The sequence below is a fragment of the Achromobacter sp. MFA1 R4 genome (assembly GCF_900156745.1).
GTDB lineage: Bacteria > Pseudomonadota > Gammaproteobacteria > Burkholderiales > Burkholderiaceae_B > Achromobacter.
This window is the reverse complement of the sequence record NZ_LT707065.1, coordinates 5,057,213-5,167,818: the sequence shown is the minus strand read 5'-3', so window position 1 is coordinate 5,167,818 and position 110,606 is coordinate 5,057,213. Positions and strand designations below refer to the sequence as shown.

111 protein-coding genes (2 of these 111 running past the window's edge) are annotated in these 110,606 nt (G+C 66.8%); 57 read left to right on the top strand and 54 right to left on the bottom strand.

Annotated features, from left to right (window positions below; genetic code table 11):
- The 7 genes in view from BXA00_RS23685 to BXA00_RS23655 are tightly spaced (at most 60 nt apart) and all read right to left on the bottom strand, a layout consistent with a single transcriptional unit that may run on beyond the window.
- Positions 1-272 carry the 5' end (the start) of an NAD(P)/FAD-dependent oxidoreductase gene (locus BXA00_RS23685; RefSeq protein ID WP_076520830.1) on the bottom strand. 973 nt of this gene lie to the left of the window's left edge, so 272 of the gene's 1,245 nt are visible here — the first part of the coding sequence; the start codon lies at positions 270-272; its stop codon lies off the left edge, out of view.
- Positions 269-598, bottom strand: a complete 330-nt coding sequence (locus tag BXA00_RS23680; RefSeq protein WP_076522091.1) for a non-heme iron oxygenase ferredoxin subunit — start codon at positions 596-598, stop codon at positions 269-271. The genes BXA00_RS23685 and BXA00_RS23680 overlap by 4 nt, the downstream gene beginning before the upstream one ends.
- A gap of 2 nt (positions 599-600) precedes the next feature.
- Positions 601-1,890 (bottom strand): aromatic ring-hydroxylating dioxygenase subunit alpha, encoded by a 1,290-nt coding sequence (locus BXA00_RS23675; protein ID WP_076520829.1) that lies wholly within the window; start codon positions 1,888-1,890, stop codon positions 601-603.
- Positions 1,891-1,904: 14 nt separating this feature from the next.
- The gene (locus BXA00_RS23670) at positions 1,905-2,396 is read right to left on the bottom strand and encodes an aromatic-ring-hydroxylating dioxygenase subunit beta (RefSeq protein ID WP_076520828.1); all 492 of its coding nucleotides are present in this window, start codon (positions 2,394-2,396) and stop codon (positions 1,905-1,907) included.
- A 26-nt stretch (positions 2,397-2,422) separates the two neighbouring features.
- Entirely contained in the window at positions 2,423-3,523 is a 1,101-nt protein-coding gene (locus BXA00_RS23665; protein WP_076520827.1) for a cupin domain-containing protein, read from the bottom strand.
- A 60-nt stretch (positions 3,524-3,583) separates the two neighbouring features.
- Complete coding sequence (locus BXA00_RS23660; RefSeq protein WP_076520826.1) at positions 3,584-4,585, bottom strand: ornithine cyclodeaminase family protein; 1,002 nt, start codon at positions 4,583-4,585, stop codon at positions 3,584-3,586.
- 3 nt (positions 4,586-4,588) lie between these two features.
- Complete coding sequence (locus BXA00_RS23655) at positions 4,589-5,437, bottom strand: fumarylacetoacetate hydrolase family protein (protein WP_076520825.1); 849 nt, start codon at positions 5,435-5,437, stop codon at positions 4,589-4,591.
- Positions 5,438-5,645: 208 nt separating this feature from the next.
- On the opposite strand from BXA00_RS23655, the gene BXA00_RS23650 reads away from it, so the two are divergent.
- The 3 genes from BXA00_RS23650 (at position 5,646) to folE2 (ending at position 8,784) form a co-directional block, all read left to right on the top strand.
- Complete coding sequence (locus tag BXA00_RS23650) at positions 5,646-6,392, top strand: GntR family transcriptional regulator (protein WP_076520824.1); 747 nt, start codon at positions 5,646-5,648, stop codon at positions 6,390-6,392.
- 218 nt (positions 6,393-6,610) lie between these two features.
- Complete coding sequence (zigA, locus tag BXA00_RS23645; RefSeq protein WP_076520823.1) at positions 6,611-7,825, top strand: zinc metallochaperone GTPase ZigA; 1,215 nt, start codon at positions 6,611-6,613, stop codon at positions 7,823-7,825.
- 59 nt (positions 7,826-7,884) lie between these two features.
- Positions 7,885-8,784, top strand: coding sequence for a GTP cyclohydrolase FolE2 (gene folE2 / locus BXA00_RS23640; RefSeq protein ID WP_076520822.1), 900 nt, complete (start codon positions 7,885-7,887; stop codon positions 8,782-8,784).
- Between the two features lie 75 nt (positions 8,785-8,859).
- Here folE2 and ribA read toward each other — a convergent pair whose 3' ends face one another.
- The 8 genes from ribA to BXA00_RS23600 all read right to left on the bottom strand — a co-directional run bounded on the left by ribA (position 8,860) and on the right by BXA00_RS23600 (position 14,920).
- The gene (gene ribA, locus BXA00_RS23635) at positions 8,860-9,441 is read right to left on the bottom strand and encodes a GTP cyclohydrolase II RibA (protein WP_369825620.1); all 582 of its coding nucleotides are present in this window, start codon (positions 9,439-9,441) and stop codon (positions 8,860-8,862) included.
- 255 nt (positions 9,442-9,696) lie between these two features.
- Positions 9,697-10,116 carry a YgiW/YdeI family stress tolerance OB fold protein gene (locus BXA00_RS23630; protein ID WP_076520820.1) on the bottom strand — a complete coding sequence of 140 codons (420 nt, stop codon included), beginning with the start codon at positions 10,114-10,116 and terminating at the stop codon, positions 9,697-9,699.
- Positions 10,117-10,191: 75 nt separating this feature from the next.
- Positions 10,192-11,598 (bottom strand): ATP-binding protein, encoded by a 1,407-nt coding sequence (locus tag BXA00_RS23625; RefSeq protein WP_076520819.1) that lies wholly within the window; start codon positions 11,596-11,598, stop codon positions 10,192-10,194.
- A 1-nt stretch (position 11,599) separates the two neighbouring features.
- Positions 11,600-12,256 (bottom strand): response regulator transcription factor, encoded by a 657-nt coding sequence (locus BXA00_RS23620; protein ID WP_076520818.1) that lies wholly within the window; start codon positions 12,254-12,256, stop codon positions 11,600-11,602.
- Between the two features lie 54 nt (positions 12,257-12,310).
- Positions 12,311-13,444, bottom strand: coding sequence for a Fic family protein (locus tag BXA00_RS23615; protein WP_076520817.1), 1,134 nt, complete (start codon positions 13,442-13,444; stop codon positions 12,311-12,313).
- A gap of 199 nt (positions 13,445-13,643) precedes the next feature.
- A complete protein-coding gene (locus BXA00_RS23610; protein ID WP_076520816.1) occupies positions 13,644-14,141 on the bottom strand; it encodes a glycine zipper 2TM domain-containing protein in 498 nt (165 codons plus the stop codon).
- Between the two features lie 37 nt (positions 14,142-14,178).
- Positions 14,179-14,607 carry a hypothetical protein gene (locus BXA00_RS23605; protein WP_076520815.1) on the bottom strand — a complete coding sequence of 143 codons (429 nt, stop codon included), beginning with the start codon at positions 14,605-14,607 and terminating at the stop codon, positions 14,179-14,181.
- 76 nt (positions 14,608-14,683) lie between these two features.
- Positions 14,684-14,920, bottom strand: a complete 237-nt coding sequence (locus BXA00_RS23600) for a lipopolysaccharide assembly protein LapA domain-containing protein (protein ID WP_076520814.1) — start codon at positions 14,918-14,920, stop codon at positions 14,684-14,686.
- A gap of 320 nt (positions 14,921-15,240) precedes the next feature.
- Between BXA00_RS23600 and BXA00_RS23595 the strand changes: the two genes are divergently transcribed.
- Positions 15,241-15,972, top strand: a complete 732-nt coding sequence (locus BXA00_RS23595) for a carbonic anhydrase family protein (protein ID WP_156902856.1) — start codon at positions 15,241-15,243, stop codon at positions 15,970-15,972.
- 178 nt (positions 15,973-16,150) lie between these two features.
- Here BXA00_RS23595 and BXA00_RS23590 read toward each other — a convergent pair whose 3' ends face one another.
- Positions 16,151-16,723, bottom strand: a complete 573-nt coding sequence (locus BXA00_RS23590; RefSeq protein ID WP_231952145.1) for a class I SAM-dependent methyltransferase — start codon at positions 16,721-16,723, stop codon at positions 16,151-16,153.
- A 280-nt stretch (positions 16,724-17,003) separates the two neighbouring features.
- Positions 17,004-18,443, bottom strand: coding sequence for an NAD-dependent succinate-semialdehyde dehydrogenase (locus BXA00_RS23585; RefSeq protein ID WP_076520811.1), 1,440 nt, complete (start codon positions 18,441-18,443; stop codon positions 17,004-17,006).
- A 215-nt stretch (positions 18,444-18,658) separates the two neighbouring features.
- On the opposite strand from BXA00_RS23585, the gene BXA00_RS23580 reads away from it, so the two are divergent.
- A complete protein-coding gene (locus BXA00_RS23580) occupies positions 18,659-18,922 on the top strand; it encodes a hypothetical protein (RefSeq protein WP_156902855.1) in 264 nt (87 codons plus the stop codon).
- Between the two features lie 46 nt (positions 18,923-18,968).
- Here the strand turns inward: BXA00_RS23580 and BXA00_RS23575 are convergent, their stop codons facing one another.
- From BXA00_RS23575 to BXA00_RS23545, 7 genes are all read right to left on the bottom strand, one after another.
- Complete coding sequence (locus BXA00_RS23575) at positions 18,969-19,208, bottom strand: hypothetical protein (RefSeq protein WP_076520809.1); 240 nt, start codon at positions 19,206-19,208, stop codon at positions 18,969-18,971.
- A gap of 33 nt (positions 19,209-19,241) precedes the next feature.
- On the bottom strand, positions 19,242-19,790 hold the full coding sequence (locus BXA00_RS23570; RefSeq protein WP_076520808.1) for a cytochrome b: 549 nt from the start codon (positions 19,788-19,790) through the stop codon (positions 19,242-19,244).
- Positions 19,791-19,922: 132 nt separating this feature from the next.
- Positions 19,923-22,457 carry a DNA ligase D gene (gene ligD / locus BXA00_RS23565; protein WP_076520807.1) on the bottom strand — a complete coding sequence of 845 codons (2,535 nt, stop codon included), beginning with the start codon at positions 22,455-22,457 and terminating at the stop codon, positions 19,923-19,925.
- Between the two features lie 2 nt (positions 22,458-22,459).
- Positions 22,460-23,425 carry a Ku protein gene (locus BXA00_RS23560; protein ID WP_076520806.1) on the bottom strand — a complete coding sequence of 322 codons (966 nt, stop codon included), beginning with the start codon at positions 23,423-23,425 and terminating at the stop codon, positions 22,460-22,462.
- A 25-nt stretch (positions 23,426-23,450) separates the two neighbouring features.
- Complete coding sequence (locus tag BXA00_RS23555) at positions 23,451-23,729, bottom strand: hypothetical protein (protein ID WP_076520805.1); 279 nt, start codon at positions 23,727-23,729, stop codon at positions 23,451-23,453.
- Between the two features lie 11 nt (positions 23,730-23,740).
- Positions 23,741-24,133, bottom strand: a complete 393-nt coding sequence (locus tag BXA00_RS23550) for a PRC-barrel domain-containing protein (RefSeq protein ID WP_076520804.1) — start codon at positions 24,131-24,133, stop codon at positions 23,741-23,743.
- A 19-nt stretch (positions 24,134-24,152) separates the two neighbouring features.
- Positions 24,153-24,401 carry a hypothetical protein gene (locus tag BXA00_RS23545; RefSeq protein WP_076520803.1) on the bottom strand — a complete coding sequence of 83 codons (249 nt, stop codon included), beginning with the start codon at positions 24,399-24,401 and terminating at the stop codon, positions 24,153-24,155.
- Positions 24,402-24,637: 236 nt separating this feature from the next.
- On the opposite strand from BXA00_RS23545, the gene ppk2 reads away from it, so the two are divergent.
- Together ppk2 and BXA00_RS23535 are read left to right on the top strand one after the other, a co-directional pair.
- The gene (gene ppk2 / locus BXA00_RS23540; RefSeq protein ID WP_369825582.1) at positions 24,638-25,459 is read left to right on the top strand and encodes a polyphosphate kinase 2; all 822 of its coding nucleotides are present in this window, start codon (positions 24,638-24,640) and stop codon (positions 25,457-25,459) included.
- A gap of 17 nt (positions 25,460-25,476) precedes the next feature.
- Positions 25,477-25,731: a hypothetical protein gene (locus BXA00_RS23535; protein WP_076520801.1), complete on the top strand. Its 255-nt coding sequence runs from the start codon at positions 25,477-25,479 to the stop codon at positions 25,729-25,731.
- 42 nt (positions 25,732-25,773) lie between these two features.
- Here BXA00_RS23535 and BXA00_RS23530 read toward each other — a convergent pair whose 3' ends face one another.
- From BXA00_RS23530 to BXA00_RS23520, 3 genes are all read right to left on the bottom strand, one after another.
- A complete protein-coding gene (locus tag BXA00_RS23530) occupies positions 25,774-25,980 on the bottom strand; it encodes a hypothetical protein (RefSeq protein ID WP_156902854.1) in 207 nt (68 codons plus the stop codon).
- Positions 25,981-26,075: 95 nt separating this feature from the next.
- Positions 26,076-27,482, bottom strand: coding sequence for a PepSY domain-containing protein (locus BXA00_RS23525; RefSeq protein WP_076520799.1), 1,407 nt, complete (start codon positions 27,480-27,482; stop codon positions 26,076-26,078).
- Between the two features lie 72 nt (positions 27,483-27,554).
- A complete protein-coding gene (locus tag BXA00_RS23520) occupies positions 27,555-28,052 on the bottom strand; it encodes a DUF2946 family protein (protein WP_076520798.1) in 498 nt (165 codons plus the stop codon).
- Positions 28,053-28,264: 212 nt separating this feature from the next.
- Here BXA00_RS23520 and BXA00_RS23515 point away from each other — a divergent pair, with 212 nt between their 5' ends.
- From BXA00_RS23515 to BXA00_RS23480, 8 genes are read left to right on the top strand one after another with little or no spacing between them, the layout of a single operon-like run.
- On the top strand, positions 28,265-29,440 hold the full coding sequence (locus BXA00_RS23515; RefSeq protein ID WP_076520797.1) for a PepSY domain-containing protein: 1,176 nt from the start codon (positions 28,265-28,267) through the stop codon (positions 29,438-29,440).
- Positions 29,437-29,976, top strand: a complete 540-nt coding sequence (locus BXA00_RS23510) for a thiamine pyrophosphate-binding protein (protein WP_076520796.1) — start codon at positions 29,437-29,439, stop codon at positions 29,974-29,976. The genes BXA00_RS23515 and BXA00_RS23510 overlap by 4 nt, the downstream gene beginning before the upstream one ends.
- Entirely contained in the window at positions 29,973-30,299 is a 327-nt protein-coding gene (locus BXA00_RS23505; protein WP_076520795.1) for a hypothetical protein, read from the top strand. Before BXA00_RS23510 ends, BXA00_RS23505 begins: the two co-directional genes overlap by 4 nt.
- 19 nt (positions 30,300-30,318) lie before the next feature.
- Positions 30,319-30,939, top strand: a complete 621-nt coding sequence (locus BXA00_RS23500) for a DUF6162 family protein (protein ID WP_076520794.1) — start codon at positions 30,319-30,321, stop codon at positions 30,937-30,939.
- Between the two features lie 58 nt (positions 30,940-30,997).
- Entirely contained in the window at positions 30,998-31,948 is a 951-nt protein-coding gene (locus BXA00_RS23495) for a metal ABC transporter solute-binding protein, Zn/Mn family (protein WP_076520793.1), read from the top strand.
- Positions 31,945-32,715: a metal ABC transporter ATP-binding protein gene (locus tag BXA00_RS23490; RefSeq protein ID WP_076520792.1), complete on the top strand. Its 771-nt coding sequence runs from the start codon at positions 31,945-31,947 to the stop codon at positions 32,713-32,715. The genes BXA00_RS23495 and BXA00_RS23490 overlap by 4 nt, the downstream gene beginning before the upstream one ends.
- On the top strand, positions 32,712-33,617 hold the full coding sequence (locus tag BXA00_RS23485) for a metal ABC transporter permease (protein WP_076520791.1): 906 nt from the start codon (positions 32,712-32,714) through the stop codon (positions 33,615-33,617). Before BXA00_RS23490 ends, BXA00_RS23485 begins: the two co-directional genes overlap by 4 nt.
- Positions 33,614-34,639, top strand: coding sequence for a metal ABC transporter solute-binding protein, Zn/Mn family (locus BXA00_RS23480; RefSeq protein WP_076520790.1), 1,026 nt, complete (start codon positions 33,614-33,616; stop codon positions 34,637-34,639). The genes BXA00_RS23485 and BXA00_RS23480 overlap by 4 nt, the downstream gene beginning before the upstream one ends.
- 24 nt (positions 34,640-34,663) lie before the next feature.
- On the opposite strand, the gene BXA00_RS23475 is transcribed toward BXA00_RS23480, so the two are convergent.
- Positions 34,664-35,602 (bottom strand): LysR substrate-binding domain-containing protein, encoded by a 939-nt coding sequence (locus tag BXA00_RS23475; RefSeq protein ID WP_076520789.1) that lies wholly within the window; start codon positions 35,600-35,602, stop codon positions 34,664-34,666.
- A gap of 146 nt (positions 35,603-35,748) precedes the next feature.
- Between BXA00_RS23475 and BXA00_RS23470 the strand changes: the two genes are divergently transcribed.
- The 7 genes from BXA00_RS23470 to BXA00_RS23440 all read left to right on the top strand — a co-directional run bounded on the left by BXA00_RS23470 (position 35,749) and on the right by BXA00_RS23440 (position 42,320).
- Positions 35,749-36,771 (top strand): tripartite tricarboxylate transporter substrate binding protein, encoded by a 1,023-nt coding sequence (locus tag BXA00_RS23470; RefSeq protein WP_076520788.1) that lies wholly within the window; start codon positions 35,749-35,751, stop codon positions 36,769-36,771.
- A gap of 6 nt (positions 36,772-36,777) precedes the next feature.
- Positions 36,778-38,301 (top strand): UxaA family hydrolase, encoded by a 1,524-nt coding sequence (locus BXA00_RS23465; RefSeq protein ID WP_076520787.1) that lies wholly within the window; start codon positions 36,778-36,780, stop codon positions 38,299-38,301.
- Positions 38,302-38,325: 24 nt separating this feature from the next.
- A complete protein-coding gene (hpaI, locus tag BXA00_RS23460; RefSeq protein ID WP_076520786.1) occupies positions 38,326-39,132 on the top strand; it encodes a 4-hydroxy-2-oxoheptanedioate aldolase in 807 nt (268 codons plus the stop codon).
- 154 nt (positions 39,133-39,286) lie between these two features.
- A complete protein-coding gene (locus BXA00_RS23455; protein ID WP_172805885.1) occupies positions 39,287-39,676 on the top strand; it encodes a hypothetical protein in 390 nt (129 codons plus the stop codon).
- 8 nt (positions 39,677-39,684) lie between these two features.
- Entirely contained in the window at positions 39,685-39,906 is a 222-nt protein-coding gene (locus BXA00_RS23450) for a hypothetical protein (RefSeq protein ID WP_076520784.1), read from the top strand.
- Between the two features lie 183 nt (positions 39,907-40,089).
- Positions 40,090-41,553: a hypothetical protein gene (locus tag BXA00_RS23445; RefSeq protein ID WP_076520783.1), complete on the top strand. Its 1,464-nt coding sequence runs from the start codon at positions 40,090-40,092 to the stop codon at positions 41,551-41,553.
- Between the two features lie 113 nt (positions 41,554-41,666).
- The gene (locus BXA00_RS23440) at positions 41,667-42,320 is read left to right on the top strand and encodes a ProQ/FinO family protein (RefSeq protein ID WP_076520782.1); all 654 of its coding nucleotides are present in this window, start codon (positions 41,667-41,669) and stop codon (positions 42,318-42,320) included.
- Positions 42,321-42,417: 97 nt separating this feature from the next.
- Here the strand turns inward: BXA00_RS23440 and BXA00_RS23435 are convergent, their stop codons facing one another.
- On the bottom strand, positions 42,418-43,014 hold the full coding sequence (locus BXA00_RS23435) for a DUF4202 domain-containing protein (protein ID WP_076520781.1): 597 nt from the start codon (positions 43,012-43,014) through the stop codon (positions 42,418-42,420).
- Between the two features lie 289 nt (positions 43,015-43,303).
- Between BXA00_RS23435 and BXA00_RS23430 the strand changes: the two genes are divergently transcribed.
- From BXA00_RS23430 to BXA00_RS23365, 14 genes are all read left to right on the top strand, one after another.
- Positions 43,304-44,038, top strand: a complete 735-nt coding sequence (locus tag BXA00_RS23430) for a FadR/GntR family transcriptional regulator (protein ID WP_076520780.1) — start codon at positions 43,304-43,306, stop codon at positions 44,036-44,038.
- A gap of 197 nt (positions 44,039-44,235) precedes the next feature.
- Entirely contained in the window at positions 44,236-45,741 is a 1,506-nt protein-coding gene (locus BXA00_RS23425) for an ABC transporter substrate-binding protein (protein ID WP_076520779.1), read from the top strand.
- Between the two features lie 104 nt (positions 45,742-45,845).
- A complete protein-coding gene (locus BXA00_RS23420) occupies positions 45,846-46,763 on the top strand; it encodes an ABC transporter permease (protein WP_076520778.1) in 918 nt (305 codons plus the stop codon).
- The gene (locus BXA00_RS23415) at positions 46,760-47,629 is read left to right on the top strand and encodes an ABC transporter permease (RefSeq protein ID WP_076520777.1); all 870 of its coding nucleotides are present in this window, start codon (positions 46,760-46,762) and stop codon (positions 47,627-47,629) included. Before BXA00_RS23420 ends, BXA00_RS23415 begins: the two co-directional genes overlap by 4 nt.
- 4 nt (positions 47,630-47,633) lie before the next feature.
- Positions 47,634-48,632: an ABC transporter ATP-binding protein gene (locus BXA00_RS23410; protein WP_076520776.1), complete on the top strand. Its 999-nt coding sequence runs from the start codon at positions 47,634-47,636 to the stop codon at positions 48,630-48,632.
- Positions 48,629-49,441: an ATP-binding cassette domain-containing protein gene (locus BXA00_RS23405; RefSeq protein ID WP_076520775.1), complete on the top strand. Its 813-nt coding sequence runs from the start codon at positions 48,629-48,631 to the stop codon at positions 49,439-49,441. The genes BXA00_RS23410 and BXA00_RS23405 overlap by 4 nt, the downstream gene beginning before the upstream one ends.
- Entirely contained in the window at positions 49,438-50,571 is a 1,134-nt protein-coding gene (locus tag BXA00_RS23400; RefSeq protein WP_076520774.1) for a YncE family protein, read from the top strand. The genes BXA00_RS23405 and BXA00_RS23400 overlap by 4 nt, the downstream gene beginning before the upstream one ends.
- A 67-nt stretch (positions 50,572-50,638) precedes the next feature.
- On the top strand, positions 50,639-51,634 hold the full coding sequence (locus tag BXA00_RS23395) for a DctP family TRAP transporter solute-binding subunit (protein WP_076520773.1): 996 nt from the start codon (positions 50,639-50,641) through the stop codon (positions 51,632-51,634).
- Positions 51,634-52,110, top strand: a complete 477-nt coding sequence (locus tag BXA00_RS23390) for a TRAP transporter small permease (RefSeq protein WP_076520772.1) — start codon at positions 51,634-51,636, stop codon at positions 52,108-52,110. The genes BXA00_RS23395 and BXA00_RS23390 overlap by 1 nt, the downstream gene beginning before the upstream one ends.
- Before the next feature lie 2 nt (positions 52,111-52,112).
- Positions 52,113-53,396 (top strand): TRAP transporter large permease, encoded by a 1,284-nt coding sequence (locus BXA00_RS23385; protein ID WP_076520771.1) that lies wholly within the window; start codon positions 52,113-52,115, stop codon positions 53,394-53,396.
- A complete protein-coding gene (locus BXA00_RS23380; protein ID WP_076520770.1) occupies positions 53,393-54,322 on the top strand; it encodes a CoA ester lyase in 930 nt (309 codons plus the stop codon). Before BXA00_RS23385 ends, BXA00_RS23380 begins: the two co-directional genes overlap by 4 nt.
- On the top strand, positions 54,319-56,031 hold the full coding sequence (locus BXA00_RS23375) for a thiamine pyrophosphate-binding protein (protein ID WP_076520769.1): 1,713 nt from the start codon (positions 54,319-54,321) through the stop codon (positions 56,029-56,031). The genes BXA00_RS23380 and BXA00_RS23375 overlap by 4 nt, the downstream gene beginning before the upstream one ends.
- 18 nt (positions 56,032-56,049) lie before the next feature.
- Positions 56,050-57,300 (top strand): Zn-dependent hydrolase, encoded by a 1,251-nt coding sequence (locus BXA00_RS23370; RefSeq protein ID WP_076520768.1) that lies wholly within the window; start codon positions 56,050-56,052, stop codon positions 57,298-57,300.
- Positions 57,297-58,796, top strand: a complete 1,500-nt coding sequence (locus BXA00_RS23365; protein ID WP_076520767.1) for an aldehyde dehydrogenase — start codon at positions 57,297-57,299, stop codon at positions 58,794-58,796. Before BXA00_RS23370 ends, BXA00_RS23365 begins: the two co-directional genes overlap by 4 nt.
- Positions 58,797-58,809: 13 nt before the next feature.
- Here the strand turns inward: BXA00_RS23365 and BXA00_RS29300 are convergent, their stop codons facing one another.
- From BXA00_RS29300 to garD, 6 genes are all read right to left on the bottom strand, one after another.
- On the bottom strand, positions 58,810-59,112 hold the full coding sequence (locus BXA00_RS29300; RefSeq protein WP_076520766.1) for a hypothetical protein: 303 nt from the start codon (positions 59,110-59,112) through the stop codon (positions 58,810-58,812).
- Positions 59,091-59,537 (bottom strand): hypothetical protein, encoded by a 447-nt coding sequence (locus BXA00_RS29295; protein ID WP_231952143.1) that lies wholly within the window; start codon positions 59,535-59,537, stop codon positions 59,091-59,093. The genes BXA00_RS29300 and BXA00_RS29295 overlap by 22 nt, the downstream gene beginning before the upstream one ends.
- Before the next feature lie 233 nt (positions 59,538-59,770).
- Positions 59,771-60,124 carry a hypothetical protein gene (locus tag BXA00_RS23355; protein ID WP_076520765.1) on the bottom strand — a complete coding sequence of 118 codons (354 nt, stop codon included), beginning with the start codon at positions 60,122-60,124 and terminating at the stop codon, positions 59,771-59,773.
- Positions 60,125-60,273: 149 nt separating this feature from the next.
- Positions 60,274-61,251 (bottom strand): tripartite tricarboxylate transporter substrate binding protein, encoded by a 978-nt coding sequence (locus BXA00_RS23350; protein ID WP_076520764.1) that lies wholly within the window; start codon positions 61,249-61,251, stop codon positions 60,274-60,276.
- 71 nt (positions 61,252-61,322) lie between these two features.
- The gene (locus BXA00_RS23345) at positions 61,323-62,372 is read right to left on the bottom strand and encodes an SMP-30/gluconolactonase/LRE family protein (protein WP_076520763.1); all 1,050 of its coding nucleotides are present in this window, start codon (positions 62,370-62,372) and stop codon (positions 61,323-61,325) included.
- Positions 62,373-62,432: 60 nt separating this feature from the next.
- Positions 62,433-64,001, bottom strand: coding sequence for a galactarate dehydratase (gene garD, locus BXA00_RS23340; RefSeq protein WP_076520762.1), 1,569 nt, complete (start codon positions 63,999-64,001; stop codon positions 62,433-62,435).
- Between the two features lie 243 nt (positions 64,002-64,244).
- Between garD and kdgD (BXA00_RS23335) the strand changes: the two genes are divergently transcribed.
- Positions 64,245-65,159: a 5-dehydro-4-deoxyglucarate dehydratase gene (gene kdgD, locus BXA00_RS23335; RefSeq protein WP_076520761.1), complete on the top strand. Its 915-nt coding sequence runs from the start codon at positions 64,245-64,247 to the stop codon at positions 65,157-65,159.
- Between the two features lie 116 nt (positions 65,160-65,275).
- The gene (locus BXA00_RS23330; protein ID WP_076520760.1) at positions 65,276-66,859 is read left to right on the top strand and encodes an aldehyde dehydrogenase (NADP(+)); all 1,584 of its coding nucleotides are present in this window, start codon (positions 65,276-65,278) and stop codon (positions 66,857-66,859) included.
- A 118-nt stretch (positions 66,860-66,977) separates the two neighbouring features.
- On the opposite strand, the gene BXA00_RS23325 is transcribed toward BXA00_RS23330, so the two are convergent.
- Positions 66,978-67,901 (bottom strand): LysR family transcriptional regulator, encoded by a 924-nt coding sequence (locus BXA00_RS23325; RefSeq protein ID WP_076520759.1) that lies wholly within the window; start codon positions 67,899-67,901, stop codon positions 66,978-66,980.
- Between the two features lie 68 nt (positions 67,902-67,969).
- On the opposite strand from BXA00_RS23325, the gene BXA00_RS23320 reads away from it, so the two are divergent.
- The gene (locus BXA00_RS23320; RefSeq protein ID WP_076520758.1) at positions 67,970-68,587 is read left to right on the top strand and encodes a LysE family transporter; all 618 of its coding nucleotides are present in this window, start codon (positions 67,970-67,972) and stop codon (positions 68,585-68,587) included.
- A gap of 53 nt (positions 68,588-68,640) precedes the next feature.
- On the opposite strand, the gene BXA00_RS23315 is transcribed toward BXA00_RS23320, so the two are convergent.
- Positions 68,641-69,627, bottom strand: coding sequence for a tripartite tricarboxylate transporter substrate binding protein (locus BXA00_RS23315; protein WP_076520757.1), 987 nt, complete (start codon positions 69,625-69,627; stop codon positions 68,641-68,643).
- A 271-nt stretch (positions 69,628-69,898) separates the two neighbouring features.
- Between BXA00_RS23315 and kdgD (BXA00_RS23310) the strand changes: the two genes are divergently transcribed.
- The 7 genes from kdgD (BXA00_RS23310) to BXA00_RS23280 all read left to right on the top strand — a co-directional run bounded on the left by kdgD (BXA00_RS23310) (position 69,899) and on the right by BXA00_RS23280 (position 77,564).
- The gene (gene kdgD, locus BXA00_RS23310; protein ID WP_076520756.1) at positions 69,899-70,813 is read left to right on the top strand and encodes a 5-dehydro-4-deoxyglucarate dehydratase; all 915 of its coding nucleotides are present in this window, start codon (positions 69,899-69,901) and stop codon (positions 70,811-70,813) included.
- A gap of 251 nt (positions 70,814-71,064) precedes the next feature.
- A complete protein-coding gene (locus tag BXA00_RS23305; protein WP_076520755.1) occupies positions 71,065-71,790 on the top strand; it encodes a FadR/GntR family transcriptional regulator in 726 nt (241 codons plus the stop codon).
- Positions 71,791-72,186: 396 nt separating this feature from the next.
- Positions 72,187-73,203 carry an amino acid ABC transporter substrate-binding protein gene (locus BXA00_RS23300; RefSeq protein ID WP_076520754.1) on the top strand — a complete coding sequence of 339 codons (1,017 nt, stop codon included), beginning with the start codon at positions 72,187-72,189 and terminating at the stop codon, positions 73,201-73,203.
- A gap of 97 nt (positions 73,204-73,300) precedes the next feature.
- Positions 73,301-74,509, top strand: a complete 1,209-nt coding sequence (locus tag BXA00_RS23295) for an aminotransferase class I/II-fold pyridoxal phosphate-dependent enzyme (protein ID WP_076520753.1) — start codon at positions 73,301-73,303, stop codon at positions 74,507-74,509.
- 3 nt (positions 74,510-74,512) lie between these two features.
- Entirely contained in the window at positions 74,513-75,703 is a 1,191-nt protein-coding gene (locus tag BXA00_RS23290; protein WP_156902853.1) for an amino acid ABC transporter permease, read from the top strand.
- Position 75,704: 1 nt separating this feature from the next.
- The gene (locus tag BXA00_RS23285; protein WP_076520752.1) at positions 75,705-76,805 is read left to right on the top strand and encodes an amino acid ABC transporter permease; all 1,101 of its coding nucleotides are present in this window, start codon (positions 75,705-75,707) and stop codon (positions 76,803-76,805) included.
- 18 nt (positions 76,806-76,823) lie between these two features.
- The gene (locus BXA00_RS23280; RefSeq protein WP_076520751.1) at positions 76,824-77,564 is read left to right on the top strand and encodes an amino acid ABC transporter ATP-binding protein; all 741 of its coding nucleotides are present in this window, start codon (positions 76,824-76,826) and stop codon (positions 77,562-77,564) included.
- 124 nt (positions 77,565-77,688) lie between these two features.
- On the opposite strand, the gene BXA00_RS23275 is transcribed toward BXA00_RS23280, so the two are convergent.
- The 8 genes from BXA00_RS23275 to ilvA all read right to left on the bottom strand — a co-directional run bounded on the left by BXA00_RS23275 (position 77,689) and on the right by ilvA (position 89,505).
- Positions 77,689-78,126 (bottom strand): hypothetical protein, encoded by a 438-nt coding sequence (locus BXA00_RS23275; RefSeq protein ID WP_231952142.1) that lies wholly within the window; start codon positions 78,124-78,126, stop codon positions 77,689-77,691.
- A 124-nt stretch (positions 78,127-78,250) separates the two neighbouring features.
- Positions 78,251-78,508, bottom strand: coding sequence for a hypothetical protein (locus tag BXA00_RS28975; protein ID WP_156902852.1), 258 nt, complete (start codon positions 78,506-78,508; stop codon positions 78,251-78,253).
- The gene (locus BXA00_RS29450; protein ID WP_076520750.1) at positions 78,505-79,485 is read right to left on the bottom strand and encodes an RHS repeat-associated core domain-containing protein; all 981 of its coding nucleotides are present in this window, start codon (positions 79,483-79,485) and stop codon (positions 78,505-78,507) included. Before BXA00_RS29450 ends, BXA00_RS28975 begins: the two co-directional genes overlap by 4 nt.
- Before the next feature lie 439 nt (positions 79,486-79,924).
- Positions 79,925-80,233 carry a hypothetical protein gene (locus BXA00_RS23265; RefSeq protein WP_076520749.1) on the bottom strand — a complete coding sequence of 103 codons (309 nt, stop codon included), beginning with the start codon at positions 80,231-80,233 and terminating at the stop codon, positions 79,925-79,927.
- A 12-nt stretch (positions 80,234-80,245) separates the two neighbouring features.
- Positions 80,246-85,114 carry an RHS repeat-associated core domain-containing protein gene (locus BXA00_RS23260; RefSeq protein ID WP_076520748.1) on the bottom strand — a complete coding sequence of 1,623 codons (4,869 nt, stop codon included), beginning with the start codon at positions 85,112-85,114 and terminating at the stop codon, positions 80,246-80,248.
- 408 nt (positions 85,115-85,522) lie between these two features.
- Positions 85,523-86,605, bottom strand: a complete 1,083-nt coding sequence (locus BXA00_RS23255) for a porin (RefSeq protein WP_076520747.1) — start codon at positions 86,603-86,605, stop codon at positions 85,523-85,525.
- A gap of 14 nt (positions 86,606-86,619) precedes the next feature.
- Positions 86,620-87,792 carry a DUF1624 domain-containing protein gene (locus BXA00_RS23250; protein ID WP_076520746.1) on the bottom strand — a complete coding sequence of 391 codons (1,173 nt, stop codon included), beginning with the start codon at positions 87,790-87,792 and terminating at the stop codon, positions 86,620-86,622.
- Between the two features lie 141 nt (positions 87,793-87,933).
- Positions 87,934-89,505 (bottom strand): threonine ammonia-lyase, biosynthetic, encoded by a 1,572-nt coding sequence (gene ilvA / locus BXA00_RS23245; RefSeq protein ID WP_076520745.1) that lies wholly within the window; start codon positions 89,503-89,505, stop codon positions 87,934-87,936.
- A gap of 615 nt (positions 89,506-90,120) precedes the next feature.
- On the opposite strand from ilvA, the gene BXA00_RS23240 reads away from it, so the two are divergent.
- The 3 genes from BXA00_RS23240 to BXA00_RS23230 all read left to right on the top strand — a co-directional run bounded on the left by BXA00_RS23240 (position 90,121) and on the right by BXA00_RS23230 (position 93,260).
- Positions 90,121-92,349, top strand: coding sequence for an NADP-dependent isocitrate dehydrogenase (locus BXA00_RS23240; RefSeq protein WP_076520744.1), 2,229 nt, complete (start codon positions 90,121-90,123; stop codon positions 92,347-92,349).
- Between the two features lie 244 nt (positions 92,350-92,593).
- Positions 92,594-92,974: a type II toxin-antitoxin system RelE/ParE family toxin gene (locus tag BXA00_RS23235; RefSeq protein WP_076520743.1), complete on the top strand. Its 381-nt coding sequence runs from the start codon at positions 92,594-92,596 to the stop codon at positions 92,972-92,974.
- Positions 92,958-93,260 (top strand): DNA-binding transcriptional regulator, encoded by a 303-nt coding sequence (locus tag BXA00_RS23230; protein ID WP_076520742.1) that lies wholly within the window; start codon positions 92,958-92,960, stop codon positions 93,258-93,260. Before BXA00_RS23235 ends, BXA00_RS23230 begins: the two co-directional genes overlap by 17 nt.
- A 93-nt stretch (positions 93,261-93,353) precedes the next feature.
- Here the strand turns inward: BXA00_RS23230 and BXA00_RS23225 are convergent, their stop codons facing one another.
- The 3 genes from BXA00_RS23225 to BXA00_RS23215 form a co-directional block, all read right to left on the bottom strand.
- Complete coding sequence (locus BXA00_RS23225) at positions 93,354-94,106, bottom strand: amino acid ABC transporter ATP-binding protein (protein ID WP_076522088.1); 753 nt, start codon at positions 94,104-94,106, stop codon at positions 93,354-93,356.
- Between the two features lie 31 nt (positions 94,107-94,137).
- Positions 94,138-94,791, bottom strand: a complete 654-nt coding sequence (locus BXA00_RS23220; protein ID WP_056561483.1) for an amino acid ABC transporter permease — start codon at positions 94,789-94,791, stop codon at positions 94,138-94,140.
- 128 nt (positions 94,792-94,919) lie between these two features.
- On the bottom strand, positions 94,920-95,711 hold the full coding sequence (locus BXA00_RS23215) for an amino acid ABC transporter substrate-binding protein (protein ID WP_076520741.1): 792 nt from the start codon (positions 95,709-95,711) through the stop codon (positions 94,920-94,922).
- A gap of 178 nt (positions 95,712-95,889) precedes the next feature.
- On the opposite strand from BXA00_RS23215, the gene BXA00_RS23210 reads away from it, so the two are divergent.
- Positions 95,890-96,747, top strand: coding sequence for a TlpA disulfide reductase family protein (locus BXA00_RS23210; RefSeq protein WP_076520740.1), 858 nt, complete (start codon positions 95,890-95,892; stop codon positions 96,745-96,747).
- 9 nt (positions 96,748-96,756) lie between these two features.
- Here the strand turns inward: BXA00_RS23210 and BXA00_RS23205 are convergent, their stop codons facing one another.
- Genes BXA00_RS23205 through BXA00_RS23190 form a run of 4 tightly spaced genes read right to left on the bottom strand, consistent with a single transcriptional unit; the run spans position 96,757 to position 101,219 of the window.
- Positions 96,757-97,071 carry a Zn-ribbon domain-containing OB-fold protein gene (locus BXA00_RS23205; protein ID WP_076520739.1) on the bottom strand — a complete coding sequence of 105 codons (315 nt, stop codon included), beginning with the start codon at positions 97,069-97,071 and terminating at the stop codon, positions 96,757-96,759.
- Positions 97,068-98,222: a thiolase family protein gene (locus BXA00_RS23200; RefSeq protein ID WP_076520738.1), complete on the bottom strand. Its 1,155-nt coding sequence runs from the start codon at positions 98,220-98,222 to the stop codon at positions 97,068-97,070. The genes BXA00_RS23205 and BXA00_RS23200 overlap by 4 nt, the downstream gene beginning before the upstream one ends.
- Positions 98,219-99,532 (bottom strand): MFS transporter, encoded by a 1,314-nt coding sequence (locus tag BXA00_RS23195; RefSeq protein WP_076520737.1) that lies wholly within the window; start codon positions 99,530-99,532, stop codon positions 98,219-98,221. The genes BXA00_RS23200 and BXA00_RS23195 overlap by 4 nt, the downstream gene beginning before the upstream one ends.
- A gap of 37 nt (positions 99,533-99,569) precedes the next feature.
- The gene (locus BXA00_RS23190; protein WP_255376808.1) at positions 99,570-101,219 is read right to left on the bottom strand and encodes an ATP-dependent acyl-CoA ligase; all 1,650 of its coding nucleotides are present in this window, start codon (positions 101,217-101,219) and stop codon (positions 99,570-99,572) included.
- A gap of 68 nt (positions 101,220-101,287) precedes the next feature.
- Here BXA00_RS23190 and BXA00_RS23185 point away from each other — a divergent pair, with 68 nt between their 5' ends.
- Complete coding sequence (locus BXA00_RS23185) at positions 101,288-102,196, top strand: LysR family transcriptional regulator (protein WP_076520735.1); 909 nt, start codon at positions 101,288-101,290, stop codon at positions 102,194-102,196.
- On the opposite strand, the gene BXA00_RS23180 is transcribed toward BXA00_RS23185, so the two are convergent.
- The gene (locus BXA00_RS23180) at positions 102,181-103,359 is read right to left on the bottom strand and encodes an alpha-hydroxy acid oxidase (RefSeq protein ID WP_076520734.1); all 1,179 of its coding nucleotides are present in this window, start codon (positions 103,357-103,359) and stop codon (positions 102,181-102,183) included. The genes BXA00_RS23185 and BXA00_RS23180 overlap by 16 nt on opposite strands.
- Before the next feature lie 202 nt (positions 103,360-103,561).
- Between BXA00_RS23180 and BXA00_RS23175 the strand changes: the two genes are divergently transcribed.
- From BXA00_RS23175 to BXA00_RS23165, 3 genes are all read left to right on the top strand, one after another.
- Complete coding sequence (locus BXA00_RS23175; RefSeq protein WP_076520733.1) at positions 103,562-104,461, top strand: LysR family transcriptional regulator; 900 nt, start codon at positions 103,562-103,564, stop codon at positions 104,459-104,461.
- 225 nt (positions 104,462-104,686) lie between these two features.
- A complete protein-coding gene (locus BXA00_RS23170) occupies positions 104,687-105,730 on the top strand; it encodes a hydroxyacid dehydrogenase (RefSeq protein WP_076520732.1) in 1,044 nt (347 codons plus the stop codon).
- A 79-nt stretch (positions 105,731-105,809) separates the two neighbouring features.
- A complete protein-coding gene (locus tag BXA00_RS23165; protein ID WP_076520731.1) occupies positions 105,810-106,829 on the top strand; it encodes a tripartite tricarboxylate transporter substrate binding protein in 1,020 nt (339 codons plus the stop codon).
- Between the two features lie 6 nt (positions 106,830-106,835).
- Here the strand turns inward: BXA00_RS23165 and argC are convergent, their stop codons facing one another.
- Complete coding sequence (gene argC, locus BXA00_RS23160; RefSeq protein ID WP_076520730.1) at positions 106,836-107,768, bottom strand: N-acetyl-gamma-glutamyl-phosphate reductase; 933 nt, start codon at positions 107,766-107,768, stop codon at positions 106,836-106,838.
- Between the two features lie 197 nt (positions 107,769-107,965).
- On the opposite strand from argC, the gene BXA00_RS23155 reads away from it, so the two are divergent.
- The 3 genes from BXA00_RS23155 to BXA00_RS23145 form a co-directional block, all read left to right on the top strand.
- Positions 107,966-108,871, top strand: coding sequence for a LysR family transcriptional regulator (locus BXA00_RS23155; RefSeq protein ID WP_076520729.1), 906 nt, complete (start codon positions 107,966-107,968; stop codon positions 108,869-108,871).
- A gap of 110 nt (positions 108,872-108,981) precedes the next feature.
- Positions 108,982-109,434, top strand: coding sequence for a MarR family winged helix-turn-helix transcriptional regulator (locus tag BXA00_RS23150; protein WP_231952141.1), 453 nt, complete (start codon positions 108,982-108,984; stop codon positions 109,432-109,434).
- Between the two features lie 119 nt (positions 109,435-109,553).
- Positions 109,554-110,606: the 5' portion of an HPP family protein gene (locus BXA00_RS23145; protein WP_076520728.1), read on the top strand. It continues 111 nt past the right edge of the window; 1,053 of the gene's 1,164 nt are visible here — the first part of the coding sequence; its start codon is at positions 109,554-109,556; the stop codon falls past the right edge of the window.

The following is a 110,606-nucleotide window of genomic DNA, read 5'->3' as shown; positions in this document are numbered from 1 at the left end:
CGGCTGGCCGGATCGATCTTCACGGCTTCCAGGGATGGCAGGAATTCGATCGCTCGATCCTCCATTTCGGCAAGCCCGAGAACCTCGGAATCCGCCACGCTGCTGACGCCAGTAATCAGCCCCTTCGACAAGGGTGGGCGCTCGTACGGTGCGTGTCTTTCCGCGCCGCACAGCACGATGCGGCCGGCATGCCCGCTCTCGCGCAGCGTACGCGCCGCCCACGCACCCGCCTGGCCCGCGCCAACGATCAGCATGGTGCCGGGCGCGCTCATGCCGCCTCGGACCGTAGGAACACGGTGCCGTCCTCGATCCGGACTTCATAACAGCGCAGGTCGGAGGTCACGGGCGGACACTGATGTTTGCCTGTGGCGATTTCGAACACGCCTTGGTGCAACGGGCACTCGACCGTGCCATCCTCGACCCAGCCTTCGGCCAGACTGGCATTGCCGTGCGGACACTTGTCCTGCGTCGCACAAACCTTTCCGTCCAAGTCATAGAGACAGACGGCCTCCCCTTCCAGCATCACGCGCAGGGTGTGCGTGTCCGGCGAAATATCCTTCACCAGCGCCACCGGTTTCCAAATTTCGGTATCGACCATGATCAAAACCCCATTGCCTGGCGGTAATACTGATAGAACGACCGGATGAGCACCTCGGTCACCATGTAGTCAGCGGGTTCCGTGTCCCGCCCACCCATCTCCACGATGCCGCGCGCATCGGGATAGCCGGTGACGCCAATCTGGACCTGGTTGAGCATTTCGCTGTCGTCCATCGACACGAACCCCGCCGGTCCAAGCAAATTGGCGTGTTTTAGACGCAATCGCGTCATTTCCTCATCGTCGTCTTCGTAGCCGTAATAGGTGAAGACCAGTTCGTGTTCAGTCGGGCTACGCGGTATCACGTGCCGCGTCTTGAGCGAGTTGGCCTGGATGCCGAACTGCGCAGCCGGAAACACCCACGCGCCGCCGACGCGACCCCGGTTGAACTCTTGCCTGGGCGTTACGGTTTCCAGATCGAGCAGTTCCAGGTCATTGCGGAAGCGGCTCATCTCGGAAGTCGCCTCCGTGACTTTCTTCCCTTCGTTGTGCGACACCATCACGCTGTGCGCGCCGCCGCCGGTCGGAATGCACTCGGATTTGGAATCGGCGCGCCACAGGCCGAAAGTGATATAGAACGTGTGCAGCAGCGTGGCGTGGTAGGGATCCTTGAGGTTTTCCAAGTACATCTTCCAATTGCTGGGAATCAATTGGCGGCTATACCCAAGCAATTTGAGCTTCTTTCCCGGCAGCATGTGATCAATTTCTGCCAACACCTCGGCCCCGCAGAAGTCCTCGAAGCTGGGCGCCTCATCCGAAAACGTCGCCCAGATCGATCCGCCACGATTGACGCTGCGGAGTTTCCGGATCCCGTTCTGCTTGGGATCGAAATCGCGTGGCATGCCGCCCTTGCCCATCGCGCCGCGGCGGAACGGCACGCCCTGCAGATTGCCGTTCAAGTCATAGTTCCACTGGTGGTAGGGGCATGTGAAGTCTTTCACCTTGCCGGTGTTCTGCCAGCAGATTTGCGCACCACGGTGCGCACACCGGTTTTCGAGCACAGCGATCTCGCCGCTGTCGGTGCGCACCATGATGACTGGGCTGGTGCCTATCCAGTTGCGCTTGTAGCAACCGACTTCCGGCACCTCGCACTCCAATCCAATGTAGTTCCAGGTCTTGCCGTTGAAGAAGACGTCCATCTCCTTTTGAAATACGGCAGGATCGGTGTAAACCCAGTTCGGTATGCGAGTGTGGCCTTCCTCGGGCCAGCGGCGTTCGATATGGATAGGTTGCTCGGCGATGGCCGGCGCGTGAGAGGAACAGGCCTCGGTGGGGTGGGTATGAGTGCAGGTCATGGCGGATTCCAGATTCAGACGGGAATGATGAGCGACGTACGCACGCGGTAGTTGTCGTAGACACAGTCGCGGCTGGCCAGTCGCCAGCCCGCGTCCGTTTGCCTCCAGGTGTCGAGGTAGCGGCCCACCATATTCAGGCTAGGTTCGCGATCCGAGAGCGATTCCATGATGGCGAAGTTGGCCTGAGCAACCACCCGGTCTGCATGTTGCTCCCGCACCTTCACGCCGCTGATGAAGTGGCGCAGCGAACGTGGTTCGAACATGGTCGTCTCACGTAGCGCCGTAACCCGGTCCTTCAGCATGTTCTTGTTCATGCAGTAGATCAGGCCCAACGGCAGGCCGGCGTCGTGGTTCTCGCGCGACAACACGCGATAGTGGCAATCCTCAGTAAAGAAGTCCGGCCAGGCTTCAAGTTCACCCTCGTCCAGGCACAAGGCGTAATCCTCGTAGAGATCACGCAGTTCGGCACGCAGCGCCGCTGCGGAAACGTCGTTGAGATGGGGCATATCAGTACGGATCCTTGCAGTTGATATCAGCGCGCCGCGGCGAGCTGGGCCCTGTTGCTTTCGAAGCCGCCTTGGCTCCCGAGCGCGAGAATGGGTTCTTGCATCCGCTCCTGCCAGATCAGGGACTCCATCGCGATCTGAAGTGGATGGTCCTGGACCGTGAGCGAAGATGTGGTGCTGTTTTTAGTGTGATGGGAATGCATGGCCCAGCCAGGCGCCGACAAGATCAGATCGCCGGCCTTCCAGTCGAGGCGCACTCCGTTGACCTTGCTATAGCCCTCACCGCGCAGGTAGTAGTTGATGGCGGAAGAACTGTGGCGATGCGGGACATGATGGTTGTCAGGGGGGGAACTCGAAATCGTGGCAAAGAAGCTGTGGGTGGTGCCGATGCGCCGCTCGGTGGCGGGGTTGTAGAGCACGAACAGACGGCGGCCGTTGTAACCCTTGGCGATGTCCTCTACCGACGGCAAATGCGCTGCCACGCTTGCGTAGGGCCAATGCAGTGGCTTCGACTCAAGCACGTCGATATCGATCAACCATTCATAGCCCAGCAGCCGCGCACCCTCGGTGCCAACTGGCGCGTTGAGCGCCAGGTCGCGCGCACGAGCGACTCCCGATGGTGGCCCTTCACGACGCGTGGTGTTGGCGTCGGATGGCGCCACCTCACCTTCGAATTCCTCAACGAAATGCACCTCAAGCTTCTCGAGTAGCGGCGCATTGGAGTACGACAACCGCACCCAGGGTGTCTTGCCTTCGTTTCGATAGCTATGAATCTGCATTGAGGGGGTGTTCCAGACATCCCACTTGCCGATGGAAAAGGAGCGGCCGCCAACCTTTGCCACCCCTTCCCCGCTGATACAGATCTCCAGCATGTTGGAATTCTTGCGCAGGTTCAGTGTGCTTTCTCCCGGATTCACCACGTTGATCGTGACATCGGTTCCCGGCGCCAGCCCCAAACCCGGCGCGGTCGCCTCGGGATGAACGATCAAGCTGGCGCGCCGACCGTTGGCCGGGCGCGGTGCGTCGATCAATCGCTCAATTTCCCGATCAATGTCTTCCTTGGCTATCACGACCGACGGCCACATATTCTGTTGTCGGGGCGCCGCCCCACTCACGTCCACGAACATCTCGTTCTCCTCGTCTTTCGGCAGGTTCAGTCCGCCGGATTGATTTTTGGGGGGCCGCCGTCAGCGCGCGAGCAGCAGGTTTTCGCGTGTTTGCGGAGCCAGACACTGGCCTAGGTCGCGATCACACGCGGCCTGATACACCACCCGGGCCAAAGCCAGGTCGGAGAGCCCCATTCCCATTCCTTTGAACAGGGTCATTCGTGCCTTCGCCGGACGTGGCGAGCCTGTATCGCCTGCCAGGAGATCGGACAGCACCGACACGCCCTGCCACGGGTCATCGCCTGCGCCATAGCGTTCGCGGAGTTCGCGGGAACCGCGACGCGCGTTCTCAAGATCGTCAACAACCACGAGGTCGGCAAGCTCGAAGACGTCCTGTGTGAACTCCGCCTTGGCCGGCAAAATTGCCCCCACAGCGTTAAGGTGACGGCAGTCGCGCAAGGCGGCCGCATTGACAAAGGGGTGTTCGGCGCGCGTGATCAAGGTCACGATCTCGGCGCCCGCCAGCGCGCGGTCCAAAGTGATCGCTTCCACGATGGGGAACTCGTAGCGAGCCTGCGCCTGGCGCACGAACTCAGCGCGCTTCTCCGGCGTCGGGCTGTAAACACGTATGGACTGCAGGTTGCGAACCGCGGCCAGCGCCGCGAGCTGCGTTACCGCCTGCGGGCCCGTACCGATCAGTGCCGCATGCTGAGCCGTCTCGGGCGCCAACATGCGCGTAGCCAAGCCGGTGATTGCCGCCGTCCGCAACATTCCGAGCGCACGCGCTTCGATCACGGCCAGCAAAGTGCCTCGCTCGGCATCGAACAGCGTGAACACCGAACCGCCACCTTGGCGCGTATGCACCCAACTCTTGAAACCGCAGACACCACCGGTCCCTTGCACAACTGAGCCCAAAGCATGCATGGAACTGCCGTCGCCCCAGGTGGCCAGTGCTTTGGGCACATTGCGGGCGAGGCCACGGCCCTGGAGCGCCAACGTGGCGGCCAGAGAATCGATCGCACGCGGCATGTCCAGCACGCTAACCACGTCGGCTTCGGAAAGATATCGAATCGCTTGCGTCATGGCTCAGCCCTGCTCGGTTGGTTCGTTAATCACGGGGTTCGACAGCCTGCCGACACCGGCGATATCCACTTCGAAAACGTCCCCCTCGCGCAAAAAGCGTGGCGGCTGTCGGGTGGCCCCGACGCCTTCGGGTGTTCCCGTGGCGATCACATCGCCCGCTGCAAGTGGCGTGAAGGTGCTGATGTACGCGATGAGTGTCGGGATTGAGAAGATCAGGTCGGACACTGCGCCGTCCTGCATCAGCTCGCCGTTGAGGTACGAGCGCACGCGCAACGCAGTCGGATCAGGCAGCTCGTCGGCCGTGACCAGCCACGGCCCCAACGCGCCTGACCGCTCGAAGTTTTTGCCCGGCGTAACCTGCGCGTTGTGCTTTTGAAAGTCGCGCACCGAGTTCTCGGCCATACAGGTGTAGCCAGCAACATGCTCGAGCGCGCGTTCGACGGGAATGTGGCGCCCGCCGCGGCCAATGACGACGGCCAGCTCGGCTTCGAAATCGAGCTTTTCCGAGACTCGGGGCCGCCACACGGATTGCTGGTGGCCCACCAGGGAATCGATGTATCGAGCAAAAACCGATGGGTGTTTGGGAACGTCCCGGCCCGCCTCCATCACATGGCGCCCATAGTTCAATCCCACGCAAAGTACCTTCCGCGGTGCCACAACGGGAGGCAACCATTGCAGTCCGGCTGCCTTCAGTGCGGCCCCGGGTTCCCGCGCCGCTTGCGCGAGGCTATCCGGCCCGGCAGCCAGCGCACTGCTTGCGTCAGGCCAATGCTTGGTCATGAGCCGGACATGGTCGCCCTCGCGTATACCCCATGCCGGCACGCCTGCGTGCAAGAAGCTTTGAAGCTTCATCTTGTCTCCTCCTGTCAGGCCAACGTCTCGTCCGAAAACATTGGCTGAACGCCTTTGCATGCAAAGACGTTGAAAATCAACTGTCTTTGGTCCGTTTTTATTTATATTGCATGCAATATTGAGATTTCGCAAGTTTTTTTGCTTTGAAGCCCGCACCATTGCATGCAATGAGCCGCTACACTGTGGGCCTAAGGAGGGACGGACCACCATGGCCGCACAAATCGACAAAGTCATCTCAGAGCTGCGTGACATGATTCTCTCGGGCGAGCTGACACCTGGAGAGCGAGTCGTCGAGCTTCAGTTCGCGGCCCGACTTGGGGTGTCGCGTACACCGCTGCGCATCGCGATGACGGAGCTGGAAAAGGAAGGCTTGCTGGAACGACTTCCCTCACGCGGGTTTCGGGTTCGCGCCTTCACGGTCGAAGAAATCGCGGATGCTGTTGACGTGCGTGGAGTTCTTGAGGGGATGGCAGTACGTCTACTCGCGGAACGCGGCGTATCTCCGGATGTTCTCGTACGCCTGACCCAGGCAGTTGACGCGGGACGTCAGTTGCTCGCGCCTGCTGTACATGACCCCCACGCCCTTGTGGACGCAAGAGCCTGGGGCAGAATCAACCAGCAGTTCCACGAGATCCTTTGCGAGGCCGCCGGCAATCGCGCCTTGCTTTCCGCGTTGGAGCACAACAACAAAACGCCTTTGGCCGGACCGGCCGCACTGACCCTGCCGTCGTCACCGTCTACGGTCGAGACACCTTACGTCCTTCGCGCGCAAGCGGACCATGAAGACTTGCTGAGAGCCATTACTCGACGTGAAGCAGCGCGTGCGGAAAGCCTCATGCGCGAGCATGCGTATCGCAGCCGCGAGAACAAGCGGGTCATGCTGGACTCAATCAAAACGGAACGCCATAGCATGGCGTTAAGCGCCAGCGCGTTGGATTCGACAGGGTCGGAGTAAGAGGCGCCTGGCCGCGTGCTCTTCCTTAGCCACTGAGCACGCAGGCAGAGACGCGCAACGTCGATGCCGGATCGCCGACATCCAATGTGCCTTTAATGTTATGTTATAACATCGCGCTGACTGCTGGCCTGTCGTCCCGTTTTCTATCGGACCTGCCCACCCGCGTTGAGCCAACACCCCCGCAGTCTCACTCATCCTCTTTGACGCTTTCATAGAACATGAATACCGGATTACCCCAAGCGAAGGACCGCCATCTGCCTGTCACGGTCCTTTCCGGCTTTCTTGGCGCCGGGAAAACCACGCTGCTCAATCACATCCTGAACAATCGCGAGGGCCGGCGCGTTGCGGTGATCGTCAACGATATGTCCGAGGTCAACATCGATGCCGCGCTCGTACGCGAAGGCGGCGCCGAGCTGTCCCGCACGGACGAGAAGCTGGTCGAGATGAGCAATGGCTGTATCTGTTGCACCTTGCGCGAGGACCTCCTCATTGAAGTTGAACGGCTCGCCAACGAAGGCCGCTTCGATCAGTTGGTCATCGAGTCCACCGGAATTTCCGAGCCCTTGCCCGTCGCGGAAACCTTCACGTTCGAGGGCGAGGATGGGCGCTGTCTGGGTGAGCTTGCCCGATTGGACACGATGGTGACCGTGGTCGACGCATACAACTTCCTGCGCGACTACAGCTCACGCGAGAGCTTGCAGGAGCGCGGAGAATCCCTTGGCGAGGAAGATGAGCGCACGGTGGTCGACCTGCTGGTCGAACAGATCGAGTTCTGTGACGTCATCGTGCTGAACAAGGTGGATCTGATCGCAGCCGATGAGCGCGAGCGGCTGATGGCCATCCTGCGCAAGCTCAACCCCCGCGCCCGCATTGAAACGGCCGAGTTCGGCAAGGTGCCCCTGGACAGGGTGCTGAACACCGGGTTGTTCGATTTCGATGAGGCCTCCAAGGCACCGGGCTGGCTACGCGAACTGCGGGGGCAACATACGCCGGAAACCGAGGAATATGGGATCCGAAGCTTTGTCTATCAGGCTCGTCGTCCCTTCCATCCAGAACGGTTCTTTGCCTATGTCGAGAGCGAATGGCCCGGCGTTGTGCGTTCTAAAGGCTATTTCTGGCTGGCCAGCCATCCGGAGATGGCTGGCTCCTGGTCGCAGGCCGGCGCGGTGGCCCGCCACGGGGCGGCCGGCTACTGGTGGGCTGCCATGCCCCCGGAACGTTGGCCCGAGGACCCCGAGTACGTGGCGATCATCCGCAAGAATTGGGTCGACGGCGTAGGCGACGCGCGCCAGGAGCTGGTGGTGATAGGCATGGATATGGACGAGGTTGCCTTGCGAGCCCGTTTTGACGCGTGTTTGCTCACCGATCAAGAGATGGCCCAGGGTCCGCACGTCTGGAAGACCTGGAAGAACCCCTTTCCGAACTGGGCCTGACATACAAGCTCTTCCGCGCGTGGCGTGGGGGGCAATCCAACGCAATTCCGAGCATTATTGTGGACACCGCACTTCCCGACGTTTCAATCAACGAGTCTTCTCCGAGCCTGAGCTCCCTGGAATGGGTGGGCATGCAAGGCATCGATCTGCCCGTCGTCCTGGCAGAGCCGGGTTATCGCCGGATACTCCATGCACGCGCCGATGTCCAAGTGGACCTTCCCGCGCGGCATGTCAAGGGAATCCACATGTCGCGGCTCTACCGGGAGCTGGACCACCTGAGTGATCCCCACGACCTTACGCCCGCCGCGCTGCGCAACGTGCTGGATGCCATGGTGGCAAGCCATCAAGACTGCGAAAGCCGGGGCGCGCGCGTCCGCTTGTCATTCGATCTGCTGGTCCGCCGCCCCGCCCTGGTGTCCGACGGTCTGGCAGGCTGGAAGGCCTACCCGGTCCAGTTGCGCGCGGTGGTACACGATGGCGTCCATGCGCTTGAGACCCAGGTCACGGTCCCCTACTCTTCTACCTGCCCTTGTTCGGCTGCCCTGTCGCGGCAACTGGTTGAGCAAGCGTTCCTTGGCGCCTTCGCAAACCAGGAAAGCATCACGCCCGAGGCAGTGGCCGCCTGGCTGCGCCAGCATGCCAGCATTGCGACCCCTCACAGCCAGCGCAGCGAGGCCCGCGTCGAAATAACGCAGACGCCCGACGAGCAGACCTGGAATCTGTTGGCGCTGATCGATACCATCGAGGACGCCTTGGGGACGCCTGTGCAGACGGCCGTCAAGCGGGCGGACGAACAGGCGTTTGCCGCCTTGAACGGCCAAAACCTGATGTTCGTCGAAGATGCCGCCCGCCGGATCCAATCCGCGCTGCGCCCGCGGTTCAAAGCCTCCCGCACCCACGTGCGGCATCTGGAAAGCCTGCATCCTCACGACGCCGTGGCGTGGGCCGATGGCGTCTGAGAGGCCCGCAGCATGCTGATTACCTGGCTATTAACGCCAAGGGACATCAACTGCCCATCGCCGGCGATTACCAGGTCAATCTTCGGTCTGCCCAAGCTCCAGCCGATGCTGAGTCCGCAAGGCCTTGGCCAGCAGATAGCCCTTGTTGTGTTCGTTCGGATAGACCCCGGTCAGGCGGCAGCCGCTGACGCGGATGCCCATGCGCTCCAATTGCGTGCGCTTGTCGGGATTGTTGGTGAGCAGTTCCAGATCGTTCACGTCCAGCGCCCTGAGCATCTGGGCTGCGGGCGTGTAGTCGCGGTCGTCCAGGCCATGCCCCAGCTCCAGGTTGGCCGTGTAGGTGTCGTGGCCCAGTTCCTGCAGGCGGTAGGCGTCCAGTTTGGAGTAAAGGCCGATGCCGCGGCCCTCCTGGCGCAGATACAGCAGGTAGCCGCCTTCTTTGCTCATCAGACGCAAGGCTTCGTGCAGTTGCGGCCCGCAGTCGCAGCGCAGCGAGCCGAAGACGTCGCCGGTCATGCATTCGGAATGCAGGCGCACGAGCGGCATTGCGCCCGGCTCGCCGAACTTGAGCGCCAGATGGTCGCGGCCATCGGCCAGGCCGTGGAAGCTGTAGGCCAGCGCGAGCGCCTCGGAACCGTCGGCAAGACGGATGGGCAGCCGGACGGTGGCGCGGATGGAGGCTTCTGGCTGCGGGGCAGCGGCTTGGGGTGTAACGGGGTTCACGACAAACAGGCACTCGGTGGCGGATCGGGGTCGCCGGGTGGGCGACGGGCGCGACGACTGAATGGGGATATCAGGCGCCCTGGTGCAAGTATGGGCGGAACCGCCCGGGACAAGGCCGGTTTGCGCCATGCTTGCGCCAGCCCGACAGGATAACGTATGCGCCCGCCTTCGCGCGACCCGGTCGCCGCCCTACATCACGCGCAAGCTGTCCACGTCGAACTCGATGCTGTTGCGGTCGCGATCCAGTTCGCCGCGCAGTTCGACCTGGGTTTTGTCGTCGATCTTCTGCCCGGCCGGGAAGTCGTCGTTATCGATTTCGACGCGGATCTGGCCGGTGCCGTCATCGAAGGTGTAGTGGTCGTCGCCATCGTGCGAGACGATGCGGCCGCGCAGGATGGCGTTCTGGTCGTCGCGCCCGTTGGCGAGGAGTTCCTTGACGGTGGTGACGGCGACGGTGCTGGGGCCGCTGTAGCCTTGGGCCGCCGGTTTGCCGGTGCTGGGCCCGGTGTAGCCCTGGGCGTGCGCCCCGCCCGCGAACAGGGCGGCGGTCAGCGCGGCGGACACGAGGCAGGTGCGAACGAAGTTCGATTGACGAGGGGTCTTGGTCATGGCGTGGCTCCTTGCGCGGTGGGCGCATCGTTGTTGAACATGGCGTCATTTGACGCCGCGAAGATGAAGCAGACCTTAGCCTTCCTGCACGGTCGCCGCCGCGCCTTCCAGCGGCAGGAGCAGCGTCACGCCCAGCCCCCGGCCGTTCAGCCCCGGCCCGAACCGCAATTCGGCCCCGTGGACCTGCGCCACCCGGGCCACGATGGACAATCCCAGGCCATTTCCAGCGACATTGGTGCCCAGGACACGGAAAAAGCGCTGCGTCAGCCGTTCCAGGTCCGCCGGCGACACGCCCTCGCCGTCATCGCTGACGGTCAGCGCGATGTGCTGGCCGGCGCGCTGCGCGGCGACGCGCACCTGGCCGCCGTCGCGCCCATAGGACACCGCGTTGTGGATCAGGTTGCGCAGGGCCGTGTACAGGGCATCGCGGTTGCCGTAGAGGACGCTTTCGCGTGCGTCGATGGTGATGACGGCGTTGCGTTTGGCCGCCGCCTGCGCGCAGGCATCGGCGGCGTCCTGCAGCAGCGCCTGCGTGGCGATGCGCTCGCGCGGCAAGGCGTCGGCCGATTGCGGGTCCAGTCGCGCGAGCTGGAGCAGGTTTTCGACCAGGGCCGTGGCGCGCATCATGTCGACGCGCAGGCGCTGCAGTTGCGCCGCAAGCGCGGGCGCCTGGTCGGCCGGGTGGCTGCGTTGCAGGACCTGGATGCGCGACGCCAGGGCGGCCAGCGGGGTGCGCAGTTCGTGCGCCGCGTCGGCGGTGAAGCGGCGTTCGGCTTCCAGCGCCCGGTCCAGGCGGCCCAGCAGGCGGTTCAGGGCCGCGGTGATCGACTGGACCTCGTACGCCCGGCTGTCGTCGGCCAGCGGAGAAAGGTCCGACGGCGATCTGGCCTCGATGCCGCGCGTCATGCGCGCCAACGGCTTGAGCAGGCGCCAGATCAGGATCCAGTTGATCAGCCCGAGCAGCGCCCACAGCCCGACCAGCGGCCAGGCCAGCGATTCAAGCATGTCCCAGATCAGATCCGTGCGGTCGTCCCGCTCTTGCCCCACTTGCGCGGAAAAACCCAGCGTGTCGTGGTGGCGCACATAGACGCGCCAGTCCTCGCCGTCGGCGCGCACGTCGTAGTAACGGTCGCCGCGGCGTTCCGGGTCCACGAAGGGCCGCTTGGGCGCGTCTTTGCCGCGCAGCAGGACCTCGCCGCTGCGCGAGACGAGCTGGTAGTCCAGCCGCAGCGCGGGCTGGGCGCCGATGGGCCGGGGTTCTGCCGCATCGCGGCCGATGCTGCCCTCGCCCAGCGCCAGGACCAGCCGCGCGCCCTCTTCCAGCCAGTCGTCGTAGGCGTCGTTGACCTCGTTGCGCGCAATCGCCAGCACGATCAAGGTGCTGATCAGCCCCACCAGGATGCTGGAGCCCAGCGTCGTGGTGATCAGCCGCCGGCGCAGCGAATAGCCGCGCGCGGGCCGGGAGGTCTTGGGCCGTCGCATGTCAGTCCGCCAGGCGGTAGCCTTGGCGCCGCACCGTCTTGATGAGGTCAGGGGCCAGCTTGCGGCGCAGGTTGTAGATGTGGACCTCGATGGTGTTGCTTTCGACCTCGTCGCCCCAGCCGTAGAGCGATTCCTCCAACTGCGCCCGGGACACGATGTGGCCGGGACGGCGGATGAGCGCGTGCAGGATGGCGAACTCGTGCGCGGTAAGGTCCACGGGCGCCCCCTGGAACTGGACCTGCTTGGCGGCGACGTCCAGCGTCACGCCGCCATGGCTGAGCGCGGGTTCGGCATGGCCGTCGCGGCGGCGCATGGCGGCGCGTATGCGCGCCGACAGCTCTTCCAGGTCGAACGGCTTGACGAGGTAATCGTCGGCGCCCAGGTCCAGCCCCTCGATGCGGTCGGGCACCGCGTCGCGGGCGGTGATCATGATGGCGGGCACGTTATCGCGCCGGGCGCGCAGCCGGCGCAGGAGGTCGTCGCCGGTCAGCCCGGGCAGGCCCCGGTCGATCAGCACGCAGTGATAGTCGTGCGTGGCCAGCGACGTCTCGGCGAGGTCGCCGCGCGTCACGCGGTCGACGACGTAGCCGTCGAGTTCCAGCCAGGACTCGATCGACTCGCCCAGGGATACATCGTCTTCGGCCAGTAGGATGCGCATGCGCCGACTATACGCGACAGGATGAAGTGAATATTAAGACGCGCCCTGCCCGGTTCAGTCCGCCAACTGGTAGCTGGTGCTGCGCCCGCCCGCGTCGGTCTTGCGCAAGAGATTCCGGTTCAGGAGGTCGGTGATGTCGCGCAGCGCGGTATCGGGCGAACACTTGGCGATGGCGGCCCATTTGCGGGTGGTGAGCTTGCCCTCGAAGCCATCCAGCAGCCGGTTCAGCATCCGCGACTGGCGCTCGTTCAGCGGCTCGGCCGCCCAGCGCTGCCAATAACGGGTCTTGGCCAGCACGCCGTCCAGCACGCCGTGCGCCTGATCGACCGCGCGATGCAGCGTGGCGAGAAACCACGCCAGCCATTGCGTGACGTCCATGGACCCCTTCTGGGTCTGCTCCAGGATGGCGTAGTAGGCGTTGCGTTCGCGCTGGATCTGGGCGGACAGGCTGTAAAAGCGCTGCGGACTGCCGTCGGCGCGCGCCAGCAGCAGATCGCCGATGGCCCGGGCGATGCGGCCGTTGCCGTCGTCGAAGGGGTGCAGCGTGACAAACCACAGATGCGCCAGCCCCGCCTTGAGCAGCGGCGGCATCGCGTACAGGCCGGCGCCCTGCAGCGCGCCGTTCAGCCATGCCAGGAATGCGCCTGTGTCGGCCTCCAGTCGCGTGGCCGGCGGGGCTTCGAAGTGCACGCGCTGGCGGCCGATCGGACCGGAAACGACCTGCATCGGCCCGTCGGCGTCTGTCCGCCACGCGCCCACGCTGATTCTGGACATGCCGGAGTAGCCCGTGGGAAACAGCGCGGCATGCCAGCCGAACAGGCGGTCGCGCGTGACGGGAGAATGGCAGTTGGCGGTGGCGTCCAGGACCATTTCGACGACGCCTTCGACGTGCCGGTCCACGGGCGCCAACGCGCCGATGTCCACGCCGATGCGGCGCGCAAGGGAGGAACGGACGGACTCCACGTTCAGGACCTCGCCTTCGATGGCGCTGGTCTTCACGACGTCTTCGGTCAAGGCGCTGAGGCTGGCCTGATCGCGCAGCGGCATGCCCACGTCGCGCAGGCGACCCATGAGCAGGCCCTGCGCCCGGCTGACATCGGCCAGCGGCCCGGCCAGCGCGGCGAGATCAAAGCGCCAGTGGGGCCAATCCGCATCCTGCCAGAGGTAGAGGTAATCTCCGCTTTTCATGCGGAGATTATGCGCGCCAATCACCGCATTAGCAAGCTATTCGCCGCACATTATGCGGTAAATAGGCCGTCTAATTGCCGCAACGGGCCGCAACGGGCCGCGAGATGCCCCGCCGCCCTGCCCCACCCTTGCTACGCGCGCCGCAGAAATACCGCGCATATACCGCGCATATACCGCGCATTTACCGCGCAATTACCGCTCAAATACCCACCACCCGGCTCACGCCGCCCTGCGTGACGACCTGGACGCGCTGTCCCGTCGAAATCGGCACATCCGCTTCCTGGGTGATGACGCGCACGTCGCCGCTGTCCAGGCGGATGGTGATCTCCAGGCCTTGCCTGCGGGTGCTGGCGTTCTCGATTGCGTTGCCGGCCATGGCGCCGCCGACCGCGCCGCCGACCGTGGTGATGCGCCGGCCGGAGCCGCCGCCTATCGCGCTGCCCGTCACGGCGCCCAGGGCGCCGCCCGCGATGACGCCCATGCCGGAGGTCTGGCTGGCCTGGATCGTCACGGGCCGCACCCCGATCACATAGCCCAGGGTCACGGTCTGCGCACGCTGCGCCTGGTCGAAGGTGTAGACGCGCGATGAGGCCGTCGGGTTGGCGCAACCGGCCAGGACCGCGGCCAGCCCGATGATGGCGCCCGCGGCGAGGATGTCGAGGTGGCGGCGCTTGGCTGCCTGCAGATGCTTGTGCATGATGGCTCTCCGGTACGGCGGGTTGGGAGGAACGGACCTATCGCGGCTGCGCCGGCGCGGGCGCCTGAGGCGCCGCCGGCTGTGCGCTGGTACGCATGAACTTCCCATTCGCGTCGAAGCCGCCTATCGGACGGCCATTGAAGAACAGGACCCGCCGCGCCGTCCATTGCGGCTGATCGGGGCCGATCTGGTCGTAGCCGGCCACTTCGAAGTCGTACTCCCAGCCGGACACCGGCTTGCCGTCCTCGCCGATGACCGTGGCTTTCTTCACGGAGTCCGCATATCCCTTGTCGCGGTAGCTGACATAGCGCGTCGGGGGCATGGCGTCCCGCAACGTGGACATGTACTGGTAGAGGTCGTCGTCGCTGGGCGGCGTGCCGTACGTGGCCAGATCGCTCTTGGTCGCGACGGTGCCGGCGCAACCGGCCAGCACGCAGGTGGACAGGACAAGGAATAGCCGTTTCATCGGGATGCTCCTAGGGGTACGTTCGCGCCCGGACGCAAGGCGCGCCGCGCCTGGCCAGGCGGGCAGTGAAGCGTTGCTACGTGGTCGGGCCGGCCGGGCGGCCGGTGGCGCCGCGGAAGGCGGAACGCAACAGGCTGAGGAGGAACCCGCCCGTGAACATGCCCAGGATATAGACGCCGATGACCAGGACCGAGACTGGCAAAGTGAAGCTGGAGGTCCAGAGCGTCAAGGTGACCGAATCGAAATTCTGGACCTTGAACGAGAGAACGATCGCCGTAAGCAACACAATTAATACGATGTACAGGTATCTCATGGGGCACCTTTCGTATCTGCTGGCTGAGTCGCCCCGAGGCCGCCGGGGGCTTATCGTGCGAAAAAACTATGCCACTCCTGCACGCGGAAAACAAGAAAAAACCGGGGCGCATGCGATTTCCGTCGGCGGGAACGCCTGCCCGCCAGCGCGCCCCGCCCTGCGGGCCAAACGTTGTCGGCCGGGAAAAACAGGAAGAGAATGTCCTTCGCCGTGCGAACGGCAAGCTGTGGCCGGCCCATCGATGAATAGCTGCGTCCCGCGGTCTGTCTACATGGGCTGCAAATAGAGGACACCTCATGGAAGCGATCAAAGATTGTTGCATGGCAGGGCACCCTCGGGACCTGGGACGGCGCGTCTGGCTGAAGGCGGGCGTCGGCGCAGGAACGGCTGCGATGATGGCGGGTGTGGCGCTTGCGCCCACCGAGGCTGAAGCCGCGTCGCTCACGCAGGCGGAGCGCGACGCGATGACGCCGGATCAGGTCATTGACATGATGAAGCGGGGCAATGCGCGTTTTCGCGAAGGCAAGCCCCAGAAGCACGACTACCTGGCGCAGAAGCGCTCGAGCGCCCTGGGGCAGTTCCCCGCGGCGGTGATCCTGAGCTGCATCGATTCGCGCGCCCCGGCGGAGATCATCCTGGACACCGGGATCGGCGACACCTTCAACGGACGGATCGCGGGCAACATTTCCAACAACGATCTGCTCGGCAGCATGGAGTTCGCCTGCGCGGCGGCGGGCGCCAAAGTGATCCTGGTCATGGGACATACGGCCTGCGGCGCGGTGGCCGGCGCCATCGACAACGTGAAACTAGGTCACCTGACCGGGCTGCTTGAGGTCATCAAGCCGGCAGTCGAGGCGACCAAGTACACGGGCGATCGCAGCGGCAAGAATGCCGAGTTCGTCGACGCCGTGGCCAGGACCAACGTCCTGCACACCGTCGAGGCCATCCGCAAGAACAGCCCCATCCTCGCGGGGCTGGAAAAGGAAGGAAAGATCAAGATCGTCGGGTCGATGTACGACCTGAGCAACGGCATGCTGACTTTCCTGGCCTAGCCAGCGGCGGCCTGGTTGCCGATCCGCAAGCAGCAAGGCCGGCAGGCGACACGCTTGCCGGCCTCTCGCTGCCCTGCCCGCCCGATGGGGCATGGGACGGCAACAGATCCTTACCTTAAACCCGTGGCGTTCCCGGGTCCGAAACGATGTTCACGGGCCATCCGCCGTCCTTGCGGCGTCATCGCGCCCGGCTGAGGCTGTATACGGAGGCCGGCGGCAGGTTGAGCGGGACAAACCGCACCCGCCGGGCGTGCAGGCCGCAGTCTTCCAGCACGCGCGCAGAAATGGGGCACCGCACGCCATAGGTGAAGAAATGCATGGCGCCGTCCGGATGCATCGCCTCAAATACCGCGGTGAGCAGCTTGCGATGGTGCGCGTGGCTCATGTTGCGTAGCGGCAGGCCGCAGATGGCCGCGCCGATGCCATGCAGTTCCGGATGGCTGTCGCGCGACAGGTCCTGCGCGGACACCTGCAGAACGGCCGCCTCGGGAAACTGGGTGCGCAGGCTGGAGCTCATTTCGGAGTCCTGCTCGACCAGGACCAGACTGGACGGCGCGATCCCCTTGCGCAGCATTTCACGGGTGAACACGCCAGTGCCGCAGCCCAGTTCGAGGACTTTACCGCCCTGGGGCTGGATCGTTTCGGTGATGGCCGCCGCAAGCGCCGCGCCCGAAGGGGCCACCGCCCCGACGGCCGCGGGATTGGATAGCAGCGCCTTGACGAACTGCCTGCGTTCTTGCAGCCAGCTCATGGCCGGGCCGGTTGAGGTTCTGTGCCGGGCAAGGGACTTGGTGGGCGGCAAGGAAAGCATCGATGCGTGAATCTCCGGGGTCGACATTGTCAGGGAGACCTTACCTGCGCAGGGAGGGCCGGATCGGCAACGGTGCGTAAGCACCCATATCAATTGGAGAGCGCCGCGAGGGGCTGCGCCATTTTGCGACAGGCGCGAGCGGGCGCCTATCGGCCAAAAGAATCCCCGCCGGATCCAGCCCGGCGGGGGATCGGGTCAGGCGCGCGGGCCTGACACGAGGTCAGACGCCGACGACCGACACCGCCTTGGTGACGAGATAGGCTTCCAGCGCCTCGGGGCCGCCTTCGGAGCCGTAGCCCGAATCCTTCACCCCGCCGAACGGCAGTTCGGCCGACGGCGTGGCGGGCTGGTTGATCCACACCATGCCCACTTCGAGGCGGCGCGACAGCTCGTGCACCGACTTGAACGAGCGGGTGAAGGCGTAGGCGGCCAGGCCGTAGGGCAGGCGGTTGGCTTCGCGGATGGCTTCATCCAGCGTCTCGAAGCTGCGGATCGCCGCGATGGGTCCAAACGGCTCTTCGTTGAAAATATCGGCCTCGAGCGGCACGTCGGTGAGAATCGTGGGCGCGAAGAAATTGCCCGCGGTGCCCACGCGTTTGCCGCCGGTGGCGATCCGTGCGCCCTTTTCGCTGGCGTTCTTGACGATCTTGTCCATGGCCGCCAGGCGGCGGTCATTGGCCAGCGGGCCGAGCGTCGTGCCTTCGGTCAGGCCATCGCCCAACTTGAGCTTTTCGGCTTGGGCGACGAACGCCTGCTCGAACGCCGCCTTGACGTTCTTGTGCACCAGGAAGCGCGTCGGCGAGATGCAGACCTGGCCGGCGTTGCGGAATTTCGCGCCGCCCGAGGCCTTGACGGCCAGTTCCACGTCGGCGTCCTCGGCCACGATCACCGGGGCGTGACCGCCCAGTTCCATGGTGACGCGCTTCATGTGGCGGCCCGCCAGCGCGGCCAGCTCCTTGCCGACCGGCGTGGAGCCCGTGAAGGTGACCTTGCGGATCACCGGATGCGGGATCAGGTAGCTGGAGATCTCGGCCGGCGAACCGAACACCAGGCCCAGCACGCCCTTCGGGATACCTGCGTCGACAAAGCAATTGAGCAGCGCCGCCGGCGAGGCCGGGGTTTCTTCGGGCGCCTTCACCAGGAAGGAGCAGCCGGTGGCCAGGGCCGCGCCCAGCTTGCGCACGATCTGGTTGACCGGGAAGTTCCAGGGCGTGAACGCGGCGACGGGGCCGACCGGCTCCTTGATGACCAGTTGCTGGGCCGCCGGGTTGCGCGCCGGCACGATGCGGCCGTAGACGCGCAGCGCCTCATTGGCGAACCAGTCGATGATGTCGGCGCCGGCCAGGACTTCGCCGCGCGCTTCGACAAGCGGCTTGCCCTGTTCCTGCGTCAGCAGGCGCGCCACGTCGTCCGCGCGCTCGCGCAGGAGGACCGCCGCCTTGCGCATGATGGCGCAACGCTCATGGGCGGACGTGTCGCGCCACGTCTCGAAGCCGCGCTGCGCAGCCGCCAGCGCAAGGTCGAGGTCCTCGCGGCCGGCGCTGGCCACCTGGCCAATCTTCTGGCCGGTGGCGGGGTTGACGACGTCGATGCGCGCGCCGCCGCGGGCCTCGCGCCATTCGTTGTCGATCAGGAGAAGAGTATCTGGGTAACCGTTCATGAATGCTCCGTGGTTGAAATGCGGCCGTCACGTGTCAGTCGATTCGGGCAAGCGCGGCGGAATCCGCCCGACGCCTGCCGGTATCGTAAGTGTTTGAGGGGGAGACGGGAAGTGCCGGGGGTCCGGACCGTCCACATGGCGGCGACCGGCCGGGCACGCCGCTTGCTGAAGGGGTTGCGCCTTTGGTCACCTAACCCTGATTACGGAGGACCCCCATGAGCTCGCCGGAACCCGTTTTTGCCCCGACCCAGGTCGGAAATATGATGGTGTCTTTGGGAACCCCTCGCCCGGCCGGCGCCGCACCGATCGCGCCCTGCCCGAGTGCGGCCAACGAGGAGATCCCGCCGTCGCCGCGCCATCCCGGCGAGGCGGAGCCGTCGGCCCGCGTCCCCCTGAGCGCCTGGCTGTCGCTGGCGTTCTGGGCGCTTGGCACCGCGCTGCTGTTCAGCCTGGGCGTGGCGTACCGCCTGGTCGCATGAGCGGCCGGGCCACCCGGGCGACCGCCTTGCGCGTCGCCCGTCCCCGCTAGCCCTCCTTCTTGCGCCGCCCCCACACGGACTCCTGCCGATAGGCGTTGGCCTGGCATAGCGTCCGATAGAACATGGCGCCGGCGCCGATGAAATTGCCCAGTTCCTTTTCCGACAGTTTGGGGGCGACCTCCTCCAGGTATCCGGCGTACATCGACAGCACCCGGTCCCATTCGTCCAGCCGGGGCGCGGGCGCGGAGATCGAAATCATCAGGGCCAACAGCTCATCGCGCTGCATGGTTGCCTCCTTTGCATAGGGGCGGCCCGGCCGTCACGACCCTTTGGTCATGTGCGTCAAGACACGCCGCCCGTCCGCCCGGCGATGCAGGAAGGCCATGCCGACGTGACCCACGATCAGCGCCAGCAGGGTCCAGCCCAGGAGCCCGTGCCAGGCATTGGCAACCTCGACCAGGGGTTCGATCTCCTGGTCGCGCGGGCTGAAAACCGGGATGCCGAACGGGGAATATCCCCGGCCCCGCGCATACGCGCGCAGTATCCCTAGCGTGGGAATGGCGATCATCAGCAGGTACAGGACAAGGTGCCCCAGGCCCGCCAGCAGGCCGCTGTCCGGCCGTCGCCCAAGGTTGACCAGCGCCCAGACCCCGCGAAGCAGCACAAGGATCAGCAGCAGGAACCCCAGCGAGGTGTGCGTGGACCAGAAAAACGCCTCGATCGGGGTTTCGGGCAGGAGCTGCCGCACCGCCGCGCTGGTGAACTGCCAGGCCAGCAGCGCGGCCATCAGCCAATGCAGGCTTCGGCTGACAACGCCGTAGCCGTCCGGGCGGTCCATGACGCCCGAGGGAGAGACAGGGGGTGGCATAGGAAGCCTCCTTGCGGCGTGGGTGCTGCAAAAGGGTAATCATGCTTGGCGCATTTTGCCTACGGCCCCTCGGCCGGATGCAACGAATTGAAATAGCGGCCTGCGCGGCGGCCGTCGCCCCGGGCGCGCCCATCATGGCTTGAACTCCATCGCGGCCATGGCGCGGCCCAGCGACTGCGGGGCGTAGTCGGCCCAGGGCGCGTTGCCGACGTCCAGCCGGCCATGAATGTCGCGGATGGTCCAGTGCGCCCCGCCGGTCAGCTTGTCCAGTTCTTCCCACGCCACAGGCACGGAGACGCCGAGGCCAGGGCGAGCCCGCGCCGACCAGGCGCAGACCGTCGTCGCGCCGAAGCCGTTGCGCAGGTAGTCGGCGAATATCTTGCCCACCCGGTTCTTCGGTCCGCTCTTGGCCACGAACAACTGCGGCAGCGTGCGCGCCAGATGCTGCACGATGGCCTGGGAAAATGCCTTGACCGTGTCCCACCCGTATTGCCTGCGCAGCGGCACCACCACGTGCAGCCCCTTGCCCCCGCTGGTCTTGAGCCAGGCCTGCAGGCCGATCTCCCGCAGCAGCACGCGCACCAGGCCGGCGGCCTGCTGCATCGCCGGCCACGCCACGCCTTCGCCGGGATCCAGGTCGAACAGCATGCGGTCGGGCTTGGCGATGGCGGTCTTGACCGCGTTCCAGGTATGGAATTCGATGACATTCATCTGGACGGCGGACAGGATGGCTTCCTGCGTCGGCACTTCCAGCAAGGGCGGATGATCCGGATCCAGCCGCGCCGGCAGCGCCTTCACGCCGGGCATGGCGGCTTCCAGGTGTTTCTGGAAAAAGAATTCCCCCTCGATGCCGGCCGGCGCGCGCAGGAACGACACCGGGCGGCCTTTCAGGTGCTCCAGCATCAGCGGCGCGATCAGCCCGTAATAACGGGCCAGATCCAGTTTCGTGAGCTGGGTGGACGGGTCGATGACGCGATCCGGGTGGGTAAGCTTGCCGCCCTTGGGACGCGCCGTTTTTGCAACGCGCGATGACTTTTTGGCGGACTGGCCGATGGTGGCGTCGTCCTCGATGTCCTTGACCGGCACGGCCTTCTCCCTGGAAATTGCCCGCACCGGCTTGTCCTGGCGCAGGCCCCGGAACACCGCATGGCGGATATGGCCGCCATGGGTCCAGTCGCCGAAGGACACTTCCGCGAGCAGCGTCGGCTTGACCCAGCGCACGCCTCCCCCGGCGGGCGCGCCCGTGACGGGCTTGCGTTCGGTTTCGATGGCCGCCAGGCGCTTTTGCAGGGCAACGAGGCTCTGGTCATCGAATCCTGTCCCGACCTTGCCGGCATAGCGCAGGCCGCCGTCGGACTCCGTGACGGCAAGCAGCAATGCGCCCAGTCCGGCCCGGCTGCCCTTGGGCGCGGTATAGCCGACGATGACGAACTCCTGGCGCCGCGCGCACTTGACCTTGACCCAGGTGTCGCTGCGGCGCGAGACATAGGGCGAGGACCGGCGCTTGGCCATGATGCCTTCCAGTCCCATCTTGCACGCCGTCGCCACCAGATCCGCGGGCGCGGCATCCAGCGGTTCGCTCAAGCGCAGGCAGTCGTCCCGGGCGGTGTCCATCAGTTGCCGCAGCAGCGCGCGCCGCACGTCCAGCGGCTCCTGGCGCAGGTCCCGGCAACCGATGAAAGGCAGATCGAAGGCGTAGAAAACAATGTCCTGGGTGCGCTGGCCATCGAAGGCGTTCTGCAGCGACTGGAAATTCGGCATTCCATCGTGGTCCAGCATCACGATTTCGCCGTCCACCCAGGCCCACTTCGCGGGCAGCGCCTTGAACGCCTGGACCAGATGGGGCAGCTTTGCGCTCCAATCATGGCCGTTGCGGGTGTACAGGCGCACATCGTCGTCCTCTATGCGCACGAGCAGCCGGTAACCGTCGAACTTCATCTCGTACAGCCAGTCCGGGGTGTGCCGCGGCACGCCATCCACCAGCGTGGCAAGGTGGGGCTTGAGCCGCTCGGGCAGCGCCGAGGCGACGCCCGGCAGCCGGCCGGCGGCGTCCTCGGTATCCTCCTCGGCGGACTCAGCGGCCCCGGCCGGTTTGCCTTGCGCGCCGTGCCGCGCCTGCCGCAGCGGCACGACACTGTCGGGCATTTCATCCACCACGCTGAACTCGCGCTCGGGCCGCGCCCAATCGTCACGGTCCTTGATCAACAGCCAGGGTGGCTGCTTCTCGGATTCCTTGCCCTTGAGGCGGATGAGCGCCCACCTCCCCTGCAGCTTGACGCCCTGCAGGTCGAACTTCAGGTGGCCGTCGCGATAGCCTTTGCGCGGATCCCCGACCGGCATCCACTGGCCCTCGTCCCAGATGATGACCTTGCCCGCCCCGTACTGGCCTTCGGGAATCTGCCCTTCAAACTGGTTGTAGGCGATCGGATGGTCCTCGACCTGGACGGCCATGCGCTTGACGGCCGGGTCGTAGCACGGCCCCTTGGGCACGGCCCAGCTCTTCATCGCGCCGTCCAGTTCCAGGCGCAAGTCGTAGTGCAGCCGGCTTGCCCAGTGCTTCTGGACGACGAAGGCGCGTGCCTGCGCATTCTCTTCGCCCCCGCCGGCGGGCTCCGAGGTCACGTTGAAGTTGCGCTTTTCGCGGTACTTCTTCAGGGGGTCGGCCATGGTCACGCCGCCTTGCGGGTTTTGCTCGCTGTCTTGCTCGCTGCCTTGCCTGCGGTCTTGCTGGCGCTTTTGCTTGCCGCCTTGCCGGCGGACCGGGCCGTCGTCTTTTTGGCGGGCGTCCTGGCGGCCTTCTTCGCGGCGCTGGCGGGCGCCTTGCCGCCCTTGCCGCCCTTGCCGCCCTTCAGGCTGCGCTGCAGCAATTCGGTCAGGTCGATGACGTTGTCAGCGTAGGCAGGCGATTCCTCCTGCGGCTCGATGACGGTCTCGGTCTTGCCGGCGCGTGCCTTCTTTTCCACCAGATCCATCACCGCGGCCTTGAATTCGTCCTTGTATTGCGACGGATCCCATTCGCCGGACATATCGTCCACCAGCATCTTGGCCATCTTCATTTCGGCGGCGCTGGGCGTCATGTTGCGGGCGCCGGCTTTGGGCAGGTCCAGGCCGTCCAGCGACTTGACCTCGTCGCCCCAACGCATCAGGTTCAGGACCAGCGCGTCGCCCGACGGAATCAGGGCCGCCAGGTGCTGTTTGGTCTGGATGACCACTTTGGCGATGCCGATCTTGCCGGTCTTGGCCAGCGTGTCGCGCAGCAAGGCGTACACCTTGTGGCCCTTGTTGATGGGCGCCACGTAATAAGGACGCTCCAGATAGACGAAGGGCACGCCTTGCGCGTCGACGAACTGCTGGATCTCGATGGTCTGGGTGGTCCGCGGATACGCATCCGCGATTTCATCGGGCGACACGATGACGTACTCGCCGTCCTCGTACTCCACCCCCTTGACGATGTTGTCCTTGTCGATCTCCTTGCCCGTGCGCTTGTTGATGCGCTTGTAGCCGACCGGATCCATCGACCGCTTGTCCAGCCAGTCGAAGTCAACGCCGGATTCGGTCGTGGCGGTGTGCAGGCCCACGGGGATGTGGACGAGTCCGAAAGAGATCGCCCCTTTCCAGATGGTTCGTGCTGCCATCGCTGTCTCCTGCGGGATGCCCGGCTCAGCCCAGGCGCTTGACCAGGCGGGCGACGCGGGCGATGCCCCCCGTTCCGCTGGCCGCGCGGCCCACCAGCGCGGTGCCTGCGGCCGTGATCACGGTGCGGCGCAAGACCGTACGGCTGCGCATGCCGGCCAGCATCAGCAGCACGCCCGCGCCAAACACGATGAGATGCTCGCCCGGAAAATCCGGCCGGCGCGCGTCGATATCCTTGAGCTGGCGCAAGAGCGACGGCGCACGGGATCCGGCCTGGGGAGTTGCGGCAACGGGTTCTGTCTGCATGGCGTCTCCTGTCATTTCGCGTATTTGAATTCGGGCAGCGCCTTGAGCGTGTCCTTGGTCGCATCCGGAAGCTGAAGCTGGTCCGCGGCCACCTGCATCTTCGACAGGGGCACCGTCACCAGATGGTTGCCCACGCCCAGCAGTCCGCCCACCGACAGCACGGCGTACGGGGCCCAGTCCGGCGGGCCCATGATCAGGTCGTCCACGGTGCCAAGCTTGTCCTTCTTGCCGTTGTAGACCGTCGCCCCGATGATTTTCGAGGCGCGATAGCCCGCCTCGACTTTGGCGACATCGACACGGACTTCGGTCACGGACTGCGGGGCGCCCTGCGCCCACGCCGGCGACGTGGCGCAGGCCGCGCCCAGCACGGCGGCCACACCCAACATTGCGGTCTTTGCAATCATGGCGAATCTCCTTGGCAAATCAGGAAGTGCGCTTGGCGTCGCCGGGCACGGGATCGTCGGCGGTGGCGTCCGAGGGTTCGAGATCCTCGTCGCTGACCTTGTCACTGACTTCGTCGCCCTGCGCGTTGTCGCTGGCGTCCGACGGCCGGACGGGGGCATGAGCGCCCTTGTGGTCTGCCGGGCGCACCGGCAGATCATCGGGCGTCGAGGTCGCTTCGACGGCGTTGTCTTGGGAAGGTGCCTGCCCAACGGAATTCTTCGGTTCCATTTTCCTCACCTCGGGGTTGGCTGCGGCCAGCGGAACGTGGCCGTCAATCCCCACAGCAAGTATCGTGCCCGCCACCTGCGCGTCCGGGTGCCTTGCCCATGAAAGCTGGGGTTCCGGCACCGTAATTCCATTGGTAACGCGTTCCCAAAAGGGGGCCGATCAGCAATATATTCAAAGTCCAGGGTGGCGCAGGACTGCGCCTTTCATCCGTGACGCGGGATTTCCGGAGAGCGATGATGGCCGACAAGAAAAAGCAGAAGACCCCTTCCGAGGCGGCCGAGTCCGCCAACCTGTCCCGAAAAGCGTACGACAAAGAGCTGGCCCGGCTGCATGTCGAACTCGTCAAGCTGCAGCAATGGGTCGTGGACACGGGCGCCAAGGTATGCGTCGTGTTCGAGGGGCGCGACGGCGCCGGCAAAGGCGGCACGATCAAGGCCCTTACGGAGCGCGTCAGCCCGCGCATCTTCCGGGTGGTGGCCCTGCCCGCCCCCACCGAGCGCGAAAAATCCCAGATGTACATGCAGCGCTACCTGCCGCACCTGCCCGCGGCCGGCGAGGTCGTGATCTTTGACCGCAGCTGGTACAACCGGGCGGGCGTCGAGCGGGTCATGGGGTTCTGCACCCAGGCCCAGGTCGACGCCTTCCTGAAGGCCATACCGCTGGTCGAACGCGTGATGGTCGATTCGGGCATCCTGCTTTTCAAGTACTGGCTGGAAGTCAGCGAAGCCGAGCAGACCCGCAGGCTGCAGGCCCGCATCGAGGATGAGCGCAAGACCTGGAAGCTGACCAAGATGGATCTGGATTCCTACAGCCGCTGGTACGACTACTCGCGCGCGCGCGACGACATGTTCAAGGCGTCCGACACCGCGATTGCGCCCTGGTATGTGGGACGCTCCGACAACAAAAAGCGGGTGCGGCTGAACATCATCAGCCATCTGCTCGAACATATTCCTTACACGGCCGGCCCCAGGGAAAAGATCAAGCTGCCCAAGCGGCAGAAAGCCAAGGGGTATCAGGAGCCCGATCACCCGTACCGGTACGTGCCGGAAAAGTTCTGACCTGTGGAGGAATGGCGATGGCGGCCCTGCTACTGACCCCCGTGGAAGATTCGACTTCCGATGAGGACATCAGGAACTTCCTGATGAAGTATGGATTCCCGTCCCCCGACGGGTTCAAGCGCGTGCCCAGCGAAGGCGCACGCCCCGCGGTCCTGGTCACCTTTGACGGCGCGACGGAACCGGCGCTGCAGGCTTTGCTGCCCCGGGTCAACCAGATGTTCTGGAAGAACCATACCGTCACGGCGCTCGTCATGCGGGCGCCGATCGAGTGAAATAGGCGCCGCCCCCTCCGAGCGGCGCCCTGCCCTGCGGTGTTACCACACGGACGCGGTACGCGGGCGGTAGGCTTCACGCACGTACTTGGCCAGCTCGGCCTCGACCGAGGACATCATCACGGCCGGCGGGCGCTCCGGATGCAGCAATTGCTGCGCCGCCGCAAGGGTGCGCAGCGCACGGCGTTCGCCGCTGCTCAGTTGCGAGGGGGTGGCCGAGGTGGACATGTACTTGAACTCTTCCATCATGCTTCTCCATAAGACAAGAAATGACCTTGCATCCTGTCTTCAGCAAGTAGCGTGCCCAACCCCTGCGCTTGTGTTCCTGAGTTGCCTTCCTACCGTCAATGACGGTTGGCCGCCATCCAGCGCACGATGTCCACCGCCAGAAAGACGGCGAGGCTCACGCCCAGCACGGCCAGGCACCAGCCCAGCGCCAGCGCGACGCCCACGGCCATCGTGCGTCCTGGCCAGGAGAGGTCGCGCCACGCCTGCGTGAGGGTCTGCCCCGGCGCGCCCGGGGCGGGCCGGCGCAGCCACCACATCCGGTAGCCCAGGACGATCATGGCCGTGAGCGCGATGCCGAGGGCCGCCATGAGCAGTTGGTTCGGCCAGCCGAACAGAATGCCCATATGCATGTCGACGCCCCACCGGATCAGCTTGGCGATCAGCGGAAAGGTGTCGAAGTCCGCGCGGCTGGTGATGGCGTAGCTGGCCGGATCCACGGCGATGGTGTCGACCTGCGTGGGCCAGGAGCGGTCCACCTCGCGCACCAGCCAGGCCTGGCCGTCCGCGCGCGGCGGCCGGATTTCGAGCTGGCTGCTGTCGATGCCGCCCGCGCGCGCCGTCTGCAGCACGCGGTCAAAGCCCGCGGGCACATTGTTCGCCGCCAGCGCCATGGCGGCAGGGTCATGCTGGCCGCCATGATGATGCGCGTGCTCGCCGCCCGGCGCCATTGCCATGCCGCCGGCCCCCGGCAGCTTGAGCGACACCGATGGCGTGATCCACCCCAGTTGCGCGCGCAATTGGTCCACGCGCCCGCCGGCCCAGTTGGACCACGTCAATCCGGTGGCGGAGAAAAACACCAGGCCGATACCCACCCACAGCCCCAGCAGTCCGTGCCAGCGACGAGCGCGCAGCCGCGGGCTGCGCGCGGCGGCCGCCTTGTCGCGGCCGCGCCGGGCAAACCACAGCACCATGCCGCCGACCGTGGCGAACCAGAGCCACGAGGCGGCCAGTTCGCTGTAATTGCGGCCCACGGCGCCCAGCATCAGGTTGCGGTGCAGGTAATCCAGCTTGGTCCGGAACGGCAGCGTACCGCTGGTGCCGTAGACGGTCATGTCGCCCTTGATCTCCAGCGTGACGGGATCCACGAACAGGGCACGGCTTTCGGAATCGCCCATGCCGGGTTGCGTGAACATGACGCGCGTCGTCTGGCCGGGCCCGGGTGCGGGGCGTACGGCGAACAGTCGCGGGCCGGGGCCGATGCGGCGCTGCGCGGCCTCGACCTGGTCCGCCAGCGGCCGCGCCGTCCCGGTGGACGTGGTGCGAAGCTGGTCGGCGTAGATGACGCTTTCGAGCTGCGGCGTCAGCACGAACAGCGTGCCGGTCACCGCCGCGACGAGGATGAATGGGCCGACGAAGAGGCCGACGTAGAAATGCAGGCGGGTGATGAGGGCGAGCAGCGCGCTGCCGCCCGCCGCCCGCGGCCGCGCGGACGCGGCGGGACTATCCAGGGTTTGCGTGGACATGATGATCTCGAGAACAACGGAGGCCGCCCGCGCGGGCGGCGATCGTGCGCGCGGGGCGCACGGCGACGGCGGTCATCCGGTGAATCGAGGGGGGGCGCGCTGGCCCAGCGGCGGGCCGGCGGCCGGCATCGGCGGGCGCGGGCTGTCGGCCACCCGGGGCGCCTGCACGAACCCGCGCAGTAGCACGGGCGCCAGCGCGACGGCGGTGGGCAGGTCCAGCGCCTGGTGCGCGATGAGTCCGAAGGGACATTCCTGCCCGGCGCCGACGTGCTGGGACGGGTCGTGGTGGCCCGAATGGCCGTGGAGCCCGTCGGCGTGGACTTCGGCGTGGGCGTCGGCGTGCCCGTGAGCCTGCCCGGACGGCGCGGCCAGACCGGACATGCCGGGAAAGGCCCCGCCGCCCGCCGAACAGAAGCCCAACGCCAGGCGGCCCTGCTTGAGCGCCTGCGCGTCGGGCATATACCCCACGGGCACGAACGCCCGGGCCGCCAGCAGAACCAGCAGCATCAGCCGCGCCAGCGTGGCGGCGCAGTCCAGGCGGAAAGGCGGACAGGAGGGTCGAGCGCGCATGCAATCGTTCCGGGCGCCGGCCGATTCCGGCGCCGAACCGGCATTTTATACATCCCGCCGCGGCGGCCGGCCCTGCGCCGCACCTCGCCGGCTCCGCAAGCAAGAAAGACAATTGAGAACGATTATTGCTAGAATTCCGGCTGACACGCCCCTTAATTGGGTCCAGATCTACGGGACCAGATCCCTCCCATCGCTCACCGGACAGCTTTTGAATGGCAAAGCCATCGCGCTCCAAATTATGGTTTCTCGTCCACAGTTGGCTCGCCTTGCCAATCTGGATTTTTCTCTTCTTCATCTGTGCGACCGGAACCATCGCCGTCATCAGCCAGGAAATCGTCTGGCTCATCAATCCTGCCGTGCGCGCGCAGGCGCCCGATGCGGACACCCCGCGCATGGGTTACCAGGCCCTGATGGACGCCATCGCCAAACAGGAGCCGCAGGCCTCGGTGCAGCGCCTGTCCTGGCCCGAGGAATCCCAGTTCGCCCTGACCGCCAATGTCGGCTATCCCGGCGCGCGCTTCACGTCCATTTACGTCAACCCCTACACCGGCGCCGTGCAAGGCCCTGCCCTGGACTTCGACCTGCGCCAGTTCATGCGCGCGCTGCACGGCTGGCTGCTGATCCCGTTTACCAATGGCTATAGCTGGGGCTGGTACCTGGTTTCGCTGCTGTCGCTGCCGATGCTGGCCTCGCTGGTCACCGGCCTGGTCGTCTACAAGCGTTTCTGGCGCGCCTATTTCCAGAAGCCGCGCCTGCGCGTCGGCCAGGGCGCGCGGATCTTCTGGGGCGATTTCCACCGCCTGTCGGGCCTGTGGAGCGTCTGGTTCATCCTGCTGATCTCGGTCAGCGCAATCTGGTTCCTGGTGCAGGCGGTCCTGGCCGACACGGCCACGACCATCTCCACGCAGGGCGTGCCCGCCGTCGTGGCGCGCGACGAAGTGCCCACGGTGACTCCGGGCCAGACCGTCAAGCGCCTGCCGCTGGATGAGATTGTCGCGGTCGCCGAGCGGGAACTGCCCGGTCTGGAGACGCAGCACGTGTTCTTCCCGGGCAACGCTTACGACCCCATCACGATTGCCGGCCGCGGCGCCTATCCGCTGATGTTCCAGTACGCCAAGATCAATCCGTACAGCGGCAAGGTCGAAGAGCTGCGCCGCCTGTCCGACCGCAATGGCCTGGAGTTCTTCACCGAATCCATGCGCCCGCTGCACACCGGCGACTTTGGCGGCTTCTGGCTGAAACTGGTGTGGTTCTTCTTTGGCCTGCTGCTGACGATGATGTCGCTCAGCGGCCTGTTGATCTGGACCAAGCGCACCGCGCAGGCCACGGCCAAGGCCCTGCGCCCTGCCCGCGCCGACCGCGCCGCCGCACGCGAGGTGACCGAATGAGCAAGACCGCTACCCTGGCTCCGGCCGCTCCCAAGCCCAGCTTCTGGCGCCGCTGGCGCTTCCACCTGAGCGCGCTGCTGCTCATCGTGCCCATCGTGTACGTCCCGAAGTACTTCGAGAACCTGGCGCTGTCGCGCGGGCTGATGGGCCTGGGCCAGCGGCCCGCCGGCGACGTGCAGGTCGGTCCCTGGAAACTGCAGTTCGCCGAATGGAAGGTCGAACCGCCCAAGTCCGATCCGGCCGGCATGGTCAAGACCTTCACGATGGCCCAATGCGCCGGCTGCCAGGACCAGATCCGCGCGGTCTACCTGCGCGTGGGAAAGCCGCGCAGCCTGCGCGCCGCCGGTTCGATCTTCTTTGGCAGTCCCCACCGGGCCTTCGCCACCGTGCCGATTCCGCCGCGCACCGCCCCGGACGCCGATCTCTGGATCACGGCGGAAGGCTGGGACGGCTCGGTGCATCAGGCGCCCTGGCCCATTGCCACGGCCTCCCCCGCCACGGTCGAGTGGCTGAAGAAACAAGGAGCATCCCGATGAATGCATTTTTCGCGAACGCCCTGCGCGCGGGCCTGCTCGGCGCGCTGCTGACGGCCAGCGCCGGCGCCCTGGCGCACAACCCCATGGCCGAATGCAAGGCCGAGGGCAAGGAACAGATCCAGTGCACCGGCGGGTTCTCCGACGGCAGCGGCGCCGCCGGCGTCACCATGGACGTGATCTCCTATGACGAGCAGATCCTCGTGCCGGGCAAGCTGGACGCGGACTCCAAGATGCGCTTCAAGCGGCCCGACGGCGAGTTCTACGTGCTGTTCGACGCCGGCCCCGGCCACGTCGTCGAAATCGACCACGTCGACATCCAGTAAGCCCCGGCCCTCCCGCACCATGCACACCCAAGTCATCCGCCCCGCGGGCGCCGGACACGAAACGCTCGCGGTGCTGGGCGCCTGCCTCGCCATCGTTGCGGCCGCCGCCGGCTACATCGGCCTGCGCGAAGCGCCGCCCGAGACCGCCGCGCTTGCCGCCACCCAGATCGACGCGCGGCGCGAGCTGACGCCCGCCGAACAAGGCATCTACGCGGACCTGCGCGTGGCCTACGACGAGATCGCGTTCGCCGTGCAGGCCGGCGAACCCCTGCCTTCGGTGGCCGACCTGGCCGCGCAGGGGCTTCCTCCCTTTGTCGCCGACAACAGCACGGCGGCGCGCGGCGGACATGCCTGGCGCCTGCAGCGCCAGGCCGGCCACGCCATGTACCTGGGCCAGACCGCCGACGCCGCCCTGGCCGGATCGTTCCTGCTGCGCGCGCAAGGCGCGGGCGCCAAGGATGACCATGACCATGGCCACGACCATGGCAAGGCGGCCGATGCCCAGCCCGACGTCTGGCTGGCCCGCGACGCCGCGGCCCGCCTGCCCGACCCCGCCGACGACGCCGCCCTGGCCGCCGCCGGCTGGCGCCAGGTGGTCGCGCAGTTCGACGCCGGCGTGACCCGCCAGAACAAGCCCTGACCGTTCTCCTCGCCTTCCGCCCTTCGTCTTTCGTCCTTCGACCCGAGCCCACGGATTTATGTCTGCCTTTTCGTCTTTGTCCCTGATCCTGCGCCGCTGCGCCGCGCCGCTGGCCGCGCTGGCACTGCTGGCCGGCGCGCTGTCCGCGCCCGCCCACGCCGACGAGGCCAAGCGCCTGAAGATCGGCGTGACGCTGCATCCCTATTACAGCTACGTCGCGAACATCGTCGGCGACAAGGCCGACGTGGTGCCGCTGATTCCGGTGGGCTTCAATCCCCACGCCTACGAGCCGCGCGCCGAGGACATCAAGCGCATCGGGACGCTGGACGTGGTGGTGCTCAATGGCATCGGCCACGATGACTTCGCCGACCGCATGATCGCCGCCAGCGAAAAGCCGAAGATCCCGGTGATCGAAGCGAACGCGCAGGTGCCGCTGCTGGCCGCGGTGGGCATGGCCGCGCGGGGCGGCGATTCGGGCAAGGTCGTCAATCCGCACACGTTCCTGTCGATCACCGCCTCGATCGCGCAGATCAACACCATCGCCCGCGAACTGGGCCGCATCGATCCGGCCAATGCGCAGGCCTACACCGCCAATGCGCGCGCCTACGGCCAGCGCCTGCGCAAGCTGCGCGCCGACGCGCTGGGCCAGCTTGCCAAGGCGCCCAACGCGGACCTGCGCGTCGCGACCATCCACGGCGCCTACGATTACCTGCTGCGCGAGTTCGGGCTGGAGGTGACGGCCGTGGTCGAACCGGCGCACGGCATCGAGCCCAGCCCCGCGCAGCTCAAGGGCACCATCGAGCAACTGCGCGCCGCGGACGTCAAGGTGATTTTCTCGGAACTGAACTTCCCCTCCTCGTACGTGGAGACAATCCAGCGCGAGACCGGCGTGAAGCTCTATGCGCTGTCTCACATTTCGTACGGCGAATACAGCCCCGAGCAGTTTGAAAAGGAAATGAAGCAGAACCTGGCCACCGTGGTGCGCGCCATCGAAGAGGCCGGCGCGTGAGCGGCCCCGTTACGGCCCATCCGGCCGGCGCGCTGGGGCCGACGCTGACCTTCGACCGCATCGGCCTCACCCTGGGCCGCACCGACATCCTGAGCGACGTCGGCTTTACCGTGGCGGCGGGCAGCGTGCATGCGCTGGTCGGCCCCAATGGCGGCGGCAAGAGTTCGCTGGTCAAGACGCTGCTGGGCCAGATGCCGCATCGCGGCAAGCTCAGCGTGGCCTGGCCGGGCGAGCGGCCCGGCATCATCGGCTATATCCCGCAGGCGCTGGAGTTCGATCGCGGCCTGCCCATGACGGTCAACGACTTCATGGCCGCGATGTGCCAGCGCAAGCCCGCGTTCCTGGGCCTGTCGCGCGCGCGCGCCGGCGAGATCACCCACGCGCTGGAGCGCGTGGGCATGCAGGACAAGCGCAACCGGCGCATGGGCGCCCTGTCCGGCGGCGAGCGCCAGCGCGTGCTGCTGGCCCAGGGCCTGGTGCCCAGCCCGGCGTTGGTGGTGCTGGACGAACCGATGTCCGCGCTCGACGAAGCCGGCGTGCGCGTGTTCGAGGAACTGCTGGACGGCTGGCGAGCCCAGCGCGTGACCGTGCTGTGGATCGAGCACGACCTGGAGGCGGTCGGCCGGCTGGCCGATCGCGTCACGGGCCTGAACCGCCAGGTGCTCTGCGACGGCCCGCCCGCGCAGGTGCTGACGCCGGACCGCCTGCTGGCCCTCTTCTCCACGCGGCCGCGCGTCGCCAGCCTGACTCAGGAGCGCGCCGCATGAACGCCCTGTTCGACAATCTGCGCCAACTGGTGCAAAGCGCCGCCGAGTCCGGCGTGCTGCCCGGCTCGCTGGCCTACGGCTTCGTGGTCAATGCCCTGCTGGCCGGCCTGATCATCGGGCCGGTGCTGGGCGGCCTGGGCACGCTGGTGGTGGTCAAGCGCTTTGCCTTCTTTTCGGAGGCCGTGGGCCATGCCGCGCTGACCGGCGTGGCGATCGGCATCCTGCTGGGCGAGCCCTATACCGGCCCCTACGGCAGCCTGTTCAGCTATTGCCTCATCTTCGGCATCCTGCTCAATTTCCTGAGCAACCGCACGCGCCTCACGCCCGACACGCTGATCGGCGTGTTCCTGTCGGTATCGCTGGCCCTGGGCGCGAGCCTGCTGCTGGTGCTGTCCGGCCGCATCAACATCCACATCCTGGAGAACGTGCTGTTCGGGTCGGTGTTGACGGTCAACAGCAACGATCTCTCGGTCCTGACGTGCGTGGCGCTGCTGGCGCTGGCGCTGGCCCTGCCGAACTACAACCGCCTGATGCTGGCCAGCTTCAATCCGCAGCTGGCCGCCGTGCGGGGCGTGCCCGTCAAGGCGATGGACTACCTGTTCGTGATCCTGGTGACCCTGGTCACCGTGGCCTCGGTCAAGGTGATCGGCGCCATCCTGGTCGGCGCGCTGCTGGTGATTCCGGCGGCGGCGGCCCGGATGCTGGCGCAGTCGCTCAAGGGCTTTTTCGCGATGTCGGTGCTGTTCGCGATGATCAGCACGCTGGCCGGCATCATGTTGCCCATCGAGCTGGAACTGCCGGTGCCCTCGGGCGCGGCCATCATCCTGGTCGCGGGAATTTTGTTTGCCATCTCGGCCCTGGCGCGCAGCCTGGTGCCGGGACTGAAAGGAAATGCAGCATGAGTGTGAAGTCGGGATACGTAACCTTGCGCCGCGCCGCCCTGGCGCTGGCGATCGCCTCCACCCTGGGCGCCGCCCTCACGGCCCACGCGCAGGAAGCCGCCACGACCGGCCGTGCGGCGCGCGCGGGACAGGCACAGGCGCCGGCAGCCGGGCCCGCCGCAGCGGCCACGCCCGCGGGCGCCACCGTGCTGGCCGCGCACCCGGTGGTGTTTGCCCTGACCAGCAACCTCGCCCGCGACACCCACATCCGCGTCGAGCGGGCTGCCCCCGCCAATCTGCCGCCCACGCGCCTGTCGTCCTATTTCAGCGGGCGCGGCGGCGCCGCGCTGCATAAGGCGGCTGCCTCGGCGGACGCGGCGGTGGGCCTGCGCTCGATCTGGCCCGACGATCCGCTCTACCCGAATGCCCGCCGCGCCAACATCCGCATCATCGAGATCGACGCCGCGCGCCCGCTGGATGGCGCCCTCAACGGCATCGCCCTGCAGCGCGATGCGCGGCCCGGCGGCCAGTTCAGCGCCTATCCCTGGCTGAGCATCGTGAACCTCGGACGCATGGCCGACATCGTCGCCGCCGACCTGGAACGCCTGTCGCCCGCCGACGAAAAGCGCATCGCCGACAATCTGGCCCAGATCAAGCGCACGCTCGTCGAACTGAACGCCAAAAGCCAGGCCGGGCTTGCCCAGGCCGAAAACGTGGCGGTGATCAGCCTGTCCGAGCGCCTGCCCTACCTGATCGCGGAATTCAACCTGGACCTCATCGACACCGACGCCCGCGACGACAGGGACTGGACGCCGCAAGCGCTGGCGGACCTGACCGCCAAGCTCAAGGACAATGGCGCCGCCGCCGCGCTGCTGCATCGCGAGCCCACGCCGGAACTGCGGCAGGCGATCGAGGCTGGCGGCGCGCAGGCGGTGGTCCTGGCCACCGAGGGCGCCGATCCCATCGCCGACCTGCAGGGCAACGCGCAGCGCCTGCTGCAGGCCCTGGCCCTGGCCCCGGCCGCCGCCACGGCGTCCAAGTGACGCCATGCGCGGACGCGCGCCGGGCTATCCGGCGCCGTCCGCCGCGGCTTGCCTCAGGCATTCGATCAACTGCGCGCTGCCCGCCGGCAAGCCGGCCTCGCGCAGCGTGATGATCCCCACGGGCGGAAGCCCCAACGTCAACGGCACATCCAGAATCCGGCACAGCCCCTGGCTTTCAAAGCTGCGCGCGGCAGACCGGGCCAGAAACCCGACCGCGTTGCGCTCGCGCACGAAAGTCAGCGTGGCCAGATAGGACGAGGTCTCCATCAGGTCGGGCGACGGCTCCAGGCCATGGCGGTGGAACTGCTGCTCCAGCTTCACCCGCAACGACGCCCAGGGCGGCGGCATCACGCAGGGCATTGCCGCCAAGTCCGCCCATGCCGGCGCGGCCGCGCCCGCCAGCTTGCTGCCCGGCGCGGCGACAACCACCATCGGTTCCTCGAACAAGGCCTCGGTCTGGAGGTCTGGCGCCGCGTAGCCTGGCTCCAGCCGGCCGACGAACAGGTCCAGCTCGCCGAGCCGCAGCTTGGGCAGCAGGTGGGTGAGGTCGCCCTCCTCGATCTGCACGGTCGCGCGCGCCGATCGCGCCTTCAGGGCCTGCACCGCGCGCGCCAGCAGCACCGGCAGCGCGACCGCCATCGCCCCCACCCGCGTCTTGCCGGCGGCGCCGCTGGCCGCCGCATCGATCTCATCGCGGGTACGCGCATACTGCGCCAGCACGCCGCGCGCAAAGCGCACCACCGCGGCGCCCGCTTCCGTCGGTTCCGTGCCGCGCACGGACCGCTCGAACAGCGAAAGGCCCAGCATGGACTCGACCTCGGACAGCATGCGCGAGACGGCCGGCTGGCTGACGGCCATGAACTCGGCCGTCCTGCCCAGGTGCCGGAATTCGTCCAGCGCCACGACCAGCTGCAGATGCCGCAATTTGAGGTTCGAGCGAAACACACGGTCCAGGTGCGCCATGCAGGCTCCCGATACATATCATTAGGGTTATCAAGCGATGAGCCAATTCTATTGGATTGTTATGTTTAAGCTCACGAGAATAGGTTCAGGCCGCCCCTGAAAGCCTGGCCGGCGCGCCCCATAACAACGACACCCGGAGACAAACCATGAGGCACATCCCCACCCCTGACCTGCGCAGGCGCAGGCTTCTGGCCAGCGCGGCATGCCTGGGCGCGGCGGCCGGCACCGGCGCCGTCGGCCTGCTGACGCCCTTGGCGGCCCGCGCCGCCGGCTATCCGCAGCGGCCCATCACCTTCATCTGTCCCTGGCCGGTCGGCGGCACGGCCGACCAGTCCATGCGCGCCCTGTGCCAGGTGGCGTCCGGCGTCCTGGGCCAATCCATCGTGGTCGAGAACCGCGCCGGCGCCTCGGGCATGATCGGCACCAAGTCGCTGTCGCAGGCCCAGCCCGACGGCTACACCATCGGCCAGATTCCCATTTCGGTGACGCGCTTTTCCCAGTTGGGCATGCTGCAGCTCGATCCTCGCACCGAGCTCACCTATCTGGCCCGCACGTCCGGCCAGACCTTCGGCATCGCCGTGCTGGCCAGCTCGCCATTCAAGACGCTGAAAGACGTGGTCGCGCATGCCAAGGCCAATCCGGGCAAGCTGACCTACGGACACGCCGGCATTGGCGGCGCGACCCATGTCGGCATGGAGGAATTCGCCATGGCGGCGGGCGTGCGCTTTAACGCGATTGCCTACAAGGGCGGCGCGGCGGCGCTGCAGGATGTGCTGGGCGGCCAGATCGATCTGCTGGCCGATTCCAGTTCGTGGGCGCCCCATGTGGAATCCGGAAAGCTGCGCCTGCTGGCGACCTGGGGCGAGTCGCGCACGGCGCGCTTTCCGGACGCGCCCACCCTCAAGGAATTGGGCTACGGCGTGGTGGTTGAGGCGCCGAACGGCATCGGCGCGCCCAAGGGCCTGGATCCCGCAGTCGAGCAAAAGCTGCGCGACGCGTTCCGCACCGCGGTCAAGAGCGACGCCTTCAAGCAGGTGGCCGACCGGATCGATGCGCCGGTGATGTACCTGGACGGTCCCGACTACCAGGCCTACATCGCCGCCGTCTACCAGCAGGAGACCGCGCTGATCGCGCGCCTCAAACTGAAAGAAATGCTGCAAAAAGGCTGATCCACGGTGAATTCCAACCCTTTGATCCGGCTGCACGCCAACGACAATGTCCTGGTCGCCAGGCAGGCCCTGGCGCTGGGCATGCACATCCCGGCGCTGGGGCTGCGCGTGCGGGCGCAGGTGCCGGGCGCGCACAAGATCGCCGCCTGCCGCATCCCGGCCGGCACCCCGGTGCGCAAGTACGACGCCATCATCGGCGTGGCGGCCCGCGATATCGAAGCCGGCGACCACGTGCATGCGCACAACCTTGCGCTGGCGGACTTCGAGCGCGACCCGGCGTTCTGCCGCGACGCGCGGCCAGTCGCCCTGTTGCCCGAAGCCGAGCGTGCCACGTTCCAGGGCTTTGTGCGGGCCGACGGGCGGGTGGGAACGCGCAATTTCATCGGCATCCTGGCCTCGGTCAACTGTTCAGCGACGGTGATCCACCATATCGCGCAGCACTTCACGCCCGAACGCCTGGCTGCCTTTCCCAACGTGGACGGGGTGGCGGCGTTCGCCCAGACGAGCGGCTGCGGCATGTCTTCGCCCAGCGAGCATTTCGACGTGCTGCGGCGCACGCTGGCGGGCTATGCGCGCCATCCCAACCTGGCGGCCGTGCTGATCGTGGGACTGGGCTGCGAGCGCAACCAGGTCGCTTCACTGATCGAATCGCAGCACCTGGCGGACGACGCGCGCGTGCGCACGCTGGTGATGCAGGAGACGGGCGGCACGCGCGCCACGATCGAGGCCGGCATCCGCGCCATCGAGGCGCTGCTGCCGCAGGCCAATGCGGCGCGGCGCAGCTCCGTGCCGGCGAGCCATCTGAAGATCGGCCTGGAGTGCGGCGGCTCCGATGGGTATTCCGCCATTACGGCCAATCCCGCGCTGGGCGCCGCCATGGATATCCTGGTGCGCCACGGCGGCACGGCGATCCTGTCGGAAACGCCGGAAATCCACGGCGTGGAATACATGCTGACCCGCCGCGCCGTCACGCCGGAAGTCGGCCAGAAGCTGCTGGACCGGCTGGCCTGGTGGGAGACCTACACCGCGGGCCAGAACGCGCAGTTCAACGGCGTCGTCGGCCACGGCAACCAGCAAGGCGGCCTGGCAAACATCTTCGAAAAATCGCTGGGGTCGGCCATGAAAGGCGGCACCACGCCGCTGCAGGCCGTGTACGAATACGCCGAACCGATCGACCGCGCCGGCCTGGTCTTCATGGATTCGCCGGGCTATGACCCGGTGGCCGTGACCGGCCAGATCGCCAGCGGCGCCAACCTGATCTGCTTTACCACGGGCCGCGGGTCGATGTTCGGCTCCAAACCCGCGCCCACGCTCAAGCTGGCCAGCAACAGCGCGATGTACGCGCGGCTGCACGAGGACATGGACATCAATTGCGGCGCCGTGCTCGATGGCGAACTGGACATCGGGCAGATGGGGCAGCGCATCTTTGAACACATCCTGCGCGCCGCCTCGGGCGCGCCCACCAAAAGCGAAGCGCTAGGCCTGGGCAACCACGAGTTCGTGCCCTGGCACCTGGGCATCGTCAGTTGACCCTTTCATCAGGAACCTTCCCGCATGCCGGCAAACAATTCCTTCAAGGCGGCCCTGGCGGCTGGCCAACCCCAGGTGGGCCTATGGCTCTCCATGGCCGATCCCTATCTGGCCGAGGTCTCCGCGACCGCGGGCTTTGACTGGCTGCTCATCGACGGCGAACACGCGCCCAATGACCTGCGCGGCACGCTCGCCGCCTTGCAGGCGGTGGCGCCCTACCGCTCGCAGCCCGTGGTGCGCGTGGTCAGCGGCGAAACGGCCCTCATCAAGCAGATGCTGGACATCGGCGCGAAGAACCTGCTGGTGCCGATGGTGGACACGGCCGAGCAGGCGCGCACGCTGGTCGCCGCCACGCGCTACCCGCCGCACGGCGTGCGCGGCGTCGGCAGCGCGGTGGGCCGCGCGTCGCGCTGGAGCGCCCGCGCGGACTACCTGGAGGTCGCCGATGACGAGGTCTGCCTGCTGGTGCAGGCGGAATCCGTGCAGGCCCTGGCCAACCTGGAGGCGATCTGCGACGTGCCGGGCGTCGATGGCGTGTTCATCGGCCCCGCCGACCTGGCGGCCTCGATGGGGTACCGGGGCCGGCCGGGCCATCCCGAGGTACAGGCGGCCATCGAACGCGCCATGCGGGTCATCATCGCCCGCGGCAAGGCGGCCGGCACGCTGACGTCCGACCCCGCGCTCGCGCGCCGCTACCTGGAGCTGGGATGCGCATTCGTGGCGGTGGGCGTGGACGTGCTGCTCTACGCAAACAGCGCGCGCCGGCTGGCGGCCAGCTTCCTGTCGTCCGGCCCCGGCGACCCCGCGCCGGCTGCGTCCGCCGCGTACTGAGGCTCACGGGCGGCCTGCAATCCGGTCTTGCACGCCCAGGCATTCAGGCATAAATTGATCAGTACCGCTTTTCGATCGGCCATCAAGATTCGTCCGCCCGGATCGCGCGCGAAGGTTGTTTTTCTATCTTTTGTTCCGCCAAAGGAGCGATGCGATGCGAGTAAAACACCTGCTTGGCCCTGCGACCCTAGCCGTCTCGATGCTCTTCGGGTCGGCTGTCACGGCCGCCCCCTCCGAACCCGCCCCGATCGTCACCGGCAAGCATTGGACCGAATCGGACGCCAACCTCAAAAAGGCCTATTTGCTGGGCATGGCGAACGTCCTCGAAGTTGAACGGGCCTATCAGCAGCGCCGGGCCGTGCCGGACTCCCAGACCCTGGTGCCGAAGTTCTCCATGGGGCTTCAGAACCAGACGCTGGACTCGGTGCGCGACACGCTGGACCGCTGGTACGCGGCCAATCCGGGCCAATTGGATCGTCCCGTCGTGGAGACCATCTGGTTCGAGATCGTCATGCCCGCCACGAAGACGAAACGCACCCCCTAGGAGCCGCCATGAAAACGATTCGTACGATAGGCGTGGCCATCGCGATGGCATCGCTGGCCGCCTGCACCAACATGACCAAGGAACAGCAAGGCACCGTCACGGGCGGCCTGATGGGCGCCGCGGCGGGCGCCGGCATTGCCGCCATCGCGGGCGGCAGCGCATGGACTGGCGCCGCGATCGGCGGCGCTGCCGGGGGTATCGCGGGCAACATCCGCGGCGCCAATCAGTAAAGACCCCGCCGCGCTTCCTTCCCCCAACAACGCGCCGGCTCGCGCACAAGCGCCAGCCGGCGTTTTTTTTGTCCGACTCGTGCGTGCGCCCCACGCATCCCGCCTGTCCGCCTGCCCGCGCTCGGCGTAGACTGCTACGCTTTGCGCCGCCAACCCACCCAACGCGATGCAGGCGTCACTTCCATGATGGTTCTACTGTGGTCCCTTCCCGCGCTGACCGTGATCGCGGCGATCGCCAGCGGGCGCGTCAACACGACCATCGCGGCGGTGCTGGGCCTGTTGGCGACCCTGCCCGTGGCGCTGTTCGCCGCGCCCGCGCCGTTCGACCTGCCCCAGCTCGCCCAGGCGTTGAAACGCGGGCTCTGGATCGGGTGGATCATTACCCCCTACATTTTTGGCGGCCTGTTGTTCTGGCAGATGGCGGCGCAAGGACGTGCGCCGGAAGGCGCGCCGGACAAGGCGGCGCGGCCCGATCCGATCGCGCGCCGCAGGCTGCTGTTCTTTGCCTGTTTCCTGGTCGGGCCGTTCGCCGAGTCCGCGACCGGCTTTGGCGTGGGCATGCTGGGCACCGTCATGCTGATCCGCCCGCTCGACCTGAAGCCGCGCGACACCATGGTGTTCGCGCTGCTCAGCCAGACCCTGATCCCTTGGGGCGCAATGGGCAGCGGCACGCTGCTCGCATCGGCTTATGCGCGCGTTCCGCCGACGCAGCTCGCGCTCTACAGCATGGCGCCCGTAGCGCTGCTGATGCTGGTCTGGATGGCGCTTTACTGGCGCACCGCCCAGCGCGCGGGAATGCATGCGCCTGCCTCGGAGCTGGGGCGTGAAGCCGGCTGGATGGCCGCGAGCCTGGCCGCGCTGGCCGCCGCGACGGCATTGCTGGGACCGGAGACGGCGCTGCTGGCGGCATACGGCCCGCTGATCGTGCTGCGCTTTCTGGCCGACCGCAAGCCCGACTTCACGCAGGCGCTGGCCGCGGCGCGCCGCGCCCTGCCTTACATCGTCCTCATTGCCTGGCTGGTGGCCACGCGCCTGGTGACGACGCTCAATCGCGGCCTTGCCGGCCTGGCCGACCTGCGCCCGTATGCGGACCTGCCCGCCTGGATGCCCTTCCTGCATGCCGGCAGTTGGCTGATCGCCGGCGCGCTGGCCATGGCGGCATGGCAATCCGGCCGCGGCGCGCTCGCGGCGCAGGCGCGCGCCGCCTGGATGACGGGGCGCCATGCGGTGCTGTCGGTCTTTCTGTTCGCCATGATGGCCGAGGCGCTGGCGGGCGCCGGCATCTCGCAGGCTTATGCCAACGGCCTATTTTCCAGCCTGCGCGACTGGACTATCCTGATCACGCCGCTCCTGGCCGGCGCCTTCGGCATCCTGGCCAACAGCGGCAATGCGCCGAACAGCCTGTTCATGCCGTCCCAGCTATCATTAGCGCTTCAGGCCGGCCTGAGCGTGCCTGCAGCGGCCGCGCTGCTGCATGTATCGGGCACGTCCATGGGGATTTTTTCGCCGGTCCGGATGTCGATAGCGGCCGGTCTGGCCCATGGCCGGGGGCAGGAACGCGGCGTGTATGTTCTACTACTGCCGTTTGCCCTGGCCGCGTTCGGCATTTTGCTGTCGCTGGCGCTGCTCGTGGTCGTTGCCGGGTAGCGGTTTTCCTGGGCGGAAATCCAGCGCCGTACCGGCATTAACGGTGCTGGAAGGCCGACAACTGGCGGCGTAGCGGACACGCTCGCGGCTTCAACCTTTTTTTTGTGTAGCACATGGGACTAGAACAGTTAGCCGCCATCCGGGAATTGCTCATCAAGCAGTCGCCTGACAAGGCGGGCTCCAAGAAAGAATCGCGTCCGCAAGACGCAGACAAGCCGCGCCGCCCGCAGGGCGCCGCCAAGGGTCCGCGTCCGCAAAAGGGCGACAAGAGCCAGCGCGCGCAAAGCGGCGACAAGGGCCAGCGCGCCCCGCGCCCCGAAAAGCGCGACACGCCGGTCGACCCCGTCGTCGTCGCCATCTCGCGCCTGCAGCGCCACTTTCCCAAGGCCTTCCCCAAGAATCCCGCGCCCAAGCTTCCGCTCAAGCTCGGCGTGCTGGCGGACCTGGTGCAACACGCCGAACAATTGCAGCTCGACGAGGCGCAGATCAAGGAAGCGGTCAAGACCTGGTGCGATGGCCGCCGCTACTGGACCAGCATGGTCGAGAACGCGCCGCGCGTCGATCTGAACGGCGAACCCGCCGGCGCCGTGACGGCCAACGAGGCCCGTCACGCCAAGCGCATGGCCTCGCGCAATGCGTCGCGCAACGCCGCGCGCGTGCGCGCCGAAAAGAAGGCCCAGGCGGCTGCGGCCGAAGCGCCGGCATCCACCGGCGAGGCGCCAGCCACCGCCGCGCCCGCCGACACGGCGCCTGAAGCGTCCGACTGAAGCGTCCGGATAAGCCGTTCCAACGGCAAGACAGGCCTGCGGCAGGCCGGGAATCGCATCCCGGCCTGCCGCAGGCCTGTTTGCGTCGGTGCGGCGTCTAGCGCCCGGCTTCGACCGCGGCGATCGCCTGCTTGAGGTATCCCATCCCCACCGTCGAAAACGGCAGCGTCAGCGCCTGCTGGTGGCCCGCGGCATCCATCTTCAACAATGATTTGCGCAGGATCTCGACGATCTTGTCCTTGTGGGCCGGATGGAAGGCCTCGTACTGATACTGCAGGAACACGAGGCACAGCGCGTTTTCCATCACCTGCACGTCCGGATCCTGCTTGATCCCCTGCTTCATCAGGATCGCCGTCACGCGCTCGCAGTCCTCGGGCGCGTAGCCGGTCTCTTTCATGATGGCCTGCGCAATGTGCGCGTGATGCCGCGCCAGCGCCTTGCGCCACGTCAGATAGCCCACGCGGCCTTCGGGATAGCTGTCCCGCGCGATCTCCCAGCGGCCGATGTGCTGGCAGCGCGACGCCAGGATCAACGCTTCGGAAGCCTGCGGCGCCAGCTTCATCACCCATTCGTGCAGCTTCTGCGCAAGAAACAGCTCCTGCGGACAGGCGTGGCCTTCCCATTCGAATGCATTGGGATCGGCGGCGTTGTAGTCGTCAAAGCGGCGCAGGGTCTGTTGCAGGCGGTCTGTCATGCGTGGGGCTTCCAATGGGACGGCGAAATACCGCCGTTCGCGGGTTCTGTGATTAGAGGGAATTCATCATACCGGGGCCGATCCGGCGCTAGTGGTTTTCCCTGAAAACCGCCGAAAAGCGCATTTGCCCGGTTCCCAACGCGGTTCTCGTCCGGTACATTTCGTCCAGTGGCCTGACCACTGGACCATCAGGCACCCAGACACCTTGCCGCTCCTGCAATGCCGTGCGAGACACCGAGGCCCGGAACCCATTACGCTCTACACCCCAGTTCAACCGCATCCAAAGACAATGACATCTCTGCAGGCCGTCGCCTCCACCCGCCTTTACCGCATGATTGCCGACCAGATCGCCGCGCGCATCAAGGCGGGCGACTTCCCCGCGGGCGGCCGGTTGCCGGCCGAGCGTGAACTGGCCGAGCAACTCCAGGTAAGCCGCGCGTCCGTGCGCGAAGCGCTGATTGCGCTTGAGATCCAAGGCTATGTCGAGGTGCGCGTGGGTACGGGCGTGTTCGTCTGCCCGGCGCGCGAAGACGGCCAATACCGCGAAACCCGCGAGGCGCAGCCTGAGGCCAATGGCGTCGAAGCCACCGACATCGGCCCCTTCGACCTGCTTGAGACGCGCCTGTTGATCGAACCCGAATGCGCCGCGCTGGCCGCGCAGAAGGCTTCGCCCGCCCAGATTGCCGCGATCCGCGCCGCGCATGAAGGCATGTCGCTGACCGAATCGCCCAGCATCCACGACCGCGCCTTCCACGGCGCGATCGCGGCGGCCTGCGGCAACGCCGCGCTGGCGGCCGCCATTTCGCATATCTGGCACCTCAGCACGCTGAGCCCGGTATTCCATCGCCTGGAAGAACACTTCGTGACCACCAAGGTGTGGATCGAAGCCCAGAAGGAACATGAACGCATTCTCGCGGCCATCGTCGACCGTGATCCCATCCGCGCGCGTCACGCCATGCATGACCATCTGGTCGGCATCCTGGCGCGCTTGCGGGAAGACTTCGGCAGCGTCGGAATGCGATGACCTGACGCCCCGCTAACCCTGTGCAGCCTAGCGCGCGAACGCGCCGGCGACCTCCCCACCGACCGTGCATGCACCGCCGGCGCCTGATGGCGCCGCCCGCGGCCAGGGGAGCGGCTTGCCTGTCGATTTGCAGCACCCGCAGTCCTCGCAGTCCCAGAAGTCCCAGACACATACTTAAAACATATCAAGGTGAAAACATGCAGCTGACCCGTACCGTGAAGCTCGTAAGCGCGGCGCTATTGGCGCTAGGCGCCCATGCCGCCCAGGCCAACAAGGCTGACAACTCCCTCAATATCGCCTTTGACGCGGCGCCCGCCACGTTGGACGCGTACAAGGAATCGGACCGTCCCGGCCTGGCGCTCGCGCGCATGGTCTTCTCGGGGCTGCTGCAGAAAAACCAGGACACGGGCGAATTCGGGCCGGCCATCGCGACCGGCTACAAGTTCATCGACGACACGACCATCGAACTGCCGATCCGCAAGGACGTGAAGTTCCACGACGGATCGCTCCTGACCATCGACGACGTGCTGTACACGCTGAACCTGGTGTCCTCGGAAGGCTACAAGGCGCGCTTCCAGAACCAGGTCGCGTGGATCGCCAAGGCCGAAAAGGCGTCGGACGACACGGTACGCATCAAGATGAAGACGCCCTACCCGCTGGCGCTGGAAATGCTGTCGGAGAACCTGCCGATCTACCCGCGCAAGTACTACGAGGCCAACCAGTCCGACATGGGCGCCAAGCCCATCGGCACCGGTCCCTACCGCCTGGTGGAAAGCCAGCCCGGCAGCCGCTACGTCTACGAGCGCTACGAGGATTACTTCGGCCCCAAGCCCGCCGTGAAGACGCTGGTCGTGCGGGTGCTGCCGGACGCGAACACGCAATACGCCGAGCTGCTGTCGGGCGGCCTGGACTGGATCTGGCGCGTACCGCCGGACGTGGCCAAGCGCATGGAAAAGACGCCGTCCGTCACGGTCAAGAGCAGCAGCATCATGCGAATCAGCTACATCTCGCTGAATCCGCGTTTTGACGACGGCAAGTCGCCGCTGGCCAAGCAGGAAGTCCGCCAGGCGATCAACTACGCGATCGACCGCGAAGCGATCCGCAAGGCGCTGGTCGGGGGCGCATCCAAGGTCATCAACGCCGCCTGCAATCCGGCCCAATTCGGCTGCACGAGCGACGTCCAGGCCTACAAGTTCGATCCCGCCCGCGCCAAACAATTGCTGGCGCAGGCCGGCTATCCCAACGGCGTCACGCTGGACCTGGTGATCTCCGCCCCGCCGCGCGCCATTCTGGACGCCGCCGCCGCGCAGATGGCCAAGGCCGGCATCAAGCTCAACCTGGTCGAGCAGCAATACGGCACCGCCATGACCAACTGGCGCGACGGCAAGATCGCCATGCTGTCGTCCAACTGGGGCTCTTACGGCATCGCCGACGCCGCGCTGTCCACCAGCAACTTCTTCCGCGGCGGTCCGGACGACCAGGCCAGGAACCCCGAGGTCATCAAGCACCTGCAAACCGCGGACACCACCGTGGACCGCGACGTGCGCGCGAAGAACTACGCGGCGGCCCTGAAGATCGTGGCCGAACAGGCCTACTGGGTACCGCTGTGGAACCACTCGCTCAACGCCGTGCAGGCCAAGGACCTGAACTTCTCGGTCGACGGCGACGAGTTCCCGCGCTTCTACAAGGCCGCCTGGAACTGATACGGCCTGCCGGCCGCGCTGGCGCGCATACCCCTTCCGATCCGGACGTTCCGTGCGTCCGGGCGGAGCGCTGCGCGCCCGCGCCAGAGGACAAAGGTTGACCCATGATTGCATTCCTGTTCCGCCGCTTGTTCGTCGCCGCCCTGTTGGTGGTGTTCGTGTCGCTGATCAGCTTTTCGCTGGTGTTCGCGTCCGGCAACCCCGCCGCGCGCCTGGCCGGCGAAGGCAGCGCGGCCGACGCCGCCCGCCTGTCGCAGCTGCACGGCTTTGACGATCCCATCCTGACGCAGTACGGACGCTGGCTGGCCGGCGTCGTGCGCGGCGACTTCGGCGACAGCCTGTATTTCAGCCGGCCCGTTGCCGAGCTGCTGGCGCAGCATTTCCCGGCGACCGCCAAGCTGGGCCTGGCCGCAATGGCGTTCGCGCTATTGCTGGCGATTCCGCTGGGCGTGCTGGCGGGGCTGCGCAAGGGGTCGCTGATCGACCGGGCCACGATGATGCTGTCCGCCTGCGCGCAGGCGATGCCGCCCTTCTGCCTGGCGTTTCTGCTGATCATCGTCTTCAGTGTGCGCAACCAATGGCTGCCGGCGTCCGGCTTCGACACCTGGAAGCATTACGTGATGCCGGTCGTGGCGCTGGGCCTGTTCGCCATGCCGGCGATGCTGCGGCTGATGAAGTCCGAGATGGAGTCGGTGCTGGCCACCGACTACATCCGCACCGCGCGCGCCATGGGCCTGGGCGGCGCAAGCGTGGTGGGCAAGTACGCCCTGCGCAATGCGCTGCGCCCGCTGGTGTCGCTGGCGGCCGCGCAGATGGGCACGCTGCTGGCCGGCTCCGTGGTGATCGAAACCGTCTTCGCCATCAATGGCGCCGGCCTGCTGGCCTGGACGTCCATCCTGCGCGGCGACTTCCCCACGATGCAGGCGCTGATCCTGATCTTTGCGCTGATCTACATCGTCCTGACCCTGGCGGCCGACCTCATCAACGGTTGGCTGGACCCCCGAGTGCGAGTCGCGTCATGAGCAATACCCTTGCCTCCCCCCTGCCCGCCGCCCCGCGCGGCGCGCGCCTGGCCCGCTTCGGCCGCAACGCGGGCCTGGCTGCGCTGGCGCTGCTGGTGCTGGCCGGCCTGATCGGCCCCTACTTGATTCCGCACGACCCGTACTCGCAGGACCTGCTGGCGCGCTTGCAGGAGCCGGTCTGGGCCGAAGGCGGCGACTGGAACCACATCCTGGGCACCGACCAGCTCGGCCGCGACGTGCTGGCGCGCGCCCTGTACGGCGTGCGCGTGTCGGCGCTGATCGGCTTGTCGGTCGCGCTGATGGGCGGCCTGATCGGCACCACGCTGGGCGTCATGGCCGGCTACTTCGGCGGCGCGGTGGACCGCGTCGTCTCGTTCCTGATCACGGCGCGCCTGGCGCTGCCCATCATCCTGGTGGCGCTGGCCGTGGTGTCGGTGGTGGGCGCCTCGCTCACGGTGGTCGTGCTGGTGCTGGGCCTGCTGCTGTGGGAACGCTACGCCCTGGTCGCGCGCACCATGGCGGCCGGACTGCGCAATGCCGAGTTCGTCACCGCCTCGCGCCTGTTGGGGTGCACGCACCTGCAGATCATCTGGCGCGACATCCTGCCCAATCTGGTCGGCAACCTGCTCATCATCGGCACGGTGGACGCCGCGATGGCGATCACGCTGGAAGCCTCGCTGTCGTTCCTGGGCCTGGGCGTACCGGCGCCGATGCCTTCGCTGGGACTGATGATCGCCGAGGGCAAGGAAAACATGCTGTTCCAGCCATCGCTGGTGGTGATTCCCAGCGTTGTGCTGTTCCTGCTGGTGCTGTGCGTGAACCGCGCCGGCGAAAGCCTGCGCGCCATCCAACTGAAGAAGGGGTGACCCGATGACCGCCACCCACGCTCCGCTGCTGCGGGTCCAGGACCTGCACATCGACATCCACGCCCCCACGCACACCAAGCACGTGGTGCGCGCCGTGGACTTCACCCTGGAACGCGGCAAGACGCTGTGCATCGTGGGCGAATCCGGCTGCGGCAAGTCGTTGACCGCGCTGGCCCTGCTGGACCTGCTGCCGGCGGCGGCGCGGCGCCGCGTGGCGCGGCTGGAGTTCGCGGGCCAGGACCTGTCGGCGTTGACGCCAGCGGGGCTGGCGCAGCTGCGCGGCGCACGCATCGCCATGATCTTCCAGGACCCCATGACGTCGCTCAATCCGGTGTTCAACATCGGCACCCAGCTCATCGACGTGCTACGCCGCCACAAGCGCGTCAGCCGGCGCGAAGCCGCCGAACGCGCCGAGTATCTGCTGCGCCGCGTCGGGATCGCCAACCCTGGCGAGCGCATGCGCCAGTACCCGTTCGAACTGTCCGGCGGCCTGCGCCAGCGCGTGATGATCGCGATGGCGCTGATGTGCGGCCCGGAACTGCTGATCGCCGACGAACCCACCACGGCGCTGGACGTCACGGTGCAGGCGGAGCTGCTGGACCTGCTGCGCGACATCCAGGCCGAATTCGGCCTGGGCATGGTGTTCATTTCGCACGACATGGGCCTGGTGGCGCGCATCGCCGACCACGTCATCGTGATGTACGCCGGCGACATCGTCGAAGGCGGCACGGTGCGCGAGGTGCTGGAGCGCCCCAGCCATCCGTATACGTCGATGCTGCTCAACTGCATTCCACAGCCCGGGCGCACGACGCCCCGGGCCGACCTGGCCACGATCTCCGGCGCGGTGCCGTCGCTAGACACCCCGATCACCGGCTGCGCCTTCCGGGAACGCTGCCCGGTCGCGGAACCGCGCTGCGCGCAGCCCTTCCCGCAACAGCAGCAGGACGGCCACCGCTGCCTGTGCGTGAAACCCGGCGCCCTGCGCCATGGAGTCCCCGCATGAGCCAGCCCGCCACGCAACACGCCGGCATCAGCCTGAATGGGCTGTCGTTCCAGTACGCCCGCGCCAGCCTGTTCTCGCGCCGTCCGGCGCCCCGGATCCTGCACGATATCGACCTGCACGTGCCTCCCGGCCGCACCGTCGGCCTGGTGGGCGAGTCCGGCAGCGGCAAATCCACCATCGCCAAGCTGATGCTGGGGCTGCTGGCGCCCACGCAGGGCCAGGCGCTGCTGGACGGCGGGCCGCTGGCCGCGATGCCCGCGCGCACCCGCGCCCGCCGCATCCAGATGGTGTTCCAGGACCCCTATTCGTCGCTGAACCCGCGGCGCACCATCAGCGAGATCCTGACCGCGCCGCTGCGCGTGCACGGCATCGGCGACGCGGCCTCGCGCGCCGCCTCGGTGCGCCGGATGATGGACGCGGTCGGACTGGTGCCGGCCTTTGCCGGCCGCTATCCCCGCGAACTTTCCGGCGGGCAGCGCCAGCGCGTGGCGATCGCCCGCGCCCTGATGCTGGAACCGCAACTGCTGATCTGCGACGAGCCCACCTCGGCCCTGGACGTGTCGGTGCAGGCGCAGATCCTGAACCTGCTCATGGCCCTGCAGCGCGAGCGCGGCCTGGGCTACCTCTTCATCAGCCACAACCTGGCCGTGGTGCAGCACATCGCCGACGACATCGTGGTGTTGCAAGGCGGCCGCGTGGTCGAACGCGGCGACGCCGGCCAGGTCTATTTCGCGCCCCAGCATCCCTACACACGGCAGCTGATCGGGGCCACGCTGGCCGTGCCGCAAGTCCAGGAGCTGGCCGCATGAGCGCGCGCGCCCCGCATTACCTCCTGGTCGGCAACGACGAAAAAGTCACCTGGGACGACGGCCGTATCCGCTACCTGGCGCCCGGCCGAGACACGCTCAGCATCTTCGACGCGAACGCCGACCCCGCGGCGCCGGCCCTCGTCGCGACGCTGGCGCTGCCGAATTCGCTGTTCGGCCCCCCGGTCAACCTGGCGGTGGCGCCGGACCAACGGTTGGCGCTGATCGCCGACTCGATGGAATGGCTGCCCCACGCGGACGGCAACGGCTGGCAGCCCGCGCCCGGCCGCGACGTCCACGTGATCGACCTGGCCGTCACGCCGCCCGCCGTCGTGCAGACCCTGCAGGCGGGCCTGCAGCCCTCCGGGCTGTCGATCAACCGCGCCGGCACGCTGGCGCTGGTGGCCAACAAGGCCGGCCGGTCGGTGTCGGTGCTGCGCCTGGCCGGCGGCCGGGCCGACGTGTGCGGCGAGGTCGACATGGGCACGGCAGTGGTCGCCGTGTCCTTTGCGGCGGACGGCAGGCGCGCCTTCGTGGTCAAGACCGACACGCACCGGCTGGGCGTGCTGCACATCGATGAAAGCGGCCCGACGCCGCGCGTTTCCCACGACCCGTCCGAAGACCTGACCACCGGCCTGGTGCCCTTCAATCTCGTGGTGTCGCCCGACGGCGCGCTGGCCCTGGTGGTCGACATGGGCAGCGCCACCGCCTCCGACGGCCACGCCGATTCGGTCAGCGTGGTCGACCTGTCCAGCACGCCGCCGCGCGTGGTGGACCGCGTGATGGTCGAGGACGGCCCCGAGGGCATCGCCATCAGCCCGGACGGGCGCTACGCGGCGGTCGCCATCGTGCAGGGCTCGAACAATCCATCCAGCGCCTGGTTCCATCATCCGCGCGGGCAGATCGTGTTGCTTCGCATCAAGGGCCTGCGCGTGACGCGCGCCGGCGCCATCGAGGTCGGCGCGCTGCCCGAGGGTGTCGCCTTCAGTCCCGATAGCCGCTTTCTGTACGTCGGGAACTTCCTCGACGCCAGCATGCAGGTCCTGGCCGTGGGAGACAACGGCCTGTCCGACACCGGGACGCGCATCGCGCTACCCGGCCACCCCGCCTCGATGCGGGGGCAATCCTATTGAGCGGGGCCGCACCCCGCCGACCCTCCACCACCATCCTTTTCCGATATTCCGATCCTGGAGCCTTGCCATGACCTTCGCCCACCGAAAACTCGCTTCCCTGCTCGGCGCCGCCTTGTTCGCCGGCGCCGCCCTTGCCCCGCTTTCCGCGCATGCCCTGGACATCAAGCTGGGCCACGTTCTGGCTCCCAGCCATAGCTGGAACAAGGCCGCCGAAGGCTTTGCCGCGGAGGTCAAGGAAAAGACCGACGGCCGCGTCAACTTCGTGCTGTTCCCCAGCGGCCAGCTCGGCAATGAAAAAACCATGCTGGAAGGCCTGCAGATCGGCAGCCAGGGCGCCGCCATCATCGGCTCGGGTTCGCTGCAGCCCATCGAACCCAAGTTCGGCGTGGTCGAGCTGCCCTACACCTGGTCCACGTCCCAGCAGGCCTACAAGGCCTTTGACGGCGAACTGGGGCAGGCGCTGGCCAAGCTGGCCGACAAGAAGAACCTGACCATCATCTCATGGTGGGAAAACGGCTTTCGCCACGTCACGAACAACCGCGGCGCGGTGAGCAAGCCCGCCGATCTGTCCGGCCTGAAGACCCGCGTGACGCCGGACAAGATGCGCCTGGACACCTTCACCGCGCTGGGCGCCAACCCCGCGCCGCTGGCCTTCGGCGAGCTCTACTCCGCCCTGCAGCAGAAGGTGTTCGACGCGCAGGAAAACCCGCTGTCGATCATCTACACCTCGTCCTTCTTCGAAGTGCAGAAGTACCTGTCGCTGACCGGCCACGTCTGGGGCCCCGCCAGCCTGATCATTTCCAAGCCGGTCTGGAACCGGATCTCGGCCGACGACAAGAAGGTCGTGCAGGCCGCCGCCGACAAGTGGCGCGACGCCCAGCGCAAGATGATCAGCGACAGCGACCAGCAGCTCGTCGCCCAGCTCAAGGACAAGGGCATGCAAGTCAATGACGTGGACAAGGCCGCCTTCGCCGCCGCCGTCGAGCCGGTCTGGAAGACCTACTCGGTCACCTACGGCCCCGAACTGATGGCGCTGGTCCAGAAGTACCGCGAGGCCAAGTAATGCTCAACCGACTGTCCGCCATCCTGTCGGGCATCAGCAAGGCCTTCGCCGCCCTGGCGGTGGCCTTGCTGGCGATCCTGATCACCTACGTGGTGTTTTCCCGCTTCGTCACTCACACGACGCCGCACTGGGCCGAGGAGCTGCCGCGCCTGGTGCTGGTGTGGTCCGCCTTCGTCGGCGGGGTCGTGTGCAGCTTCGAGCGTTCGCACCTGATGGCCGGCCTGCTGCCCTTCGTGGTGCGCAATCCGCGGGTGCTCAACGCATTCGAACGCCTGAACCAGGTGCTGATCATCGTGGGGCTGGTGGCGCTGGGCTACGCCGGCTGGCAACTGGCCGAGCTGACGATGGACCAGACCCTGCCCGCGCTCGACGTGTCCGCCGGCGCGGTGTACCTGGCGTTGCCGTTCGCCTGCGCGGTCACCGTCGTGGTGCACCTTGCGCAACTGTTCACTCCCGCTCCCGCCGTAAAGGAATAACGATGTCTTCGGGTGCTCTCTTTCTGATGGGCGTGTTCACGATCACGGTGCTGATCGACATGCCCATTGCCTTCGGCCTGGTGTTGTCCTGCCTGGCCTATCTGGCGGTCTACGATGCCGCGCCGCTGATGGTGGCGGCGCAGCAGTACGTGGTGGGGCTGGACAGCTTCACGCTACTGGCGATTCCGCTCTTCATCCTGGCGGCCCAGCTCATGAACGGCGCCGGGCTGACCCAGCGCATCGTGCGGCTGTGCGCCGCCATCGTGGGCGACATCAAGGGCGGCCTGGCCGTGGTCGCGGTGCTGGCCTGCCTGATGTTCGGAGCCTTGTCCGGATCCGGCGTGGCCGACGTGGTGGCCATCGGCAGCCTGCTGCTGCCGGCCATGGCGCGCAGCGGCTACGACAAGGGGTTCTCGTGCGCGCTGGTGGGCAGCGCGGGCGCCACGTCCACCATCATCCCGCCCAGCATCGTGCTGATCGTCTACGGCACCATCACCGATACATCGGTGGGCAAGCTGTTCATGGCCGGCATCATCCCTGGCATCCTGCTGGGCCTGTCGCTGATCGGCGTGGCCATCTGGCAATCGCGCAAGCACAACTGGGCGGGCGGCCAGCCGTTCTCCTGGGAAGAGCTGCGCGCCGCCGCGGTCGACGCCTTGCCGGCGCTGATGGTGCCCGTCCTGATCATCGGCGGCATCCGCTTCGGCATCTTCACCGCCACCGAGGCCGCGTCCAGCGCCATCCTCTACGCGGTGCTGATCGGCTTTTTCTGGTACCGCACGCTGAGCCTGCGCTCGCTGTGGGACAACCTGAAGTCCACCGGCGAGAGCAGCGCCTCCATCCTGCTGCTCATCGGCGCCTCGGGGCTGTTCGCCTGGGTGCTGGTGGCCGAACAGGTGCCGCAGGCACTCTCCACGCTGCTGGTCGAATGGACCGACAGCCGCGTCGCCGTGCTGCTGGTGCTGACGGTGGTGCTGTTGCTACTGGGCACTTTCATGGAAGCGATCCCGGTCATCATCATCGTCGCGCCGGTCGTGATGCCGGTGCTGGCCCACTACAACATCGATCCGGTCCACTTCGGCATCCTGCTGTCGATCAACATGGCGATCGGCGCCAATACGCCGCCGGTGGGTGTGGACCTGATGGCCGCCTGCAAGATCGGCGGCATCAACATGATGCAGACGCTGCGTCCGCTGTCGTGGATGATGCTGGCCATGACGGCCGTGATGCTGCTGCTGACCTTTGTCCCTGAACTCGTCCTGTTCCTGCCGAGGCACGTGCAATGATCCCTGTTACCTCCCTGCGCCGTCCGGCGGCCCTGCGCCGTAGCTGGATGTTCGTGCCTGGCATGGATGCCGCGGCCCAGGCCGCGGGCCTGGCCAGCGGCGCCGACGCCCTGGTCGCCGACCTGGAAGAGTTCACCGCGCCGGCCGACCGCCCGGCGGCGCGCCCGCGCATTGCCGCGCTGTTCGCCGACTGCCGCGCCCAGGGCGTGGTGGCGGCCGTGCGCATCAACAAGCTGGAAGAGGACGGCCTGGCGGACCTGCGGGGCGTGATGCCCGGCGCGCCGGACGCCGTCTTTCTGCCGCATGCGGAAAGCGCCGCGCAGATCGCCGCGCTGGACCAGGCCATCAGCGCGCTCGAAGCCGAGCTGGGCCTGCCCGCCGGCAGCACCGAGATCGTCCCCACGCTGGAATCCGCCCTGGGCGTGCACCGCGCCTACGAGATCCTGACCGCCAGCCCGCGGGTGTCGGCCTGCCTGCTGGCGGCCGAAGACCTGACCGCGAGCCTGGGCGCGGAGCGCGGCAAGGACGGCATCGAGCTGCACCACCTGCGCGCCCGCTTCCTGGTGGACTGCACGGCGGCCGGCTGCGCGCCGATCGACTGCCCCTTCAACTACCGCGACCTGCCGGCGCTGGAGGCCGACGTGCGCTGGGCGCGCCGGATCGGCCTGAAGTCCAAGTGCGCCACCGTGGCCGAACAGATCCCCGTGATCCACGCCGTGTTCACCCCCGCGCCGGCCGAGGTGTCCGCCGCGCTGGACTGCGTGGCGCGCTTCGAGGCGCAGCGCGCCGGCCGCCAGGACGCCGAGCGCATCGACCCGCCCGTCTACAACACCGCGCGCCGCCTGCTGGCGCGCCACCGACAATTCGAACAATGGGCCGCCGAGCGCCGCGCGCAGGCCGCCCCGCAACTAGGAGACTGCGCATGACGTCAGCAGCAATTCCCGAACGCAACGGCGGTCAGATCCTGATGCAGCAGTTGCGCATCCATGGCGCGCGCCGCGTATTCATGATTCCCGGCGAAAGCTATCTGCCCTGCATCGACGCGCTGAACGAGCACACCGGCGCGATCGAGCCGATCGTCTGCCGCCAGGAAAGCGGCGCGGCCTACATGGCCGAGGCCTACGGCAAGCTGACCGGCGAACCCGGCATCTGCTTTGTCACGCGCGGACCGGGCGCGACCAACGCCAGCATCGGCGTGCACACCGCGTTCCAGGACTCCACGCCGATGATCCTGTTCGTGGGCCAGGTCGGCAACGACTTCATCGAGCGCGAGGCCTTCCAGGAGATCGACTACCGCCGGATGTTCGGGCAGATGGCCAAGTGGGTGGCCCAGATCGACCGCACCGACCGCATCCCCGAGTTCATCTCGCGCGCCTTCGCCGTGGCCACCAGCGGCCGTCCGGGCCCGGTGGTGCTGGCGCTGCCCGAAGACACGCTGTGGGGCCGCGCCCGCGTGGCCGACCTGCCGCGCTACCCGCGCGTGCACAGCCACCCCGGCGCCGCCGACCTGGCGCGCATGACTGAATTGCTGGACGCGGCCGAGCGCCCCTTCCTGCTCGTGGGCGGCAACGGCTGGCGCCAGGCGTCCATCGACCAGATCGCCGGTTTCGCCGAGCGCTTCGAATTGCCCGTGGGCACCGCGTGGCGCCGCCTGGAGTGCTTCGACCAGCGCCACCCCAACGCCGCCGGCCACGTCGGCTGGGCCATGACGCCCGCGCTGCGCCAACGCCTGCGCGATGCCGACCTGGTGCTGGCCGTGGGCACGCGGCTGGGGGAGGCCACGACCGAGGGCTACACCCTGCTCGAAAGCCCGCTGCCGCGCCAGAAGCTCATCCACGTGTATCCCGACGCTGCCGAACTGGGCCGCGTGTTTTCGCCCACGCAGGCCATCGTCGCCGACGTGGCCAGCTTCGCCGCCGCCGTGGCGGGCCTGGCGCCCGGCCATGCCGCGCCGCGCGGCGACAAGGTGCGCGCCGCGCATCAGGAACTGGTCGACAGCCTGGCGCCGCTGCCCTCGCCCGGCCCGATGAGCCTGGACGCGGCCGCCGCCTACGTGGACGCGCACCTGCCGGCGAACGCCTGCATCACCGTGGGTGCGGGCAATTACGCGCTGTATCCGCACCGCTACCGCCGCTACGCCGGACCGGGCACGAGCCTCACGCCCACTGTCGGCTCGATGGGCTACGGGCTGCCGGCGGCGATTTCCGCCAAGCTCGAAGACCGCCAGCGCGCCGCGGTCTGCTACGCGGGCGACGGCTGCTTCCAGATGAACATGCAGGAACTGGGCGTGGCCATGCAGTACCGCCTGGGCGTGGTCGTGCTCGTCTTCAACAACGGCATCTGGGGCACGATCCGGGCCCACCAGGAACGCGAGTTCCCCGCCCGCGCCATCGCGCTGGGCTTCGAGAACCCCGACTTCACCCAGATCATCCGCGGCTACGGCGGCTACGGCGAGGCGGTCGAAAACACCGCCGACTTCGGCCCGGCCTTCGAGCGCGCGCTGGCGTTCGCCGAACGCGAGAGCCTGCCCGCGCTGCTGGAGATCCGCTACGACGCCAACGGCATCGCGCCCGGCGAAACCCTCATGGGCATCCGCGAGGCCGCGCAAGCCCGCATCGCCCGCTCGGGCCAATGAACACACGGACCTTTTGACATGACGACCACGATTTCTATCAATGGACAGCGGCTGTGGCAGTCGCTGATGGACCTGGCCCGGATCGGCGCCACGGCCAAGGGCGGCAACTGCCGGCTGGCGCTGACGGCGCTGGACGGCCAGGGCCGCGACCTGGTCACGGGGTGGATGCGCGAGGCAGGCATGACGCTGCGCGTGGACCAGGTGGGCAACATCTTCGCGCGCCGTGCCGGCCGCAACAACGACCTGCCCCCGGTCATGACCGGCAGCCATATCGACACCCAGCCCACCGGCGGCAAGTTCGACGGCTGCTACGGCGTGCTGGCGGGCCTGGAGGTCATGCGCAGCCTGAACGACCACGGCGTCGTCACCGAAGCGCCGCTCGAGGTCGCCATCTGGACCAACGAGGAAGGCTCGCGCTTCCTGCCCGTGATGATGGGCTCGGGCGTTTTCGCCGGTAAATTCCCGCTGGAAGTGGCCCTGTCCGCGCGCGACCACGACGGCAAGTCGGTGGCCGACGAGCTGGCCGCCATCGGCTATGCCGGCGCCGACCCGGTGGGCGGCCGCCCGGTGGGCGCCTATTTCGAGGCGCATATCGAACAAGGCCCCATCCTGGAACACGAGGAAAAGGTGGTCGGCGTGGTGACCGGCTCGCTCGGCGTGCGCTGGTACGACGTGTGCGTGACCGGCATGGAAATGCACGCGGGTCCGACCCCGATGCCGATCCGCCGCGACGCGCTCTATGCCGCCAGCTTCCTGCTGCAGGCCGTGGTGGGCATCGCCAACGACAACCAGCCCCACGGGCGCGGCACGGTGGGCGAGATCCACGCCCATCCGGGTTCGCGCAACGTCATCCCGGGCCAGGTCCGCTTCACCGTCGACCTGCGGCACGAGGACGAGGCCACGCTGGCCGGCATGGACGAACGCTGGCTCGCCGTCTGCGCCGACGTGGCCGAACGCCACGGCGTGACGGTGGACGTCAAGCAGGTACAGTACTTCCCGCCCACGCCTTTCGACCTGGACCTGGTGGGCAAGGTGCGCGACGGCGCGGCCCGCCGCGGCCTGCCCGCGATGGACATCGTGACCGGCGCCGGCCACGACGCGGTCTACATGGCCAGCGTGACGCCCACCGCCATGATCTTCGTGCCCTGCAAGGACGGCGTGAGCCACAACGAGATCGAGGACGCCAAGCCCGCCGATCTGGAAGCCGGCTGCAACGTGCTGCTCGACGCCATGGTGGCGCGCGCCAACGACGCGCAGGTGCGCGCATGAGCGCCCGCGACGCCGCCTACTGGCGCGCTCGCGCCGCGTCCCTGGCCATCGGCGGCCAGGCCTATATCGACGGCGCCTATTGCGACGCCGCCGACGGCGCCACGCTCCCCGCCACCAGCCCCATTGACGGCCGCAGGCTGGCCGACGTGGCGGCCTGCGGCCCCGCCGACGTGGACCGGGCGGTCCAGTCCGCCCGGCGGGCCTTCGAAGCAGGCGTCTGGAGCGGGCTGGCCCCGCGCCAGCGCAAGGAACGCCTGCTGCGCCTGGCCGCGCTGATCGAGGCGAACCAGGAAGAACTGGCCCTGCTGGAAACGCTGGACATGGGCAAGCCGATCCGCGACGCGCTGGCCTTCGACCTGCCGGAAACCGCGCGCTGCTACGCCTGGTACGCCGAGGCCATCGACAAGATCTACGACGAGATCGCGCCCACCGGGCCGGACGCCCTGGCCACGATCACGCGCGAAGCGCTCGGCGTCGTGGCCGCGGTGGTGCCGTGGAACTACCCGCTGATGATGGCGGCCTGGAAGGTCGCTCCGGCGCTGGCCGCGGGCAACAGCGTGATCCTCAAGCCGGCCGAACAGGCCTCGCTGTCGGCGATCCGGCTGGCCGCGCTGGCCAGCGAGGCCGGCATTCCGCCAGGCGTCTTCAACGTCGTGCCCGGCCTGGGCGCGGTCGCCGGCCAGGCGCTGGGACGGCATCCGGACGTCGATTGCATTGCGTTCACCGGGTCCACTGCCACCGGCAAGCGCTTCATGGAGTATTCGGGCCAGTCGAACCTGAAGCGCGTGTGGCTGGAATGCGGCGGCAAGTCGCCGCACATCGTCTTCGACGACTGCCCCGACCTGGACCGGGCCGCCCAGGCGGCCGCGCTGGCGATCTTTTCAAACCAGGGCGAAGTCTGCATCGCGGGATCGCGCCTGTATGTGCAGGACGGCATCTACGATGCCTTCATGGAAAAGGTTGCCGCCTTCGCGGCGGGCCTGCAGCCCGGCGACCCGCTGGACCCGGCGACCGCCATGGGCGCCATGGTCGACGAACGCCAGATGCGCGGCGTGCTGGACCGCATCGCCGCAGGCAAGGCCGAGGGCGCCAACCTGCGGATGGGCGGCGGCCAGGCATTGGCGGCGACCGGCGGCTACTACATCGAGCCCACCATCTTCGATTGCGCCGGCCAGGACAGTTCGCTGGTGCGCGAGGAGATCTTCGGCCCGGTGCTGGCGGCCCAGCGCTTCACGTCGGAAGACGACGCCATCCGCCTGGCCAACGACTCGGTCTACGGTCTGGGCGCGGGGCTGTGGACCGCCAACCTGTCCCGCGCCCACCGCCTGTCGCGCCGGCTGCGCGCGGGGCTGGTGTGGGTCAACTGCTACGCCGACGGCGACATCTCGGTGCCGTTCGGCGGCGTCAAGCAGTCAGGCTTCGGCCGCGACAAGTCGCTGCACGCGCTGGACAAGTACTCGGACCTGAAGACGACCTGGATCAGCCTGGCGGTTTGAGCGTCGGCGCGCGCTATTCTCCGACGCCATACAGGGCGGGAAACAGCACTGGCAAAGCATCCAAAGGAAACGCGAAGCGGACGGGAGCCCGAGAAGTTTCGGATGCGGCCAAACCGCACTTCAATACTGCAGACAGTGCTGCCCGCCCCGTGCGTTCGCCCAACCCCGTCATCTGGATAAACTCACCCCGGGTGGCGGGGCCTGCCGCAAACAGGTGGTATAGCGGTAGCGCGACTTCTTCGCGCAGCCTCCCTTTTGCTGCCTCCACCTGGACAGCCGCCTTGATCTTCGCTTTCATTGAATCGAGCGCCAGCATTCGGACCATATATTCCAATTGGTCCTCGCAAACGCGCAAGAAGTAGTCGACCCACTGGAGCAGCCCCTGTTGAGAGAGGTTTCCCCGACCGTCCAGATCTCCCTGTCGCGGGGCGTCTGCGGCAGCCAGATGTCGATGCGGCGTAGCGCACCGGGCTCAACGATCAACCCATCTTTGGTTGTTCTGTCGGCAGCCGCCAATCGCCCATATAGCGCATCATGCGCAATCTGGACAAACTTCGCATCAAGCGGAGCGACAGCCATGTCCGGCTGCTCGACCGCGCGCTCCGCGTTGATATGCGCTAAAGCGATTCGCTGCAACCGCGCCACTTCCGGTTGATCCGTAAAGTCGTGGTGCAGGGCTGCATCAATGTTCCTGGGCGTGGTGCTCTGTCCTTCAATCCGATTGCTGCAATACGAATTCATGCTCCGCAGCATCTCTCTTAGCGCGTTCGCGATAGGGTTGAAGCAGATGGGCGGCGGGTTGCAGGGGCAGGAACTGATGCGGAGAATCGTACATTTTTGCCGGTTTAACTACCGATTAATTGGTTTGCAAGATTCTGATATTAAAGTCTTTTTTTGCACAATCATCCTTCCTGTCGCCTTCTTTTGCCGGTTTATTTGCCGGTTTATTTTCCGGAGGACTGTCGTTCGTTCTTCTACCGCGGCAGCGCCGGCGCCGGCGTCAGGGGCCCGACGGGCGGTTGACCCGGCCTTGGCGGCATGGGGGGCAGCCACGATTTGGGCGCGCCCTTCAAACCCGGCTGGTCCTGCGGTCTTGGGGAGGCCTGGGCCGGGGACGGATATCGGGACCCTGGGCAGGACGTGCCCAGGCAGTCGCGGTTGAGCTTGCCCGGATCCACGATGCGCGGACAGTCCGTGCCCAGGCAGGTATCGGGCATGGTGCGCGCGGATGCGGGCGGCTGGGGAACGGCAGGCAGCGCATCACGCGCCATTGCGGGATGGCACCAGACCGCTGCCGACAGCGCCGCCAGGGCGACCAGGGATTTCATCGGTAGGCTCCACCGGGACGGCCCGGCTGGGTCGGCGCCGGCCGAAACGGTCGGGTCCGCCCGGACCGGGCCGGTTCATTCCCAGTGTGCGCCCTTCCCCCGCCTCTCGCAAGGCGGGGGAGTTGCAGCGTGTATCGAAGCCGCGCAGATCAATCCAGGCGGATATCCGTGGTGGCCACGACCTTGGCCCAGCGGGCACGCTCGCCGTTGAAGAACTGCGCCAGCTCGGCCGGGCTCTTGGTGACGATCTCGGCGCCCTGCTCGTTCAGTTTCGCGGCGATTTCGGGCTCGCTGATGATCTGCGCCATCAGTGTGGACAGGCGCGTGGCCACCGGGTCGGTCATGTTCGAGGGCGCCATCACGCCCTGCCAGGTGCCCGATTCGAAGCCCTTGACGCCCTGCTCCGAGATGGTCGGGATGTCCGGCACCAGTTTCATGCGTTCGCTTTTGGAAATCGCAACGGCGCGCAGTTTGCCGGACTTGATGTGCGGCAGCGTGGCCAGGAGGCCGTTCATGATGATCTGCGTCTGGCCGCCGATGGTGTCGGTGACCGCCTGCGAGCCGCCCTTGTACGGCACGTACTCCCATTGCGCGCCCGTGGCCTGCTGAACGGCCACGGCGGCCAGGTGCGGCGCGCTGCCGATGGCGGTGACCGCGAAGTTGATGCGCTCTTTCTTGGACAGCTCGACCAGGTCCTGCAACGTCTTGGCCGGCACGTCCGGATGCACCGCCAGCACGTGCGGCGAGTAGGCCAGCATGCCCACCGCGCGCAGGTCCTTGGACGGGTCAAAGGTCAGCTTGGTGTAGACGGACGGGCTGATCGCCAGCGCGCCCACGTCGCACAGCAACACCGTGTGGCCTTCCTGCGCCGACTGCACGACCAGTCCCGCGCCCAGGTTGCCGTTGGCGCCGGGCTTGTTCTCGACGACCACGGTCTGCTTGAGAGCCTCGGACAGCCGGGGCGCCAGGATGCGCGCGATGATGTCCGACGAACCGCCGGGCGGGTAAGGCACCACGATGCGCACGGGGCGCGTCGGCCACTCGGCCGACTGGGCCCATGCTGGCACCAGCGGCGTCAGGCAAAGCGCGGCGGCGCTGCCCAGGAACTGTCTTTTGCTCGGGTTCATGCTGTCTCCACACGGATTGGTATGTGTGCTGAAGTGTTCCGCGGCCGCGTGAGGCCGCGGTGGGGATATGCCTATGCCGCGCCGCGCGTCTCCACGTACAGGGCATAAAGCGAATGGCTGCTGGCCATGAACAGGCGGTTGCGCTTGGCGCCGCCGAAGCACAGATTGGCGCAGCGTTCCGGGAGCCGGATGTGGCCGATGGGTTTGCCGGCCGGGTTGAAGACCATCACGCCGTCCAGCTCCTCGGGCTTGGCGTCGGGCGAGCCGTTGCTGCCCCAGCCGCACCACAGATTGCCGGCCTCGTCGCACTTGATGCCGTCCAGGGCGCCGGGTCCCTGGGCGTCGATGTGCAGGCGCTTGTTGGACAGCGCGCCGTCCGCGCCCACGTCGAAGGCCCAGACCACGCGGTGGGGCTGGTGGCGCGACTCGACCACGTAAAGCACTTTTTCGTCGGGCGAGAAGCACAGGCCATTGGGCGCGGCCATGTCGCCGATCGCCAGCGTCACCCGGCCGTTGGCCGGATCGATGCGATAGACCGAGAGCGGAAGTTCCGGGGTGGCCTTCTCGCCTTCCCAGTGCCCGCCGATACCGAACGGGGGATCGGTGAACCAGATGGCGCCGTTGCGCTGGCAGACGATGTCGTTGGGCGAATTGAAACGCTTGCCGTCGAAGCGGTCGGCCAGGACGGTGATGCTGCCGTCGTATTCCGTGCGCGTGACGCGGCGCGTGAGGTGTTCGCAGGTCAGCAGCCGGCCCTGGCGGTCGCGCGCCAGGCCATTGCTGAAATTGGACGGGTGGCGGAACACGCTGACCTGGCCGGTGGTCTCGTCCCAGCGCAGGATGCGGTTATTGGGGATATCCGACACCAGCAGATAGCGCCCGTCGCCGAACCAGACCGGGCCTTCCAGCCAGCGAAAGCCGGTGGCCAGCTGCTCGACGCTGCTGCTGTAGATGCGGTACTTGGTGAATTCCGGATCCAGGATCCGCACCGACGGGTCCGGATACCGCTGCTGCGGGGTGAAGCTGAACGATTGCGCCTGGACCAGGCTGGCGGGTCCCAGCGCAAGCGCGGCGCCCAACAGCCGGCGCCGGCCGGCCTGGACTTTGGGGTCAATTTCCATCGGCTGTCTCCTCTCGGTGGTTTTATTCTGCGATGGCACTGCGGATCGAAGGGGCCCCGATCAGGTCACGGGGCCGGGGTTGAACAGCGCCAGGGCGTTGTGCAGCTTGAGTTTTTCCGCACAGGTCTGCTGCTTGCCGCTGGCCACGTCCAGCATCATCTGGAAGAGCTGCCAGCCGACTTGTTCGATCGAGGCCTGGCCCGTGGCGATGACGCCGGCGTCCACGTCCATCAGGTCATGCCAGCGGCGCGCCAGCGCCGAGCGCGTGGCGACCTTGATGACCGGCACCTGCGCCAGCCCATAGGGCGTGCCGCGGCCGGTGGTGAAAATGTGCAGGTTCATGCCGGCCGCCAGTTGCAGCGTGCCGCAGATGAAATCGCTGGCGGGCGTGGCGGCAAAGATCAAACCCTTGCGCGTCAGGCGGTCGCCTGGCGACAGCACGCCATGGATCGGCGAAGAGCCGGACTTCACGATCGAGCCCATCGCCTTCTCGACGATGTTCGACAGGCCGCCCTTCTTGTTGCCCGGACTGGTGTTGGCGCTGCGGTCGGCCATGCCGCCCTGCAGGTAGGCGTCGTACCAGGCCATTTCGCGGATGAGCGCGTCGGCCACTTCCGGCGTTTCGGCGCGCGCGGTGAGCTGGTCGATGCCGTCGCGCACTTCGGTGTTCTCCGAGAACATCACGGTGCCCCCGGCGCGCACCAGCAGGTCAGTCGCAAAGCCGACGGCCGGATTGGCCGTCACGCCGGAAAACGCATCGCTGCCGCCGCATTGCACGCCGACGGTCAGGTCGGACACGGGGCAGGTCTCGCGCTGGCGGGCGTTGAGTTTTTGCAGATGGCGCTCGGCGGTGCGCATGATGAGCGCGATCATCGATTCAAAGCCGATGTTCTCTTCGTCCTGCAGCACGATGGTGTCCACGCCCTCCCCGGCCATGCCATCGCCCGCCCGGATGGGAATGGCGTTGGGCGCCAGCAGGCGCTCGGGCTGCAGTTTTTCGCAGCCCAGGCTGACGACCATGGACGTGCCCCCGAAATTCGGGTTGCGGGCGATGTTGTGCAGGGTGCGGATGGGAATGGCCGCGCCGGGCGCGTCGATGGCGACGCCGCAGCCGTAGGTGTGCTCGATGCCCACCACGTCGTCCACGTTCGGGTACAGCGGCAGCAGTTCGCGGCGGATGCGCGCGACCGCGTGTTCCACGACGCCCTGCACGCACTGCACCGTGGTGCTGATGGCCAGGATATTGCGCGTGCCCACCGTGCCGTCGGCATTGCGGTAGCCCTGGAAGGTGTAGCCCTCCAGCGGAGGCAGCGGCGCGACGCGGGTGGACACTGGCAGGTCTTCCAGTGTGCGTGCGGCCGGCATGGTCGTGACGCGCTCGTTGATCCAGCTGCCGCGCGGCAAGGCCTTGGCCGCATAGCCGACCACCACGTTGTAGCGCACCACCGCGTCGCCCTCGGCCAGGTCGACCAAAGCGACCTTGTGCCCTTGCGGCACCGCGTCCACCAACTGGAGCCCGTCGGGCAGAACGGTTCCCGCGGGCAATCCGCCATCGTTGGCCACGATGGCGACGTTGTCGTCGGGGTGAATCTTGATAAGCACTGGCGCCTGCTCGACTGCAACCTGCATGTTGAATCCTTTTGCCTGATGGATGTCCCGCTGCGGACACCGTACGTTATCGTACAACCAAGAGAATATCGCTGAAAGCCTTCAGAAAGGAATTTCGGGTTTCCCCTTGTAAACGGGTCGTCTCATGGGGACATGCCTTGAATCCGGCAATTCGATGTTGTACGATGACTCACCTTTTACCACCGCATCCCGTTCGCAAGCACCCCCTCCCGCCTGCGACGGCCATTTAGGGATGAGCGCAACATGACGACTCCGCAGGAACTCAAGGGCATTGTTTCGGAAGGATTGCTTTCCTTCCCGGTGACCGACTTCGACCAGAACGGCGACTTCAACGCCAAGAGCTACGCGGCTCGCCTGGAATGGCTGGCCCCCTACGGCGCCACCGCCCTGTTCGCCGCTGGCGGCACCGGGGAGTTCTTCTCGCTCGCGCCCCAGGAATACTCCGACGTCATCCGCACCGCCGTGCAGACCTGCAAGGGCAAGGTGCCCATCCTGGCCGGCGCCGGCGGCCCCACCCGCACCGCCATCGCCTACGCCCAGGAAGCCGAGCGCCAGGGCGCCAAGGGCGTGCTGCTGCTGCCCCACTACCTGACCGAAGCCTCGCAGGACGGCATTGCCGCCCACGTCGAGCAGGTCTGCAAGTCCGTCAACATCGGCGTCATCGTCTACAACCGCGCCCAGTCGCGCCTGTCGGCCGACAGCTTGGCCCGCCTGGCCGACCGCTGCCCCAACCTGGTCGGTTTCAAGGACGGCATCGGCGACATCGAATCCATGGTCCGCATCCGCCGCAAGCTGGGCGACCGCTTCTCGTACCTGGGCGGCCTGCCCACCGCCGAGGTCTACGCCGCCGCTTACCGCGCGCTGGGCGTGCCCGTCTACTCGTCGGCCGTCTTCAACTTCGTGCCCAAGATGGCCATGGAGTTCTACAACGCCATCGCCGCCGGCGACAGCGACACCACCAACCGCCTGCTGGATGACTTCTTCCTGCCCTACCTGGAAATCCGCAACCGCAAGGCCGGCTACGCCGTCAGCATCGTCAAGGCCGGCGCCAAGCTTGTCGGCCACGACGCAGGCCCGGTGCGCGCCCCCCTGACCGACCTGACCGGCGAAGAGATGGAAATGCTGGCCGCCCTGATCAAGAAGTCCGGCGCCGAGTAAGCCTCGCGCCACCCGCTTACTGCCTGCCCCCGGTCCGGGGGCATTTTTTTCCCCGGACCCGCCGCAGGCAAAACCGCCCGTCCTTTCGACCGGGCGTCCCTTTTCTGGAGATGACCATGAACCTGACCGGCCAGATGTTGATCGGCTCGACCGCCGTCCTGGGCGCGGGCGCTGCCCAATACGCCATCAATCCCGCCACGGGCGAACGCCTGGAACCCGCCTACCCCGCCGGCTCGTCCGATGACGTGTCCCGCGCCGCCGAATTGGCCCGCGCGGCCTTCGACCCGTACCGCGCCCTGCCGCTGGAGACGCGCGCCCAGTTCCTGGAAAGCATCGCCGAAGGCATCCTGGCCCTGGGCGATGCGCTGATCGAGCGCGCCCACCAGGAAACCGGCCTGCCGGTCGCCCGCCTGCAGGGCGAACGCGGCCGCACCGTGGGCCAATTGCGCCTGTTCGCCCGCGTGGTGCGCGACGGCTATTTCCTGGACGCCACCATCGACCCGGCCCAACCCGAGCGCCAGCCCCTGCCGCGCGCCGACCTGCGCCTGGCGAACGTGCCCCTGGGTCCGGTCGCGGTGTTCGGGGCCAGCAACTTTCCGCTGGCCTTCTCGGTCGCGGGCGGCGACACGGCCTCGGCGCTGGCCGCGGGCTGCCCGGTCGTCGTCAAGGCGCACAACGCCCACCCCGGCACGTCCGAACTGGTCGGCCGCGCGATCCAGCAGGCCGTCGCCAAGCACGGCCTGCCCGAGGGCACGTTCTCGCTGCTGTTCGGCGCCGGCAATGAAATCGGCACGGCGCTGGCGATCCATCCCGCCATTACGGCCATCGGCTTCACCGGTTCGCGCCGCGGCGGCCTGGCGCTGGTGAACGCCGCCAACGCCCGCCCGGTGCCCATCCCCGTCTACGCGGAAATGTCCAGCATCAACCCCGTGTTCCTGCTGCCGGCCGCGCTGGAAGCCCGCGCCGAAGCCATCGCCAAGGGTTTCGTGGACTCGCTGGCGATGGGCGTGGGCCAGTTCTGCACCAACCCGGGCCTGGTCATCGGCATCGAGGGCCCGGCGCTGGACCGCTTCCGCCAGGCCGCCGCCGACGCCGTCAAGGCCAAGGGCGCCGCCACCATGCTGACGCCCGGCATCTTCTCGGCCTATGAGCAAGGGGCCGATGCCCTGGCCCGCCACGCCAGCGTATCGACCGTGGGCCGTGGCGAACCGTCCAATCCGGCCTGCAACGCGGCCGGGGCAGTGGTGTTCGGCGCCAGCGCCGACCAGTTCCTGGCGTCGCGCGAACTGGAAGCCGAGGTCTTCGGCCCGGCCTCGCTGGTCGTGGCCTGCAAGGATGCGGCGCAGGTCCGCGCCGTGGCCGAGCACCTGGAAGGCCAGCTGACCGCCACGCTGTTCGTGGACGATGCCGACCTGGACGACGCGCGCGCGCTGCTGCCCGTGCTGGAGCGCAAGGCCGGCCGCATCCTGGCAAACGGCTACCCGACGGGCGTGGAAGTGAGCCATGCCATGGTCCATGGCGGTCCCTTCCCGGCCACGTCGAACCCGGCCTCGACCTCGGTCGGCGCCACTGCCATCCGCCGCTTCCTGCGTCCGGTCTGCTACCAGGACCTGCCCGACGCCCTGTTGCCCGACGGCATCAAGCGCGAAAATCCGCTGGGGCTGACGCGCATGGTGGACGGCAAGCTGGCCGTAGCCTGAGGGCCGGTCTGGCCGTTGTTTGATGGCCGTTGTTTGATGGCCAGTGCTTGATGGCCAGTGCTTGATGGCCATTGCCTGACGTCCGATCCGCAGGCGCCGCGCCATGCGGCGCCTGCGGCTACGCCATCGCCTGCAGCCACGCCAGCAGGTCGCCCTGCGGGCTACCCGGCTGCACGGGCTGGGGCGCAAGCAGGCAGTAGCGCGATCCGTCTTCGACGAAGCCCATCGGGGCGGCCAACAGGCCGCTCTCCAGGTCGTCGCGCACCAGCGGCCACGGACCGATCGCCACCCCCAGGCCCGCCAACGCGGCCTGCAGGCTGAAATAGAAATGATCGAAGGCCTGCCCCGACCCATCGGGCGCAGGCTGCCCGGCCGCGGCCGCCCATTCCCGCCACGCGCCCGGCCGCGTGCGCGTATGCAGGCGCGGCGCGTCCGCCTTCAGCGCCAGACCCGCATTTTCCTGATCGAACCACGCAGCCAGCTTGCCGGGATGGCACACCGGGCCCACCCGTTCCGCGAACAAGGGCGCGGCGTAATGGCTGTCGGGCCAGGCAAAGTCATCGCGGCGGATCGCCAGGTCGATGCCGCTGGCAAACGAAAACGGCCCGCCGCCCGCCACCAGATGCACGTCGATATCGGGATGCCGCGCCTGGAAATCCGGCCAGCGCGGGATCAGCCAACGCATCAGCAGGGTCGGCTCGCACGACAGCACCCAACGGCGCCCCAGCCGCGCACTGGCGCGCAACTCACCGACCGCCTGGCGCATCAGGCCCAGGCCACTGCCCACCGCGCGGGCCAGCGTGCGGCCGGCGTCGGTCAGGAACACGCGCCGATTGCGCCGATCGAACAGCGCCACCTGCAACTCGTCTTCGACGAGGCGCACGGCCCGGCTGACCGCCCCATGCGTCAGATGCAGCTCGGCCGCCGCCTGGCTGAAATTCTCATGGCGGGCGGCCGCCTCGAAGCACCGCAGCGCCAGCAGGGACGGCAGGCGCGCATCGGATGATGGTGAGCCCAAGTCACCATGATTGTCAGAAAACATCGTTATACGCCTTCGATCTCAGCCGCTAGCATCCTGGCCATTCAGTGTTTTATTCGCCAGGATACGCCATGACCGAACTGATAGCTGTCATCACAATTACCATGCTCGCCGTCGTGAGTCCGGGGCCGGACTTTGCGATGGTGACGCGCAACAGTTTGATGCTGTCTCGGCGCGCGGGCGTGCTGACGGCCCTGGGCATCGGCCTGGGCGTCCTGATCCACGTCGGCTACACGCTGGTGGGCGTCGGGCTGCTGATCCAGCAGTCGATCTGGCTCTTCAATGCCATCAAGCTGGCCGGCGCGGCCTATCTGGTCTATCTGGGCATCACGATGCTGCGCGCCCGACCCGCCGGCCCGGCCGGCGACGGCGCCAGGGGGGCGATGACCGATGCGGCGGCCCTGCGCACCGGGTTGCTCACCAATGCGCTCAATCCCAAGACCACGGTCTTCATCGTGAGCCTCTTCATGCAGGTGGTGCGGCCCGACACGCCGCTGGCGGTGCAGATCGGCTATGGCGCCTTCATCTCGCTGGCGCACGTGGCGTGGTTCAGCGTGGTGGCCGTGTGCTTTTCGTCGGGTGCGGTCCGCGACCGGCTGCTTGCCGCGCGCCAGGGGATCGATCGCGTATTCGGCGGCCTGCTGGTCGCCTGCGGCGTATTGCTGGCGGCGGCCAGCGGTTCCCGGTAAAGCACGCGGGCCGGCTCGCGGCCGGGCCCCGCGCTTTCATGTCCTGCCACGCATCACTGCGGCTTGAGCTTGCCGTCCGCAATGATCTTTGCCCACTTGGCCTGCTCGGCGGACTGGAAGTCCGCGAACTGGGCCGGCGTGTTGGGCGTGTAGGCCAGGCCCAGTCCCTGCATCTTCGCGCTCACCTCGGGCTTGGCGACGATGTCGGCGATGGTCTTGTTCAGCTTCTCGACCACGGCGGGCGGCGTATTGGCCGGCGCGTAGATGGCTTGCCAGCTGCTCACGTCAAAGCCCGACACGCCGGCTTCCTGCATGGTCGGCACGTCCGGCAGCACGGCGGTCCGCTTGGCCGACGTCACGGCCAGCGCCCGGACCTTGCCGCTCTGCACGTACGGCAGCGCGACCAGGGCGGTCTCGAACGAGCTGGGAATCTGGCCGCCGATCAGGTCCTGGATGGCCGGGGCGCTGCCGCGGTACGGCACGTGCGTCAGGTGTGCGCCCGTCAATTGTTTGAACACTTCGCCCGACAGATGCTGCGACGTGCCCTGGCCGGCCGAGCCGAACGCGATCGTGTCCGGGTTGGCCTTGGCCGCCGCAACCACGTCCTGCACGCTCTTGTACGGCTGGTTCGCGCCCACCAGCAGCACGTTGGAAATGCTGCCCAACAGGATCACCGGCGCAAAGTCCTTCGCGGCGTTGTAGTTGATGCTCGGCAGCAGCGACGGGTTGATCGCGTGCGTGGCGATGGTGCCCAGCAGCAGCGTGTAGCCATCCGGCTTGGCACGCGCCACGGCATCCGCGCCCAGCACGCCGCCCGCGCCACCCTTGTTTTCGACCACGACGGTCTGTTTGAGCGTGGTGCCCAGTTCCTGCGCGATCAGGCGGCCCAGGATGTCGGACGTGCCGCCCGCGGCGAACGGAACGATCAGGGTAATGGCCTTGCCGGACGGCCAATCGTCGGCAGCGTGGACGGGAGCGGCGCACACGGCGGCGAGCGCCAGGACGGCGGAAAGACGGCGCAACACGGGAAATGCCTTCAAGCTTGTCTCCTAAGGATATGGAATTGTCGTCGTTCTTGTACGTTGTCGTACGACAATGAAGCGGGAGAATAGCTGGGCATGCGCCGGGATTCAATCTAGGGAAATTCCTAAATCGCTGATCACCATGGGGTCATGTTGTACGACAACAATTTGCTGAAGACCCGGTTGTTATCCCAACTTGTATGTTGTACGATGACTTACCTCGCAGGTTCGGCAGCGACCGCACTTCGGCACCCCCTCCTCATCCCATTCCTCTATTTGGAAGACAGCCATGACGACTCCGCAGGAACTCAAAGACATCGTTTCGGAAGGATTGCTTTCCTTCCCGGTGACCGATTTCGACCAGAACGGCGACTTCAACGCCAAGAGCTACGCGGCTCGCCTGGAATGGCTGGCCCCCTACGGCGCCACCGCCCTGTTCGCCGCGGGCGGCACCGGGGAGTTCTTCTCGCTCGCGCCCCAGGAATACTCCGACGTCATCCGCACCGCCGTGCAGACCTGCAAGGGCAAGGTGCCCATCCTGGCCGGCGCCGGCGGCCCCACCCGCACCGCCATCGCCTACGCCCAGGAAGCCGAGCGCCAGGGCGCCAAGGGCGTGCTGCTGCTGCCGCACTACCTGACTGAAGCCTCGCAGGACGGCATTGCCGCCCACGTCGAGCAGGTCTGCAAGTCCGTCAACATCGGTGTCATCGTCTACAACCGCGCCCAGTCGCGTCTGTCGGCCGACAGCCTGGCCCGCCTGGCCGACCGCTGCCCCAACCTGGTCGGTTTCAAGGACGGCATCGGCGACATCGAATCCATGGTCCGCATCCGCCGCAAGCTGGGCGACCGCTTCTCGTACCTGGGCGGCCTGCCCACCGCCGAGGTCTACGCCGCCGCCTACCGCGCGCTGGGCGTGCCCGTCTACTCGTCGGCCGTCTTCAACTTCGTGCCCAAGATGGCCATGGAGTTCTACAACGCCATCGCCGCTGGCGACAGCGACACCACCAACCGCCTGCTGGATGACTTCTTCCTGCCTTACCTGGAAATCCGCAACCGCAAGGCCGGCTACGCCGTCAGCATCGTCAAAGCCGGCGCCAAGCTCGTCGGCCACGACGCAGGCCCGGTGCGCGCACCCCTGACCGACCTGACCGGCGAAGAGATGGAAATGCTCGACGCCCTGATCAAGAAGTCCGGCGCGGAGTAAACCCGCGCCCGCGTAAGCGCCAGTACGCCCTCCGCCGGAGGGCGTTTTGCTTCTTGATGCAAAGAAAAGTTGGCGAATCGCGGGCCGTATGTTGTCATATGGCTCAATGCTGTCCCGCGACCGCGCCACCCGGCGACGCGCTCCCGCGCCCGGGCCGGACACCCGCGGCGCGCCCCGGGAACGCGTACACTTGCGGCTGCGCGCGCGGGGCCGCCTGCCCTGCCCGCAGCGATTTCCGTATAAGAGAGACAATGCAAACTCCTGCCCGGCCTCCCCGCTCGCGCCTCACCGACTACGTCATCGATGAACTGACCAAGCGCCTGGATGCGCGCCAATACCGCGCCGGCGACAAGCTGCCTTCCGAGCACGCGCTGTGTGACGAGTTCGAAGTCAGCCGCACCGTCATCCGCGAAGCCGTCGCCTCCATGCGCCTGAGCGGCCGCCTCGTCAGCAAGCCCGGCATTGGCGTCTTCGTGACCGAAGACCGCGAAAAACCCATCGATTTCGTCGTCGAACCCGCCACTGACCCGCGCTGGGCCCTGCACATCATGGAGCTGCGCGCCGGCCTGGAAGTCGAGGCCTGTGGACTGGCCGCCGAGCGTCGCAGCGCGTCGGACCTGAGCGGCATTGTCGAAGCCTTCGACGCCTTCAACCGCGCCACGCGCGACATGGAAGCGGCCGTCAAGGCCGACTACGAATTCCACCTGTCGATCGCCCGCGCGTCCAACAATCCGCACTTTCCCGCCTTGCTCAAGGCCGCGGTGCGCGACGTCATGCTGGACCTGAACATCAAGCATGGCGGCAAGACGCCCGAAGAACTGGAAATGTACGAAACCCGCAACGTGCGCGAACACGAAGCGATTCTGACCGCCATCATGCGCCGCGATCCCGGCGCCGCGCGCGCCGCCATGGCGCGCCACCTGGGCGACAGCATTGCGCGTTACCGCAAGCTGCTGTCCCATCCGCCGGCGCAATAACACCGAAGCCAGACCCTTCCCGTGTGTCGAATTACGGGAATCCCCTTACTTGTCTACTTGTATGACGGCTGCCATCATACGTCTTATTGGATGACGCACGGCGTCGGCCGCGATACCGGCCCTCGACCCGCGCGCCGCCACTAGACCCATGACGTACCAGTGCCGCCGATGAGCCCCATTCTTACCCTCCGCAGTACGTACCACCGCTACACCACGCGCCGGCACCGGCGCGACGACTGACCGGCCCCGCCGGCCTGCCTGCCTCACATCCCTTTTCGACCCCCGTCCGAATGCGCGACGCGCCCTCCCCGGCTTTGCCGGGGCGGTCCCCGCACGCTTGGCCGTTTCCGACCCATCCGCTTTTTCAAGCACTTTCGATCTCCAGGAGAAATCTCCATGCGCAAGTTTCTGAGCTCCGCCGTCGCGGCGACCTTGCTGTGCGTTGCTTCCGGCGCGCAGGCCGGCGTGACCTTCGACGCCGTCAAGAAAAAGGGTTTCCTGCAATGCGGTTTTGCCGGCATTCCCGGCTTCTCGGTGCTCGACAGCAAGGGCGAATGGACCGGCCTGGACGTGGACATGTGCCGCGCCGTGGCGGCCGCGATGTTCGGCGACGCCTCCAAGGTCAAGGGCAACGTGCTGACGGCGCAGGCGAAATTCACCGCGCTGCAATCGGGCGAGATCGACATGCTGTCGCGCAACACCACGCAGACGCTGACCCGCGACACCACGCTGGGCCTGATCGGCGTGGGCGTGAACTTCTATGACGCGCAGGGCCTCATCGTGAAGAAGGCGATGAACGTCAAGAGCGTCAAGGAACTGGACGGCGCCACCATCTGCGTGCAGCCCGGCACCACCACCGAACTGAACCTGTCGGACTACTTCCGCAGCCGCGGCCTGAGCTTCAAGCCCGTGCTGGTCGAGAACTACGACGAGAACTTCCGCCTGCTGGAATCCGGCCGCTGCGACGCCTACACCAACGACAAGTCCAACACCGCGGCCAACATGCGCACGCGCCTGGCCAACCCGGACGACTGGGAAATCCTGGCCGAGAACCTGTCCAAGGAGCCGCTCGGCCCCATGGTCCGCCAGGGCGACGAACAGTGGTTCAACGTCGTGCGCTGGTCGCTCAACGCCATGCTCGAAGCCGAGGAATACGGCATCACGTCCAAGAACGTCGATGAAATGCTCAAGAGCACCAACCCGAACGTCCAGCGCATCCTGGGCGTGACGCCGGGCATGGGCAAGAACCTGGGCCTGGACGACAAGTGGGCCTACAACATCATCAAGCAGGTCGGCAACTACGGCGAAAGCTACGACCGCGCGATGGGCAAGAACAGCCCGCTCAAGCTGGAGCGCGGCCTGAACAAGCTGTGGACGCAAGGCGGCCTGATGTACGGCTGGCCGGTGCGTTAAGTCCCGGCATGACGCGGCTGCGCCTCACGCGCAGCCGCCCTATTTTCCTGGCGTGCGGGCGCGGCCCGCCCCTGAAACACCTTTACGCAGCAACACCATGAACAGCATCGTCAACGCCCGACTCAAACAGATCAAACCCTCGCCCAGCATGGCCGCCAAGATCGTCGTGGACGAACTGCGCCGCCAGGGCCGCGAGATCGCCGACTTCACGCTGGGCGAGCCCGACATGCCCACGCCGGCGCACATCGCGCGCGCCGGGCAGGACGCCATCGCCGGCGGCGACATCCGCTACACCAGCCCCAACGGCACGGTGGGCCTGCGCCGCGCCATCGCCAACAGCCTGGAACAGACCCTGGGCCTGCGCTACGGCATGGACCAGATCGCCGTGGGCGCGGGCGCCAAGCAGATCATCGCCGCCGCGCTGACCGCCAGCCTGGAGCCGGGCGACGAAGTCATCGTGTGCGCGCCGTACTGGGTGTCCTATCCGGACATGGTGCTGCTGGGCGAAGGCAAGCCGGTCGTCGTGACCGGCCCCGAATCGCAGGGCTTCAAGCTGGACGCGGCCACGCTGGAAGCGGCCATCACGCCGCGCACGCGCTGGCTGATCCTGAACTCGCCCAGCAATCCCAGCGGCGCCGTCTACAGCGCCGCCGAACTGCGCGCGCTGACAGACGTGCTGCTGCGCCATCCGCACGTGTGGATCCTGAGCGACGAGATCTATGCGCCTTTCACCTACAGCGGCCAGGCGCACGCCTCGCCCGTGCAGGTCGAGCCCCAGCTCATCGAACGCACGCTCGTGGTGAACGGCATGTCCAAGTCCTACGCCATGACCGGCTGGCGCGTCGGCTATGGCGCTGGCCCGGCCGAGCTGATCAAGGCGATGAGCACGGTCATGTCGCAAAGCACGTCATGCCCCAGCGCGATCTCGCAGGCCGCGGCCCAGGCCGCCCTGGAAGGCGACCAGTCCAGCGTCGCGGAGATGGTCCAGATCTTCAAGGCCCGCCGCGACCTGATCGTGCGCCGCCTGAACGACATTCCGGGCATTTCGTGCGCCATGCCGGACGGCGCGTTCTACGTGTACGCCAACGTGCAGGGCCTGATCGGCCGCAAAGGCCCCGACGGGGAGCTGAAGACCGACCTGGACGTGAGCCTCTTTTTTCTGCGCGAAGCGGGTGTGGCCGTGATCGACGGCGGTTCGTACGGCCTGTCGCCCTATGTGCGCTTCTCGTTCGCGACCTCCACCGAGGTCATCGAGCAAGGCATGGACCGCCTGGCCGTCGCGGTCAGCGCCTTGATGGCGGGCTGAACCGTGGCGCCGCATATCGCTCAACGCCCGGCGCAGCGGCCGCCGCGCCGGGTCTCCTGGAACGACCCGGCCACGCGCGCGCTGGTCTACCAGGCGCTGGCCCTGGCGCTCGTCGGGGCCGCCGTCTGGTTCCTGGTGCACAACACGCTGCACAACCTGTCGCTGCGCAACATCTCGACCGGTTTCGGCTTCCTGAATCGCGAGGCGGGCTTTGCCATTGGCGAAACGGTCATCGCCTACTCTCCCGCCGACACTTACGGGCGGGCCATCTTCGCCGGGGTGCTGAACACGCTGCGCGTCGGGCTGCTGGCGCTGGTGGCCGCGACCGTCCTGGGCGTCTTCATCGGCGTAGGCCGCTTGTCCAAGAACTGGCTGGTCAACAAGATCACCTCCGTTTACGTCGAAGTGATGCGCAACGTGCCGTTGCTGTTGCAGCTCTTCTTCTGGTACGCGCTCATCACCGAAAACATGCCGGGTCCGCGGCAGGCGCACCATCCGCTCCCGGGCGTCTTCATCTCCAATCGCGGGCTGAAGGTGCCGGGGCTGGAAGGCGCGTCGCTGGACTGGATGCTGGGCGGACTGGCGCTGGCCATCGTGGCGATCGTCGTCCTGGGGCATTGGGCCACCAAGCGCCAGGAGGCGACCGGGCAGCCGTTCAAGCTGGGCCGCACTGCCATCGGCCTGCTGGTCGCGTTCCCCCTCATCGGCTGGCTCGCGAGCGGCGCGTCGCTGACGCTGGACATGCCGGCGCTCAAGGGCTTTAACTTCGTCGGCGGGCTGACGCTGACGCCGGAGTTCGTCGCCCTCTTCCTGGGCCTGACCGTCTACACCTCGGCCTTCATCGCCGAAGTGGTGCGCTCGGGCATCCAGGCGGTCAACAACGGCCAGTGGGAAGCCGCCGGCTCGCTGGGCCTGCCGCGCCGCCTGGTGCTGCGCCTGGTGATCCTGCCGCAGGCGCTGCGCGTCATCATCCCCCCGATGACCAGCCAGTACCTGAACCTGTTGAAGAACAGTTCGCTGGCGGTGGCCATCGGCTACCCCGACATCGTGTCGGTCGTGAACACCACGCTGAACCAGACCGGCCAGGCCATCGAAGGCATCCTCATCATCATGGGCGCCTACCTCACGGTCAGCCTGTCGATCTCGATATTCATGAACTGGTACAACAAGCGCATCGCGCTGGTGGAGCGTTGAGATGAGCAACACTACGCAAACCCTGGGCGCGGACCTCGCCCCGCCCGGCGCGCAGACCGGCGCTTGGGCCTGGATGCGGGCGCGCCTGTTCTCGTCGCCGCTCAATCTTCTGATCACCGTGCTGCTGGCGTGGGGCCTGCTGATGGCGGTGCCGGCGCTGGTGGAATGGGCCTTCATCAAGGCGAACTTCGACGCGGCCAACGCGCAGGAATGCCGGGCCTCCGGCGGCGCCTGCTGGGCCTTCATCATTGAAAAGCACCGGCTGATTCTGTTCGGCACGTATCCTTTCGACGAACAATGGCGGCCGCTGATCGCCACCGTGATCCTCATCGCCGTGATCGTGGCAAGCGGCATGCGCCGCTTCTGGAACGGCAAGCTCGCACTCATCTGGACGCTGGGCCTGGCGGCCGTGGCCGTGCTGATGTGGGGCGGCGTATTCGGCCTGACCTACGTCGAAAGCGCCCGCTGGGGCGGCCTGCCGCTCACCTTGATCCTGGCCACCTTCGGCATCGCCTTCGCCTTTCCGATCGGCGTGCTGCTGGCCTTGGGACGCCGGTCGAAAATGCCCGCGATCAAGGCGCTGTGCGTCGTGTACATCGAGCTGATCCGCGGCGTGCCGCTCATCAGCCTGCTGTTCATGTCCTCGGTCATGCTGCCGCTGTTCCTGCCCGAAGGCTTCACCATCGACAAGCTCCTGCGCGCACAGATCGCCATCATCATGTTCGCCGCGGCCTACATCGCCGAAACGGTGCGCGGCGGCTTGCAGGCCATCCCGAAGGGGCAGTACGAAGGCGCGGACTCGCTCGGCCTGAACTACTGGCAGCAGATGCGCAAGATCATCCTGCCGCAGGCGCTCAAGATCGTGATTCCGCCGCTGGTGGGCATCTTCATCAGCCTGTTCAAGGACACGTCGCTGGTCGTGATCATCGGCATCTTCGACCTGACGCTGGCGGCCAAGGCGGCCCTGTCCGACGCGGCGTGGCGAGGTTTCGGGGTGGAGGCCTATCTCTTCATCTCGCTGATCTACTTCGTCTTCTGCTATTCCATGTCCAAATACAGCCGCGCGCTCGAGCAGCGCCTGGCCACCGGGCACGCCCGGTAAATCCGAAGGAGACCAGGCATGTCCGATGCCATCATTCGCCTGCAGGACGTCAACAAGTGGTACGGCCAGTTCCACGTCCTGCGCAACATCAACCTGAACGTCGCCCAGGGTGAACGCATCGTGGTATGCGGGCCCTCGGGCTCGGGCAAGTCCACGATGATCCGCTGCATCAACCGGCTGGAAGAACACCAGAAAGGCCAGATCATCGTCGACGGCACGGAGCTCACCAGCGATCTGAAGCACATCGAGACCATCCGCCGCGAGGTCGGCATGGTGTTCCAGCATTTCAACCTGTTCCCGCACCTGACCGTGCTGGAAAACCTGACGCTGGGTCCCATGTGGGTCCTCAAGCAATCCCGCGCCCAGGCCGAAGCCACGGCCATGAAATACCTGGAGCGCGTGCGCATCCCGGACCAGGCCCTCAAGTTCCCCGGGCAGCTATCCGGCGGCCAGCAGCAGCGCGTGGCGATCGCGCGGTCGTTGTGCATGAATCCCAAGGTCATGCTGTTCGACGAACCCACGTCCGCGCTGGATCCCGAAATGGTCAAGGAGGTGCTGGACGTGATGGTCACGCTGGCGCAGGAAAGCGGCATGACGATGATCTGCGTGACGCATGAAATGGGCTTCGCGCGCAAGGTCGCCAACCGGGTGATCTTCATGGATCGTGGCGAGATCATCGAAGAGAACAACCCGGACGACTTCTTCGATCATCCGCGGAATGAAAGAACCAGGCTGTTTTTGAGTCAGATTCTGCATTGAGCCCGGGGCAACGATTGAAGTGTGCTTCGCGCACAGGCGAGCGAGGTCGCCGCCTGTGTGTCGAGCGCGCGGCTTTCATAGGGGCTTGATATCTGCAACCGCATCATCTCTGATGTCGTCCAGACTATTCAACGAACTGGTCGATGTCGTCCAGGGCATCTTGCGCTCTTCCCGACAGCACCGGGTTATCAAGTTCACGGTCGAGAATTGGCATCACCCTGTTTCGATCAATCCTCTTATGCATTCTGGCGACGTGCCCAATGCAGGTAATAGCCAGCCCTTTTATCTCATCATCTCCGCCATCCTTAATTGCTTGGATGCATTTATCCAGGATCCATTCCGGGTCGTCCGAGTTGAAACACAGATTCAGCAATGCATCTGCAACGACACTCCTGTCGGTGGACCCAAGCAGACGTTCGATTTCAGATTTGGTGTAAAGATTCGCCATTCTGCTATCTCCCGAGTTTTCCTTTGCTTGTAGCCATTCCAGATCTCTGTAATGCGGAGCGGTGCGTATCATGCAAGTCGCACCAGCACCGCACATGTCCGTGAAACTCTTCATCTCCATTTGGATGAGTGACTGTCTTGTCCAAAATAACGATTTCCTGGTTTTCGGCATCAACGCCAACGCGGCGCGGGGAGTGTTTCTAACTCACCCCTGACCTTGCCACCGCCCGTATATCGCTTCACCCCTTCTGTTTAATTCTCCTCTCATTGAGGACGATGATGTCGACATGGTTATCTTGAGAGAAATCCGCGATTGCATCTTGAAGGTGCATATGCTCGATATCATGGAGTTGGATTTCTCGGGAAGCCCTTAATAGAAAATTACCGAGCGCACGAAAGGTGTCTGCGCTGCCAATTATGGAAATTTCGTCCAGCGCTATGGACGTATCGGTGCCCACTGCAGTGCCTAGGGCTCTAAATCCGGCTAGCTTTCTCATAAATCAAATCCTTGAGTTCGCAAATATTCCATCTCTTTTCTAGTCAAGTCGGAAATCTTGCCCCGCGATCCATGACTTTGTGTACCGTCGCGGTTAACAACGACTTCTTGATGCCGTGATTTGCACTGACAGTGTGCGTGTACTTGCTGATCGGTATTTTCGACGTGCGGGGGGTCTACCCGTATTCGCCCATTCCCGACTGGAGTCCATCGACCTGAACGCGCCAACCCCAACGGATCAACCCACTCTACCGGATTATCCGCATACTGATAAACATTCAATCCACCCGCAAACCCGATCGGATCCTTCGTAATGAACCGTCCGATGTGCGGATCATAGTACCGATGCCGGTTGTAATGCAGGCCTGTTTCCCGGTCCAGATACTGCCCCTGAAATCGGATCGGATTACGGACTCCCGCCGCGCGCGCGGCATCGGTGATGGCTTCTTTTGCCGCGCCCCACGCGTGGTATTGCGCAGTCCAGGCGATCTCGCCTTGCGCGTCGGTCAGTTCCTGCGGCGTGCCCAGGTGATCGCAGTGATACCAGGCCAGGGCGTCCACCGGGTCCGGGTCGGGCGAGGTCGTCCATAGCGGATCGCGGTCGATGTCATAGGCTCCGGCGTACGCCGGTTGCTGGTGCAGGAGAATTGGCTTGCGGCTGATCGCCTGGGCCAGCGGCACGAAAATGCCGGGTTCGTAGAGGTAGTGCGTGGTCTGGTCGTCGTGGCCTTCCCATGCCAGGGTATCGCCATCCCAGCCGTAGAGCGTCGTGCTGCAGCCCAACGCGCGATTCGCGCGCGCTTGTTCTTCCCGGATCTGCGCGGGCGTCATGCCGGGCCGTTCGCGCCAGTGCGCTTCGGATTGCTTTAGCAGGCGGCGGCCCAGCGCGTCGTAGGTGTAGTGGGTGCCGGCATATTCGCGTAGGAGGTTGTCCAGGCGCGCCGAACGATGGCGGTAGGTGTAGACGGGGCCGGCCATGCCCAGGGAGGATTCTTGTGCGGGGTAGCTCGCACCGGGCACGTCATCGTCTGGCCATCTGCGGGAGAATATGGCGGCGGGGTCGTTGCGGTTGCCGGAGGATGTGGCGAGGGCGCTGGACGGGATCGGCGCGAGCGAGCCGGCTTAAGCGCAGGCCCGCAAAGAAACAGAACTACTTGGGTGAACCGATCGACTCTTTTTGCTGCGCACCACGCGTGCCATAGCGCGTTCCTCCCAGTCTCGCCTTACTCACCAGTCAGTGCCTGCGGTGTGCCCAACTGGTCGCAGTGAACCCTAGGTTGCGGAGATGAACGTGGTGGAGTCTTTCGATGAGATCACGGCCCTGGAGGGATACTGCGTCCCGACGTACCCAAACAGCAAGTTGCGAAGGCGCGCGGAGCCCATCCCGGCTTGCCATTTCCTCTTCTCGGCGAGACCGTTACAAGCGGCGAATCGCCGTCGTCGTCTTCATGTCGTCTTTCACGCCGATCAGATATTTATCGAGTTTTGCTGCCTCAATCTCTGCAAGTGTTGCTGGGCGCCACTGCCAGTTCTCGTTCCAAGCGAACCATTTTGCATTTTCATAGTTGTGAGGATCACACGCGTAGGCCACATCGTTTGTGCACGTATCGAACTCCGCCGCGTAACCAATGATCTCAACCCCATCCAGTGCCATCAGATATAAATAGTCGCTTTGCTCATAACAGTCCACGCTCACGGCCATGGCTACGTAATATTTATCTTCCATAACTTTCCTCGTTCATTTTGGAAATGAAGTCACCACCTTATTTGTCCCGGGGAGAGTGACAATCTTTACGCCATTCAAAGTTGGATTGCCGGCCGCCAAGCCCGAAAAGCCCCCAGCCTTTCCTGCATTAGGAAATGTGATGTCGTAGTTGAAGTTGCCATTTCCTCCTACTGTAGGTCGCACGCCATCCTTTACCGCTTTACTCCATGCCGCGTTTGTCGTCGTTATCGGATCCTCGTTGAAAATTCCATGTGATGGCTTTTCTAGATTGTCTGTTCCGTGCTTGCGCACGTGATCGATCGCACTCTCCCCAGTTGCGGGATGGACTCTCGACCAATCCAAACAACCGCAAGCTTTGGGCAATTGGGGAGCCAACCCCAACGGATCCACCCATCCCACCGGGTTATCCACATACTGATAAACATTCAGCCCACCCGCAAACCCGATCGGATCCTTCGCAATGAACCGTCCGATCTGCGGATCATAGTATCGATGCCGGTTGTAATGCAGGCCCGTTTCCGGGTCCAGATACTGCCCCTGGAATCGGATCGGATTACGGATTCCCGCCGCGCGGGCGGCATCGGTGATGGCCTCTTTGGCTGCACCCCACGCGTGGTATTGCGCGCTCCAAACTACCTCGCCTTGCGCGTCAGTCAGTTCCTGGGGTGTGCCCAGGTGGTCGCAGTGATACCAGGCCATGGCGTCCACCGGGTCCGGGTCGGGCGAGGATATCCATAGCGGATCGCGGTCGATGTCATAGGCATCCGCGTAAGCCGGTTGCTGATGCAGCAGCACGGGCTTGCGGCTGATCGCCTGGGCCAGTGGCACGAAGCTGCCGGGTTCGTAGAGGTAGTGCGTGGTCTGGTCGTCGCGGCCTTCCCATGCCAAGGTATCGCCATCCCAACCGTACAGCGTTGTGCTGCAACCCATCGCGCGGTTCAGGCGGGCTTGCTCTTCCTGGCGCTGCGCGGGCGTCATGCCCGGCCGTTCGCGCCAGTGAGCCTCGGACTGCTTGAGCAGGCGGCGGCCCAGCGCGTCGTACTGGTACCTCACGTGCAGGCGGTCGTTGCTGTAGCCCGTCAGGCGGTTGAAAAGGTCCCACTGCAGGCGCGAGCGCTGGCCGTTGTGCAGCTTTTCAACGAGGTTGCCGCGGGCATCGTAGGTGTAGTGGGTGCCGGCGTATTCGCGTAGGAGGTTGTCCAGGCGCGCGGAACGCTGGCGGTAGGTGTAGACGGGGCCCGCCATGCCCGGGGACTCTTGTGCTGGGTGGCTCGCCGGATCCAGCAGGTTGTTGGCCGGATCGAAGGCGAAGGCTTCCTTGCCGAGGCTGCTGGTGGCCTCCAATAGGCGTCCTACCGGGTCATAGCGGTAGGCCAAGGGGCCTCGGCGGCTGTCCTGGATTGCTTCCAACTGGCCGGCCGCATCGTAGCGGTAGCCGCGGTGGATCAGGCGTTGCGCGCCCCGCGCGATGCTCTGTGCATTGAGGCGCCCCATCGCGTCCCACGATTGCGTCTGCGCCAGGCCATTGCCTTGCGTGCGCGTGGTCTCGCGGTGCAGGTCGTCGCGTTCGATGCTGACGAGTTCATGGTCGTCGAACATCAGGCCGTGCACGTGGCCCGAGCCATAGGTCAGCACGCTGACGCGATGGCCATCGGGGCGGTGCGTGGCGATGCGCTGGTTCAGCTCGTTGTACTCGTGCTTCCAGACCGCCACGACTGGCTGCGCCAGGGCCAGATAGTGCTGGTGTTCGCGGGTCAGGTTGCCGGCGGCGTCGTGGAACCATTGGAGCCGGCAGGCGGTGTTTTCGGCGAGGATCAGGCGGCCGTTGCCGTCGTAGGCGTAGCGCTCCGTTTGCGTCTCGACGCGAACCTGCGCTGAGCGTGTCGAGGCTCGCGCTGACGTTTGCGCGCCCCTTTTCGCGACCGTTTGCACCGGGGCCTGCGCCGGCGGCGCATACGGCCGCGCCAGCCGCTGTGTCACGCGGCCCAATGCGTCGAACATGAACTCGATTACCCGGTCACCATCCTGCGCCGACAGCAACGTTCCGCTGTCCGGGTCGTAGCGATATCGGGTGGCCACGTCATCGAAGCCTCGCTCCTCCAGCAGTCGCCCGGCCGGGTCATAGACAAATCTCGCTTGCCGGTCGTTCTCATTCGCCAGCGCCGTGAGTCGGCCCAGCTTGTCCCATTCGTATTGGAGCGTCCTGCCCGCCGCGTCCAGGCGCCGGGCAAGGAGCCCCGCGCCGTTGTACGTCCATTGCGTGCGCCGGCCCAGCGCGTCGGTGTGGGCCAGTAGCCGCCCTTCGGCGTCTCGCTCGTAGTGTTCGACCGTCTGGTCCGGGTGCGTGACCAGGGCCAGGTGCCCCGCCTCGTACCCGTAGCGCGTGACGTTGCCCGCCGCATCCGTGAAGGCGGTCACCTGTCCCGCCTCGTCATACATCCACGCGCTGCGCTTGCCCGAGCAATCCGTGTACTGCGTAAGCTGGCCTGCGGCGTCGTAGGCCAGCAGTTTCTCTCCGCCCCGGGCGTCCCGGATCGCAACCGGATGGCCCGCCGCGTCATAGGCGTATTCGGTCTTGTGACCCAGCGGATCGATCGTCTCGGTCAGATACCCACGCGGGCTGTAGTCGCGCTGCCACAGGCCGCCTTCGGCGTCGCGGATCTTGAAGAGCTGGTCCTGGTCGTCGTAGGCGTAGTGGACCGAGGTGCTGTCCGCGCGCAAGTGTTCGAGCAGGTTGCTGCGCTCGTCGTAGGCGTAGCTGTCGATGTTGCCGTCGGGGTGGATGTGCGTGACCACGTTCTTGCCGTCGTCGCGATACAGCCATTCCGACAGGCCGTCCGGGTGCACGATGCGGTAGGTGTAGCCGTCGATGTCGTAGTAGTGCTCCGTGACATGGCCCAGCGCGTCGGTGACATAGGTCAGGCGGATCTCGGGGTGCCAGCGCAGGCGCGTGTCGAAGCTGCCGTCGTCGGCCCATTCGCGGATGGCGCGCGCCTTGGGGCCTGAACCCTTCCACTCCAGGTTCATGCCGCGTCCGGTGCGGTCGGTGTAGCGGGTGATGAGGTGGTGTCGGTAGTGGTAGTCCCACTGCGCCTGGTGCTCGTCGCGCGCTTGCAGCAGGTCCCCTTGCTCGTCGTAGTCGTAACCGGCCAGTTGCCGCTGCGGTTCTCCGTCCTTGAGCTGCCAGAGCGCGACGATGCGGCCGGCGGCGTCGATCTGCGTGCCGACGTGCGTGTGAGGTGCATCGTCCAGATACGTCACGAGGTCGGACAGAACGCTGCGCCGTCCCACGACATGCCGATAGTGCAGCGCCACGCGCGCACCGTTGCGCAGGTAGATGCCCGTCAGCCGAAACCGCCGGCCCTCGCGTTGGTAGGTGGCGCGCCGCTCGTACCCTTGCGCCACGGTTAGGTCGGTGTCGGAAGTGCGCACCACCGTCAGATTCTCGACCGGGTCGTAGTGGAACTTGCCAACCGCCGGTAGCGGCCACGCGTGCGTGCGTCCGTCCTCGGCGTGATAGCGCAGGGTTTCGCGATCCGCGCCTGCCGTCTTGATGTCGATGCGTGTGGTGTACTCGTTGATCCAGCGCGCGCCCAGCGGCCCCCTATCAAACGCAGCGAGATCCGACGAATACGTTCGCGCCCAGCGCAGCGCAAAAGGCCCGCGCAGCGAGAAATCCACATGCTTGATGCGCTCCGTGCCCATCGCAAAACTGATGCTGTGGCAAGTGGCCGGGCAGGCGCCGTTCTTGTCCGGATTGGCATTCCGCCGCGCGCGGGCCTGGCGGCGGATGCGCGCCAGGCGCATCGAGCGCGCCATCTGCCGGGCCTTGCTCGCCACGGCCGGTCGCACGTTCGTGCCGATGGCGTACCCCTTGCGCTGGCGCCACAGCACCACAGCCACCGACAGGTGCATGAGCAATGACGCGATGCTGTTGACGTTGTTCTCGTCGGCGAGCGATTGCATGCTGTCATTGACTTGCGGCGCCAGGGCGTTCAGGCGCTGGGCGGAGCGCAGCATCAAGTCGCGCGCCTTGCCGGGCAGCAGGTCCTTGGCGGCGTTGCCGACCGACTGCTTGCTGCCGCGCACGCCGCTACCCAGGCCATCCCAGAGGTCGCGCGCGGCGCCCCGCGGCGAGTCCCATTTCTTGTCCCACGCGGACGAGAGCTGCGCGCCGGCTTTCTCGAACGAGGCATCCGCGTTGGCCGGCACGGTCAGGCTGACCAGGACATCGGCCAGCGCCCGAATGATTTCCTCTGCCTTGGCCCCCGCATCCCGCAGCAGCCCTTCCAGCCGGGCCTGCGCCTGTTGCGCGAAGTCTTCGATGTCGCCAGCGATGTTCTCGCTCAGGTGCGCAGCCAGGGCCATGATGATCGCGTTGCCCAGGCCCGCCTTGGCCTGGCGTGCGACCTCCTTTTGCACGAGAAACAGCGCGGGCCGCAGGCTCATGCGCGCAGCCGCCGTGCCAGGCGCGGGCACCACGCCAAAGAGGTTGATGCCCAGGCTGACCCAGTCCAGGAATTGCGTGGGATTGCTGTCGACCAATGTCGTGATGTCGCCGATGGCATCCACCAGCGCCATGAGGTTGCCCAGCACCGGCACCGCGCCCGCTGCCGCCTTGATGCGCGGCAGCGTGACCCAGCCGTCGCTGTTCTCGCGCAGCCATTGGTCAAAGGCGTTCTGGCCGGCTTCGACGTCTTCGGGGGCAATGGTGTTCAGCGGGGCGACCACGCCCTGCGGGCCGTCCAGGTCTTCGTCGCTCCATTGGATGCCGTCGTTCTCGGCTTCGGCTTCCTGGTATTCGGCGTCGGTGTAGTGCTCTTCGACGGGAGGGGCGTTTCGCTTTGGAACGGAGGGGGCAGCGCCTGGCGGGGTTGGCATGACGGAGTCCGGTGTCGTCGCAATGGCCTTCAAGAGGCCGGAGGCATCCCGTTGTCGGGAATGCGGCGACATATGCGAAATCCGTGCCAGCGTTAGCGGTGCAAAGAAAACCCCTGCAACATCAAGGCCTTGAAGCTGAATCCCGCGCGAATCAGCCAGCCGATCGCCATCGCGGCTCAAGAAAAGCCGCGGTTTGGCCGGAAAATCGAGCCAAGTTTGGCCCGGTTATTTCCAAGTCATTGATAAATAAGAAAACGCACCGGGCCAGATTTGGCCCGGCCGGGTCAAATCTGGCCCGGTGCGCCCGTCGGAACGCGATCAGCCGCGACGCAGCGCACCCGTTTCGCCGTGGCTATCCAAACAAACGCGGGACCCCGGCGGCCCCGCCGACGCCCTTGCCGCGCCAAGTCAGAACCGGTGCCGCATTCCCACCGCGTACTGCGCCTGGTGCCACGACGGATCGTCCCAGGCGCCCCGCATGTAGCCGTAGATCGCGTACACGTTGGTGCGCTTGGACAGGTCGTACACGTAGCCCGCCGAATACACCTGCTGGGAGTGCGTGGCGCCGTCGCGTTCAAGGGAACCACCGCCCGGCAGGCTGGCCTGCCATGACGCCATCACGGTGCCCGACCCCGCGCGCCACGTCGCGCCCGCCATCACGCCGTGGACCGTGCTGCCCGGGAAGTAGCTGCGCTGGCCGGGCGATTGCACGGCCGGGATGGTGGACCCATTGCGCATCACGGACCAGCCGGCGTAGAACGTGAACGCGTCCACCATGGCGCGGCCCGCGAGCGTATAGGCGAAGGGCTGGCGATCGGCGCCGGCCTTTGACATTGCCGCGGACTGCGCCGTGCCATCGGCCCAGCGCGCGCCTTCGTAGGTCGCGGCGATCGAATAGCCTGGCCGGTCAAACACGATCGCGGCGCTGTACAGCTTGTTGGTGGTGCCGGTCTGGAAGCCGCCTCCGCCGTCGTAGTCCAGGCTGGCGTCCACGCCCGCGCGCAAGCCGCCGACGGACGGCGTCCAGTAGGCCACGGTGTTGTCGGCGCGATTGGCGTTGTAGGGCAACAGTGTCGTCTGCGCGCCGGTGATCAGGTATGACGCCAGGAAGGCGTCGTAGTCGGCGAGCGTGGCGGAAGACGCCGACGTCTGCCGGCCCAGCCGCAGGTCGCCAAAGCCGCCCGACACGCCCACCCAGGCCGCTCGCCCGAACAGGCGGCCGCCCTGCGCGGACTTGCCGTTGGTGGCAAGGACGCCGCTTTCGAGCTGGAAATTCGCGCGCAACCCGTTGCCGAGGTCTTCGCTGCCGCGCAGCCCCCAACGCGAGCCGGACTGCACGCCCGACTGCATATTGATCGCCGTGCCGCGCTCCTGCGTGGAAAAGCCCGCCACGCTGAGGTCCACGACGCCGTACAGCGTCACGGCGCCCGGCTGCGCGTCGGCCGCCCACGGGGCCAGCAGAACCGCGATGCCCGCGGAAAATTTTCGCATCGCCATCGCCGGCCTCACAGGTACTTGAGCCAGGCGATGTCGCGGCGCGCCGCCTTCAGGCGGCCGAACCGGCGCACGGGCCAATACAGCGCCACGGCGAGCAGGATCGAGATCGCCCACACCGCCCCCATGCCGTCCACGCCGAAATACTTGCCCTGGTTCAGGCCCCAGATGCCCTCGCCCGCCAGGTACAGCGCCTTCAACACGTACAGGTGCAGCAGGTAGAAGAACATGGGTGCCGCCCCGAAAACGCACAGCGCCCGCACCCATGCGGCCGATTGCGCCTTCTCGATCAGCACCAGCAGGCACAGGCCCAGGCCCAGCGTGAGCAGCAGAAACAGCAGCGACGGCGGGTACTTGGTGATGTTCAGAAAGCTCATCGCCGTATGCAGGGCGTCGTCCTGGACGGCCCATTGCTGCGCCTGGCCGTAGCCGTTCAGCATCCTCAACACCACAAAGCCGGCCACGGCGGCCAGGCCAGCCGTCCACAGGCGACGCTGGCGCACACCGGCCTGCACGCCCGGCTGAAACCAGGCGCCCGCCGCATAGCCCAGCGCGATCACCCCGATCCACGGCAGCAGGGGGTACGACGTGCGCAGGCGCAACGTGTCACTAACCTCGAGCCAGCCGCGGTCGTGCAACACCGCCCACGGCACGTGCATGGCATGGCCGGCCGCAAAATGCAGCCCGTCCAACGCGTTGTGGCCCGCCACCAGCACGACGCCGGTCACGACGAGCGCCCAGCGCGGCAGCCAGAGCAATGCTGCCAGCGACAGCATGGACAGGCCGATCACCCAGATGACCTGCAGGTAGACGACGGTGGGCGGAAACTGGAAGGTCCAGGCGAAATTCACCACGATGACTTCCAGCGCGATGAGAAAGAGGCCCCGCTTGGCGAGAAACGCGGCGGTCGCACCCCGGCTGCCCGCCTTGGCGCCGTACAGCCAGGCCGACAGGCCCGTCAGGAAGACGAACACCGGCGCGCACAGGTGCGCCAGCAGCCGCGAGAAAAACAGGTCCGGCGGCGTGGCCGCCACGTCCATCGGATCGCCGACCTGATGATGCAGGAAGAAGGTCTCGCGCACGTGGTCCAGCAGCATGATCACGATGACCAGGCCGCGCAAGGCGTCGATGGATTGCAGGCGGGAATGTTGCGGGGAAGCGGGAACGGGAATGGATGAAGCCATCTTGGAATGCAGCGGTGAAAAGCGCGCGAAGGACCGTCGTCCGCGCCGCGCAAAAACCCAGCATAGTAATGTAATAACATTACTTTTCCAAAACAGCGGTGCAGCCGCCTCCCAGCCTGGCTGCACCGACCCGCGCCGCAGTCACATCAGGAACTGCCGGTAAGCCGCGTTGCCCGTTTCTTCGGCATGCGCGTAGCCCAGTTGCCGCAGGAATGCGTCCAGCGCCGCGTCGTCGGCGACCGGGGCCTGGATGCCCACCAGCGCCGAACTGAAATCCGCGCCCTGGTTGCGGTAATGGAACAGGCTGATGTTCCAGTTGGGCGCCATCGCCGACAGGAATTTCATCAGCGCGCCCGGGCGCTCGGGGAATTCAAAGCGGAACAGGCGCTCTCCGCCCGCCAGTGGCGATCGGCCGCCCACCATGTAGCGGATGTGCTGCTTGGACACCTCGTTGTGGGTCAGATCGGTGGCCGAGAAGCCTTCGGTGGTCAGCGCGGCCATGATCTCGGCGGCCTCGCCGCGGCGCGCGATCTGCACGCTCACGAAAATGTGGGCGGTGCGTGCATCGGCGATGCGATAGTTGAATTCGGTCACGCTGCGCTGGCCGATCACGCCGCAGAAGCGCCGGAAACTGCCGCGCTCTTCCGGGATGGTCACGGCAAAGACCGCCTCGCGCGCCTCGCCCACCTCGGCCCGGTCCGCCACGAAGCGCATACGGTCGAAGTTCATGTTGGCGCCCGAAGTGACCGCCACCAGCGACTGTCCGCGCGCGCCTTCCCGCTCCACGTACTTCTTCAAGCCCGCCACCGCCAGCGCGCCCGCAGGCTCCAGCACGCTGCGCGTATCCAGGAACACGTCCTTGATGGCCGCGCACACCGCGTCCGTGTCCACCAGGATCACCTCGTCCAGGTATTCGCGACACAGGCGGAAGGTTTCCTCGCCGACCAGCTTGACAGCCGTGCCGTCCGAAAACAGGCCCACTTCGGCCAGGATGACGCGCTCGCCCACGCGCAACGATTGCGCCATCGCGCAGGAATCCTCGGTCTGCACGCCGATCACCTTGACGCCGGGATGGACCGCCTTGACATACGTGGACACGCCCGCCGCCAGGCTGCCTCCGCCGATGGGCACGAAGATCGCATGCAGCGGCTCGGGGTGCTGGCGCAGGATCTCCATGCCGACCGTGCCCTGCCCCGCGATCACGTAGGGGTCATCGAAGGCGGGCACGAAGGTCAGGTCCTGTTCCCGCGCCAGTTTTTGCGCATGGGCGTAGGCGTCGTTGTAGGAATCGCCGGCCTGCACCACCGTGACGGTCGGTCCGCCATGGGCCCGCACGGCATCCACCTTGACCTGCGGCGCGGTCTGCGGCACCACGATGATGGCGCGCACGCCCAGCCGGGCCGCCGAGATCGCCACGCCCTGCGCGTGATTGCCGGCCGATGCCGTGATCACGCCCCGGTCCAGCGCGGCCTGCGGCGTATTGCGCATCTTGTTGTACGCCCCGCGCACCTTGAACGAAAACACCGGCTGGTTGTCTTCGCGCTTGAAGTGGACGGTGTTGCCGAGCCGCGCGGACAGGCCGCGCGCCAGGTCCAGTTCGGTTTCACGGGCGATGTCATAGACCCGCGCGGTCAGGATGTGCCGAAGGTATTCCATGGGCGAGGCGTTGCCGGCCTGGAAATCTGGGGTCGTGGTGGGAGATGGTGCGGACATGGACTCTCTGCTTGGGTAGGCTTGCCCGGCAGAGGCGGCCACAAAAAACCCGCCTCGTGGGGCGGGTGGCTGTGACTGTTGCGGTCGCGCGCTAACCCACCATTCCAGGAATGATGGTAATAATCAGCGAAATGCGAACAGCGCGGAAATTCATGCCCGCTACTTTCCTCTCAACGGGCGGCTTTGTCAAACGCGGCATGCCATCGGCGTGGCCGCCGGGCGGGGTCCGCAGCCGCTTGTCATCCGGGCGGCAGACCGCAGCGGGTTGCCCGGCCCTTATCCGTCCCCGGTAAATGCCATTGGCTTATTCCGGCTTATTCCTGTTTATTTCAGCTCAAGCAGGAAATAGAACCATTTCCGCCGCGAAATGCGTAGCACGGTATTACAATGGAAAGTTCGTGGCAGCCGCACTTTCCAAGGCGGACCCGGATTTGGCCCAGCGTATCGGCCGATCCGGTCCAGTCAAAAAATAGGACGGGCGGCCGTCATGTTGGGGGGACGCTCGGCCTGCGCGTCCGCCCATACGAACCCACTCTCGACAACATCTACCGGCTTACGCCGCATAGCATGTTCGGGTTTGCGCGTCAGCGCCTGAGCCGAACAGATTCAAGGATCATGTCTCTTACTCCTAAGATTATCTATACCCTCACCGACGAAGCTCCGGCACTTGCAACCCGTTCGCTGCTGCCCATCGTCCAGGCATTCGCCAAACCCGCAGGCATCACGGTCGAGACCCGCGACATTTCGCTGGCTGGCCGCATCATCGCCCTGTTCCCGGATTACCTCGACGACAGCCAGAAGCTGTCCGACGCCCTGGCTGAGCTGGGCGCCCTGGCGGTCAAGCCGGAAGCCAACATCATCAAGCTGCCCAACATCAGCGCCTCGATGCCCCAACTGAAGGCGGCCATCAAGGAACTGCAAGACCAGGGCTACAAGCTGCCGGACTACCCGGACGCCCCCGCCAACGACACCGAGCGCGACGTCAAGGCCCGCTACGACAAGGTCAAGGGCAGCGCCGTGAACCCGGTCCTGCGCGAAGGCAATTCCGACCGCCGCGCTCCGCTGTCGGTCAAGAACTACGCCCGCAAGCACCCGCACAAGATGGGCGCCTGGTCGTCTGACTCCAAGTCGCACGTCGCCCACATGAGCGAAGGCGATTTCTACGGCACCGAAAAGTCCGCCCTCATCGCCCAGGCCGGCGACGTGAAGATCGAACTGACCGCCGCCGACGGCAGCAAGACCGTCCTGAAGGAAAAGACCCCGGTCAAGGCTGGCGAGATCATCGACGCCGCCGTGCTGTCGACCGCCAAGCTGAAGTCCTTCCTGCAGGCGCAGATCGACGACGCGCGCGCCACCGGCGTGCTGTTCTCGGTGCACCTGAAGGCCACCATGATGAAGGTCTCGGACCCCGTCATCTTCGGCCACGTGGTCTCCGTGTTCTACAAGGACGTCCTGGCCAAGCACGCCGACGCCCTCAAGCAAGCCGGCTTCGACCCCAACAACGGTATTGGCGACCTGTACGCCAAGATCCAGTCGCTGCCCGCCGACCAGCAGGCCGCCATCACCGCCGACATCGACGCCGCCTACAAGACGCTGCCGCAACTGGCCATGGTGAACTCCGACAAGGGCATCACCAACCTGCACGTGCCCAGCGACGTGATCGTCGATGCGTCCATGCCCGCCATGATCCGCGACTCCGGCAAGATGTGGAACGCCGAAGGCAAGCTGCAGGACGCCAAGGCCGTCATTCCCGACCGCAGCTACGCCGGCGTCTACCAGGCCGTCATCGACGACTGCAAGCGCAATGGCGCCTTCAATCCGGTCACGATGGGCAGCGTGCCCAACGTCGGCCTGATGGCCCAGGCTGCCGAAGAATACGGCTCGCACAACAAGACCTTCGTCATCCCGGCCGCGGGCACCGTGCGCGTCACCGACGCCGCCGGCACCGTGCTGCTGGAGCAGGCCGTCGAAGCCGGCGACCTCTGGCGCATGTGCCAGACCAAGGACGCCGCGATCCAGGACTGGGTCAAGCTGGCTGTTGCCCGCGCCCGCGCCACCAAGACGCCCGCCGTCTTCTGGCTGGACGAAAAGCGCGCCCACGACGCCCAGGTCATCGCCAAGGTCAAGCAGTACCTGAAGGACCACGACACCAGCGGCCTGGACCTGCGCATCCTCGACCCGGTCGAAGCCACCAAGTTCTCGGTCAAGCGCATCCGCGAAGGCCTGGACACCATCTCGGTCACCGGCAACGTCCTGCGTGACTACCTGACCGACCTGTTCCCCATCATGGAACTGGGCACCAGCGCCAAGATGCTGTCGATCGTCCCCCTGGTCGCCGGCGGCGGCCTGTTCGAGACGGGCGCCGGCGGTTCCGCGCCCAAGCACGTGCAGCAGTTCCTGGAAGAAGGCTTCCTGCGCTGGGATTCGCTGGGCGAATTCATGGCGCTGGCCGAGTCGCTGGACCACCTGGGCCGCACGTACAAGAACCCGACCGCCCAGATCCTGGCCAAGACGCTGGATCAGGCCACGGCCAAGTTCCTGGACGAGAACAAGTCGCCCGAGCGCAAGGTCGGCGGCCTGGACAACCGCGGCAGCCACTTCTACCTGGCGATGTACTGGGCCCAGGCCCTGGCCGCCCAGACCGAAGACCGCGCCCTGGCCGCGCAGTTCGCGCCCGCCGCGGCTGCGTTGTCGGAAGGCGAAGGCAAGATCCTGGACGAGCTCAAGGCCGCCCAGGGCAAGCCGGTGGACATCGGCGGCTACTACCAGCCGAACGAAGCCCTGGCCAGCCAGGCCATGCGCCCCAGCGCCACGCTGAACAAGGTGCTGGCCTCGATCGGCTAAACGCCCTGCGTTGCTGGCAGGCGTGAGCGGGCCAGCAGGAAAAAGCCGGCAGTCCCAATCGGGGCTGCCGGCTTTTTTTGTGTGCGACTTCGGCCGCATTGGCGTCATCGCCAATATCAGACCGCCTTACGGTCGTCCTGCCGACCTCTTAGTGCGCGTCCGAGCTTATGTTTTGCTCTGAACTCGCTTGAAAGAAGCGCTGCATAAATATACCCGTTAAGGGTACACTTTGGAGTGGCCAGCAATGGTGGTGCTGAAACGCAGGGATTTTTCCCGATGGCAGGCAGGAGAAGGTCTGTCCGACGCCGCGCTGTGCGGCGCAATCCGCGGAATGGAGTGCGGCCTTGTCGACGCGGATCTGGGCGGTCATCTCTACAAATTGCGAATTGCCCGACCCGGAAGAGGCAAGCGCGACGGATATCGCACGCTGTTATCCGCCCGTATCGGCAGCCGCTATGTCTTCTTGCACGGCTACCCGAAAAGCGACAAGGCCAACATCACCCCCGACGAGCGAAAAGCCCTGCAATTCGCCGGCAAGGTCTTTCTGAGCCTAACGGGGGCCACGCTATCCGGGGCGTTGCAGGCCGGCGTACTACTGGAGGTGAAGTGTGAGCAAACTCATTGAATCCCTGCGCGACGATCTTGCCGCGCTTTACCGGGCGGGGTCGATCGACAAAGTCACCATGCGCGACTTTGACGCGATCTGTCCCGCACCCGTCCGGAATTTCAGCCCTGGGGACATCAAGCGGCTTCGCGAAGATTTACGGTTTAGCCAGCCCGTTTTCGCGCTGCATCTGCACACCAGCGCTTCGACGATCAGGAAATGGGAGCAAGGCGACACGCGCCCGACAGGCCCCGCCCTGAAACTTCTCAACATCCTGGCCGACAAAGGCCTGCAAGCCATACTCTGACGCCACGCCAGCGATTCGCAGCCGCTGGCGCCATCGGCCTGCCGGCCATACCCTGCCCCGAACGCCAGTCCCCTGTCCCGGACAGCGCACCGCTCAGAGCATGTGCGCCAAAAACTCCCGGCTGCGCGCGTGCTTGGGCGCGGCAAAGAATTCGGCGGAAGGCGCTTCCTCTACGATGCGGCCGTCGTCCATGAAGATGACCCGGTGCGCCACTTCCCGGGCAAATCCCATTTCATGCGTCACGACCAGCATGGTCATGCGCTCATCCGCCAATTGCTTCATGGTGCGCAGCACTTCGCCCGTCAGTTCCGGGTCCAGCGCCGAGGTCGGCTCGTCGAACAGCATGATGTCGGGCTCCATGGCCAGCGCGCGGGCAATGGCGACGCGCTGCTTCTGGCCGCCGGACAGGCGCGTGGGATAGTTGTCGCGTTTGTTCAGCAGGCCGACCTTGCGCAGCAGCTCTTCCGCCTTGGGCACGATTTCGGCGCGCGACAGGCGTTTTACGGTGATGGGCGCCTCGATGATGTTCTGCAGCACCGTCATGTGCGGAAACAGGTTGAACGACTGGAACACCATGCCCATCTTGCGGCAGATGCGCCGCACGTCCGCGTCGCTGGCGTACTGGCTGCGTCCGCCGGGAACGGCGGCGGCCATGGTCTCGCCCTCGATGTCGATACTGCCTTCGTCGATGGTTTCCAGATGGTTCAGGCACCGCAGGAAGGTGCTTTTGCCCGAGCCGGACGGGCCGATCACCGCCACCACTTCGCCCTGCTCCAGCGTCAGCGACACCTGATCCAGCACGCGGTTCGCGCCGAAGGACTTGACGATGTTGCGGGCCTGGATCATGACGGGTCGCGCGATGGCGCCGGCCGGGGAATTACTGGTCATATTTGGCATAGCGCTTTTCCATGTGCTGGAAGAACCACGTCAGGAGCAGCGTCATCAACAGATAGAAGGCGGCGGCGACGAGGAACGGCGTGGTCGTGAAGTCGCGCTGCACGATGCCCCGCGCCGTGCGCAGGATGTCGTTGAGCGCCAGCACGTAGATGAGCGAGGTGTCCTTGACCAGGGTGATGGTCTCGTTGCTCATGGGCGGCAGCACACGCTGGACCATCTGCGGCAATACGATGCGGCGCAGCGTCTGCAGGTACGTCATGCCCAGCACCTTGCTGCCTTCGTACTGCCCGCGGTCCACCGACTGGATGCCGGCCCGGAAGATCTCGGCGAAGTACGCCGCGTAATTCAGGGCGAACGCGACGACCGCGGCCGGGAAGTCAGGCAGCCGGATCCCGATTACCGGCACGAACGGCAGCGCGAAGTAGATGAACAGCATCTGGAGCATGAGCGGCGTGCCGCGCATCAGCCAGATATAGCCATTGACCGCACGGCTCAGCAGCGGCCACTTCGAGATGCGCGCCAGGGCCAGCACCAGGCCCAGCGGCACCGCGAGCGCCAGCGTGATGAAAAACAGCGTCAAGGTCACTTTCGCGCCTTGCGCCAAGGGCCCCAGAAGGGAGAGTACGTAGTCCATGCAGTGGGTTCGCGCCGCGGGGGCAAGTGGAAATCAGGGGCAAGCCCGCCTGGCCTCGCGGCGCGGCGGCGGGCTGCGGACTGCAACGCCATGGCGCCCCGGCCGGCTGGCCGCGGGCGCCTTAGCGCTTACTTGATGATGTTGGCGCCGAACCACTGGGTGGCGATGCGGCCGGCGGTGCCGTCCTGCTTCATCGAATCCAGCGTCTTGTCCAGCTTGGCGAGCAGTTCGGTGTCGTCCTTGCGTACGCCGACACCGTAGTCTTCCGTGCCGAAGTTCTCTTCCAGCACGCGGTATTCGCCCGCGCGCTTGCTGATCAGGTAACGACCCACGACCTCGTCGACGACGATGGCGTCCAGGCGGCCGGCGGCCAGGTCCATCAGCGCCGTGACGTTGTCGCCGAACTTCTTGACTTCCTTGATCTGGGCGGCCACGGGGTCCTTGGCGATGGCGTCGGTGGCGCTGCTGCCATCCTGCGCGCCGATGACCTTGCCGGCCAGGTCATTCTTGACCTTGATGGGCGAGGTGTTGCCCACGATGATGATCTGGTGGTTGGCCATGTAGGGCGCGGTGAAGCTGATGTTCTTCTTGCGCTCTTCGGTGATGGTCAGGCCGTTCCACAGCACATCGACGCGCTTGCCGTTCAGTTCGGCTTCCTTGGCGCTCCAGTCGATGGGCTTGAATTCCACTTCGATGCCCAGGCGCTTGCTGGCTTCCTTGGCCATGTCGATGTCAAAGCCGACGATCTGGTTGCTGGCGTCCCGGAATCCCATGGGCGGGAAGTTGTCGTCCAGACCGACGACGACCTTCTTGGGGGTGGCCGGCGCCTGGGCGCCCGCGGCGGGCGCCTTGTCGCCGGGACCGCAGGCCGTGAGCAGCGTGGTTGCGGACACAAGAAGTACAGCAGTCAGTTTTTTCATCGTTGTGGGTGCGCGAGGCGCGAGGAGTGAAGAATGCCGGAAAGACGGGCATAAGCCGCGAGGCGGTATTTTAGCCTCCTCGCCGGGAAGTGCCGGCGCGCGCCCTGTCCCGGGCTGCGTCCGCCTGGCGGACGCCCCCGCCATGCTAGGCTGGCGCCCTTCCCCGCCCGGAGTCCGCATGTCGCCCGCCATTCGTCTTGGTCCCCTGGTCTTTCCCGCCGAACTGGCGGTGCTCGCCGCCGCGGTGGCCCTCGGCCTGCTGGCCGCGCGCCTCCTGGACCGTCCGGCCCGGGACAGGCCCGGCGCGGACGCGTCGGGCGTCCTGTGGCGCGCCCTCATTGCCGGGCTGGTGGCCGCCCGGCTGGGGTTCGTCTGGCAGTACCGGGACCTGTTCGCGCAGGATCCGCTGTCCATCCTGGACGTGCGCGACGGCGGCTGGGCGGGCATGACGGGCCTGGCGATCGGCTGGATCTATGCGGTGGTCGCCATGCTGCGGCGCGGCGCTCGCCGCCCGGCCGTGTTGGGGGCCCTGGCCCTGGCCAGCGTGGCATGGCTGGCAGGCGGCCGGATGCTGGCCCCCGAGGGCCAGGCGCAGCCCGCGCTCGCGGCGCTGACGCTCCAGGACCTGAACGGCGTCCCAGCCGGGCTGGCCGCCTTTCAGGGCAGGCCCGTCGTCGTCAATCTGTGGGCAAGCTGGTGCCCGCCGTGCCGCCGCGAAATGCCCGCGTTCGCGCAGGCGCAGGCCAGCCGCCCCGACGTGCACTTCGTCTTTTTGAACCAGGGCGAGGCCAGCCCCGAGATCCTGCAGTATCTGCGGCAACATGCCCCCGGCCTTCGGAATGTGCTGCGGGACCCGGCCAGCGACGCCTCGCGCAAGTTCAGCAATCGCGGGCTGCCGGCCACGCTGTTCCTGGATGCCGGCGGACGGCTGGTGGACCTGCGCGTGGGGGAATTGTCGGCGGCAACCCTAGCCCAGCGTCTGGACGCGCTGGGCAGCGCGGGCGGGCAACCCGTACCGGCGAAGGCCAGCAAGTAGCCGAGGATGTCAGTCCGGCACGATGCGCGCCCAGGGCAATCGCTGTCCCTGCATCGAACGCTCAAACAGGTCGACCCGCTGTCCGATCCGCGACGGCGCGGCTTCAAGCCTGACGACCAGGACAGGGCCGTCAGGCAACGCGCGCACGGTCGCGACGACGGCGGGCGGCGCCGAGCCCTGCGCCGGAGCCACCGTCCAAGCCTGGATCTGCGCCGCTTGCACCGGCGCGGAATGCATCCGGTCGTGTCCGCAGGCCGGGCACCAGAGGCGCGCTGGAAAAACCCGATGCCCGCAGGCGCTGCATTGGCTGATCTGGACGCTCATGCCTCTTCCCTCGCCAGCACGGCGGCGTTCGCGCACATGCCATATCGCAGCTGCACCATGCCATAGCCCGTTGCAACGCCAAACCGCGCGCCGTCCAATTGCCGCCCCTGCGCGCGGCCCAGCAACTGGCGCGCGACCTCCACCAGGCCGTGCATGCCGCCCGCCGTGCCCGCCTGCCCCGCCGACAACTGACCGCCCGCCGTATTGACCGGCAACGCCCGCGAAGCGATCCGGCGCGCGATGAAACCCGGAAGGTCGGCGTCGTTGGCGATGCCCAGATCGCAAAGCTGCGCCAACGCCATCGCGGGATAGTCGTCATAGACGCTGATCACGTCCATGTCCTGCGGCCCCACCCCTGCCTGCCGCCAGAGCGCCTGCGCGAAGTCGGCTATGCCCGTCTGCAGGCCGTCGCCCTCCTGCTGATCCCAGTTGTAGCGCGCGTCGCTCGCCAGCAGCCGCACCCGGACGCCTTCGGGCCGCGCGCGCAGCACCAGCGCGCTGGCTCCGCTGACGACCGGCACGCAGTCCAGCCGCCCCAGCGGCGGCGCCACCATGGGGGCATCAAGGTATTGCGCCAGCGTCAGCGGTTGCCTGTACGCCGCGTTTGGATTGGCCGACGCCCAGGCGCGCTGCGCAACGCACAGGCGGCCGTAGTCTTCGCGCTGCAGGCCTGTGCGGGCCATCTGGCGCTGCGTCAGCATCGCGAAAAGCGGGTTCGGCCCCGCGCAGCCCAGCGGGCTCAGATAGTCCTGGGCGCTGCGGTTGTATCCGCGCACGAGCGCCGCAAAGTCGGCTTCCGCGAAGTGGTCGCCGGCCACCAGCACTATGGTCTCGGCCTGGCCCGCCTGCAAGGCCAGCCAGGCGTGGCGCAGCATATTGATCGCGCCGGCTCCGCCCATCTCGTCCTGCATGCACCATTTCAGGCGCAATCCCAGACGCCAGCCCAGGTCGATCGCCCGATCCGGACGCAGCGTGAAGGATGCCACCCCCAGCCCGTCCACTTGCGCGGGCGTAAGACCGGCGCTGGCCAGCGCCTCCCGGATGGCCTGGGCCATCAGCGCCGCCGTGGAGCAATCGGGGCCGGGATGGCGTAGCGAGGGCGTTTCGCCCACGCCGACCACGCCGGGACCGCGATCCGGATCCGCCCTCATGCCTCGGCCTGCCGGTTGGGTTCGCGCGTGAGCAACAACGTGACCACCGTGACGGCCGCCATGCCGACCAGGAACCACGCCACCGGCGTGGCCGACTCATATTTGCGCAGCAGCGCCATGGCGATCAGCGGCGACAGTCCCCCCGCGAACACGGACGCCAGTTCGTGGCCCAGGGCCAGCCCCGTGTAGCGGACCTCGGCCGGGAACAGCTCCGCGAAGTACGCGGGCTGGGTCCCGATCATGGCCGCGTGGCAGACGGTATTGCCCAGGAAGAACGCAAGAAAGATCCACAGCGGCGCCTTGGTCTGCACCATCCAGAAAAACGGAAAGGCCACCAGCATCAAGCCCACCGACCCGATCAGATAGACGGTGCGGCGTCCGATGCGGTCGGAAAGGTGGCCGAACCACACCAGGGTTCCCAGTTCGATGAACATGGAGAGCAGCACGCCGCCCAGCATGACGTCATTGGGGATGCCCAGGAACTTGCCATACGCCAGCGCAAAGGCCAGAAAGATGTAAGACCCGCCGTTTTCCGCGACACGCAGGCCCATCGCGGTGAAGACCTGCCGCGGATAGCGCCGGAACACCTCCACGGCCGGCATGCCGCGCTTGGCCGTCTTGGTCGCCTGCACGAACTCTTCGCTTTCCGGGATGTGCTTGCGGATGTACAGCCCCACGCCGAAGATCAGCACGCTCAGGATGAAAGGCAGGCGCCACCCCCAGCTCATGAACGCCTCCTGCGGCAGTTGCTGCGCCAGCATGAACACGCCGGAGGACAGCACGAAGCCGCCCGCGACGCCCAACTGGCTGAACGACGAAAAGTAGCCGCGGCGCTTGCCCCCCACCGCCTCGCTGATCAGCAGCACGCCGCCGCCCCACTCTCCGCCCGCCGCCGCGCCCTGCAGGATGCGCAGCACCACCATCGCCACCGGCGCCCAGACGCCGATCTGTTCGTAGGTCGGCAGCAGCCCGATCAGGAACGTTGCCGCGCCCATCAGGCCCAGGGTCCATTCCAGCGCCAGCTTGCGGCCGTAGCGGTCGCCGATGTGGCCGAAGATGACGCCGCCCAGCGGCCGCGCCAGAAAGCCCACCGCAAAGCCCGCGAAGGCGCCCATCGTGCCCAGCAGCGGGTCGGTGCCCTTGGGAAAGAAGAGCTCGCCAAACACCAGCGCGGCCGCGGTGCCGTAAATGAAAAAGTCGTACCACTCCATCGCGTTGCCCGCGATGGAGGCCATCACGACACGCCGCGTGCGCTTTCTGCGCGCATCGTCGCCGGCGGACACCGCCGTCCCCTTGTATGCCATCGTCATTGCCGCCCCTTGTCTGTCTGAATGGATCAAATGGCGCCTAGCGCGCCACGCGATAACCGGCGGCGTCCCGGTCCCAGGTGTCGCCGGTGATGCCTTCCTCCCGCAAGCGGAACTTGCGGACCTTGCCGTTCTCGGTGCGCGGCAGATCGTCCACGACGCGCAAGTAGCGCGGCACGGCGAAATACGGCATGCGCGGCTGGCAGAAATCGAGGAGCGCCTGCGGCGTGATGGCCTGGCCGGTCTTGTAGACGAGTGCGGCCATGACCTCATCCTCGGCCAATTCGGATTGCACGGCATACACGGCGGCGGCGGCCACGGCGGGATGCGCCTGCAGCACCTGCTCCACTTCAAAGGACGAGATGTTCTCGCCCCGCCTGCGGATCGCGTCCTTCATGCGGTCCAGGAAACGGTAGTAGCCGTCGGCATCCCGCAGCACCCTGTCGCCCGTGTGGAACCACAGGTTGCGCCAGGCTTGCACGGTCTTGTCGTCCATCCCGAAATAGCCCGTCGCGATGGCGAAGGGCGGACGCGCGCGCAGCAGCAGTTCTCCGGGCTGACCGTCCGGCACCGGTGCATCCTGCGCGTCGGCCACCATGGCGTCGAACTCCGGCGCGACGCGCCCCATGCAGCCGGCGCGCTGCTCCGCCAGCGTGCCGCCGAGCGCGAAGTTGGTCTCCGTGGACCCGTAGCCCTCAAGCAAGGCAATGCCCGTGCGCTCGGCGAAGGCTGAATGGAAGCGTTCCGGCACGCCAGGCGCCAGGGCGATGCGCGTGCGGTGCTGGCGCTCGGCGCCGGTCCGCTCCTGGGCCAGCAGCATCGGCACCATTGCGCCAAGCAGATAGGTCACGGTCGCGCCGCAGGCCGTCAGCCGGTCGAAATAGCGGCTGGCGGAAAAGCGTTCGTCGCAGACGATGCTGGCGCCGGTCACCAGCGCCTGGAAACAGGCGTTCAGCGCATTGGTGTGAAAGAGCGGCAGGCTGGTGTAGAGAATATCGTCCTGTGTGATTTCCAGATTGCGCGCCGCGATCCTGCCCCACCAGTAGAACTGCGCGTGCGGGCAGCACACGCCCTTGGACAGACCAGACGTTCCCGACGTGTAGAGGATGGCAAGCGTCTCGCCGGGCTGGATGTCCGCTGCCGGCATACCTTGTTCAGGCTCTTGTTCAGGCTCGGCGGGCGGCGCCTCCACCGCTGCGGGCAGCGACACCGCATCCGCGTCCTCGTCCAGCACCCAGACGCGGACCAGGGCCTGCGGCCAACTTTCCAGCGCCGCCAAAACCGGACAGCTTGCGGCGTCCGCCACGACCAGTGTGCAGCCGCTATTGGCCAGGATGTGCTGCAACTGCATGCCACGCGACGCGGTGTTGATCGGCACCACCACGGCGCCCAGCCAGCCGCAGCCCAGCACCACCGATAGGAATTCAATGCGGTTCCCGGCCATCAGGCCGACGCGGTCGCCACGCCGGATCCCGGCCGACGCCAGGCGCGCCGCCCAGTGCGCCGCCAGTGCGGGCGCATCCGCATATCGCAAGCTGCCGCCAGGCGCCTGCACCCACAGCCGATCGCCCAGGCGGGCGCCCTGTTCCCGCAACAACGACGGCAATGTCAACGCTTGCATGGCGACGCTTCCCCTGTTGTGCGGCTGCGGCCAGACGGCCCCGCAGCCTTCTGGATTTAGTCTAGGAATCAACTATTTATGTGTCAAATTTATGGGTATTATTCGCCTTATAAACGCCATTGATATCAAGGGCATGCATGGAACTGGACCTGAATCTCATGCGGGTTTTCCTGACCGTGTTGCAAGAGCGCAGCGTGACGCGGGCCGCCCAACGGCTGAACCTGACCCAGCCCGCCGTGAGCTACGCGCTGGGGCGGCTGCGCGAACAATTCGGCGATCCGCTATTCCTGCGCACGCCATCCGGCATGCAGCCGACGCCGATCGCGTTTGCGCTGGCCGACCCCATCGAACGCGGCATGAACAGCTTTGCCGAAGCGGTCAGCCTGCGCCTGCGCTTCGAGCCCGCCACCAGCACGCGGCGCTTTCAACTGTCGATGTCGGATATCGGTGAAATGGTGTTTCTGCCGCCGATCATGGAGCGCGTGCACGCGCAGGCGCCGCGCCTGCGGATCGAGGTCCGCGAAGTGCCGCTGGAGGAATTGCCACAGGCGCTCAAGGACGGCGCGGTGGATCTTGCCATCGGCAATCTCGCGGGGCTGGGACGCCAGACCTGCCATGCCGATCTCTTCAGCGAACGCTATGTCTGCATGGGACGCCGCGGCCATCCGGTCCTGGCGACAAGCCTGACGCGCGCGCAGTACAAGCGGCTCGACCACATCCTGGTGGCCTCGCGCGCCAGCGCGCACCGCCTGCTCGACGACGTGCTGGCCGAGGCCGGCCTGCATCGCCAGCCCTACCTGACGCTACCGCACTTCTCGGCAGCGGCCGAGATCGTCCGCCGCACGGATCTGACCGTGACGCTGCCCTACCGCGCCGCCGTCTGGTTCAACCATGACGACGCGTTCGAGGTGCGCCCGCTGCCCATTGCGCTGCCGGGGCTGTGCGTCACGGTGCATTGGCACGCGCGCTTTGAAAGCGATCCCGGCACCACGTGGCTGCGCCAGTTGGTGGTGGACACGCTGGCGGATCATCACGAAGCGCGATAGTCCTCCTCCCCCGCCCGCCGCAGAAAGCCGGCGTCCAGCGCCCGCAGGTCCACCACGCCCAGCAGGCCCATGTTCCGCTTGACCTCTTCGGCGATCAGGCCGATGGCGTGGGCCACGCCGCGCTGGCCGGCCACCGCGGCCGCATAGTTGAAGGGACGCCCCACGAACACGCAGCGCGCGCCCAGCGCCATGGCCTTCAGCACGTCCGACCCGCGCCTGACGCCGCTGTCCAGCATCACTTCCATGCCGCCCGCCGCGTCCAGGATCGCCGGCAAGGCATGCAGGGGCGACATGCTGCCGTCCAGTTGCCGGCCGCCGTGGTTGGACACGATGACCGCGTCCATGCCCAGCGCGCGGGCGGACCGCGCGTCGTCCGGATGCAGGATGCCTTTCAACACCATCTGGCCCTGCCAGCGCCGCCGGATGGCCGCCACGTGCCGCCAGTTCAGGTGGCCCCGGTCGGAGAAGTCGCGCAGCACGCTGGCCGACAGGATGGGCGCGCCGCGCGTCGCGTAGTTGTTTTCGAAATGCGGCATGCCGTGGCGCGCCAGCGTGCGCAGAAAGGTGCCGAACAGCCATCGCGGATGCGTCAGTCCCTGCCAGGCAAGGCCCGCGCTGGGCCGCAGCGGCGTGGAAAAGCCCGCGCGGACGTTGTTCTCGCGGTTGGCCGCGACCGGCGTGTCGACCGTCAGCACCAGCGTGGTCACGCCGGCGGCGGCAACGCGGTCGATCAGGGCCGCGATCTGCGCGTCATCGCCCGGCAGGTACGCCTGGAACCAGGTGCCGGGCGCCGCCTCCATGACCGTTTCCAGGCGGATCAGCGACGAGCCGCTCATGATGCACGGCACGCAGGCCTCGAAGGCCGCGCGTGCCAGCACGATGTCCCCGCGGTAGCAGGACAGCGCCGAAATCCCCATGGGCGCCACGCCCACGGGCGCGGCGTATTCCCGTCCCAGCACGGTGCAGCGGGTGCTGCGGGCGGACACGTCGACCAGCACCTTCGGCCGGAACGCATACCCGACGAATGCCTCGCGGTTGCCTCGTTCGGACTGGCCGTCCTCGACCGCGCCGGATACGTACGCGTGGATGGGCTTGGGCAGACGCTTCCTGGCGGCGGCTTCGAAGTCGTGCAGGCTGAGCATGCGGCGCAATGGGTCGGGCATGATGGCTCCTCGCAGCGCCCGCAAGGCGAGCCGCCGCGCTGTGGTCTGGTCTCAGGGTGTCGTGGTGTCGTGGTGACGTGGTGACGTGGTGACGGCGGAAGACTATAGGCCCCATGTCCGTTTGAATAAAGTGACTTTATTGATTGCCGTCTTTACACTTTTATTCACCCTTAGCGACTTTTGCGCCGACCAGCCCGCCGCCATGACCCTCAAGCAACTCGAAGCCTTTTATTGGGCCGCCACTTGCAAGAACTTCGCCATCGCGGCGAACCGCCTGAATATTTCCGTGTCCTCGCTGTCCAAGCGCATCGGCGAGCTGGAATCGTCCCTGGGCGCCGAGCTTTTCAGCCGCAGCGCCCGCAGCGCGACGCTGACCGCGCTGGGCGAGCAGCTCGTGCCGCACGCCAAGGACCTGCTGCGCAATGCCGACCAGTTCATGCAGCAGGCCAGCACCAACCGCAGCTATTCCGGCCGCTGCCGCTTCGGGGCGGGCGAGCTGACCTCTCTGACCTGGATGGCGCGCCTGATCGAAATCATCCAGCAAGCCCATCCGGATCTGCTCGTCGAACCCTTCGTGGGCGTGGGAGAACTGGTGGAGCGGGGGCTGGAAGAAGGCGAGCTCGACTTCGCCGTCATCGCCGGCCCCTCGTCGCGCCCCGCACTGGCCTCGCGCGTCATCGGCAGCGCCCACTTCGAGTGGGTGGCTTCCGTCCGGGCCGTGCCCGAGCCTGCCTCCCTCACGCCGGCCGACCTGCCCGGCCTGACGCTTATCACCTTGCCGCAAAGCTCGGGCGCGATCCGCATTCTGGACGACTGGCTGACCGAACAGCGCGTCTCCCCCGGGCGCAATCAATGCTGCAACAGTTGGGGCGGCATCGCGGCCATGCTGCGCCAGGGCCTGGGGCTCGGCTTTCTGCCCGCGGCGTGGGCGCGCATCCTGATCGATCGCGGCGATCTGATGCCGCTGCCGGGCTTCGCGCCGCTGCGCCCGCTCACCTACACCTTCCAGTGGCGCCGCGACGATACCCGGCCCATGTTGGAAAGCCTGCGGGCGCACGCGCAGGCCTGCCTCGATTTCCACGCGCCGGCGGGCATGGTCTAGCGTCTGCGCCCCCGGCGTTGCGCCTAAATGGTTTCCAAAAAGCGTTTCTTTTGACGGCAAATTATTCGCTTTATCTCCCCACACACCCGGCGTAGAGTCGCCCCGGATACACCTCTGGAGACAACGCGCCATGCCGGAAATCGGATTCCCCTTGCACGACTGCCCGAATGGCGGCCCCCTGGACCGCGCCCCGGTCGACGCCGCCCCCAAGGCACGAGGCGCGCAGTGAACGCGGCCGCGCCCCGCAAGACCGCGCGGCTCTGCCGCCTGGATCTTTGGCTCAATCCGGTGTTCGACGAGATCATCCGCGCCACGCCCGGCGTGTCCTTGTCGGTGCTGCCGGCCAAGGGCGATGACGCCCGCACGCTGGCTGGCCTGAAGACGGCGCACGCCTATCACGTCTCCGCGGCCAAGGACGAGCTGCCTCGCGCGTGGTTCGTCAGCGCCGAACTGATCGCGCAATGCCCGGAACTGGTCTGCGTGTCCTCGGGCGGCGCGGGCTACGACACCATCGACGTGGCCGCCTGCACGGCGGCCGGCATCGCGGTCGTGAACCAGGCCGGCGGCAACGCGGAGTCCGTGGCCGAGCATACCTACGCGCTGCTGCTGGCCGTGCAACGCCGCGTGGTCGAATCGCACAACCGCCTGCGCCACGACACGGGTTTTGCCCGGGAAGACCTGATGGGCCATGAGATCCATGGCGGCGTCATCGGCCTGGTAGGCATCGGGAAGATCGGCACCAGCGTGGCGCGCATTGCGCGCGGCTTCGGCCTGCGCGTGATTGCGCACGATCCGCTGCTGGACGCCGCGACCATCCGCAGCCGCGGCGCCGAGCCCGTGGCGCTGGACGAGTTGCTGGCGCAATCCGACATCGTGTCGCTGCATTGCCCCCTGGATGCGTCCACGCGCGGACTGTTCGGCGCGCAGGCCTTCGCGGCGATGAAGCGCGGCGCGGTGTTCGTGTCGACGGCGCGCGGTGGCATCCATGACGAGAACGCCCTGCACGACGCGCTGCGCAGCGGACACCTGCGGGGCGCCGGGCTGGACGTGTGGGAACAGGAACCGCCCGATCGTTCGGCCCCATTGCTGGCACTGGACAACGTCGTCGCGACGTTTCATACCGCCGGGGTGACGCACGAAGCGCGGCGCAACGTCGCGCGATCATCCGCGAATCAACTGGCAGCGATGCTGCGCGGCGAACGGCCGCCGCAGCTCGTCAATCCGGAAGTCTGGCCGCGGGCCGCCCAACGCATTGCCAATCTGACATAACAAGGCGGCATGCGCGCCTGTCCGCGCCGCAAGGCCGGCGCAGACCCATGACCGCCACGACAACCCCGAGGAGACAACCATGCAACACCAGAACAATCAACGACAGCACAATCAACGACACCACAAGCGCCACACGCTGCGCATCCTGGCGACCTTCCTTGCAGGCGCCGCGCTTTGCTCGGGCGCCGCGCAGGCGGCCGGCTATCCCGATCGACCGATCAATCTGATCGTGTCCTACGGCCCCGGCGGCGGCACCGACCTGGTGGCGCGGATGATGGCCCCGTATCTGCAAAAGCACCTGGGCGGCGACGCGCGCATCGTGGTGTTGAACCGCCCCGGCGCGGGCGGCGCCATCGGCTTCGCGGAACTGGCTCGCGCCCAGCCCGACGGCTACACCATCGGCTTCATCAATACGCCCAACCTGCTGACGATTCCCATCGAACGCAAGACCGGCTTTACGTGGCGCAGCTTCGACCTGCTGGGCAACCTGATCGACGATCCCGGCGCGTTCACGGTGTTGCAGGACAATCCGCTGAAGAGTCTTGCCGACCTGACGGCCTATGCCAAGACGAATCCCGGCAAGGCCACGGTCGGCACCACCGGCACGGGGTCGGACGATCACCTGGCCATGCTGCGATTCGAGCGCACCTCGGGCACCAAGCTCAGCCACATCCCCTATAAGGGGGCTGGGGAGGTGCGCGGCGCGCTGGCAAGCGGCGAAATCACCATCGGGGCCATCAACGTCGGCGAAGCGCTCCAGTACCAGAAAGGCGGCACGCCCCTGCGATTTCTCGGGCAGATGGGCAAGACGCGCTCGGCGGCATTGCCCGACGTGCCCACCTTCAAGGAACAGGGCTTCGATTTTGAACTGGCGTCGCTGCGCGGCCTGGCCGCGCCCAAGGGCCTGCCCGACGACGTGCGCGCCCAGCTGGTCACGGCCGTGAAGCGCACCGTGGACGATCCGGAGTTCCAGACCAAGGCCAGGGAGATGTTCGCGCCGCTGCGCTACCTGCCGCCCGCGGACTACGCCAAGGAGCTGGCGGCGGGCGAGGCCGAGTTCCAGCAGCTTTGGAAAGACGCGCCGTGGCTTGACAAGTAATCGCGCTCAGCGCAGCGCCGCCAGCATCAAGTCCAGATTCTGCACCGCCGCGCCCGACGCCCCTTTGCCCAGGTTGTCGAAGACGGCGGTCAGGAGCGCCTGGCCGTGCTCCGCATTGCCGTACACCGCCAGGCGCAGGTCGTTGGTGCCATTCAGGACTTGCGGATCCAGGTGCGTATGGGACGCGGCGTCCTCGGTCGCCACCACCTGCACATGGGCCGCGCCGGCGTAGTGCCGTTGCAGGACGCCGTGCAGCGCCGCGGCGTCCACGCCCGCCGGCAGCAGGCGCAGGTGCAGCGGCACCGTCAGGACGATGCCCTGGCGGAAGGCGCCATACGACGGCACGAAGACCGGGCGCTGCGACAGGCCGGCGTGGCGCTGGATCTCGGGCGTGTGCTTGTGCGCCAGGCCCAACCCATAGACCTGGAAATCGGGGCCGCGCGCGCCTTCCGGGTCCTCGTACGCCTGCACGCTGGCGCGGCCGCCGCCCGAATACCCTGACACGGCGTGCACGACCGCCGGATAGTCCGCGGGGACCAGGCCAGCCTGGACCAGCGGACGCAGCAGCGCAATCGCCCCGGTGGGATAGCAGCCGGGATTGCTGACGCGCTGCGCGTGGGCAATGCGTTCGGCCTGGCCCTCGCTCATTTCCGGAAAGCCGTACACCCAGCCGTCATCCGTGCGGTGCGCGGAGCTGGCATCGATGATGCGCACCTTGGGGTTGACGACGGACGCGGCCGCCTGGCGCGCGGGTTCGTCGGGCAGGCACAGGATCGCGATGTCGCTGGCGTTGATCGCCTCGGCGCGGCGCTGCGGGTTCTTGCGGTCGGCCTCGGGTAGCGTGAGCAGGCGCAGATCGGTACGGCCGTGCAGCCGTTCATGGATCTGCAGGCCGGTCGTGCCCTGGTCGCCGTCGATGAAAACAAGGGGTTGGGTCATGATGCTGTCCGCGTGGTTCGAGGTTGCCTGATGCGCTCAGGAAGGGCTTTATCTTCGATCCGGGATGCCGATAAGAAAAGTCGAATATCATGACCGTTCAATTCAGCTTTTCTGAACGACAGCTTTTCTGAACGACACAAGCCGCGCGCAAGGCATGAACGCCCAGCGCCCCAAACCCCCATCCCCCCGGATCTGCAATGCGAGAAATCAGCCTGGATCGCCTGCGCACCCTGATCGCGATCGCCGACCTCGGCTCGTTCGCCGATGCCGCGCGCGCCCTGCACCTGGCGCCGCCCACCGTCAGCCTGCACGTGGCGGACCTGGAAGACCGGGTCGGCGCGCCGCTGCTTACGCGCAAGCGCGGCCAGGTCCGGCCCACGGCCATCGGCGAAACGCTGCTGGATCGCGCCCGCCGCCTGCTGGCCGAAGCCGATCAGGCGCTGGACGACGTGCAGCGGCAGGTGCAGGGGCTGGCCGGCCGGGTGCGCCTGGGCGCCTCGACCGGCGCCATCGCGCATCTGCTGCCGCAGGCGCTGGAAACCCTGGGGCGCGACCACCCCGGCATCGACGTGCAGGTGGCGGTGCTGACGTCGCAGGAAACCTTGTTGCGGCTGGCCAACGGCACCCTGGACGTGGGACTGGTGGCGCTGCCGCAGCCGCCGCTGGACGGGTTGGTGCTGCGCCCCTGGCGCCGCGACCCGGTGATGGCCTTCCTGCCCGCGGCCTGGAAGGCGCCCGCGCGCCTCACGCCGGCCTGGCTGGCCGAGCGGCCGCTCATCCTGAACGACGCCAGCACGCGGCTGTCGCGCCTGACGGGCGAATGGTTCGCCGCCGCCGGGCTCAATCCCCGCGCGCGCATCCAGCTGAACTACAACGACGCCATCAAGAGCCTGGTGGCCGCGGGCTACGGCGCCACCCTGCTGCCGCACGAAGCCACCGCCCCGCAGCCCGACCCGCGCGTCATCATGCGGCCGGTGCGCCCCGCCCTGTGGCGCCCGCTGGGCATGGCGCACCGCGCCGGCCAAGTGGAGCAGGCAACGCAGCATGTGCTGGATGTGCTGTGGGAATTGCGCGCTTCCGGCGGCCGCGCCATGGCCGCGTGACGCGGCCGGTCGCGGCGCAGGCAGGCACGCAGAGCCCCAGAGACCCAGAGGCGCAAAGAGTTTGCGATATATCATCTATATCGCCGCACGACCCATATTAGAATCGCGCCGTGAACGCCTCTCCGACTCCTCCCCGACTGTCCGCCGCCGACTACGAACTGCTGGCGGACTTCCGTTATGCGCTGCGCAAGTTCGCGGCGTTCAGCGAAAGCGCGGCAGCCGCCCTGGACCTGATGCCGCAGCAGCACCAGGCCTTGCTGGCCATCAAAGGCACCCGCAAGAATGCGCCCGGGCGGCGCGGACTGTATGTCGGAGAAATTGCCGATCGCCTGCTGATCCGGCCCCACACCGCCGCCGAACTGGTGGGGCGCCTGGCGCGGCTGGACCTGGTCCAGCGCGAAGCCGACCCCGAAGACGGTCGCCGCGTGGAGGTCGTGCTGACGACCAAGGGCGAACGCACGCTCGAAGACCTGTCCGCCGCGCACCTGGAAGAACTGCACGCCATGCGCCCGCTCCTGACCCGTCTGTTGGCGCGCATGGGCGCCGACACCGGCCCGGCCTGATCCGGCCCCACCCCGCGCGCTGTCCCGCCTGCCGGGCATAAGCCCATGCCGCCCGGCAATCTGCCTCGTGATAAAGTGTCGCCCCGCGATATATCTTTGACTCGCGAGGAGAGACTGTTTTGGGTGTTGCATTCAAGCGCTGGCTGGGCTCGTTCGCGCCGGCGCCGGTGGGCGTCAACGGGCGCGAGAAACTCTACGGCGTGCTGGGCGCGCTGCTCGGCCTGTTCTGCACCGAGTGGGTGGGCCGCCACGCGCTGGGCGCCGCCAATCCCTGGTTCATCGCGCCGATGGGCGCGTCCGCCGTGCTGCTGTTCGCCGCGCCCGCCAGTCCGCTCGCCCAGCCCTGGTCGCTGATGGCCGGCAACCTCGTGTCGGCCCTGATCGGCGTCTTCTGCGCCCAGTTCATTGCCCCGCCGGGCGTAGCCGCGGCCGTGGCCGCGGCGCTCGCCATCGGCGCCATGTTCTCGTTGCGTTGCCTGCACCCGCCTGGCGGCGCGGTCGCGCTGACCGCCGTGCTGGGCGGACCCGCCGTCGCCAAGCTGGGCTTCGGATTCGCGCTGTGGCCCGTGGCCCTGAACTCCGCCATCCTGCTGTGCATCGCCGTGGTCTTCAATGGCGCGCTCAAGCGCAACTACCCGCGCCGCCATGCGGAGCCGGCCGCCGGCCACCACACGCGCGATCCCATCCCTAGCGCCCGCCTGGGCTTTTCCCTTTCCGACCTGGACGCGGCGCTGAGCCAGCGCGGCGAGCTGCTGGACATCAGCAAGGAAGACCTGGAGGAGATCGTGCTCGATGCCGAACTGCGCGCCAGCGTGCGGCGCTTTGGCGACGTGCGCTGCGCCGACATCATGTCGCGCGACGTGGTCACGGTCAGGGAACAGGATCCGCTGGACTACGCCGTCCGCCTCTTCGACCGGCACCGCCTGCAGGCCCTGCCCGTGCTCGATTCGGCGGGCCGCTACGCCGGGATGGTCGCCCAGGGCGACGTCCTGGCGCGCAGGAGCCGCCTGACGCCGGTCGCCGCCGACGCCCAGCCCGCGTCCGATCTGCTGGTGGCGGACTGCATGCGCAGCGAAGTGCCCTTCGCCACGCCCGGCCTGCCCGCGATCGAATTGGCCCGCCCGATGTCCGACAGCCTGCACTGCGTGCCGGTGCTGGACGAGGCGCGCACG

Excerpts from the sequence above, each read along its gene's own strand:
- BXA00_RS23680 (WP_076522091.1), bottom strand. The coding sequence starts at position 598 with ATGGTCGATACCGAAATTTGGAAACCGGTGGCGCTGGTGAAGGATATT.
- BXA00_RS23675 (WP_076520829.1), bottom strand. The coding sequence starts at position 1,890 with ATGACCTGCACTCATACCCACCCCACCGAGGCCTGTTCCTCTCACGCG.
- BXA00_RS23670 (WP_076520828.1), bottom strand. The coding sequence starts at position 2,396 with ATGCCCCATCTCAACGACGTTTCCGCAGCGGCGCTGCGTGCCGAACTG.
- BXA00_RS23665 (WP_076520827.1), bottom strand. The coding sequence starts at position 3,523 with ATGTTCGTGGACGTGAGTGGGGCGGCGCCCCGACAACAGAATATGTGG.
- BXA00_RS23660 (WP_076520826.1), bottom strand. The coding sequence starts at position 4,585 with ATGACGCAAGCGATTCGATATCTTTCCGAAGCCGACGTGGTTAGCGTG.
- BXA00_RS23655 (WP_076520825.1), bottom strand. The coding sequence starts at position 5,437 with ATGAAGCTTCAAAGCTTCTTGCACGCAGGCGTGCCGGCATGGGGTATA.
- BXA00_RS23650 (WP_076520824.1), top strand. The coding sequence starts at position 5,646 with ATGGCCGCACAAATCGACAAAGTCATCTCAGAGCTGCGTGACATGATT.
- zigA (WP_076520823.1), top strand. The coding sequence starts at position 6,611 with ATGAATACCGGATTACCCCAAGCGAAGGACCGCCATCTGCCTGTCACG.
- BXA00_RS23630 (WP_076520820.1), bottom strand. The coding sequence starts at position 10,116 with ATGACCAAGACCCCTCGTCAATCGAACTTCGTTCGCACCTGCCTCGTG.
- BXA00_RS23625 (WP_076520819.1), bottom strand. The coding sequence starts at position 11,598 with ATGCGACGGCCCAAGACCTCCCGGCCCGCGCGCGGCTATTCGCTGCGC.
- BXA00_RS23620 (WP_076520818.1), bottom strand. The coding sequence starts at position 12,256 with ATGCGCATCCTACTGGCCGAAGACGATGTATCCCTGGGCGAGTCGATC.
- BXA00_RS23615 (WP_076520817.1), bottom strand. The coding sequence starts at position 13,444 with ATGAAAAGCGGAGATTACCTCTACCTCTGGCAGGATGCGGATTGGCCC.
- BXA00_RS23610 (WP_076520816.1), bottom strand. The coding sequence starts at position 14,141 with ATGCACAAGCATCTGCAGGCAGCCAAGCGCCGCCACCTCGACATCCTC.
- BXA00_RS23605 (WP_076520815.1), bottom strand. The coding sequence starts at position 14,607 with ATGAAACGGCTATTCCTTGTCCTGTCCACCTGCGTGCTGGCCGGTTGC.
- BXA00_RS23600 (WP_076520814.1), bottom strand. The coding sequence starts at position 14,920 with ATGAGATACCTGTACATCGTATTAATTGTGTTGCTTACGGCGATCGTT.
- BXA00_RS23595 (WP_156902856.1), top strand. The coding sequence starts at position 15,241 with ATGGCAGGGCACCCTCGGGACCTGGGACGGCGCGTCTGGCTGAAGGCG.
- BXA00_RS23590 (WP_231952145.1), bottom strand. The coding sequence starts at position 16,723 with ATGAGCTGGCTGCAAGAACGCAGGCAGTTCGTCAAGGCGCTGCTATCC.
- BXA00_RS23585 (WP_076520811.1), bottom strand. The coding sequence starts at position 18,443 with ATGAACGGTTACCCAGATACTCTTCTCCTGATCGACAACGAATGGCGC.
- BXA00_RS23580 (WP_156902855.1), top strand. The coding sequence starts at position 18,659 with ATGAGCTCGCCGGAACCCGTTTTTGCCCCGACCCAGGTCGGAAATATG.
- BXA00_RS23575 (WP_076520809.1), bottom strand. The coding sequence starts at position 19,208 with ATGCAGCGCGATGAGCTGTTGGCCCTGATGATTTCGATCTCCGCGCCC.
- BXA00_RS23570 (WP_076520808.1), bottom strand. The coding sequence starts at position 19,790 with ATGCCACCCCCTGTCTCTCCCTCGGGCGTCATGGACCGCCCGGACGGC.
- ligD (WP_076520807.1), bottom strand. The coding sequence starts at position 22,457 with ATGGCCGACCCCCTGAAGAAGTACCGCGAAAAGCGCAACTTCAACGTG.
- BXA00_RS23560 (WP_076520806.1), bottom strand. The coding sequence starts at position 23,425 with ATGGCAGCACGAACCATCTGGAAAGGGGCGATCTCTTTCGGACTCGTC.
- BXA00_RS23555 (WP_076520805.1), bottom strand. The coding sequence starts at position 23,729 with ATGCAGACAGAACCCGTTGCCGCAACTCCCCAGGCCGGATCCCGTGCG.
- BXA00_RS23550 (WP_076520804.1), bottom strand. The coding sequence starts at position 24,133 with ATGATTGCAAAGACCGCAATGTTGGGTGTGGCCGCCGTGCTGGGCGCG.
- BXA00_RS23545 (WP_076520803.1), bottom strand. The coding sequence starts at position 24,401 with ATGGAACCGAAGAATTCCGTTGGGCAGGCACCTTCCCAAGACAACGCC.
- ppk2 (WP_369825582.1), top strand. The coding sequence starts at position 24,638 with ATGGCCGACAAGAAAAAGCAGAAGACCCCTTCCGAGGCGGCCGAGTCC.
- BXA00_RS23535 (WP_076520801.1), top strand. The coding sequence starts at position 25,477 with ATGGCGGCCCTGCTACTGACCCCCGTGGAAGATTCGACTTCCGATGAG.
- BXA00_RS23530 (WP_156902854.1), bottom strand. The coding sequence starts at position 25,980 with ATGATGGAAGAGTTCAAGTACATGTCCACCTCGGCCACCCCCTCGCAA.
- BXA00_RS23525 (WP_076520799.1), bottom strand. The coding sequence starts at position 27,482 with ATGTCCACGCAAACCCTGGATAGTCCCGCCGCGTCCGCGCGGCCGCGG.
- BXA00_RS23520 (WP_076520798.1), bottom strand. The coding sequence starts at position 28,052 with ATGCGCGCTCGACCCTCCTGTCCGCCTTTCCGCCTGGACTGCGCCGCC.
- BXA00_RS23515 (WP_076520797.1), top strand. The coding sequence starts at position 28,265 with ATGGCAAAGCCATCGCGCTCCAAATTATGGTTTCTCGTCCACAGTTGG.
- BXA00_RS23510 (WP_076520796.1), top strand. The coding sequence starts at position 29,437 with ATGAGCAAGACCGCTACCCTGGCTCCGGCCGCTCCCAAGCCCAGCTTC.
- BXA00_RS23505 (WP_076520795.1), top strand. The coding sequence starts at position 29,973 with ATGAATGCATTTTTCGCGAACGCCCTGCGCGCGGGCCTGCTCGGCGCG.
- BXA00_RS23500 (WP_076520794.1), top strand. The coding sequence starts at position 30,319 with ATGCACACCCAAGTCATCCGCCCCGCGGGCGCCGGACACGAAACGCTC.
- BXA00_RS23495 (WP_076520793.1), top strand. The coding sequence starts at position 30,998 with ATGTCTGCCTTTTCGTCTTTGTCCCTGATCCTGCGCCGCTGCGCCGCG.
- BXA00_RS23485 (WP_076520791.1), top strand. The coding sequence starts at position 32,712 with ATGAACGCCCTGTTCGACAATCTGCGCCAACTGGTGCAAAGCGCCGCC.
- BXA00_RS23480 (WP_076520790.1), top strand. The coding sequence starts at position 33,614 with ATGAGTGTGAAGTCGGGATACGTAACCTTGCGCCGCGCCGCCCTGGCG.
- BXA00_RS23475 (WP_076520789.1), bottom strand. The coding sequence starts at position 35,602 with ATGGCGCACCTGGACCGTGTGTTTCGCTCGAACCTCAAATTGCGGCAT.
- BXA00_RS23470 (WP_076520788.1), top strand. The coding sequence starts at position 35,749 with ATGAGGCACATCCCCACCCCTGACCTGCGCAGGCGCAGGCTTCTGGCC.
- hpaI (WP_076520786.1), top strand. The coding sequence starts at position 38,326 with ATGCCGGCAAACAATTCCTTCAAGGCGGCCCTGGCGGCTGGCCAACCC.
- BXA00_RS23455 (WP_172805885.1), top strand. The coding sequence starts at position 39,287 with ATGCGAGTAAAACACCTGCTTGGCCCTGCGACCCTAGCCGTCTCGATG.
- BXA00_RS23450 (WP_076520784.1), top strand. The coding sequence starts at position 39,685 with ATGAAAACGATTCGTACGATAGGCGTGGCCATCGCGATGGCATCGCTG.
- BXA00_RS23445 (WP_076520783.1), top strand. The coding sequence starts at position 40,090 with ATGATGGTTCTACTGTGGTCCCTTCCCGCGCTGACCGTGATCGCGGCG.
- BXA00_RS23440 (WP_076520782.1), top strand. The coding sequence starts at position 41,667 with ATGGGACTAGAACAGTTAGCCGCCATCCGGGAATTGCTCATCAAGCAG.
- BXA00_RS23435 (WP_076520781.1), bottom strand. The coding sequence starts at position 43,014 with ATGACAGACCGCCTGCAACAGACCCTGCGCCGCTTTGACGACTACAAC.
- BXA00_RS23430 (WP_076520780.1), top strand. The coding sequence starts at position 43,304 with ATGACATCTCTGCAGGCCGTCGCCTCCACCCGCCTTTACCGCATGATT.
- BXA00_RS23425 (WP_076520779.1), top strand. The coding sequence starts at position 44,236 with ATGCAGCTGACCCGTACCGTGAAGCTCGTAAGCGCGGCGCTATTGGCG.
- BXA00_RS23420 (WP_076520778.1), top strand. The coding sequence starts at position 45,846 with ATGATTGCATTCCTGTTCCGCCGCTTGTTCGTCGCCGCCCTGTTGGTG.
- BXA00_RS23415 (WP_076520777.1), top strand. The coding sequence starts at position 46,760 with ATGAGCAATACCCTTGCCTCCCCCCTGCCCGCCGCCCCGCGCGGCGCG.
- BXA00_RS23410 (WP_076520776.1), top strand. The coding sequence starts at position 47,634 with ATGACCGCCACCCACGCTCCGCTGCTGCGGGTCCAGGACCTGCACATC.
- BXA00_RS23405 (WP_076520775.1), top strand. The coding sequence starts at position 48,629 with ATGAGCCAGCCCGCCACGCAACACGCCGGCATCAGCCTGAATGGGCTG.
- BXA00_RS23400 (WP_076520774.1), top strand. The coding sequence starts at position 49,438 with ATGAGCGCGCGCGCCCCGCATTACCTCCTGGTCGGCAACGACGAAAAA.
- BXA00_RS23395 (WP_076520773.1), top strand. The coding sequence starts at position 50,639 with ATGACCTTCGCCCACCGAAAACTCGCTTCCCTGCTCGGCGCCGCCTTG.
- BXA00_RS23390 (WP_076520772.1), top strand. The coding sequence starts at position 51,634 with ATGCTCAACCGACTGTCCGCCATCCTGTCGGGCATCAGCAAGGCCTTC.
- BXA00_RS23385 (WP_076520771.1), top strand. The coding sequence starts at position 52,113 with ATGTCTTCGGGTGCTCTCTTTCTGATGGGCGTGTTCACGATCACGGTG.
- BXA00_RS23380 (WP_076520770.1), top strand. The coding sequence starts at position 53,393 with ATGATCCCTGTTACCTCCCTGCGCCGTCCGGCGGCCCTGCGCCGTAGC.
- BXA00_RS23375 (WP_076520769.1), top strand. The coding sequence starts at position 54,319 with ATGACGTCAGCAGCAATTCCCGAACGCAACGGCGGTCAGATCCTGATG.
- BXA00_RS23370 (WP_076520768.1), top strand. The coding sequence starts at position 56,050 with ATGACGACCACGATTTCTATCAATGGACAGCGGCTGTGGCAGTCGCTG.
- BXA00_RS23365 (WP_076520767.1), top strand. The coding sequence starts at position 57,297 with ATGAGCGCCCGCGACGCCGCCTACTGGCGCGCTCGCGCCGCGTCCCTG.
- BXA00_RS29300 (WP_076520766.1), bottom strand. The coding sequence starts at position 59,112 with ATGCTGGCGCTCGATTCAATGAAAGCGAAGATCAAGGCGGCTGTCCAG.
- BXA00_RS29295 (WP_231952143.1), bottom strand. The coding sequence starts at position 59,537 with ATGAATTCGTATTGCAGCAATCGGATTGAAGGACAGAGCACCACGCCC.
- BXA00_RS23355 (WP_076520765.1), bottom strand. The coding sequence starts at position 60,124 with ATGAAATCCCTGGTCGCCCTGGCGGCGCTGTCGGCAGCGGTCTGGTGC.
- BXA00_RS23350 (WP_076520764.1), bottom strand. The coding sequence starts at position 61,251 with ATGAACCCGAGCAAAAGACAGTTCCTGGGCAGCGCCGCCGCGCTTTGC.
- BXA00_RS23345 (WP_076520763.1), bottom strand. The coding sequence starts at position 62,372 with ATGGAAATTGACCCCAAAGTCCAGGCCGGCCGGCGCCGGCTGTTGGGC.
- garD (WP_076520762.1), bottom strand. The coding sequence starts at position 64,001 with ATGCAGGTTGCAGTCGAGCAGGCGCCAGTGCTTATCAAGATTCACCCC.
- kdgD (WP_076520761.1), top strand. The coding sequence starts at position 64,245 with ATGACGACTCCGCAGGAACTCAAGGGCATTGTTTCGGAAGGATTGCTT.
- BXA00_RS23330 (WP_076520760.1), top strand. The coding sequence starts at position 65,276 with ATGAACCTGACCGGCCAGATGTTGATCGGCTCGACCGCCGTCCTGGGC.
- BXA00_RS23325 (WP_076520759.1), bottom strand. The coding sequence starts at position 67,901 with ATGTTTTCTGACAATCATGGTGACTTGGGCTCACCATCATCCGATGCG.
- BXA00_RS23320 (WP_076520758.1), top strand. The coding sequence starts at position 67,970 with ATGACCGAACTGATAGCTGTCATCACAATTACCATGCTCGCCGTCGTG.
- kdgD (WP_076520756.1), top strand. The coding sequence starts at position 69,899 with ATGACGACTCCGCAGGAACTCAAAGACATCGTTTCGGAAGGATTGCTT.
- BXA00_RS23305 (WP_076520755.1), top strand. The coding sequence starts at position 71,065 with ATGCAAACTCCTGCCCGGCCTCCCCGCTCGCGCCTCACCGACTACGTC.
- BXA00_RS23300 (WP_076520754.1), top strand. The coding sequence starts at position 72,187 with ATGCGCAAGTTTCTGAGCTCCGCCGTCGCGGCGACCTTGCTGTGCGTT.
- BXA00_RS23295 (WP_076520753.1), top strand. The coding sequence starts at position 73,301 with ATGAACAGCATCGTCAACGCCCGACTCAAACAGATCAAACCCTCGCCC.
- BXA00_RS23285 (WP_076520752.1), top strand. The coding sequence starts at position 75,705 with ATGAGCAACACTACGCAAACCCTGGGCGCGGACCTCGCCCCGCCCGGC.
- BXA00_RS23280 (WP_076520751.1), top strand. The coding sequence starts at position 76,824 with ATGTCCGATGCCATCATTCGCCTGCAGGACGTCAACAAGTGGTACGGC.
- BXA00_RS23275 (WP_231952142.1), bottom strand. The coding sequence starts at position 78,126 with ATGAAGAGTTTCACGGACATGTGCGGTGCTGGTGCGACTTGCATGATA.
- BXA00_RS28975 (WP_156902852.1), bottom strand. The coding sequence starts at position 78,508 with ATGAGAAAGCTAGCCGGATTTAGAGCCCTAGGCACTGCAGTGGGCACC.
- BXA00_RS29450 (WP_076520750.1), bottom strand. The coding sequence starts at position 79,485 with ATGGCCGGCCCCGTCTACACCTACCGCCATCGTTCGGCGCGCCTGGAC.
- BXA00_RS23265 (WP_076520749.1), bottom strand. The coding sequence starts at position 80,233 with ATGGAAGATAAATATTACGTAGCCATGGCCGTGAGCGTGGACTGTTAT.
- BXA00_RS23260 (WP_076520748.1), bottom strand. The coding sequence starts at position 85,114 with ATGCCAACCCCGCCAGGCGCTGCCCCCTCCGTTCCAAAGCGAAACGCC.
- BXA00_RS23255 (WP_076520747.1), bottom strand. The coding sequence starts at position 86,605 with ATGCGAAAATTTTCCGCGGGCATCGCGGTTCTGCTGGCCCCGTGGGCG.
- BXA00_RS23250 (WP_076520746.1), bottom strand. The coding sequence starts at position 87,792 with ATGGCTTCATCCATTCCCGTTCCCGCTTCCCCGCAACATTCCCGCCTG.
- ilvA (WP_076520745.1), bottom strand. The coding sequence starts at position 89,505 with ATGTCCGCACCATCTCCCACCACGACCCCAGATTTCCAGGCCGGCAAC.
- BXA00_RS23240 (WP_076520744.1), top strand. The coding sequence starts at position 90,121 with ATGTCTCTTACTCCTAAGATTATCTATACCCTCACCGACGAAGCTCCG.
- BXA00_RS23235 (WP_076520743.1), top strand. The coding sequence starts at position 92,594 with ATGGTGGTGCTGAAACGCAGGGATTTTTCCCGATGGCAGGCAGGAGAA.
- BXA00_RS23225 (WP_076522088.1), bottom strand. The coding sequence starts at position 94,106 with ATGATCCAGGCCCGCAACATCGTCAAGTCCTTCGGCGCGAACCGCGTG.
- BXA00_RS23220 (WP_056561483.1), bottom strand. The coding sequence starts at position 94,791 with ATGGACTACGTACTCTCCCTTCTGGGGCCCTTGGCGCAAGGCGCGAAA.
- BXA00_RS23215 (WP_076520741.1), bottom strand. The coding sequence starts at position 95,711 with ATGAAAAAACTGACTGCTGTACTTCTTGTGTCCGCAACCACGCTGCTC.
- BXA00_RS23210 (WP_076520740.1), top strand. The coding sequence starts at position 95,890 with ATGTCGCCCGCCATTCGTCTTGGTCCCCTGGTCTTTCCCGCCGAACTG.
- BXA00_RS23205 (WP_076520739.1), bottom strand. The coding sequence starts at position 97,071 with ATGAGCGTCCAGATCAGCCAATGCAGCGCCTGCGGGCATCGGGTTTTT.
- BXA00_RS23200 (WP_076520738.1), bottom strand. The coding sequence starts at position 98,222 with ATGAGGGCGGATCCGGATCGCGGTCCCGGCGTGGTCGGCGTGGGCGAA.
- BXA00_RS23195 (WP_076520737.1), bottom strand. The coding sequence starts at position 99,532 with ATGACGATGGCATACAAGGGGACGGCGGTGTCCGCCGGCGACGATGCG.
- BXA00_RS23185 (WP_076520735.1), top strand. The coding sequence starts at position 101,288 with ATGGAACTGGACCTGAATCTCATGCGGGTTTTCCTGACCGTGTTGCAA.
- BXA00_RS23180 (WP_076520734.1), bottom strand. The coding sequence starts at position 103,359 with ATGCCCGACCCATTGCGCCGCATGCTCAGCCTGCACGACTTCGAAGCC.
- BXA00_RS23175 (WP_076520733.1), top strand. The coding sequence starts at position 103,562 with ATGACCCTCAAGCAACTCGAAGCCTTTTATTGGGCCGCCACTTGCAAG.
- BXA00_RS23165 (WP_076520731.1), top strand. The coding sequence starts at position 105,810 with ATGCAACACCAGAACAATCAACGACAGCACAATCAACGACACCACAAG.
- argC (WP_076520730.1), bottom strand. The coding sequence starts at position 107,768 with ATGACCCAACCCCTTGTTTTCATCGACGGCGACCAGGGCACGACCGGC.
- BXA00_RS23155 (WP_076520729.1), top strand. The coding sequence starts at position 107,966 with ATGCGAGAAATCAGCCTGGATCGCCTGCGCACCCTGATCGCGATCGCC.